Source organism: Massilia sp. Masssp94, assembly GCF_059491305.1.
The window spans coordinates 2,167,981-2,280,418 of the sequence record NZ_CP168501.1; the positions used below are offsets into that span (position 1 = coordinate 2,167,981).

Sequence of the window (112,438 nt, forward strand, 5' to 3'; positions counted from 1 at the left end):
TGGAACAGCGCGGTGAACGCCTGCAGCATGGGCTGCGCACGCTTGAGGTGATATACCTGCTCGATCTCGTCCGGCGCCACTCCCTCCTGGAAGTGCGTCTGCAGCGGGTCGAGCTCATCTTGCGCCGGGATTTGGGAGTCGGCGGCGGTTGCTGCCAGGTTGTCGATCATCGTAAGGCTTACCAGTCTGCTGTCGCGCGCGGCCTTCTGGACCACGGGCGCGGGGGCGTCAGTATAACAGTTAAGGCTTGGCAACTAATACGGAACGCCCGCGTACGGTTCACAACTGGTGAATATGCAACGGAATCGAAGCGCCGCTTGACTTGCCAACATGACAACATCAGGCGCGCGCCCCTCTGATCCCGACAGCGCGATAATGAACGTTGCGATATTTACATCATCTTCATGAGGAGGAATGCCATGCAACGCACACTTGCGGCCGCGGTTGTATCCACCTTCCTGGCCGCCTGCCTGACCCCGGCCGCCGTCCTGGCGGCGCCACTCACCCCGAAGCAGCAGAACGGCATCAACTACGTCAACGGCGGCGTCGGCGAGGAAGAGCAGGCCGCCATGAAGGCCCTGCGCGCCGACTACAACCTGCTGCTGACCTTCGCCACCAAGCAGAGCGGTGCCTACCGCTCCGACGTCCAGCTCGATATCTCGGATGCCAAGGGTGCGAATCTGGTGACCGCGGCGAATACGGGGCCGATGTTCTTTGCCAGACTGCCGGCGGGCACGTATCGGATCAGCGCGGCGGCGGAGGGCAAGACCTTCAAACGGACCGTCAAGGTGGGCAGCGCGCCCAAGGAGATCGTGCTGCATTGGGAAAACGACAATCCGGATGATCCGGGGCCGCAAGAATAACTGCCGGTATCTTTCTTGCAATTTAAACAAGTCGAAACACGCGTTCGATAGCGTCGTTCGGGCTTGCACCTTCGCTATCGCCCCATTGCAGACCTTACTGGAAACGCTTGAAGCCGAAAAATAAAATAACGGCCACAACAACCCAGAACCCGGCACGCGCGACAAAGCTGTAAACGCCGGCGCGAGGGTGTTGTGCGGACGTTACAGCGACTGGTGTCCGATAGCGCCACACGATGCCCGCGGCCAATGTATTGATCAGCAAGCTCAAGCAGAAAGCCTTCCAGTCCCAGCCCAGAAAAACCTGGAGCAGGATTGACGTGATGACGAGGGGAATCAAAATCGCGAATGCTTGTTTTCGAGTGGGAAATCGCTTGTTCATGGTTAGGATTCTTCGCGCTGCTGCGTTGATTGACTGGCCTGTTTTCGACTCTACACACGACACTGTAAAGATGGCGTAAAAACTGGTCTTCAATACGTGTTCGCCGTCCGGTTTTGGCCCCGAAGCGGACGCGCCCAAAAGTTCCGAAACTCTTCGGTTTCAACAAGTTTAGCGGTTTCAACTGCGTGCACAATCATCGTTTTCACCAGCCCCGATTCCGATATTTACTTGCCCTTCAACGTACCCTCCTGGCCCGCCAGCCGCTCGACAAGCGCATCCATCCGCTCCACCGGCACCTGCGCATACCCGAGCAGCAGCCCGTTGACCGGCTCCCCACCGGGCACCGCATGCGCCGACAACGCATTCACCACGATTCCCTGCGCCCGCGCGCGCCGCACGATCTCCACGTCCGCAATGCCATCGGCGGGCAGACGCAGCGCCAGATGCATCCCGGCCGAAGCCCCTTCGACGACCGCGTGACTGCCCACGTGCCGCCCGAGCGCCTCGACCAGCGCATCCCGGCGCTGCCGATACAACCGCCGCATCCGCCGCAAATGCAGCGCGAACTCCCCGCTGCGTAAAAACTCCGCCAGCGCCAGCTGCTCCGCCGGCCGCCCCGCCGCTGCCGACTGCGCGCGCATGACGGCCAGTTGCGGCGCCAACCCGGCCGGCACGACGACGAACCCGATGCGCAGCGCCGGAAACATCGTCTTGCTGAACGTGCCGCAGTACAGCACGGGCGCGTCCGCCACGAGACCCTGCATCGCCGCCAGCGGCGGGCCTTCGTGGCGGAATTCGCTGTCGTAGTCGTCCTCGACGATCAGCGCGCCGGCCGCACGCGCGCCGTCGGTCAGTGCGAGGCGCCGCACCGCCGACGTCACCACGCCGATGGGGTACTGGTGCGACGGCGTCGTGTAGATCAGCTTCGGGCGGCGCGCGCTCCAGTCGTGAAGAGACGGCGCCATGCCCTCCCCGTCCACGGCGATGCCCTCGACGATCAGGCCCGCACCCCGGAACGCGGCCAGCGCGCCGCCGTAGCCGGGGCTCTCGATCCAGGCGATATCGCCCGCGTCCGCGCACGCGTGGGCGCACAGGTCGAGGCTCGCCTGCGTGCCGTCCGTGATGAAGACCTGGCCCGGCTCGCACACGACGCCGCGCGACGCGCGCAGGTAGTCCGCGATCGCCGTGCGCAGCGCCGGCTCGCCGGCCGGGTCGCCGTAGTTCAGCTGGTCCGCGGACAGGCCCCTCCATGCGCGGTCCAGCAGGCGGCGCCACTGCGCCAGCGGGAATGCACGCAGGTCGGGCACGCCGGGCGTGAACGGCAGCGCGACACTGGCCGTGCCGTTCACGGTCCGCAGGTCCTGCGCGCGGCGCGCAAGGCCCGCCTGCGGCACGTTGGCGCTGCGCCGGCGCGGTGCCGGCGCGATGCCGGCGACCACGGTGCCGCGCCGGTCCGGGATGACGAAGCCTTCGCACGCCAGCTGCTCGTACGCGTACAGCACCGTGTTGCGGGCGATGCCCAGCTCCTGCGCCAGCGCGCGCGTCGCAAGCAGGCGCGTGCCGGCGGCCAGCGTGCCGTCGCGGATCGCGGCGCGCAGGCATTCGTGCAGCAGGCGCTGGCGCGGCCAGGCGTGATGCGCGTGGTCGCGGCCGAAGGCGTCCAGCAGCAGCGAATAATCCATCGTGGCTCCATGAAATAGCGCGCCCCTGGATCTGTTGCTGGGGCCAACTTGACCATTATAGTGCGGCTTCCATTCACCACATCGAGGCCATGAATACCGCTCCCTCCACCCGCACCCAGGTCAAGCGCATCGCGCGCAACGCATCCTACGACCCCGCCCTGCTGCACGCCATCGTCGATGCCGCCTACGTCTGCCACATCGCCTTCGCCGACGCGCACGGCACGCACTGCATCCCCACCGCCTGCTGGCGCAGCGGCGATTACCTGTACATCCACGGGTCGAACGGCAGCCGCATGCTGCAGCGCCTGACGGAGCAGGACTGCTGCGTGACGATCACGCACGTGGACGGCCTCGTGCTCGCGCGCTCCGCCTTCAATCACTCGATGAATTACCGCAGCGCGATGGTCTACGGTCGCTTCGAGGTCGTCGGCGAACCCGCCAAGCGCGACGCGCTGGCCGACTTCATGGAGCACCTGGCGCCGGGCCGGCAGGCAGGGATCCGTCCGGGGAACGACAAGGAATTCGCGGCGACGACCGTGATGCGCATTGCACTGGACGAAGCCGCGTGCAAGGTGCGTACGGGTCCGCCGAACGACGACGAGGAGGACATGCACATCGCCGCGTGGGCCGGCGTGCTGCCGCTCGCACAGGCGCGCGGAACGCCGGTGCCGGACGCGCATTGCGCGGCCGCGGCGCCGGCCTACGTAAAGGACTGGGCTACTTCTTGACGATGCGTTCGAGCGTCTGCTCGACGTAGTCGCGGTCGTTGTCGGTGAAGCGCAGCTTGACCGGATACCACTCGTGGCCGGGCGCCAGCCAGATGTCGAGCGACTGGTCCCTGGAACCCGGCGGCGGGGCGCGCATCACGTGCACGGCATCCACTTCGCCCAGCGACGCGCCGGCCTGCACCTTCTCGCGGCCCACGACGCGGAACGTCCACGGGTCCGCATCGCGCGGGCCGATGACGAAGAACTGCCATTCCGACCCCGGCTTGAACTTGTCCTTCGCGGCGCGCGCCACCGCCACCAGTTGCCACGAGACGGACACGCGGTCCTGCTCGCCACCCTTGATCGGATACGTCTTGTCGCCGTCGCTGAAGGTGATGGTCTTGCCGTCGCGGTCGAAGGTGGCCGTCGTCGGGTCCTTGCGGAAGCGCTTGTCGTAGTACTCCGTCGGTGCGAGGCCCCAGTTGTCGACGATGCCCGTGCTGCGGTTTTCCGTCAGCTTGCCCAGCAGCGCCACGCGCGACTCGGCGTTGACGGAATATTTACTGTCGTTGGCGCGCCAGGTGAGCGTCGCATCGCCGCTCAGGTTGAAGCCGCGCTGGCGCGCGCCGATGGAATAGGTCAGGTCGGCCGACGGCGGCAGGTCGAACGGGCGCTTGATGGCCGGATGTTCTTCCGCCGCGACCGCCTGGCCGCCCAGCACGGTCATCAATACTGCCCCTGCGCCTGCCGTCTTCAAAACATTTTTCATATATCAGCTTCCTGCTTGTTGAATCACGATTTTGCTCGCGGTCTGGGTCGTTACGGCCCCACTCGCCTCGACGTTGCGGATCTGTACCGGATACCAGCCATAGGCCGGCGCCAGCCAGAGTTCCAGGCGCGAATTGTACGAGCCGGGTTTCGGTGGACGCACGAAGTGCCACGTGGCGATGCGGCCCAGCGGCGTGTCGAGCTGTTCCTGTCCGGCCACCGTGAAGGTGAAAACGCTTGCGTCGCGGTCTTCGCCGACAAGGATGTCGATATTTCCCGACAATTGTTTCGAATCACCGCGCGCGATGGCCGCCAACTGCAGCGGCACGCTGGCTTTATCCTGCGCGCCCGGCACGAGCGGATACTTCGCGCCGGATGCCGAAAACGTCAGCGTGCCCTCCTGGCGATTGAAATGCGTCGCCGTCATGGCGCGTCCGCGCCGCTTCTCCGTCATCAAGGTGGGGACGAATCCTTCGTCTCCAACCGTGCCCTCGCTCGTGAGGGTGAGCAGGTTCACGTGCGCGAACACGACGCGGATGCCGGCCTCGATCTTCACGCGGTAGCTGGACGGCGTCACCCGCCAGGACAGCAGCGCGTCGCCGCTCCACTTCGTGCCGTTCGCGTCCGTGCGCGCGACGTCGAGCGTGATGTCGGCCGAAGGCGGCATGTCGACCTTGTAACGGCGCGCTTCGGGCGCGGCCGGCTGGGGCTTCGGTGCCGCTTCCTGCTGGACCTGCGCCTGGGGTGCCGCGTCCTGTGTCGTGGATTGTACGGGGTCCGCACCGGCGGCGGCGCCACCCTGCCCCGTTTGCTGTCCCGCCGCATCGGGCGCCGCGAGACCGTCCGATTCCGGCGTCAACGCCCCATCGGAACGAGCGGGCGGCGGCGCGGCGGGCACCACGGGCTCCGGATCGATCTCGGGCAACGGCGGCGGCTCCAGCGCCGGCTGCGGTGGCGGCACGGGCGGCAGCGGGCGCGGCTGCGGTGCCTCGACCAGCTCGGCCGTCAGGGGCGCGCGTCCCGTGCGGGCGGACGGGTCGGGCACCTGGCCCGTCTGGCGCACGAACCAGACGAACACGAGCACATGCAACAGGACCGTGAGCGCGCCCAGCGCCAGTTGCCGGCGGCGTCGGGTCGTGGCGTATGCAGGGCTCATCCGCCTAGTGTAGCCGGTCCGCCCGCGCACTGCCCGCCTGTGCTTCCAACCATCGCATCCAACCATATCTATGTCGGCTCTTATTTATCTGTTACGCTAGCGGCCACCAACCAGGGAGAGACCACCATGCTGAAACCCTCCGCACCCGCCATGCCAGGCGTGACGGACACGCTGGAATTCGTCAAGAACCTGTGGGGATCCATGCAGATCCCCGGCACCGGTATGCCAGGCATACCCGGCATGCCGGGGATGGCTGGCATCGCCGCACCGCCGATGTCGACCGAAGACCTGGACAAGCGCATCGCCGACCTCAAGGCGGTCGAGTCCTGGCTGAACCTGAACCTGTCCATGCTGCGCGGGACCATCCAGGCCCTCGAAGTGCAGCGCGGCACGCTGATGACGCTGAAGACGATGGGTGCCTCGATGGCCGAAGCGATGCGCCAGTCCGGCGTCAGCGCGGAAAAGATGGCCTCCATGCCGTTCTCGCCCTTCTTCGGGGCGCCGGGCCAGGCGGGCGCCGCTGCCAAGCCGGCAACGCCGGCCGCGAAGACGGATGCACCCAAGGCGCCGGCTGCCGCCGCGGCAGGCAGCGGCGGCACGACTCAGCCGGGCACGGCCGCGCCGCAGGCCGCCGGCGCAGCGGACGCGCCGGGCAACCCGGCCGCGGCGGCGATGCCGGCTGCCGTCGCATGGTGGAACATGCTGCAGGAACAATTTACGCAGGCCGTCGCCAACGCGATGACGCCGAGCGCCGCCGCGCCGGCAGCGCCCGCGAAGGAGACAGGCGGGGCGCCGAAAGCGGAAGCGCCCAAGGACGCGCCGAAGGTGCAGCCGCCTGCGCCGAACGGCGGCAACGGCAGCAACGGCAAGACGCGGACCAGCCGGTCGAAGACCGACAAGACCTGACGTCCACCCCGGCCGTCAGCCGAGCTCGAACGGCAGCTTGCGCAAGCGCTTGCCCGTGAGCTGGAAGATGGCGTTGGCGAAAGCCGGCGCCAGCGGCGGCAGGCCCGGCTCGCCCATGCCGGTGGGCGGCTCGGTGGACGGCACGATGAATACGTCCACACGCGGCATGTCCGGCATGCGCGCCACCGTGTAGTCGTTGAAATTCCCCTGCTCGACGATGCCGTCCCTGAACGTGATGGCGGCGCCGGGCAACGTGGTGCCGAGGGCGGCCAGCACGGCGCCCTGCACCTGCGCCTCGATCGACAGCGGATTGACGGCCAGGTTGCAATGCACGCCAGCCGTGACCTTGTGCAGCTTCGGCACGCCATTCTCGACCGACGCCTCGACCACGTAGGCCACCACGCTGCCGGACATGCCGTGCACGGCCACGCCCCAGGCACGGCCCTCGGCCAGCCGCTTCTTGCCGTAGCCGGACTTCTGCACGGCCAGGTCGAGCGCCGCCAGGTGGCGTGGGCGTTTATCACCCAGCAGCTTGCGCCGGTACGCGACCGGATCGGCGCCGGCCGCGTGCGCCACTTCGTCCACCAGCGTCTCCATGACGAACGCCGTGTGGTTCGACGCCGACCCGCGCCACCACAGCACCGGCACGTTCGCCTTCGGATGATGCACCGTCAGCTTTACCGGCAACGCATACGCCTCGGCGATGCCCTCGGTCGTCGTGGAATCCACGCCGTTCTTGATGAGCACCGATTCGAACGGCGTGCCCGCGCTGATCGCCTGGCCGACGATCACGTGGTTCCACGTCACGACGTCGCCGTTCCCATCGAACCCGATGTCGACCTTGTGCACGTGCGCGGGGCGATAGTAGCCGCCCTTGATGTCGTCCTCGCGGCTCCAGATGATTTTCACGGGGCCGCGCCCGTATGCCTTCGCGACGTTGACCGCTTCGACCAGGTCGTCCGACGTGGTCACGCCGCGGCGGCCGAATCCGCCGCCCGACATCATGGTGTGCAACGTGACCTGCGTGAGCTTGAGTCCCGCCGCGGCGGCGACGGCGCTCTGGTCGAAGGTCTGGAACTGCACGCCCGCCCACACCGAGCAGCGATCCGCATGGAGGTCGACCACGCAGTTGACCGGTTCCATCGGCGCGTGCGCGAGATAGGGGAATTCGTAGACGGCCGAGATCGAGGTCGGCGCCAGCGCCGGCGCGGCGGCAAGCGCGCGGTAATCGCGCAGCTGCCGGCCCGAATCGAGCTTGTCGACGGCGCCCGTGTCCCAGTCGATGACGAGCGCGTCGCGCCCCTGCTTCGCCTGCCAGTAACCGTCCGCGATCACGGCCACGCCGCGCCCGCCGCTGCCGGCCGCCACCTCGACCACGTCGACCACGCCCTTGATCGCTTTGGCCCTGGCCGCGTCGAGGCTGCGCACCCGGCCGCCGAATACCGGCGGACGCGCGACCACGGCCACCTTCATGCCGGGCAGCGTAAAGTCGATGCCGAACTGCTGCTTGCCGCTCGATTTGGCGCGCGCGTCCAGGCGTCCGGTCGGCTTGCCGATGCGCCGGAAATCCTTCGCGTCTTTCAGTTGGACGGTCGCCGGCACCGGCAGCTTCATGGCCGCATCGGCCAACGCGCCGTAGCGCGCCTTGCGGCCGCCGGGGCCGATGACCGTGCCCGCCGACGTGGTGCACGACGCCGGCGCGACCTGCCACTGCTCGGCCGCGGCGGTGATCAGCATCGCGCGGGCGCGCGCGCCGATCTCGCGGTAATGCGTGAACGAGTGCGCCACCGAGATCGAACTGCCGGTCATCTGGATGCCGAACAGCGAATCCTTGTAGGCGTCGCCCGCCGGTGCCAGTTCGGCGCGCACGCGCGACCAGTCGGCGTCGAGCTCCTCGGCGACCAGCATCGGCAACGCCGTGTGGACGCCCTGGCCGAATTCGAGCCGGTCGACCATCACGGTGACGGTGTCGTCGGGCGCGATGTGCAGGAAGGCGTTCGGTGCCGGTGCGGCTGCGCGGCCGGGGACAGGCAGCATAAAGCCGAGCACGAGCCCGCCGGCGGACTTGAGGAAGCCGCGGCGGGTCACCGCCGCGTGGGTGGTCCGTTCGATGCGCACGTCGCTCTCCGCTGTAATCAAAGGCAAATTTTCACACGGCGGGCAGTGCCGCCGGGATTATGATTTTCACTAGACCGTGTAGCGAATTACGCCACGTCAGTCAAACAACAACCAACTAGAATTGAAAATTGCGTGGAAGCCCATTGCAGAGAACAATCCATAACGCAGGCGGAAGTAACTCAGGACAACTCCCGTAATGATCTGCGAAGAGACGACGAACACTGTCAGGCACCCAAGCCAACCATTGGTGGTCGCAATCGTAAAATTGCCAAGGTGAGCAAGGCCAAACGCAACCGCATTCCCCCACACGATCAGGCGATATCGAGTCAGGAAGGCACGTCCTCGCGCCATGCGTAGAGAAAATTTTCTCGCATCATCGAGGTGTCGCCGGCGAACGTGATCGACGAACATCACAGCCGCAACAACGCCAAGCAGGACGAGCGAGACCTGCCAGCTCCCGATGAAGAGGGGTATCAGCACAGGCTGCACCGCGAGTGTCGCGGTCGCACTGCGCAGGCCAGCCCGAAAGACCAGTTCCTCGAGCAGCGGGGCGACCACCACCGACGCAAACGCCATGCGGGTGCCCGACCAATCCAGCGTCGATGTCACGCCGAGCAGCTTGGTCAGCCCAAGCAGTATCGGTGAAAGCACGATCGCAAACGACACCAGATATGCAAGCAATATGACCGCCAGGCGCCAGATCAGGCCGGACATGCCGACGTCGGCAGGGTGCCGACGTGTTGGACGCCAACAGAAACGTGCCAACTGACTCAATTCGGCACGAATCTTCGGCCTCCATTCGCTGGTAACGGAGCGCGCACCCGACAACTACACCACCTCGTCGACCACGCCACTCTCCGCCACCGGCTGCAGCTGCGCCAACTGCTCCATCAACTGCGCGAAGCGCTGCTGCCCCGGCAGCAGGCGGTCGACGTGGTGCAGCACCTCGTACGCTTCGCTCGATAACGCGGTGTCGTAGCCGTGCTGCTGCATGTGCGAGACGAGGATCTGGGCCGCGTTGAACAGGATGCGCTGGTTGTTCGGCACCTTCTTGCGCGCCTGGCGCATCCACTCGACGGCGTCCTTCAGCTTGCCCGTCTTCCACAGCAGCACGCCCTGGTTCATCAGGTCCGTCGCTTCCTTCTTGGAGGCGCGGATGAACTCCAGGCCCTCGTCGCCGAGGCGCGCCTTGTCGAAGATCTTCTGCACTTCGTCGAGCAGCAGCGGGTTGTCGTGGTTGTTGCGGATGACGTAGCACAGCAGCTCCACGGGCGCATCCTTCACGCCCACCGCGAACAGCAGTGTGGCCAGTTCCAGGCAGGTCGGGATGTCGGGCCGGGTCTCGGTCGCATCGAGCAGGGCTTCCAGCTCGTCGCCGGCCTTGCGCGCGCGCCGGTAATCGCCGCTCTCGTGGTAGACGAGACCCTCGGTGATCTTGGAACGCAGCGCGATGTCCGGATGGTCGGCGGCGAACTCGCGCTGGACCTGCAGCAGCAGCCGCAGCGCTTCCTTCGCATCGTTCTTCTGGCCGCACACGCGCGCCAGCCCGAGGTAGGCGTCGGGTGTCTTCATGATGGAATACTCGCCGATCAGGATGCACTTGCGGAAGGCCTGCTCCGCCATCTGCACGTTGCCCACCTTGAGCGCCACGTTGCCGAGATTGCGCTGGCGCGGCACGGAATTCGGCGACAGTTTTGCCGCCCGTTCGAGGATCGCGCACGCCTCGTCCAGCTTGCCCAGGTTCTGATAGGTCAGCGCGAGCTGGTCGTACGCGTCGATGTAATAGCGGTTCTCCGCGATTACGCTCTGGAACGCTTGCCGCGCCTGTTCGAATTCGCCGTTGGCCATGCGGATCTTGGCGATGCCGGCGCGCGCCCACTGGTATTCGCGCTGCTCCAGCACGCGCTCGTACACCTCGCGCGCCTTCACCGGCTCGCCGCTCTTTTCCATCAGCTTGGCCTTCATGCGCAGGAGGTCGATCTCGTGCGCCTTGTGGCCTTCGATGACGGCATCGCACAGGCGCGCCGCGCGCAGGTAGTCCTTCTCCGCATAGGCCTGGTCGATGAGGCGGAAGATCTGCTTCTTGTGCCACACGCGATTGAGCCGCGTGAGCAGCACGCCTTCCGTGATCGGCTTGATCAGGTAGGCGTCCGGCTGATGCTCGGCCGCGCCCATCACGGATTCCACGCTCTTTTCGGCCGACACCATCAGCCACACGGTGCTCGGGTTGACGAGGTTGCGCACGCGCGCTTCCTCCAGCACCTGCTGGCCGTTCTTGCCGTCGCCCAGGTTGTAGTCGCACAGGACGACGTCGTAGCGGATGCGCGCCAGCAGGCCCATCGCCTCGCCGCCGGACGAGGCCTGGTCGATGTTCTTCGCGCCCAGGCTGCGCAGGGCTTCGCGCAGCAGCTGGCGCACGCCGACGAAGTCGTCGACGACGAGGTAGTTCTTGTCGGCCCAGTCGATTTCGTTGACGGCCTTGGCGGAAGCGTTCATGGCAGGTTCAGGATGAAGCAGCCGCCGCCGTAGCGGCCGCCGTTTTCCAGGCGCAGCGTGCCGCGCCGCTCGCGGTGCTGGTGCATGCGCGCGACTTCGCTGGAAAAATACAGGCCCAGGCCCGCGCTGTTGGTCAGGAAGTTCATGCCGCCCGCCGTTTCGCGGGTGGCGATCGCGCCGGCCTTCAGCAGCGCCGGCGGATACCCGGGGCCGTTGTCTTCCACGCGCAGTTCGAGCCAGTTGCCGTCGGTGACGCGGATCGCCAGGCGCACCGTGTCGCAGGTGTAGTGGATGGCGTTGTTGATCGCATGCGACAGCACGCCCACGATCAGGTCTTCGTCGAAGTGCCAGACGAGGTCCGCGTCGTAATCGAGTTCCAGCTTCAGGCCGCGCGACTTCAGCAGCACGCGCTCCAGCGCCACCACCTGGTCGACCAGCTGGCCCAGCTCGAGCGGCTGCACGTCGAACGGGTACGCGGGCGTGCCCACCTGCTTGTACAGCGCGAGCAGCTGCATCAGGTTGTCGTTCAGGCGCTTCGTCTGGTACAGCATGTGCGCCATCTGCGGGTACGCCGATTCCGTCTGCGGAGATGCGTCGACAAGAAGCCGCTCCAGCGTCCCGGACAGGACGCTGATCGAATTCTTCATGTCATGCGCGGTCGAGGCGAGAAACAGCGACAGTTCGGGCGCGTCGGGGGTGTCGTCCATGGCTGGATCATGTGTGAAATGTTGCTTGGCACACATTATACCTTTGAAACTTTCGGTTGCCCGAAAGAAATCAATTTTCTGGCTGCGGACCCCGCGGGGCGCGGCGTGCGCGCAACACGAAGCGGGCCGGATCGAGCGCGTCGACCAGGCTGGACTCCAACGGCAGCGGCTCGCCTTCGATCCCTGCTGCGAGCAGTTCGGCCGCCAGACCGGCCCAGATCAGGCCGCGCGACGCATAGCCGAGCAGTCCATACAGCCCCGGATGGCGCGGCACGTCGCGCAGGCGCTCGGTGGTGCCGGCGGCGGCGAAATCCGGCAGGCGGCCGACGAGCGGCAGGCGATCCGGCGCCACGCAACGAAAACCCACGCGCCCCGCCAGCGGCGCATCCTCCGCCGCATGCGGATCGGACAACAGGCCGCGCAGGCGCTCCAGGTTTTCCGCGTGGCTCTCGGGCGACAGCGCGGGATTCGGATCGGCGTCGTAGGTCGCGCCGGCGCTGCACACGCCCCCGGACGGCGGCGTCAGATACGCCTCGCGGCACAGCACGACGGGCAGTTTCGGCACCATGTCGGCCGGCACGTGCGACACCTGCCCGCGCAGCATCGTCAATGGCAGCGGCGCGGCCTGCGGCACCTGCGCGGCGCCGGCGCCGTTGGCCAGGATCAGGTTCGGCGCCCGCGCGACCACGATGCCGTGCTCGTTCGTCAGGTGCCACTGCTCGCCGTCGCGTTCGATGCGCACGTCGCCCACGCCGAATTTGCGCTCCAGGCGCCCGCCGCACGCATCCAGCATCGCCGCGCACACGCTGCCGGGCCGCGCCCAGCCGGCGCCGCGGAACAGCCAGCCGCCGTCCGGCGCCGGCAGGCCGCCGAGCAGCGCTTCCGCCTCCGGGCGTTCCAGCCACTCGGCGAAATCGGGCGGCAGCGACGTATCGGCGGCGATGGCGCGCTGCACGTCCGCGTGGCCGGCGTCGCGCGCGAGTTGCAGGACGCCGCATTTGTCGCCCTCGATGGCGCGGCCGATGCCGCCCAGGCGCTCCCAATGGCGCAGCGCGTACAGGTAGGCGGCGCGCGTCAGGCGCGTGGGCACGTTGTCGTCCTTCGACAGCAGCGGCATGAAGATGCCCGCGCGGTTGCCCGACGCTTCCATCGCGGGCTGCGGCTGGCGGTCGACGACCGTCACCTGCCAGCCGCGCGCGCACAGGCGCTCGGCCGCGGCGGAACCGGCGATGCCGGCACCCAGCACGATCGCGCGGCGTTCGGGCGCCGGCGGTGCGGGCGGCCGTGGCTTGCGGCTGGCGAAGCGCGCGTGGCGGCCATCCGCGTCGAACACGAAGCCCTGCGCCGTCAGTGCGGCGACCTGGTCTTGCGTGAGGCCTTGCGCCTGCAGCGTGGCGTCCTGCGCGGCCACGCGCGCGACGTGGCGCGCGAAGTCCGTGCCTGCGTGTTCGATGTCGTGCAGGCGGAACATGTCGACGCGCGCCGTCAGCTGGGCCAGCGCGTCCGTCAGCGGTGCGCTGATCAGGTCCAGCGTGACGCCCGGCTCCGCCTGCAGCATGCGGTGGAAGCCCGGCATCAGGTGGTCGCACAGGGCGATGATGTGAAGATTGGGAGAACGGTGCGGATCGGTGCGCCAGACGTCAGTCAGGACGCGGACCGCGGCGCCGTCGCCGTAATGCGAATCGAAGACGGTATAGCGGGCCCGGGTGCACCAGCAGGCACGGTAGTCCATGACATCACCTCCGGCGGCGGCACAGGCAGGCACGGTCGTGATCGTCGACCATGCCGATGCCCTGCATGTAGGCATACACGATGGTCGAGCCGACGAACTTGAAGCTCCGCCTGGCCAGGTCTTTCGAGATGCGGTCGGACAGCTCGGTACGGGCCGGCCGCGCGCCGTCTGGCCAGTCGTTGACGATGGGCTTGCCATCCACGAAGGCCCACAGGTAGTCGTCGAGGGTCAAGCCCTGTTCGCGCAGGCGCAGGTACGCTTTCGCATTGTTGATGGCGGCCGCGACCTTCAGGCGGTTGCGCACGATGCCGGGATTCGCGAGCAGTTCCGCGACCTTGGCATCGTCGTAGTTCGCGATCTTGTCCGCGTCCCAGCCGTCGAAGGCGAGGCGGTAGTTGTCGCGTTTGTTCAGGATCGTTTCCCACGACAGCCCGGCCTGCGCGCCTTCGAGGTTGAGCATTTCGAACAGCGTCGTCTCGTCGTGGCAGGGTACGCCCCACTCGTGGTCGTGATAAGCGATGTAGCGTGGGTTGGCCATGTTGGCCCAGGTGCAGCGGGTGTCGTTCATACATCAAGTATAAACCCGCGGCGCCGATTTTCATTGTCGGCATAGTAATTTGATTTACACTTGCGCCCATGAACCAACCGACGCAGCTAGGCAGATACCGGATCGTGCGCGTGCTCGGACGCGGCGCCATGGGCGAGGTCTATGAAGGCCTCGATCCGCGCCTGGACCGCAGCGTCGCGATCAAGGTCATCTCCACCGCCTGCGATGCCGATCCGGAGCTGCACGCGTCGTATTCGGCCCGCTTCATCCGCGAGGCGCAGGCCGTCGCGCGGCTGAACCATCCGCATATCGTCGGCCTGTACGACTTCGGCGAGGAAGACGGCGTCGCCTACATGGTGATGGAACTGGTGCGCGGCGAAGAACTGGCGGCCTACTTCGACATGACCCAGGACTTCCACCTCGAGTTCACGCTCGAGGATGCCGTGCGCATGACGTGCGAGCTGCTCGACGCCCTGGGCTACGCGCACCGCAACGGCGTGATCCACCGCGACATCAAGCCGGCCAACGTGATGCTGAGCCACGACCTCTCCGTGAAACTGACGGACTTCGGCGTCGCCCACATGGCCGCCCTGAACGCGGCGGTACAGGATGCCGACGGCGCGGAGATGGTCGGCACGCCCAGTTTCATGGCGCCCGAACAGATCACGGGCCAGGCCGTCGGCCCGCAGTCGGACATCTTCGCCGTCGGGATCATCCTGTACCAGTTTCTCACCAACGAGCGGCCGTTCCGCGGCGCCGGCATGTTCGCCGTGCAGCAGAAGATCCTGCACGACCACCCCGTCCCGCCGACCCTGCTGAATCCCCTGCTCGGCCCGGCCTTCGACCGCGTCCTGATGCGCGCCCTCGCCAAGCGCCCGGAACATCGCTACCCCAGCGCCGAAGCGTTCCGCGACGATCTGCGGCGCGCGCTCGACGGCGACACGCTCGCATCACCGCTGTTTCCCGACCTGTGGCGTCCGCTGGACACGGTCACGCCCCGCTCCCCGGCCGATGTCGTGCGCCATGTGCCGGACGATGCGGATGCGACCCGTGTCGAAGACGCCGACGCGACGCGTCTCGCGCCCATAACCCGGCCATGACAGGAAAATGAGCGACGCGACCATCGTGGCGAACGGCGACTTCTTCCGCCGCCTGCAGCAGCTCACGACGCGCATCCACGCCACGCGCAACGTCGACGAGATCATGCTCGACCTGTCCGAGGGCATCTGCACGCTGTTCGGCGCGGACCGCCTGACGATCTACACGGTCGGCGAGGACAAGGCGAGCCTCGTCTCCAAGATCAAGACGGGGATGGCGTCGTTCCGCCAGCTGCGCCTGCCGATCTCCGCGCAGAGCGTGGCCGGCTACGCCGCGCTGGCGCGCCGGCTGCTCAACCTGAACGACGTCTACGATGCCGCCGAACTGCAGCGCTACGCGGCCGACCTGCGCTTCCAGCAGGGCGTCGACCGGCGCACGGGCTACCGCACGACGCAGATGCTGGTCGTCCCGATCATGCACGACAGCGAAGTCATCGGCGTCCTCCAGCTGATCAACAACCTGCGCGGCGGCCCGTTCGACAGCACGGTCGTCGAAGGCGCGCGCTACCTGTGCGACACGCTCGCCATCGCATTCGCCCAGCGCCGGCAGGAAACCAGGCGCGAGCGCACGGGCTTCGTCGGCGCGCTGGGATCCCGCGCGCTGGGACGCGAGCAGGTCGAGCAGGCGGTGGCACAAGCGCGCGCGCAGGGCCGCGACGTCGAGGACGTGCTGCTCGACGACTTCAAGGTGAAACTGCCCGTCGTCGGGCGCGCCCTCGCGGACCATTTCGCCGTGCCCTATCTCGCCTTCCACCCGGGGCGGCGCGTGCCGGCGGAACTCCTCGACGGCATGGACCGCGCGGCCGCCGAAGTGCGCCAGTGGCTGCCGGTGGAGCGCAACGAGCATGCGCTGTACGTCGTCTGCATCGACCCGGACAAAGTCAGGGCGGACAATGCCGTCGCCACGCTGTTCCCGCAGTCGCGCCCCGTGTTCTGCGTGACGACGCGGCGCGATTTCGCGGCGCTGCTCGACCAGTACTTCGGCCCGGCCGCGGCACCCGCGGCGCTGCCGCCCGAACGCGCGGACAGGCTGCTGGATACCGTCGCGGCACTCGTCGCGGGCAGCCACCGCGAGGGCCTGTCCGACCTGCGCATCGAGACGGCGCCGGGCGACAGGCCGGGCGAGATCCGCTTCACGGTCAGCGGCGTCCTGCGGCTGCCGTGAAAATCGCCAATCCTCCAGGGCAGCGTGCTAGCATGCCGCACCTGTATTGATATCCACCGCGTTCGATGAGCACCTGGAAGCAGCTAACCCCGAGCATCTACCACCGCCTCGCCTTCGGCAGCGCGTACGGACTGACCGACGTCGGTCTCGTACGCCAGTCCAACGAAGACAACTTCCTCATCGATCCCCTGCTCCGCCTGGTGGCCGTCGCAGATGGCATGGGCGGTCACGACGGCGGCGAAATCGCAGCCTGCCTGGCCCTGGAAACCGTGCGCGATGCGCTCGCGGCCGCCGACCCGAAAAAATCCTCGCCCGGCGATGCGGCCGACCCGGACGCGACCTGGCAGGACGAACACATGCCCGCCGTCGTGGCCGTGCACGAAGCCCTCGACGCCGCCAATGCGCGCGTGTACGGCGCGAATGTGCAAGGCGGCCGCGGCGAAGGCAGCGGCATGGGCACCACGCTGACGGGCTTCTGGCAAAGCCTGCCGGGCGGCCCGCTCGTCATCTTCCACGTCGGCGACAGCCGCCTGTACCGCTACCGCGACGGCGAACTGGCCGTGCTCACGCGCGACCAGACGATGTACCAGCAGGCGCTGGAAGCGGGCGTTTCCGGCGACTTCCCGCCGCGTAACCTGCTGCTGCAGGCGATCGGCCCGACGGCCGCCATCGCGCCCGACGTCAAGGCATGCACATCCCATCCCGGCGATTTATACCTGCTGTGCAGCGACGGCTTGTACGGCAACACGCCGCACGCCGCCATCGAGCAGGTGCTGGCCGGCGCGCATGCGCAGGCGCTGGAGCACTGCTGCGCCGAGCTGATCGCCCTCGCCAAGGCGCATGGCAGCCGCGACAACATCACGGCCGTGCTGGCACTCGTCGAGCGCTGAACGGCAAGTGTCGCTATTTACACTATGCAAATAGAATTTCTCTAGAATAATGTAGATTTGACACGAGGAAAGATGATACTCTGTAGGAGATCTCCTACTATCACTCTTCCAAACCTCGTATGGACTACCGCAGCGCCTACATTCGCCGAAGCAGAAAGGGGTCGCGTCTGAAACAGCGCCTGGCCGCTGTCGGCGTGCTGGGCGTGGTGGCGTGCGCCGCGCTGTACGCGTACGCGATGCACGAGTCCACGGCGCCGACGGTGTCCGCGCAGGCGCATGCGCCGGCCGCCGCCGCGACGCCGGTGCCGGCCGTGCTGCGCACCGCGGCCCAGGTGGAGACGAAGAAGACGCGCCGCGTCTATCCGTATTCGATCGTGCCCGGCGGCGTCCTCGACCGCAAGGAACTCACGCATGCCGTCGCCGTGGACCAGGTCGTGGCGGCGCATTACGCGGCGTTCGAGGCAAGCAAGACCACCGTCAGGACCGTCGACAAGCCGCGCGCCGTGTACGTCTCGTACCGCAAGGGCGACAAGGTGTTCTGGACGGCGAAGAAACTCCAGCTGGCCAAAGGCGAAACGCTGCTGTCCGACGGCCAGAACGAGATCCGCACGCGCTGCGGCAACCGCATTTCCGACGTGCCCCAGCTGCCCGTCGAAGCCAAAGGGCCGAGCGAGGAAGAACTCGATTCTTCCGTCGAAGAGGCCCAGCAGGACGAAGGCACCATGGAACAGGTCGGGTACGCGGCCGAGACCAATCCGGCTGGCCACGGCTATCAGTTGCAGACCTTCGGAAACGGCGAGACGGCGCAGACCGGCGGTACGGCGCCCACGCGCACCAGCTTCGGCCTGAACGGCATCCCGGGTGCCGGCATGGGCCCCATCTGGGACGGCGGCGCCTTGCCGGTATCGCTGGCCAAGGTGTCGAGCGATACTACGCCGACCGGCACCGACAGCGGCCCGGGCACCGGCACGCCGGGCAACGGCGGTTCCGGCGGTGGCAGCGATCCGGGCAAGACGGGCGGCACGACGCCGGACGGCACGACGGACGGAACGACGCCGGACGGAACATCGCCCGGCGCCGACGGCACGCAACCGACCACCGATCCCGGCACGAAAAGCCCGACGATCCCCGGCACGCTGCTGCCGACGGACCAGCCTGGCCAAACCAACGATCCCGGCAAAGACCCAGGCAAAAACCCGACCAAACCGCACGGCGACGTGCCGGAACCGGGCACGCTGTGGCTGGCCGGCGCCGGCGTGGCCGCGCTGCTGGCGGCGCGCCGCGCGAAGAAACGGTCGCGCGACTGAGCCGGTGTTCTAGTCTTCGATCACGGCACGCCCCGCGCGCCGCAATTCTTCCAGGTGGTCGAGCATCTGCCGGATCACCTCCGGCGGGTGCCCCTGCCAATCCGCCACCTCCCCGACGATCCTGAGCGGCGTCCGCGTGCGGTACGAGCGCGTGGGATTGCCGGGAAAGCGTTTATTCGTCAGGTTGGGATCGTCCTCGAACGTCCCCGTGGGTTCCACGATATAGACATGCCCCCGCCCCTCGGCGCCGCCGAGCGCCGTCGCCAGTTCGGCCCCCCAGATCGCGGCCTCCATCGATGCGCTGAAATACACGTTGTTGGAGACGCGGCCTTCCTCGAAATTGGAGGCGTGGCCCGGAATTAATACGTCGCCCGGCTGGAAACGGATTCTGGTGCCGTGGTAGAACGGGCCCGGGACGTTGTCGCAGGATTCGTGGGTAACGGGCGTCCAATCTTGATGATCCATACGGCCTCTTATTTCAACAACCTGATGTGCTTGACGAGGGCAATCCGCTCGCCGCCTTTGGGGCGATACGACTCGCCCGCGAGCATGTTACAGCGCCGCGCGTTGCTGGCCCATCTGCTGCGCGCAGGGCACGTCGGCTGCCGACGGCGACGAGCAAGCCAGTGCGGCAAGCAGAAACGGCAGGTTGTTTATCACGCGATTCATGCATGAAACCGGTAATGTCATTCTTCATCATGCTGAAAGGATGAAGTCACAGGTTCACGCTTGACCACTGAGATGACATTAGTATTGACGACGAATTACCACACCGGAGATACTGGACAACCCCCGAACAGTCCCGCAACCCGGGCTACCCTGCGCCGTGGGCAACGGCTGAGAACTCCCATGACGCTCGCGCTCTACGGTCATCCCTTCTCGTCGTACACGCAAAAAGTGCTCGTCGCGCTGTACGAGAACGACACGCCTTTCGAGTTCCGCTGCCTCGGGCCGGACACGCCGCAGCACGCGGCGCAGTGGCTGCAGCGCTGGCCGCTGCGCAAATTCCCGCTCCTCGTCGACGGCGCGCGCAACGTCGTCGAGACGAGCATCATCATCGAATACCTGCACCTGACGCATCCGGGGCCCGTGCGCCTGCTGCCGGACGATCCGCTCGCGGCGCTGGACGTGCGCTTCATGGACCGCTTCTTCGACCTGCACGTGATGAACATGGTCCAGCACGCGGTGAACGGCGCGCTGACGGACGATGCGGCCAAACGCGCGGACGCCGTCGCGACGGCGGCGGAAAAACTGGAACTCGCCTACGAATGGCTCGAAGGCTACCTGGCCGGGCGCACGTGGGCGGCCGGCGACACGTTCTCGCTCGCGGATTGCGCCGCCGCGCCCGCGCTGTTCTACGCGGACTGGACGCATCCGATCGGGCCGCAGTACCCGACGCTGCGCGCCTACCGCGCGCGCCTGCTGGCGCGGCCGTCGTTCGCCCGCGCGGTGGACGAGGCGCGGCAGTACCGTCCCCTGTTCCCGCTGGGTGCGCCCGACCGCGACTGAGCGCGACCGAACGCCGGCGTCAGTAATCCCAGAACACCGGCACGTAGCGGTACGCGTCGCCATCCGCCATCACCCGCCCGATGGACGGGAACGGCAGGTGCGCCGCAACCAGCAGTCCGCCATCGATCATCAGCTCGCGGAACAGGCGGTCGCGCACCCTGGCCGCTTCTTCCGGATCGTGTTCGAAACCGTTCTGCCAGCCGGGATGCTCGAAGTTGACGGGAAAGACGGCATCGCCGGCGAACATCAGCCGCTTGCCGCCGGACGCCAGGTCGACCACGCAATGGCCGGGCGTATGGCCGCCGGTGCGCCGCGCCACCACGCCCGGCGCGACTTCGCGGCGCTCCTCGAAGACCTGCAGCCGGTCGCGGTATTCGTCGAGGAAGCGCGCGGCCGTCGAGCGCAGCACGGGCGGCACCGCGTCCGGCATGACCGTCAGCGAGAAATCGGGCGACGCCCAGAATTTCACTTCGGCGTCGGTCACGTGGATACGCACGTCCGGACGCAGTCTCTCCTTCACGCCGGGCGCCAGCAGTCCACCCACGTGATCCATGTGCATGTGGGTGATGACGATGTCCGTCACGGACGCGAGATCGATGCCGACGGCCTCCAGCCGCGCCGGGAACTGGCCGGCGCGCGGGAAGCCCGGGAACTGCGTGCCGACACCGGCATCGACGAGGATGGTCTGGTCGCCGCTGCGCACGACGAGCACGTTCAGCGGCCAGTCGAATTTGTCGGGCGGCAGGAACATGTGATCGAGCCAGTCCGCCAGCTCGGCCGGATCGGCGTTGGTCGCCATCGTCGTGGCGGGCAGCGGCAGCACGCCGTCGCTGACCACCATCACGTCGATGTCGCCGACCTTCAGCGCGTAACGGGACGGCACCAGTTCTTCGGGGCCGTGGCTGGCGGGGCGCAACGGGGTATCTACGGTAAGCATCATGGTCTCCTGAAAGAGGCCCGGGGATCGGGCATGGATGCATCGTAGAGACGAAGACCGCGGGCCAGAAGCCATGCGGGCGGGCGCACCGTGTTGCCCGCTACGCACCAAACCGCGATCAATGCGCGTACTTGCGCTGGACGTCGTCGTAGAACTGCTTCATGGTCCAGAACGCGAGCTTCTTCTTGCCGGCGTCCGTGACCAGGCCCTTGCGGTTCCAGAAATCCTGGTAGTACGGATGCTGGCGGCGCGGCGAGCGGAAGTCGACGAGCACCCACGGCGTCATCCCGCGCAGGCCCGGGATCGCGGACAGCATCTTGAACTGGTTGCGGTACAGCGTGTCCTGGTATTCCTCGCTCCAGCGCGTGTCGGCGTCGGCGTGGTAGCCGCCCAGCGCCTCGGCGCCGAATTCCGTCACCACGACCGGCTTGTTGTAGCGGACGTCGAAGCGGTAATTCAGCATCTCCGCATTGCTCGCCCAGTACCAGCCGGCGTACTCGTTGAAGCTGGCGAGATCGAGATAATCCGCGAGCGGATCCTCCACCGTGATGTCGCTGCCCTTGCGGTGGATTTCCAGCGCGGCCGCGACGAGGCGCGTGTCGTCCAGCGACCGCGCCGTCTTGGCGAGATTGCTCATGAACGTATTGCGCGGGCCGCCGATCGGCGTCTCGTTCCCCACCGACCAGACGACGACGCTCGCGCGGTTCTTGTCGCGCGTGACGAGGTCCGTCAGCTGCGCGTGCGCGTTGGCGTAGGTGTCGGGATTGGTCCACGAGATCGTCCAGTACACGGGCACTTCCGCCCACACCATCAGGCCCATCTCGTCGGCCAGGCGGATCATCTCTTCGCTGTGCGGGTAATGCGCGAGCCGCACGTAGTTGCAGTTCATCTCCTTGGCCCACTGCAGCAGCATGCGCATGTCGCCGGCGCCGCGCGGGCGGCCCGGGATCAGCGGGTTCTCCTCATGCATCGAGATCCCGCGCAGGAACACGGACTTGCCGTTCAGGAGGATGTCCTGGCCGCGCGTCTCGATGGTGCGGAAGCCGATGCGGTCGACGACCTTGTCGCCGCCGCCGGACAGCTCGACCGTGTACAGCTTCGGCTGCTCGGGCGACCAATACGTCAGTTTATTCACCGGGAAGTTCAGCGCCGCGCGGCCGTTCGCATCGGTGCGCACGGTGGTCCTGATGCCCGCTTCGGGAATGCTGACGGTCACCTGCTGCGCCTTGCTGTCCCCCGCCATTTGAATGAAACCTTCGATGCGGCGGGCGTCGCCCTTCGCCAGCTGCACCTTGTAGTCGGCGATGTACGTGGCCGGCAGCTCGGCCAGCAGCACGTCGCGCGTGATGCCGCCGTAGTTCCACCAGTCCGTGTTCACGGTCGGGATCTCGTCCTGGTGGCGCGTGTTGTCGGCCTTGACGACGACGACGTTGCGGCCCTTCGCCAGCTGGTCCGTCACGTCGAACTGGAACGGCGTGAAGCCGCCCTTGTGCATGCCGAGTTTTTTACCGTTCAGGTAGACGTGCGCCTCGTAGTTGACGGCGCCGAAGTACAGCGCGTAATGCTTGCCCGGCTTCGGGTCGGCCTGGAACGCCTGGCGCAGCCACACGGTGCCCTCGTACAGCTGCAGCTTTTCCGCCTGCGAGTTCCAGTCGCCCGGCACCTTCATCGTGGGCGCGTGGTCGAAGTCGTACTCGACCCACTCCGTCTTGTCCTTCGGCTTGCGGTCGTCGTAGAAGCCGCCCTTGCCGCTGTCCGACTGGTCGAACGGCATGTGGCGGTAGTCGTAGTAGCCGTTCTCGTACGGGTCGATGATGTAGCTCCAGCGGCCGTCCAGGCTCACGTGGCTGCGGGCGTAGATGTTCTGCGTGGGCGCCATCAGGCTGTCGGCGTGGCTCGCTTTCGATGGCTGCCCGGCGAGTTGGACATCGACCGGAGCGGCAGCATGCGCGGCGCAGGCCACCAGCGTCAATACAGAGAATTGCAGCGCGGCCGTCAGCCGGGCAAACGGGTGTGTCATGGCGTCTCCTGATGGTTATTCAGGGAATGGTAGCGCTGTCATCGCTCAGCTGCAAGATTTACAATCCGTGCGTTATACTCGCGGGATAAGGGGTGTTCACGCCATGTCGGCGTGACAGGTGTTACGCGCTGGTCGGGCCGCCACGCGGCCTTGTCACGACCCTATGCTTATACCCACGACCCTGCAAATGATCGGTGCCGCGCTGTTCGGCGTGGCCGTCCTCCACACCTTCTCCGTCAAGTATTTCGAGCGCCTCGCGCGCACGCACCCGCGCCATGCCGGCATCTGGCATCTGCTCGGCGAAGTGGAAGTCGTGTTCGGGTTCTGGGCGATGGTGCTGATGCTGTTCATGTTCGGCGTCGCCGGCCGCCACGAGTCCGTGGCGTACCTCGAGTCGCGCAACTTCACGGAGCCGATGTTCGTGTTCGCGATCATGGTCGTGGCGGGCAGCCGGCCGATCCTCGATTTCGCCCACCTGCTCGTGCGCACCGGCGCGCGCCTGCTGCCGCTGCCGCGGACGATGGCGCTGTGCTTCGTCGTGCTGTCCCTCGTGCCGCTGCTGGGCGCCTTCATCACCGAACCGGCCGCGATGACGCTGGCGGCCCTGCTGCTGCGCGACGGCGTGTTCGCGCGCAAAACGGGAGCACGTGATACGGGCCCGCGCCTGAAATACGCCATTCTCGGCGTCCTGTTCGTCAACGTCTCCATCGGCGGCACCCTGACGCCGTTCGCCGCGCCGCCCGTGCTGATGGTCGCGTCCACGTGGGGCTGGAACCTCGGCTTCATGCTGCAGACTTTCGGCTGGAAGTCCGCGCTGGCCGTCGTGACGAACACGATCCTGCTGCTCGTCGTGTTCCGGCGCTCCTTCCTCGCGCTGGGCGATGCGGCGGATGCCGTGGCCGATCCCGTGCCGCTGCCGGTCATCGCGATGCACCTGCTGTTCCTCGTGCTGATCGTCGTCTTCGCCCATCATCCGCAAGTCTTCATGGGCATCTTCCTGTTCTTCCTCGGCTTCACGGCCGCCTACCAGCGCTACCAGGACAACCTGATCCTGCGCGAGGCGCTGCTCGTCGCCTTCTTCCTGGCCGGCCTCGTCGTGCTGGGCGGCCTGCAGGCCTGGTGGCTCGCGCCGCTGCTGACCAGCATGAGCGCCGACGCCGTGTTCTTCGGCACCACCGCGCTCACGGCCATCACCGACAATGCCGCCCTCACCTACCTCGGCGCCCAGGTGCCCGGTCTCAGCCTCGCGTACAAGACCGCCCTCGTCGGCGGCGCGGTCGCGGGCGGTGGCCTGACCTTGATCGCCAACGCGCCCAACCCGGCCGGCGCCGCGATCCTGAGAGACAGCTTTCCCGACCGCGCGATCAGTCCCCTCGGGCTGCTCGCCGCCGCAACACCGCCCACGCTGATCGCGGTGGCGGCCCTGCACTTCCTCTGATCCCTGACCTGGAGACGCAAGCAATGAACGACCTGGTGAACGCCATCAACGGCATCGTATGGAGCCCGGCCCTGATCGCCCTGTGCCTGGGCGCCGGCCTGTATTTTTCGGTGCGCTCGCGCTTCCTGCAGTTGCGTCATCTACGGGAGATGGTGCGCCTCATGATGGAAGGGAAAAGCTCGGCCGAAGGCGTATCGTCGTTCCAGGCGCTGGCCATGACGCTGGCCGGCCGCGTCGGCACCGGCAACATCGCGGGCGTCGCGACGGCCATCACGTTCGGCGGCCCCGGCGCCGTGTTCTGGATGTGGGCCGTGGCCTTCCTGGGCGCGAGCTCCGCGTTCGTCGAGTCCACGCTCGGCCAGGTCTACAAGGAGCAAATCCACCGCGAGTTCCGCGGCGGGCCCGCGTTCTACATCGAGAAGGGCCTGGGCATGAAGTGGTATGCGTGGATCTTCGCCGTCGTCACCGTGTTCGCCACCGGCGTGCTGCTGCCGGGCGTGCAGGCGAATTCGATCGCGGAAGGCCTGCGCAACGCCACCGGCATCGACGCCAACGTCACCGCCGCGCTGCTCGCCATCGCCCTCGGCTTCATCATCTTCGGCGGCGTCAAGCGCATCGCCCACTTCGCCGAAATCGTCGTGCCGTTCATGGCGCTCGCGTACATCATCGTCGCCTGCGTCATCATCTTCCTGAACTGGCAGCAGCTGCCGGACGTGCTCTCGCTGATCTTCAGCTCGGCCTTCGGCCTCGATGCCGGCTTCGGCGCCATCGTCGGCATGGCGATCCAGTGGGGCGTCAAGCGCGGCGTGTATTCGAACGAAGCGGGCCAGGGCACCGGACCGCACGCCTCGTCCGCCGCGGAAGTCAGCCATCCGGCCAAGCAGGGCCTCGTGCAAGGCTTCTCGGTCTACATCGACACGCTGTTCGTGTGCTCGGCGACGGCCTTCATGCTGCTGATTACCGGCCAGTACAACGTCGAAGGCCCGGACGGCACCGCGATCCACACGGGCGTCCACGGCGTCGCGTCGGGTCCGGGCTATGTGCAGACGGCGCTGGAAAACGTGATGCCGGGCTTCGGCTCGCTGTTCGTCGCCCTCGCCCTGCTGTTCTTCGCGTTCACGACGATCGTTGCCTATTACTACATCGCCGAAACCAATATCGCGTACATCAACCGCACCGTGCACCGCCCATGGATGACGCTCGTGCTCAAGGTCTGCATGATCGGCGCGACCGTGTACGGCTCGGTGAAGACGGCCGACGTGGCGTGGGCGCTGGGCGACCTGGGCGTCGGCCTGATGGCCTGGCTGAACATCGCCGCGATCCTGCTGCTGCGTAACGTGGCCTTCAAATGCCTGCGCGACTACGAAGCGCAGCGCGCGGCGGGCAAGGATCCCGAATTCGATCCGGCCGCTCTGGGCATCGAGCGCGCCGATTACTGGGTCAAGCGGGCTGCCGGCCGCCGCCAGCAAGGCACGGAGACGGTCGCGGCCAAGGTGTGAACAGATCGTCATCGATTTGGCGCGTGAGTGTGGCTATTTGTCCCAATGCGTCGAAACCATTTGTAATTACCGGGAGGAACCTGCAAGAATAAATTACCATGACGAAACTAAATTTCTCCGAGAGAAAAACCGAAGAGCCAGCGCTCGCAGCGCTGGCGCAAGGATTACGTCGTCTCACCGCGGACGCCAGTGTGGAGACACTGCAGCAGGAAACGGTGGCCGTTGCGGTGTCGCTGTGCGGCGCCGAGCGCGGATACTGGGCGGCCGCCGGCGAGACGGCCTGTATTGGAGACACGACCTGTTTCGCGGTCGGCGACGGCATGGTCGTGCTGGAGCATGCGCAGGCAGTCGACGCCGCGCTGCTCGACATCCTCGCCACCGCGGCGTCCATCGCGCTGACGAACGCGGCCCTGCGGGAACAGAGCCGGCAAGACCGGTCGGCGACAGGACTGGCGTTCGAACACACGCTGCTGCACACCCTCGTCGACAACATCCCCTTCCGCATCTACGCCAAGGACCGGGACAGCCGTTTCCTGTTCGGGAATAACCGCATGGCCCGCCTGGCCGGCGTCGAGACACCGCCGCAACTGATCGGCAAGACCGACTACGATTTCTTCCCGGCCGAGCTGGCGGCCAAATACTTCGCCGACGAAAAGCAGGTCATGGATTCCGGCCAGTCGCTGTTCGATTACGAGGAATTGGTCGAGGACCAGGACACGGGCGAATTGGGCTGGACCGTGACGACCAAGGTGCTGCTGCGCGGCGCGGACGGCGCGGTGAACGGCATCGTCGGCATCGGCTACGACATCACGCAGCGCAAGCAGATGGAAGAGCGCCTGCGCGAGCGCACGCAGGAACTCGAAGAGGCCAATGCGCGGCTGGAAGCGGAGAAGGAACAGCAGCAGGTCCTGATCCGCAAGCTGAGCGACATGCAGGGCCAGCTGCTGCAGTCCGAAAAAATGGCCTCGATCGGCCTGCTGGCCGCCGGCGTCGCCCACGAGATCAACAATCCGCTCGCGTTCATCAGTTCGAATTTCGGCGCGCTCGAACGCGACGCGAAAGACATCCTGAAGCTCATCAGCGCATTCGAAGGCGTCGAAGGGCTGCTGCCGGGCGACGCGCGCGCTCCGGTCGCCTTCATGAAGGAAGACATCGGGCTGGACGACATCCGCCAGGACCTCGACGCGCTGTTCGCCGAATCGCGGGAAGGCCTGCAGCGCGTAAAGCACATCGTGCAGAACCTGAAGGATTTCTCCCGGCCCGGCGGCACGGAAAAGGAAATGGCCGATCTCGAGCAGGGATTGGACAGCACCCTGAACGTGGCCTGGAACGAAATCAAGTACAAGGCGGACGTCGTCAAGGAATACGCCGGCGTCCCCGAGCTGTATTGCCTGCCCTCGCAGATCAACCAGGTCTTCCTGAACCTGCTCATCAACGCGGCCCACGCCATCGAGGGCAAGGGCACGATCATCGTGCGCACCGGCCATGACGAGAAGGTCGTCTGGGTCGAGATCGAGGACAACGGATGCGGGATCGCGCCGGCGCACCTGGATCACATCTTCGAACCCTTCTTCACGACCAAGCCCGTTGGCAAAGGGACCGGGCTCGGGCTGTCGATCGTGTACGGGATCGTGCAGGGGCATCAGGGCACGATTGGTGTGAAGAGCGAAATGGGCAAGGGAACCGTGTTCAGGGTGGCGTTGCCGCGGACGTAGCCCAGCTGCGCCGCACTGCGCCCTGTTCGGGGGCGCCCCACAACACCTTGCCGGGGTTGAGGATGTTCTGCGGATCGAACACGCGCTTGATGGCCCGCATCAGTTCCACCGCGGGCAGCCCCGCTTCCTGCACCAGGAAATCCATCTTGTGCATGCCGATGCCGTGCTCGCCCGAGCACGTGCCGTCGAGGCGGATCGCACGGGCCACCAGCCGGGCGTTGAGCAGTTCCGCGCGTTCGCGCTGCTCGGGCTGGTGCGGATCGATCAGGTAGCCGAAATGGAAGTTGCCGTCGCCGACGTGCCCGACCAGCGAATACGGCACGCCCATCTCGTCCGCTTCGCGCACCGACTCGAGCAGGCATTCCGCCAGGCGGCTGATCGGCACGCACGTGTCGGTGCTGATCGCGCGGCAGCCGGGTATCGAGGCGATGGCCGCGAAATAGGCATGGTGGCGCGCCGTCCAGAGCCGCGACCGCGCTTCGGGGTCGGTCGCCCAGGCGAACGCCGCGCCGCCGTGCTCCCCCGCCAGGGCCTCGACCGTTTCCGCCTGTTCGCGCACCGAAGCCGGCGTGCCGTGGAATTCCATCAGCAGCATCGGTTCTTCGCGCAGATCCAGCTTGCTGTACCGGTTCACCATCCGCACGGTGTTCGCGTCGATCAGCTCCATGCGCGCGATCGGAATGCCGGATTGGACGATGTCGATCGCGGCGCCCACCGCGTCGGCGATGCCCGGGAACGAGCACACGGCCGCGGACTGCGCTTCCGGCAGCGGATGCAGACGCACGACGATCTCGGTGAACACGCCGAGCGTGCCTTCGCTGCCCACCATCAGCCGGGTCAGGTCGTAGCCCGCACTGCTCTTGCGCGCACGCGTCCCGGTATGCACGATCTCGCCCGCGGCCGTGACGACCTGCAGCGCGAGCACGTTCTCGCGCATCGTGCCGTAGCGTACGGCGTTGGTGCCGCTGGCACGGGTGGCGCACATGCCGCCGATCGACGCGTCCGCGCCCGGATCCACGGGGAAGAACAGCCCCGTGCCCTTGAGGGCCTGGTTCAGCTGCATCCGCGTCACACCCGGCTGCACGGTGGCCGTCATGTCCGCGGTATCGATGGCGAGCACGCGGTTCATGCGGCTCACGTCCAGGCTGATGCCGCCCCGTACCGCCAGCAGATGACCTTCCAGCGACGACCCCGCGCCGAACGGGATCACCGGCACCGCGTACCGGCCCGCCAACGCGAGCAGCGCCTGGACGTCCGCGACGTCCTCGGCGAACACCACCGCGTCCGGCGGATTCACGTCCACGAACGACGATTCGTCGCGGCCATGCTGTTCGCGCACCGCGGCGGCGGTCGAGCAACGGGGGCCGAAGCGGGCTTGCAGTTCGGCTAATAACGGTGCCGGCAGGCCCTGGTCCGGGGCTGGGGTCATACGGTCATTCATTCCAAATTCCTGGTGATGTTGGTGTGTTCGGAAAGATTGTCTCACTACCCGGCGATTTCTTTCTTGAAGGATTGCTACGCCACAGAAATTTTTCGCCAAAAAAAGTGAACTTAGGAAGTTTCCCTGCCTCAAAGCTTACTCATTAACTTGCTGAGCCAGGCTTCTCCCGATGAAAAAAACCACTGTTTTCGCTTCCAACATCCGTGCAAACGTTCTCCTGTCCTGCGGCGCCGTCGTGCTGCTCGCAGCGGCCCCGATGGCTTCCGCCGTCGCCAAGGATTTGTATGTCTCCACAACCGGCTCCGACTCGAATCCCGGAACGCAAACCGCGCCGGTGAAGTCGATCGCGCGTGCCGATGCGCTCGCAAGCGCCGGCACCGTCATCCACGTTGCCGCAGGCACGTATCGGGTCTCCGCGCCCGCGCTGGACAACGCCGGCATCAAGACGAGCAAGAGCGGTACCGCAACCGCCCGCATCAAGTTCGTCTCGGACGTGAAATGGGGGGCGAAGATCATCGTGTCGGGCACCGGTATCACGTGGGATTCGCGCGGCAGCTATGTCGATATCGACGGTTTCGACATCTCCGGCTCGGGCCGTCACGGCATCCTGGCCGCCGGCGCGAACCTCACGATGACCAACAACTTCATCCATGACCTGACCATCAGCGGCGGTTGCAACGGCAGCGGCGGCGCGGCCATCGATACCTATGGCCCGGTCGGCGGTGTCGCCATCGACCGCAACGTGGTGCGCAACATCGGTGCTTCGATGATCGGCAAGTGCAATACCGTGCAGGGCATCTACATCGCGAACGCAAACAATGTCGTCACGAACAACCTCGTCTCGGGCGTTGCCATGGCCGGCATTCAACAATGGCACGGCGCGACCGCGTCGACGATCGTCAACAACACGGTCTTCCGCAGCAAGGACGGTATCCTGCTGGGCCAGGGCGATGCCGGCACGACCACGGGTTCGGCCAACAACTACGTCGCCAACAACGTCGTGTATGACAACACGACCTACGGCATCGTCGAACTGGGCAAGATGGCCGGTAACAACCGTTATGTGAACAACCTGGTGGCAAAAAGCGGCACCGCCATGCGCGTGGCGGGTAGCGTCAGCGGCACGATTTCGTCGGATCCGCTGTTCGTGGCCTACCAGGCCAACGGCACCGGCAACTATCGCCTGTCGAGCAGTTCGCCGGCGATCGACCGCGGTACGTCGACGTCGGCACCTCGAGTCGACCTGATGCTGGTGGCACGCCCCCGTGGCGCGGCCGTCGATATCGGCGCCTACGAGTTCTAAGACGGCTCTTTACTTCGCTGGCGCGGGCGCGTCGACGTGCTCGTAACTGAAAATGCGTGAGATGCGCCACTGCTTCCCCTGCAAGAGCATCAGATGCGAAAAGTTCGCATGCCCCGCCAGCGTCTCGGGTGCGCCCGCAGGCCGCGCATAGAACCGATGTTCGCCGGTGACGATCGCGCCATACAGCGTCTCGCCCTGGCGCATCGGGAAAAAGCGGATCGTTCCCGGCACGGCTTCACGACGCAATTTGACCGGCGCGCTCTTCATGCCGTCGTTCACCGCGGACAGCGCCTTCTTGCCGATTACCTTGCCGCCACGGTCGTGATAGAACTCGACGTCCGACGCCAGCCAGGCGTTCATGCCATCCGGATCGGCGCGGTTATAGGCTTCCCAATAGGCCTTGTCGGCGGCCCGTGCACCGGCATCCCACGCGGTATCGGCGGCCGGATGGGCCAGCGCGGCGGTGGATACCATGGCAAGCATGGCGATGGATGTCGATACTAGACCGTGCACGAACATGAATCCTCCGGTAAGAATCCATGAATTATAGCTGTGCAGTATTCACGGGCGTTGTATCCCGCCACGCGCCATCGATACGCTCGATGCACGTCGCGATCGCCGCCTTGGCGTGACCGAGCACGGTATATGAGGCGAAGAATTCGGTGAGGACGTTGCCGTGATCGAAGCAGGTCGCCGCGCCAATGCGGCGGCCGGTGCTGTCGTCGACGGCTTCGAACTCCAGGCTCGCGCCGCCGGTTGTGACAGGACCGACCAGCAGCAGCGTCATCGCGTTGACCATCCGATTGGGTGTTTGGAGTTCGGTCACCGCCACGCGCAGCCGTACCCGGCCTGCCGCGCCTGGCGCCGCCGGGATCTTGCTCACCTGACGATGCAGTTCGGCGTCGACATAATCCAGGACTTCGCGCTGTTGCGCGTCGTCGAGCCCTTCGATGCGGCCGGAACTTGTCTTGATCAACGGATGTTCCACCACGACTTCGGCGTAACGGCCCGGGTCGAAGCCGGGCTCGCGGAACATCAATACATGCTCGTATCGCGTCGGCGCAAGCGTCTCATACGTATCGAGGAATCCCGAGCGCGTCATGCCGTTCGTCGCGCACCCGGAAAGCACTCCCGCTATGCACAGCAACATTCCGCCGCGGATTGATGCGCTTTGCTTGTTCATGGATGGACTCCTCAATCAAACCGGATATACGGTTTGATAATTTTGCTCGTCCACCCTTGGCGGCAGTTGGGGCGCCTCAAGGGAACCACTCAACGGTTCAATGCCGGGTACCGTCCAACATCGCTGCAAATCCTTGCGCTCGCGGCATCCCGGCACACGTGAGCATCGTCGGTTCAACGCCCGGCGAACCCGCCGTCCACCACAGGCTATGGCCTTGCAACGCCGCCGCGGCGATACGCTCGCCCACGTTCTCGTCCAGCGCAAAACGCCATGTGCCATTCACCGGCACAGGCTGCGCATCCTTCGCCACCCCAGGCTCCGGCATGCCATCGAACTGCGCCAGCCCGAACGCCGGGTCCAGCGACGCCCGCGCCAGATCCTCGAGCGCGTCGTACCAGGCCACATGCTTGTGAAACCAGTCCAGCAACGGCGGCGCACCGACAGCACCGATCATCAGCGGAAAGTAGCGCCCGACGCGATCCACGCTCGGCATCATCACGCCGCCCAATCCTTCCGGCCCAAGCACCCCGGGTGAAATCGCAAACCGCCACACCGGACTGGTGAGATAGTGATTCAACCACTGATCCCCGAGCTGCTGCTGGCTCGCATGAATGCACTGCTGCAGCCACGCATCCCAGGCCGCAGCCAGCCCGTCCGGCAGCCCGCGCGACACGAAGTCACCGAGCGTGGAGACCTTGCCGAAGTACCCGGTCACAGCTTGTCCACGCAGCGGAACTGTTCCAGCACGGCGCGGCGGAACGGGTTGACGACGCTGCTCGCGGTCAGTTCCAGCGCGGCCTTGCGGCCATCGGCATCGAACGTGACCTTGTAGCGCTCGCCCTGCGCGGTCGGTTCGACCGTCGCCTTGTCGAGCATGCGGAACCACGCCCACGGGCCTTCCGTGTGCAGCGAGCCATGCGCGCTCGCGGGCGTGACGTCGAGACGTACCTGCCCGCTGCCCTTCCCGCTCGGCAGCTGGAACGATGCCGGCGCCAGTGCGCCCGGCGCCGCGGTCAGGGCCTGGCCGTCGATGTCGAGCACGAACTTCGTGATGGCCGGGTCGAGCGCCACCGGCTTCAGGTCGAAGCGCATCGAGGCCTGGCGGCCGCCGTTCGCGAAGAACGCGTCGCGGATTTTTGCCGCGCGCTGGAATTCGTCGAGCGTGGATTGCGGGATGCCGAGCGTGCCGTCGTTCGCGGTCGCGCGCCAGCGCCATTGGGCGCCGCCCATGTCGACGTATTGCGCGAGGTTCTTCGCGAAGAAGTCGTCGATCAGGCCACCCGGCGCGAACATGCGGCCGAAGTCGTCGGCGGTGACATCCTGCGCGGCGGACTTCACGATCGGGTAGCGGCCCGCGACGGCCTGGCGGCAGAACTGCGCCGGGCCCGCGGTCCACAAGGCGTTCAAGCGTTCGCGTTCGCTGCCGGACGTGAGGCCCGCGCCGCCGTTGTCGATCGACTTCAGCATCGTTCCCAGCGGGGCCGGCTTGCCGTCCGCTTCCAGCTTCACTTTCGCGAGCGCGTCGCCCGGCGGCGGCGGTGCGCCCGTGCGCTTGGCGGCGGCGGCGCTGTCCAGGTAGACGGCGACGTCCTTCAGCATGCCCAGCGACTGGTCCAGCGGCGACGGCGTCCCCATCGTCATCTTGTGCAGGTCTTCGAAGTGCGCGTCGACCGGGTTCGCGGCCTTCACCGGTGCGGCGGGCGCGGCATCGTCCGTGCTGGCCATCGCGCTTTCCAGCTTCTTCTTGTAGGCGTCCAGCTTGCCCCTGACGGCGGCCGTGACCGATGCGGCCATGGGTGCCTTGGTGCCGCCCAGCGTCGTCTCCTTGCTGGCCGCGACGAGGAATTTACGCATCGGCGACTCCGCGCCGGACAGCAAATTGGTGATGCGCGCGCCCTGCTCCAGCGTCCCGAACGGACGCAGGCTCACGTCGGCCAGCAGCGCATCCCATTGCGCGATGTAGTCGTCGTAGTACAGGCGCAGCACGGCCTGGCGGACCTGGTCGCGGTTGCCGGCCTGCGTCGCTTCCTGCTGCGCGAGCACCCAGCGTTCCTTCTCGACGTCGTCGACGGCTTCGTTGCTCGTCTCGAGGAATCGCGCGTAGCCGGCGGGCGAGTACATGCCGTTCACGCCGCGCGTGATCGGCTCTCCGCTCTTGCGGACGAAGACGTTCGCGGCTTCGCGTCCGCCCGCGCTGGCGGGGCTGAATTCCGGCAGTTTCTCGCGCATCAGCTGGCGCTTCAGGCGGTTGTAGACGCGCTGTTCGAGCGGCATGCGCGCCAGCGTCAATCGCGTATCGCTGATCAGTTGCGGATCCAGCCGCGGCATCGCCTGGCCGTCGCGGAAGTTTTCCATCAGCGCCAGCTCGTGCGCGGCCAGCGCCGCTTTTTGATCGTCGTTCGCGTCCTTCAGGTTGCGCGCATCGTCCAGCGCGGCCCACGCGGCGACGGATTCGGCGTCGAAGTGGCTCGCGTCGCCCAGCATCAGATAGACGCGCAGCACTTCGTACAGGTACTCGGGACTGTTGGCCGCGCTCCTGCGCAGCTGGTCTTCCATGCGCTGCTGCAGGCGCGGCAGCAGCGTGTCCTGCAGCACCTTGCGGTAGGCGATGCGCGCGGCCTCGCCCAGCTTGTCGCCCTGGTACAGGCCGAAGCGGTTCAAAAGAGGCGCGCCCTTGTCGCGGTCGTCGTAGCCGCCCGGCAGCGTGCGCAAGGCGTCCAGCACGGGCAGCAGTTGCACCGTCGATCCCTGCGCGGGCAATGCCGCCACCTGCTTGGCGATGTCCGCCGATTTCGCTTCCATGTCGGCGACGTACGCGCGGTTGCGCACATAGCTCGTGATCATGCCGGCCCCCAGCAGTACGAAGGCGACGGCGATTGCCGCAACCGCGCCCCACTGGATCACGCGCCGGCGCTTCTCCAGCGCGTGGTTCACGCCGGCCAGTTCGGCCTCGGGGAAGATCACCTGCTGCAGCAGGTTCGTGATGAAGTAGCTGCGGCCGCTGGCGGCGTTCGGCGCCAGCGCTTGTCTCTCCAGGCCGAAGGACGCGGCCATCGCACTCATCACGCGGTCCAGCGGGCTGCCTTCCTGCGTGCCGCTGCTGAAGTACACGCCGCGCAGCAGCGCCTGGCGTTCGTAGCGGTTCGATGCGAACACGTCGTCCAGGAAGCGTTTCAACACGTCCTCGATGCCCGCGAACTGCTGCGGGAAGCTGTAGACCAGCGCGCGCTTGTGCGGATCGCGCTCCTGCTGCATGCGCGCCAGCACGCGCTCCTGCAGGCGCTGTTCCAGCTGCTCGAATTCGGCGGGGAACGCGGCCAGCGCGGCGTCGCCATCCATGCCGTCCTGCAGCGGGAACGTCATGCCCCACACCTGCGCGCGTTCCTCGCGGCCCAGCGCATCGAAGAATTCGACGAAGCCGCCCAGCAGGTCGCACTTCGTCACGAGCACGTAGACCGGAAAGCGCACGCCCAATTGATCATGCAGTTCCTTCAGGCGGTCGCGGATCGCTTGCGCATTTGCTCGACCTTCTGCTTCCGTGTCCTGCAGCAGGTCGCGTAGGGGCACGGTGACGATCACGCCGTTGATGGGACGGCGGCGGCGGTATTTTTTCAGCAGTTGCAGGAAGCCCGTCCATGCGGCCTTGTCGGCGCCCGCGTTGCTGTCCTGCGTCGTGTAGCGGCCGGCCGTATCGAGCAGTACGGCGTCGTCCGTGAACCACCAGTCGCAGTTGCGCGTGCCGCCCACGCCTTTGACGCCGCCTTTGCCCAGCGCGTCCGCGAGCGGGAATTTCAGGCCGGATTGCGTCAGCGCCGTCGTCTTGCCGCTGCCCGGCGCGCCGATGAACATGTACCACGGCAGCTGGTACAGGCCGCCCTTGCCGCCCGTCTTCGCCTTCTTCAGGATCGCGATGGCGTCCTGCATGCGCTTGTTCAGCTGCGCCACTTCGGCGGCGCCTTCCTCGGGTGCGGGCGCGGACTTCGCATCCTCGCCGGCCACGCTCTTCATCAGTTCGCGGTTGGCGCGCCACGCCTTGAACCAGCGCCAGCCCAGCCAGCCGGCCCACAGCGCGAAGACGATAAGGATGAAGGTCCAGCGCACCGTCTCCGATGCGAACGGATAATGGCCGTCGTAGGACACCAACGGTAACTCGAACCAGATGACCAGCGCGAGCAGCAGCGCGCCCAGGAAGGCCAGCACGGCGGGCTTGATCAGCCAGGTGAAGAACTTTTTCATTGCGGTTGTCGTGTTGGTCTCAAGGTGCGGTGGCAGGCGTCAGCAGGACGATCTCCACGCGGCGGTTGCGCGAGCGGCCGGCCGGCGTGTCGTTCGACGCGAGCGGTTCGGAGTCGCCGCGGCCCTCCACGCTGTAGCGCGCTTCCGGGCCGGCGCGTTCGGCCAGCAGGTCGCGCACGGCGGTCGCGCGGGCCTTCGAGAGTTCGTAATTGGACGGGAAGCGCGCCGACAGGCCGGGTTTCGTATTGTCCGTGTGGCCCACGACGATCACCTTGCCGGACACGGTCTTCAGCGCGTCGCCGATGCGGCCCAGCAGGCCGAGGTATGCCCCGGAGACGTCGCCGCTGCCCGATGCGAACACGCCGTCGCCGCGCAGGGTGACGACGGAGCGGTCGGCGCTGTCGACGACGGTGACGAGGCCTTGCGCGATTTCCGGTGCGAGGAAGCCGGCCAGGCGCGGCACGGCCGGTGCCGGAGCGGCAGGCGTCGCGACCGGCGGCGGCGCCGTCTTCAGCGACAGCAGGTTCGCGAACACCGGATCGGACGCATTGCCCAGGCGATGGCCGAGGAACAGCTGCAGCAGGATCAGGATGACCGCGGCGCCGGCGGCCATGATCCACACGGGGACCATGCGCCACAGCGGCTCGCCCTTGCCAGTGGCGCCCTTCCAGTGCGGCGACAGCTCGGTTTCGACGGGCGTCTTCTGCTGTGCGATCAGCTGCTGCAGGCGTTCGCGCAGCGCGTCCAGCTGGCTGCGGCCGTTGTCGATGACGCGGTAGCGCCCTTCCAGGCCAAGCGCGAGGCACAGATACATCAGCTCCAGCGCATCGACGTTGTCCTTCGGCGCCTGCGACAGCTTCTGCAGGATCAGGAAGAACTTCTCGCCGCCGAACGCCTCGTTGTGGAACGCGACGAGCAGGCTGCGGCTGGCCCACACGCCGCCACCGCCCCACGGCGTCGACGAGATGGTCTCGTCCAGCAGGGTGCACAGCGCATAGCGGGCGGCCGCGATCTGGTCGTGGTTCACGTGCGCGGCCTTGGCGCTGGTCTCGAACGTCTTGATCGCCTGGATCAGCTGCATGCGCAGCGCTTCCACGTCCGGATGCGACGCCATGCGGCGCAGCGGCGGCACGAGGTCGAGCAGCGGATTCGCGGCGCGCACGAGCGGATTCAGGCCCACGCCGTGCAGTTGCGCCGGTGCGCCGGCGGATTGGGGACGCGGCGGCTCGGCAGCCGGCGGCTGGCTGGGGGCCGTGCGGCGCCCGCCGGGTGCGGGCACCAGCACGGTGCGGTCGGGGTCCTGCATGGGGTTCGTTGGATCGCTCAAGCGGTCCTCCTGCTCATTTGCTTATTTGCGGATGGCCCAGAACTCCATCTGCAGGCCCGGGTACTCGTTCGGGATGTGCATCGCGAAGCCGACGGAGTTCTGCAGCTGGGTCCAGTGCTCGCCCGCCTTGTCGAGTTCAAAATACGTGTAGCCGGCGTGGAACGGCAGCTGGCGCGGCGCCACGGGCAGCGCGCGCAGGGCGATGCCCGGCAGCTGCAGGTTGACCAGGTCGCGGATCTTTTCGATCGACCCGATCTTGACCATGGCCGGGAAGCCGCTGCGCACGGCTTCCGGCGGCATGTGCGCGTTCACCGCGAGCACGAACGTCGCGGTGCGCAGCAATTCCTTGTCCGGCACGACGGCCACGCGGATGCCGAACTGGCGCTCTTCCAGCGCGAGCGCGACGGCGCGCGGGTCGACGACGAGCGACAGCGCCGCGCGCACGTCTTCGATCAGCGGCGCGAAGCTTTCGTTCAGCCGGTCGTGACGGTACACGGGATACGTGGCGGCGCGCTTGTCCGGCCGGCTGAACGTCGACAGTTCGCCGGCCAGCTGGGCCAGTTCCGCATACAGCCGCTCCGGATGCAGGCCCGTCATGCCGGCCAGGTGGCCGAACAGCGGCAGGCTGCGGTTCAGGAGCTGCAGCATCAGGAAGTCCGCGATCTCGGCGGCGCCGGCGACGCCGGGCTGGCTCAAACGTCCGGCCAGCGCCTGCGCACGCTGGCCCAGCAGGCCGACCAGTTCATCGGCAAAGGCCGACAGGCGCGGCGCGACGCGGAAGTCCAGGCACGGCGGGCAATACGCGGGATCGAGCACGACGCGGTTGTCCGGCCGGCGCTCGATCACGCGCGCGATGCCGAGGGTCGTGTACGCGTTGACGACGTCCTTCTCCAGCGCCACGCGCAGGCGCAGGCTGCCCACCTGCATCAGCGCGCTGTTGTCCAGGCCATTGCTGTCCATCGCCTCGTAGTCGACGGGGCGGTGGCGCGCGAAGTTGTCGGGGCCCGGATCGTCGCCGGTCTCCGCGATGCCCATGCGGCGCAGCGGCAGCGCCAGCACGATCAGCGCGTCGCGCGCATCCTCGGGGATGTCGATCGGCTGGGGCAGCGCGTCGTCCTGCGGCAGGTTCAGCGTGGTGCCGTCCGGGAGCACGGCGCTCGCCGCCAGCAACGCGAGCTTGCCCTGGGCGAGCAGTTGTTCGTCGATGACCAGCTTCGTGAAACCCCACGCGTAGGCGCGCACGCCCGCGACGCGTTGTTCGATCACGCTGTGCAGGTAGCGGTCGTGCTGTTGCAGGTGCTGGGGCTGCAGCAGCATGCCCTCCGACCAGATGACTTTACTATTCCAGGACATTCGTTGGCAGTGATTGGAGTATCGGTTGATGGGAGGTCAGCGGCGCGCCTGGCGCAGCCGCGCGACCTGTTCCTCGTAGGCCTTGCCGAACGCTTCGCCGAACAGGCGATGGAAATCGCTGTCCGCCTCAACGGCCATTTGCGTGTACAGCTCGACCAATCGGTCCCACATCTTGGCCTTGCGGTTCGCCGCGAGCATCTTGTCCATCACGGTCGGCACCTGCAGCCGCGCCTCGATGGCGGCCGGGTCGAAGCGGGCGAGCACGCCTTCCAGCGCCGCGCGCATGCCGGCCATGATCGCCAGCTCGTGCGCCTTCAGGTCGTCGAACGCGTTGGCGAACGCGCGCGCCGGCTGCATATAGCCAGGCATCGTCCCGTTGATCATCTGCGTCAGCGCGCTGTCCGCGTCCGGGAAGAATTTCAGCGGATTGTTGGCGGCGGCCGAGATCATCGTCATGTCCAGGCGGCTCTCGCGCTTGGTCATGGCACGGCCCATCAGCACGCCCATCGTGCCGGCCGTCGCTTCGCGCAGCATGGCGCCGGCCAGTTCCGCGATCTCCTCGGCGCTGCGCTTCGTGTTCAGTTCGGAGAGGCCCAGGCCGCGCATCAGGGCCTGGATCACCGGGTCGTCCGCGGCCGTGGTGCCCGGGGTGCGCGGTGCGGCTGGCACAGGTGGTGGCGGCGGCGGCGGCGGCGGCGGCGGTGGCGGCGGCGCCGCGGGCATGGGCGGCTCGGCCGGCGCGAACGCGGTTGCTTCGGCTTCCTCGACCTTCAGCGGCGCCGGCGCCGGTGCGGCCTGCACGCGCGGCGGCAGGAAGTCCGCCAGCGGATCGTAATCGTCCGGAATCGCCATGGCCATCGCCGGCGCGGCTTGCGGCTGCGGCGTTGCCACGACGGGCGGCGGCGCAAACGGCAACTGCTCCGGCGGCACGTGATCACTCTCGGCGCCGCGCCAGGCCGGTACGCTCCGTGCGGGCGCCGGTGCGAGGCTGCCGAACAGATTCAGGCCGAGCGGATCGAAGCTCGGGTTCAACGGATCGCCGCCCACGTCCAGGATGCCTGCATTGGCCAGCGAATCGTCCGGATTCATGGGCAGTTCGGGCGTGACAGCCGGCGGTGGCGGCGCAACCTGCAGCGGTGACGGCGGTGGTGCCGCAGGCATGAACGCCGTCGCCTCGCTCTCCACGCTGGCCAGCAATTGATAGTCGCCGATGGTGACGCGGTCGCCGTCTTCCAGCTGCACGGAGCGGCCGGTGCCGACGGGGCGGTCGTTGACGAGGCTCGGGTTGCTGCCGACGTCGACGAGCCAGAAGCCCTCGTCGCGGTATTCGACGCGCGCATGCAGGCGCGAGATGTACTTGCCGGGATCGTCGAGCACCAGGTCGTTGCCGGGCGCGCGGCCGATGGCGCCGCCCAGCTGGTCGAAGCGCCGCGTCAGCGCCTGGGCCGGCGCCGCGTTGCGGTACATGTAGACGCTCAGAGTGATGGGCATTGGGGTCCTGAAGGAATCGATCGATTATACAGTTGCATGGTGACTCAACTCCGCCCCACATCCTTCAAAAAGCGCGCCCGTTCCTGCGGGTCCGGCAGGTTTTCGGCCAGCAGCCGATAGAACTCGTCGGCATTGCCCGTCATCCTGGACGCGCGCTTGACCAGCACTTTCGCGATCGGGCCCACGTACAGGGCCAGCTTCATCTGCGCCGCCTCCATCTGCTCGGGGCTCAGTTGCAGCAGCGTCGGCATGCCCGTCATCTGCGTCAGTTGCGTCTTCGGCGCACCGGCCTGGCTGCGGCCGCCCATCGTGGCCAGCGTGGACAGGCCGTGCTTCTTCTTGATCTCGCGGACGCTGTCCCGGAACTGCGTGCGGCCCGCATCGGAACCGATGTGCGGCAGCAGGCGGTTGCACAAATCGTCCAGGTCGACGGCGTCGCGCGCCGCGTTCTTGAGCACCAGTTTCGCGACGGGGCCGATCTGCGTCGACAGCGCCGTCTGCAGGTCCGGGGCCAGGCCGTGCAGCCACTCCGGCGCGCTGGTCAGGCTGGAGGCGCTGCCCGTCGCCGGCATGCTCTGCGACGCGCCGGTGGGATGCGCGGGCCGCGCCGGCTCGGGCACGGCCGGGCGCTGGAACGCGAGCACGGTGCGCTCGTTGTCCTCGTCGGTGAGGGGCACGCCGCCGGTTTGCTGCATGTACGCGGCGTTCAGCGCGTCCAGGAAAGCCTGCGCGTTCGGGTAGCGGTCTTCGATGCGCTTGGCCATCGCCTTCGCGAGCACCGCGTCGAACGCGGGATTCAGCGACGGCTGGCGCTCGCTCGGGCGCGGCGGCGTCTCGTGGATGATCTGGTGCATGACGGTCGACGCCGGCCCGCTGAACGGCCGCACGCCCGTCAGCATCTGGTACAGCACGATGCCGACGGCGAACAGGTCGGAGCGGCCGTCGACGGTCTCGCCCTTGAACTGTTCGGGCGACATGTAGCTGGGGGTGCCGATCACGGCACCCACTTGCGTCAGGGTCGACGACTCGATCTTGGCGATGCCGAAGTCCGTGATCTTGACCTGTGCGTCGCCCGTGATGAGGATGTTGGCGGGCTTGATGTCGCGGTGGACGACGCCGCGCGCATGCGCGTAGTCGAGCGCGCGCAGCAACTGCGTGATGCAGGTGATGCTGGCCGCGAGGTCCATCGGCACGTCCTTGACGAGGAACGCATTGAGCGGCGTGCCGTCCACATATTCCATCGCGATGTACGTCGTGTCGGCGTACGCGCCGAAGTCGTACACGGCGACGATGTTCGGGTGCACGAGGCGCCCCGACGCCTGCGCCTCGTTGCGGAAGCGGGCGACGATGTCCTGTTCGTGCAGGCCGTCCTGCAGGCCGTCCAGCAGCTCGTGCCTGATCGTCTTGAGCGCGACCGTGCGCGCGATGTCGGCGTCGTACGCCTTGTAGACCACACCCATGGCGCCGCTGCCCAGCACGCCGTCGATGCGGTACTTGCCTATCCTGTCGATTGTTGCCATTTACTTTGTCCTGCTTACTCTTCAAGCATCTTCAGCGCGCTGTTCAGGCTCGTACGCATGCGGTTGAACGAGCGACCCAGGCCGCTGATCTCGTCATTGCCCTTGACGTCGAATTCGTCCGCCTCGAACTTGCCCATGCTGACGTCGTCCGCGACCGTCGCCAGGCGCTTGATGCGGCGCGTGACGAACAGGTGCACCATCACGTTGAGCGCGATGAAGACGGCGACGAACACGCCGAACAGCGATGCCATGAACGTCTTGAAAATCGAGTTGGCGCGCGCCAGCGGCACGGCCATCGGCACGGAGATCACCTGCGCGCCCACCACTTCGTTCAGCTTCCAGCCGAAGCCGTTGTTCGGGCCGTAGATGTCGACCATGGTCTTCGGCGCTTCGGCGGCCGTCGTGTGGCAGCCCAGGCAGACCGGGTCCTTGATCTGCAGCGGGCGCGCGATGTACAGGCTGCGGCCCGTCGCGGTATCGCGTTCGCCGACGAATTCCTTCATGTCCGGCTTGTTGCGCAGCGTCTGCACCACGTCCACTTCCCAGTCCGACGCCTTGTCGCGCAGGTTGGTCGGGTTCAGCGTCGCTTCCTTGTACGAGAAGTCCGGGTACGACTTCAGGATCACGTTCAGGTTTTCGACGGCCGAATACGACGGCACCGACTGCGGGTGGAACTCGAACTTCATCTGGTTCTTCAGCAGCGGCTGGATCTGGCTCGCGGTGTAGCCGCGCACGCTCTTGGCCGCTTCCAGCAGCAGGCGGGCGTTCTGCACGGTTTCCTCGCGCGCGCTCTCCTTGAGCAGGCGGTCCGCGACGACGCCGGCGGCGAGGAAGCCGACGGCGAAGATCGACACGAACACCAGGTTGAATTTGGCGGCGATCGAAAGTTTCATGTTGTGTTCTCCTGATTGAATTCCTGGTGGCGCGGCGTCAGAACATTCCATTGTCCGAACGCCGGGCCGGGTACAGCACCGGCTTCCAGTCCGGGCCCTGGCCGAGCGCGCGGTCGAGCTGCTTGCGGAAGTCCGGGTCGGACAGGCGCGGCTTGAACCGCGCCACGAAGCGCCTGCGCGCCGGCAGCGTCGACGCCAGCCAGTCGTCGACATCGGCATACGCGGCGTCGCGTTCCTTCACGGGGGCCACCTTGCCGGCATTCTTGACGCCGGGTACGCGCGCCAGGTGGTCGCGGAAGGCCGGCGGCATGGCGCTCACGAAGGCGCGCGGCGGGCGGCTCGTCACCAGTTGCCGCTTGTCGGCGTCGATGCCCGCGTATTGTTCGACGGCGAGTTTCAGTACCGTGCCAGCCCTGGAAACCTGCTGCTCGCCCTCTTCCGCGAACACGGCCTCCAGGCCGCCGCCAGCATGCACGATCGTGGAACCGGTCGGCACGGTCACCTGCAACGCGGGCGTGACGACCACGGCGCGGCGGCCTTTCGCATACACCTTGGCCCAGCCCTGCAGCAGTTCCAGCTCGACGGGCGACTTGCCGTCCGCCGCCAGGCTCGCGACGAGCACGCGGCTCTGCGGGCCCAGCGCGACGATCGCGTCCGCGCCCGCCTCGACCTGCGCGCCGGCGGCCTCCGTCTCGAGGATGTCGTCCTTCTGCACGGCGACGCCGCTGCCGGCCTTGTACACGGCCGCGCCGCGGATCAGTCGCACCGGTTGCTCGGCCAGGGTCAGCACGGCGCGCGGCTCCGCGGCCCGCAGGGCGGTGGCGACGAGCATCAGGCAGGCAAAAAGAAACCGGAATCGCATGGCAGCCTCAATTGATCTTCACGAGCGCGCCTTCGATGGTCATCACGGCACCCGACTTCACCTGCATCATCGCACCCGCCTTGATTTCCGTGTTCGCATCCGACTGCACGGCGATCTCCGGCGCCTTGATCGTGATCTTGGCCGCCTCGATCTTGATGCTGCTGCCGCCGACCTTCAGCTCGATCGACGTATTCGCCTCGATGACGATCTTGTTGCCGACCTTGACGCTCTGGTTGTTGTCGACCTTGCGCGTCTCGTCGTTCTTGACCGTCGTGGACAGGTTGTTGTCGACGGCGACGGTCTGGTCGTTCTTGACGTGCACCTTGCGGTCGTTGCCCACGTCGAGGCTCTGGTCGTTGGCGATCTCGATGGTCTGGTCGCCCTTGTCCTTCTTCTCGAAGCCGACCTTCAGCGTGTCGTTGTTCTTCACGACGCGGTTGAAATCCTTCTCGGCCTGCACGAAGATCTCTTCGCTGTCCTTCTTGTCCTCGAAGCGGATCTCGTTGAAGCCGTTGCCGCCCTTCGACGTGTTGGACTTGATCGTCGATTTGGTCTGGTCGGCCGGCAGCGTGTACGGCGGCATGCTGTCGCCGTTGTAGACGCAGCCCGTCACGAGCGGCCGGTCCGGGTCGCCCTCGAGGAAGCTGACGACGACTTCCATGCCGACGCGCGGCACGAACATCATGCCCCAGCCCTTGCCGGCCCAGCCCTGCTGCACGCGCACCCAGCACGAGCTGGTCTCGTCCGACTTGCCGTCGCGGTCCCAGTGGAACTGCACCTTGATGCGGCCGTACTTGTCGGTCCAGATTTCCTCGCCCGCCTTGCCGACCACCATCGCCGTCTGCGGTCCCTGCACGATGGGCTTGCGCGCCGTCGGCGGAGGGCGGTAGCTGTGCTCCTTGCCGATCGCCTCGAACCGGCAGCGGAAATCGATGCCTTCCCGTACGCCATCCGAGCGGTATTCGTTACCGGCGATCTCGGTCTCGGCCGACGTGATCAGGAAGGCGCGGTTCTCGTCGGCGCGCGGATGTTCGGACAGCGTGAACAGCGCACCTGTCGTCAGGCCGCGCGCGCTGCCGGCCGCTTCGATCCGTTCGCCCTGGCCGTGCAGTGTCTCCATGCGTGCGCGGGCGAAGCCGTTGCCGGTACCCGCCTCCTGGTAGCGGCCGGGGTAATCGTAGTGTTCGTAGCTCGCCTGCGAAAACGGCGCCGCCAGCTTGGACTTGACCAGAAGGGCGCCGTTGACGCTGGACGACGCATTCTCGAAGTCGAAGTCGTTCAGCACCATCGCGCTGGGCTGGATCTCGCCGCCGGGGACCAGGCGCGTCACCGCCTCTTCCAGCGGAGCGCGTCCCTCTTCCTCGTCGCGGAACAGGATGGTGTCGTAGCCGCTCACGGTCGCGTGGGCGCCGTAGCCATCCGCCAGTACCATCGTGTGCTTGCTTTCCGCGTGCGTGAAGTAGAAGTAGATCCCCTCTTCCTCCAGCAGGCGGCAGACGAAATTGAAGTCGCTCTCGCGGTACTGCACACAGTAGTCGCGCACGGCCGGCGTGGCCGCCAGCATACCCTGGTCCAGTTCGATCGCGACGCCATACGCCCCCAGCACGGCCTTGACGATGTCGAGCGCGTCCTTTTGCTGGAAGATGCGGCAGTTGGTGGCACGCGTCAGCAGCCACAGGGTCGGGTGGACGATCGCGAGATAGGACGGTTTGCCATCGCGCCAGCCCTGGTAGGAAAAGCGCGTCACGATGCCGTTGAAATGGCGCTGCCCGCCCTCCGGCAGGTCGAGGCTCACGGTCATGCCCGTGCCCAGGATGTCGGCGATCTTGATGTCGCTCCGCTCGGAGGCGAGCTCGATGCGGAATTCCGACAGGCGGCCCAGCGCCTCGCTGCATTGCATGCGCTTGAACAGCAGGACGTCGGCGCCGAGGACGGTCTTGACGGCGGCTTCGCGGTGGGTCTGGTTGGGCAGGATGGGCATGCGAAAAACGGACGGGTTAGGGAATCATGGTCTTGACGGTGCCGGCATTCGTGAAGCCGATCACGCCGCCCCAGTTGCACATGCACTTGGAGACGTTGTCGAGCGCCGGCATGTTGGCGATGAGGACCGTGGGCGCGCCGGGCACCCACGGCGCGGACGTCGCCGGCACGCACGGCATGGGCGTGAGCACGCCCAGCGCCGCGGCGGTGGCCGCGGCCACCGTCGGATTGGCCGGCGAGTTGCACACCCCGAACGGCATGATATTCACGAGCGGGATGTGGTCCATGATGTTGGCGGCGGGCGGGCCCTCCGCGAGCACCTTGTTCTTCGGCAGGACGACGAGCGACGACGGTGCGGCACCGAACGTGCAGGTCATCATCGCACCCATGGACACCTGGTTGGGCATACGCTTTCTCTCACGCGATGGACAGGAAACTGACGTCCAGTTTGATCTTGTCGGTCCTGCCCTGCAGGACGTTGTCGAGATTCGTCGCCTGCGCGCCCTGGCATGCATCGCACATCGCGTTCTCCGACACCACCTTGCTCGTTTTCAGGCCGAGAATGGCGATGTCGATCGAGCTGACCGTATCCGCGACAAGGATCTGGCGCAGAAGCACGCCCAGCCGCTCGAACTGGAAAATCTCCATGTGGGTCTGGTCGCCTTCCTGCTTGCGCATCGTCTGGGCCGAGTACACCTGTTTATGCCGCATCATGTTGCCCGTGAAGCTCACCACGCGCAGGACCTGGCCGAACGCGTTGGCGATATCCGCCACCATCGCCCCGAGCAGGCACGAACCGCCCGAGTCGACGTCAAGGGTAAAGAATTTCTGGTCGGCCTGGATTTTATTCAGCTTCGAGAGCCGCTTGCTGGGCGGGACATGGCTCTCCTCGTCGAGGTAGGCGAGGAAGCGTTGTTCTGCCGTTTGCAGGCCGCTCCAGTTTCTCGACGTGTCTCCCGCCAGCCGGAACGCCGGGTAACCGCCGCCGTGCGTGATGCTGGTGAGGGTGATGCCCGTCTCATGCAGCGAAGCCAGCGATCTTCCGGGCATGGGATTGGTCGTGGCATACCGCGCCGCCGCAATGCCTTTTCCCAGCTCCTTGACCAGCAGGCGGACGAAATAGGACCGGCCCGTGTTGATGTTGCCAAACGTGGAAATGGCGTGACCATTGCAGTCATAGTCCCGCATGCTCCATCCCTTGGTCACGACCAGCCGGTGCACGAGCCACTCGGCCTCGGGGCCGGACAATTGAACCTCCTCCATCGGGTTGGCGGGGAGCGTCACGACGCCTTTGAGGCCGCGCCGCGCAAAGATCCACTCCCAGCCTTCCCCGTCATAGACTGCCGAGACGAATTGGTGAAATTCCCACTCCTGGGCACAATCGTCGATGACTTTCTCGACCACGGTCAACAGGTTCATATCCAGGTCTCCAGATCAGGGGGGCACGAATGAATCAGGGCAGACGCACGTCGAGCAGGTCAAACACGACATCGATCGGCGTCGCGATGCCGCCACCATCCTTCCCGCCGCCGTGCATGATGCCGATGATGTCGTTGTCGGCGTTGAACAATGCCGAGCCAGAATCGCCCGGAATCTGGAATTCCTCGCGCAACCCGGTGACCTTCACTTCCAGCTGGCTCGCGAAGTTGATGTCGCCGCCAAAACGCGCGTGCGGCACGGTCTTGTTCGCCGCGATGTCGACGATGCGCCCCGTCGTCACGCGCGACGCCGTACCGCGTTTCCATACCTCGTCGCCGACGCGCACGACGCTGGAGCTCAGGCGCAGTGCCGTGCCTTCGGGCGTCCTGTTCGCAAAAAGGACCCCCGGCTCCAGATAAGCGACGGCGGCATCGATGCGGTGGTCGAGGATGCCGCGGTCATAGGTCGCGACCTTGTCGGAAGCGCTGGCGCCATTCCCTTTCGACGGTTGCAGGATGATGGGCTTGTCCTTGTTGGTGGAACCGAATTCGGCGCGCATCACGTGCTCGTTCCCGAGGATCATCGGCCGGTCGGTCTTGTTACACAACACAAAGCAGGCGATGCTCCCGGGGCCGGGATGGTTGCCGCCGCTGATGCTCACGCCGATGAGCAGGGGACGGTGGCGGGCCAGGTCCGGCGGGCTTGGATTGGCCGGATCGAGACTCTTGATCAGCTTGTTCAGGCTCGACAGCACCAGGTACGACAGGTCCCCTTTGTAATCGTTGACGATCTGCGTGAACGAACGGCGGTTGTCGGCCGGGATGAACAAGGCTTCGAGCAGGCCGATGGCCCGGATCAGGTCGCGGATCTCCTTCGTCGCTTCCTTTTTCATATGCAGGCTGTTGCTCAACGCGGTCCGGGCCTGCGTCGACAATTTGCCGAGCTCCGTGTCCAGGCGCGTCAGCAAGACGCCCTTGTACGACGAACTCGTCTTCTTGATGGTGGCCTTGATTTCCTTCAGTCGATCATCAGCGCTTTTATTCATGAGTGTTGTCCTTGTTATTAAAGATCCGCGTACCCGGTCCGGTCATGTCAGGCGAAGGAATAGGAGAACTCGCCATCCGCCACGCCGACGGTGACGCCGGCGACGCTCGCGCCTTCCATCATCCGGTTCAGGAACGCCCGGCTGATGTCCGGCAGCATGGTATTGGTCAGGATCGCATCGATCATGCGGCCGCCCGACTCGCTCTCGGTGCAGCGCGACACCACGAGCTTGACGACGTCGTCGCCGTACTCGAACGGGATCTTGTAGCGCGCTTCCACGCGCTTCTTGATGCGATTCAGCTGCAGCTTGACGATCTGGCCCAGCATGTCGTCCGACAGCGGGTAATACGGGATCGTCACGATTCGGCCCAGCAGCGCCGGCGGGAACACCTTCAGCAGCGGCGCGCGCAGCGCACTGGCCATGCCGTCCGGATCCGGCATCAGGTCCGGGTCCTTGCACAGGCCCGCGATCAGGTCCGTGCCCGCGTTCGTCGTCAGGATGATCAGCGTGTTCTTGAAGTCGATGAAGCGGCCCTCGCCGTCTTCCATGAAGCCTTTATCAAAGACCTGGAAGAACATCTCGTGCACGTCCGGGTGCGCCTTTTCCACTTCGTCGAGCAGCACCACCGAGTATGGCCGGCGGCGCACGGCCTCCGTCAGCACGCCGCCTTCGCCATAACCGACGTAGCCCGGGGGCGCACCTTTCAAGGTCGACACCGTGTGCGCTTCCTGGTACTCGCTCATGTTGATGGTGATGAGATTCTGTTCGCCGCCGTACAGGGCCTCGGCCAGCGCCAGCGCCGTTTCCGTCTTGCCGACGCCGGACGTACCGGCCAGCATGAACACGCCGATCGGCTTGTTCGGATTGTCCAGGCCCGCGCGCGACGTCTGGATGCGCTTGGCGATCATTTCCATCGCGTGGTCCTGGCCGATCACGCGCTGGCTCAGCGTGGAAGCGATGTTGAGAATCGTCTCCATCTCGTTCTTCGCCATGCGTCCGACAGGGATGCCGGTCCAGTCGCCGACAACGGCGGCCACGGCCTGGTAGTCGACGGTCGGCAGGATCAGCGGGGTCTCGCCCTGCAGCGCGGTCAGCTTCGCCTGCACGGCTTGCAGCTGTTCCTTCAGCGCGGCACGCCCGGATTCGTCGGCAGCCGGTTCCGCGGCTGCCGTTTCGAGCTTCGACCCCGTACCCTCGACCGGCTGCGCACCGTCGCGCAGCTGCGCGCGCAGCGCCAGCAGTTCGTCGACAAGCGCGCGCTCGTCGTTCCAGCGCTGCTCCAGGCCCGCCAGGCGTTCCTTCTCGGCCGCCAGCGCGACCTCCGTCTCGTGCGCGCGTGCGCCCACTTCGATGCCGATCGCGCCTTCGCGGCGGATGATGTCCATCTCGACGTTCAGCGCGTCGATGCGCTTGCGGCTGTCGTCCACCTCGGCCGGCGTCGCGTGCAGGCTCACGGCCACGCGCGCGCATGCCGTGTCGATCAGGCTCACGGATTTATCGGGCAGCTGGCGCGCCGGGATGTAGCGGTGCGACAGGCGCACGGCCGCTTCCAGCGCCTCGTCGAGGATCTGCACCTGGTGGTGCTTTTCCATCGTCGACGCCACGCCGCGCATCATGCGGATCGCCCGCTCCTCGCTCGGCTCGTCGACCTGGATGCTCTGGAAGCGGCGGGTCAGCGCCGGGTCCTTCTCGATGTGCTTCTTGTACTCGGCGAACGTGGTCGCGCCGATGGTGCGCAAGGTGCCGCGCGCCAGGGCCGGCTTGAGCAGGTTGGCCGCATCGCCCGTGCCGGCCGCGCCGCCGGCGCCGACCAGCGTGTGGGTCTCGTCGATGAACAGGATGATGGGCTTCTCGCTGGCCTGCACTTCGTCGATGACGGAACGCAGGCGTTGCTCGAACTCGCCCTTCATGCTGGCGCCGGCCTGCAGCAGGCCCACGTCCAGCGCCAGCAGCTGCACCTCTTTCAGCGACGGCGGCACGTCGCCGCGCGCGATGCGCTGGGCAAAGCCTTCCACGACGGCCGTCTTGCCGACGCCGGCCTCGCCGATCATGATCGGGTTGTTCTGGCGGCGGCGCATCAGGATGTCGACCATCTGCCGGATCTCGTCGTCGCGGCCCACGATCGGGTCCATCGTGCCGCCTCTAGCCTGCTCCGTCAGGTCGACCGTGAATTTCTTCAGCGCTTCCTGCTTGCCCATCTGCGCGGGTGCGATTGCGCCCGACGCTTCGCCCGGTGCCGCGGCCTGGAAGCCGTCGCTGGCCGCCATCTTCGCTTCCGGCGAGTCCTTCAGCAAGGTGCCGAAACGGTCGGACAGGTCATCGGCCTTGATCCGCTCGAACTGGCGGCTGATCGCGTACAGCGCGTTGCGCAGGTTGGACGTCTTGAGCATGCCGAACACGAGGTGGCCGCTGCGCACCGACGATTCGCCGAACATCAGGGTGCCGAACACCCACGCGCGTTCCACCGTCTCTTCCAGCTGCGACGACAGGTCCGTCACCGACGTGGCGCCGCGCGGCAGGCGGTCCAGCGCGGCCGTCACGTCGCGCGCGAGCACGGCGGCGTCCAGTTCGTAGTGGCGGACGATGCGGTGCAGGTCCGAGTCCTGCAGCTGCAGGATCTGGTGCACCCAGTGGACCATCTCCACGTACGGATTGCCGCGCAGCTTGCAGAACACCGTGCTGCTTTCGATCGCGCGGTAGCACAGCGCGTTGAGTTTTCCAAACAGTGCGACACGGGAGATTTCGGCCATGTTCGTTCTTTCGCGTGGGTCAGCCCTGGCGGGCAGTCGGGTTGATCAAGAGTTGACGGGCATCGCGCGTGGCCGGGCCGCTCGCGAGGTAAGTGGTCCAGCCGAGGCGGCGCGCGCCCAGCGTCAGCGGAGGAATTTCGGGGCGCTTGAGCACGAGGCGCACGTCCCAGTCGAGCACCGTGCCGGCGTAGCTCTTCACCCAGTCGACGACGCGCTTCATGCTGGCGCCGCCGGGCAGCATGCGCTCGTAGTCGGCGTAGTCGAGGGGGCCGATCACGAGCCGGAACTTGTGCTGGCAATCCCAGACCTTCGTCCCCAGCACGGCGGACGTACCGAGACGGTTGCCGCGGTCTTCCATGCCGATGCGGGTCTGGCCGTCCAGCGGGATCTTCATCCAGTGGCCGACGAACTGCTCGAGTTCGACGGGCAGCTTGAAGTACGCGCGCAGGATCGTCACGAGGCCCGCGGCCGGGCGGCGTTGGTTGGCCATCAGGCCCGCGAAGTGCAGCTTGGCGAAGTCGCCGATCTCGTCGCGCCCGCGCAGGGCCGGCGCACCGATGCCGAACAGGCTGCCCACGTAATCGGCGAAGCGGTCGCTGTCCGGGCGGTCCAGGCTGACGGCCGGGTCGGCCGCGGCGCGCGCGCGGTAGAACAGCGATACCATCCGGTGGTGGAACACGTCGAGGAACGCGACGAGCGTGGGGTCGTTGTGGTTGCGGGCGCGGTCGCGCGCATACTCCGTCAGGTGCAGCGGCAGCGGACCGTTGGGGCCGAACAGGCCGATGAAGTTGACGGCCAGGCGCGCGCGCGCGTCGCCCATGGCGGGCGTGAATCCGGCCACGGCGCCGGGCTCGAAATTGAGCGACGGGTCGCGCCCGAAGCGCACGGCGTCGTCGCGCGGACGCAGCGATGCGCCGATGCGGGGCTTGTCCGGATGCGCGTTCTCCAGCAGGCGCAGGGCCTGGAAGAAGTCCAGCGCGGCGCCGGCGTCCTCGAGCTGGCGTTCGACGTCTACAGGATCGCGCATGCGCCCTCCGCCGCCTTCCAGCGCATGATCTCGCCGCGGCCGACGGTGCGCACGACGGTCTCGGTGAACGAATTGATCGACACGTATTGCGTGAAGAAGTGGCTGAGCACCCCGCCCAGCACGAATGCGCCGGCGCCTTCGAATGCGCCGTCGTCCATCGTCACCGTGATCTCCAGGCCGCGTCCGAACGTGATCGGTCCGGGCGCCGGCATGCGCCGCGTGACGGGTTTCGACGAGACCGAGCGCACGCCTTCGACCTGGCGCTGGCTCGCCGCGTCGAGCGGGTGGCAGTACAGCGCGAGCAGTTCACGCAGGGCGCGCGCGCCCTGGTCCGGGTCGGTGTCCGCCAGCGACAGATAGTTCAGCGACAGCTGGTTGATCAGGCGCCACGCCATGCCGCCCTCGGCGAACGACGGGAAAGGCTGGCTCGGGCCGCCCAGCACGCGCACCGATTGCACCGGCCCGCCCTGCTCCAGGATGAAATCCGTCTTGCCAACGCCGAGCGACATCGTCAGCGGCAGGTCGCGGTTCGTGCACCACACGACGAGGCCGAGCTGGCGCAGGCTGTGGCGGTACGGCGCCTCCTGCGCGTCGACCAGGGTGATGAACATCTCGGAGCCGATGTACGACGAGCGCGGGCCACGCTGGCGCTGGCGTTGCGACAGCAGGCGCGGTTCGCGCCGGATCTGGTAGTAGGCCTGGCCCGCCACGGTCGCGGCGCCCAGGTCGCGCGCGCTGTACAGCGGGTGGAATTCCTGCTCGGCGTCGGTGCCGGTGCCGTAGCCGGTCACGCTCTCGACCTGGTGCACCTCGAAATCCATCGGGCGCGTGCGGTCGGGCAGCACGTGGTATTCGAACTGGTCGCCGGTCAGGTTGATGCGGTCGGCGCGGCGCTGGAACAGGTTCACCACGGGCGTGCAGTTCAGCGCGAAATTGCTGTGGTCGAGCGCCTGCTCCAGGCGCGCATCGCCGCGCGACAGCAGCACGATGATCTCGATCTCCTGCTCCGCGCAGGCGGCCACCGCGGTTTGCAGGCCCGCCAGCTCGACGAACAGGAAGCGCTGCGCGAACGCGAAGTATTCCTGCAGCAGGCGGTAGCCCTGGAAGCTGCGCTGGCCGCTGGGCAGCAGCGCGTCGTCCTCGGCGAAGCCGCGCGGGCGCAGCGCCGTCTTCGGCAGCAGCGTGTGGCGTCCGGCCGGACGGCTGCCCGGCATCACGAGGACGCCTTCGACGGCGCCCAGCAGCTTTTCGTAGATCTGGCCCGGCATCTCGTCGCTGCCGCGCAGGTGCAGCGCGAGGCGGTCCAGTCCCAGTTTGGCGAACGGCATGCCGTTGGTGGTACGCAAGCGCAGGCGCAGCCCCGCCTTCACGTTCGCGGGCAGGCGCGCGTCGACGCCCTCGATGCGGCCGCCGTGCGTGAAGAATTTCGCTTCGACGAGTTCGACCGGCCACAGCGTGACCTCGTGCGCCGTGCGGTATTCGCAGGCGGTGGCGTCATCCTTGCCCAGGACACTGCGCATGGCCGCGCCGCGCGGAATGCGGTAGCCCACGTTCAGCGCCGGGTTGGCGAGGTCGGGCTGCAGCTGCACGATCGCCATCGACGGCGTGGGCGCCAGGAAGTGCGGGTAGACGAGCTCCGACAGGTGCTGGGTGAAGCGCGGGAACTCGGCGTCGATCTTCATCTGCACGCGCGCCGCCATGAAGGCGAAGCCCTCCAGCAGGCGCTCGACGTACGGGTCGGCGCACTCGAAACCTTCCAGGCCGAGGCGGCCGGCGATCTTCGGGTACTGGACCGCGAACTCGCCGCCCATCTCGCGCAGGTGCTGCAGCTCCTGGCTGTAGTAGCGAAGCAGGCGTGGGTTGGTCATGTCCGTGCGCCGGAAAATTCGGTGAGGCTGATCTGCGCAAGATCGAGATCGAGTTCGGTCTTGAGGAACAGGCGCTCGGGATACGGTTGGGCCCACATGTCGGCCTGGATCTCGAACATGATCTTGCTGATCGATTCCTGCTGCGGCACGACCTTGACGGTCACGGACGAGCGGATCAGGCGCGGTTCGAAATCCCAGATGGCCTGGCGGATCGCACGTTCCAGGTCGGCCGCGCTCATGTTCGCCAGCGACGCGCCGGACATGTCGGGCATGCCGTAATTGAGGACGGAGTTCGCCAGGTGCGGCAGGCGCGGCACGTCGGAGACGGACAGCAGGTTGGTCGTGTTCAGCAGCCATGCGAGGTCGCGCAGCACGCCTTCGCGCAGGCCGCGCACCGACAGCACGCGCCGTTCGCGCGACTCGACCTCCTGGTCGGGTTCATCGTCGGTGAGGCGGTCGAGCAGCGAAGGTTGCAGGCGCTCGCGCGGTGCCAGTTCAGCCATGGTCGACGCTATCGAATTCGATCAGGCGCGCGTCCATCAACGGGAAGTCGTCGTCGCCGTTCGTGAACATGCGCTGGCCGACGGGATGCTCGCCCTGCCACTCGGTCTGGCGCGCCAGCTTGACCGCGTCGGCGGCCTCCGTGCTGCCCGGGTAGCGGGTCGGGATCAGGCCGACGGTCTGGGCGCCGTTGGACCACGTGAACGTCGCGGCCGTCCACACGGCATCGCGCAGGTCCGCCGGCGGCTCGATCTCGATGCGCGCGATGCGCATGAACGGCACCCACACGTAGCGGCCGTTGACGACCGCTTCCAGTATGGGGCCCAGGCGGCTGTCGGCATCGGCCAGCCAGTCGAAGCGCGTGCCGTCGATCGTGCCGGGCGATGCGGGCGCGGCATCGAACGCGGCGGCGCGCAGGCTCGCCGCGGCAGCGGCATCGGTGGCGTCCAGTTTCAGGGCTTCGGCCAGCTGGGCCATCCAGGGCTGCGGCTCGCCGAAGATCACGGGCGCGCGCAAGCCGGCAAAGATCTCGGCGCGCAGGGCTTCGCACTGGATCGCCTCGCGATACGTCTGCACCATCGGCAGCGCGCCCGCATCCAGTTCGCCCGCGACGTTCAGCTGCGTCAGGGCGCGGTTCCACTGGCCCAGCACGGACAGGAGCTGGAACAGGAACACACGCAGTTTCGCGTCGCCACTCTTCTTGCGCACCGCATCCTGCAGCGCGGCGAGTGCGCCGGCCAGGTCTCCATCACGAATCAGCTGTTGCGCAAGCATTCGAAGCTCCCATCAAAAAATTCATCTAGCGGCCTTTCGGGGGCCTCGCAAAACCGTAGCGAGCGGCGGCAGATTCAGCCGGGAAGCGCAGCTGTACAAGCGTACAGCGCGCATCGCAGGGCTGGGCGCCCCCGCTGAATCTGCAACGCGCAGCAGGTTTGGCGACGCCCCTTACACTGCCGCGTTCTCGGCGATGTTCCAGGCGAAGGTCTTGTCGCCGGCGACGGTGCCCTTGCTGTCCTGCGGGGTGTAGGCGAAGGTCACCTTGCCGAAGTTCAGCGTGACGTTCTCGGTCAGGCGGTCTTCACCGCCGCTGCCGCCGGTCGAGATCGAGGTCACCAGGACTTCTTCCATGGTGATCAGGATGTACTTCTGCTGGCCTTCGCCGGCTTTACGCACCATCAGCACGGCCTTGTCGAGGTGGGTACCCTTGGCCAGGGCGGTCATCAGCGCATTCGACGAGCTGTCGATGTACTTGGTGAACGAGATGTCCTGGAAGTTGGCCTTGCCGGCGCCGCCGCCACCGCCCATGTGGGTGGTGCCGGACTGGCTCATGCCCCAGCTCCACGCCAGGATGTCGATGTCGCCCTTCGGACCCTGGACCTTGTCGCGCGACTCACCCTTGATCTTGTCGCCCATGTTGATGAACATATCCAATGCCATGTCTTATTCTCCTAGTTGGTTGTACTTCCGAATACGCGCGGGCACGCGGCCCGCGCGGGACTTCAAAAACGGTTCAAGCCTTTGCCGACGGCAGCTTCGACACGAGGCGCAGCGATACGGTCAGGCCTTCCAGCTGGTAATGCGGACGCAGGAAGAACTTGGACGTGTAGTAACCCGGGTTGCCTTCGACTTCTTCCAGCACCACTTCGGCCGCGGCCAGCGGTTTCTGGGCCTTCGTCGCTTCGCTGGAGCTGCCCGGATCGCCGTCCACGTACTGCATGATCCACTTGGTCAGCCAGCGCTCCATCTCGTCGCGTTCCTTGAACGAGCCGAGCTTGTCGCGCACGATGCACTTCAGGTAGTGGGCGAAGCGGCAGGTCGCGAACAGGTACGGCAGGCGCGCGGCCAGGGCGGCGTTGGCGCTGGCGTCCGGGTCGTCGTACTCGGCCGGCTTGTGCAGCGACTGCGCGCCGATGAAGGCGGCGAAGTCCGTGTTTTTCTTGTGCACCAGCGGCATGAAGCCGTTGGCGGCCAGTTCCGCCTCGCGGCGGTCCGAGATCGCGATCTCGGTCGGGCACTGCATGTCGACACCGCCGTCATCGGTCGGGAAGGCATGCACCGGCAGGCCTTCGACCGCGCCGCCGGACTCGATGCCGCGGATGCGCGAGCACCAGCCGTATTCCTTGAACGAACGGTTGATGTTGACGGCCATCGCGTAGGACGAGTTGGCCCACGTGTAGTTCTTGCTGCCTTCCGCGCTGGTGTCTTCCTCGAAGTCGAATTCCTCGACCGGGTTGCTCTTGGCGCCGTACGGCTGGCGCGCCAGGAAGCGCGGCATGGTCAGGCCGACGTAGCGCGAATCCTCGGACTCGCGGAAGGAGCGCCATGCGGCGTGTTCCGGGGTCTGGAAGATCTTCGTCAGGTCGCGCGGGTTGGCCAGCTCGTTCCACGACTCCATCAGCATGACGGACGGCGCGGCGGCCGAGATGAACGGCGCGTGCGCGGCGGCGGCCACCTTGGCCATCGACGACAGCAGCTCGACGTCCGGCGCGCTGTTGTCGAAGTAATAGTCGGCCACGATGGAGCCGAACGGCTCTCCGCCGAACTGGCCGAATTCTTCCTCGTACATCTTCTTGAAGATCGGGCTCTGGTCCCAGGCCGTGCCCTTGAACTTCTTGAGCGTCTTGCCCAGGTCGTTCTTCGAGATGTTCATCACGCGGATCTTGAGCATCTCGTCGGTTTCGGTGTTGTTCACCAGGTAGTGCAGGCCGCGCCAGGCGCTTTCGACCTTCTGGAACTCCTCCGTGTGCATGATCAGGTTGACCTGCTCGGTGAGCTTCTTGTCGAGCGCGGCGATCAGGCTCTGGATCGTGCCCAGCACGTCGCTGGTGATCAGGTTGGTGCCGGCGAGCGCCTGCTCGGCCAGCGTGCGCACGGCGACTTCGACCGATTCCTTGGCCTTGTCGGATTGCGGCTTGAATTCCTTCTGCAGCAGCGCGCCGAAGTCGCTCATCTCGAGCGTACCGGACTCCTGCTGGCTTTGTGCTAACGCTTCGGACATTCTGTTCTCCCGTCTTTCTTTATTCGGTGGGCTTCGGTGCGGACGTCAGCGCCTGCATCAGCGCGGGTTCGGCGAGCAGCTTGGAGATCAGCTCTTCCGCGCCGGTCTTGCCGTCCATGTAGGTCATCAGGTTGGCCAGCTGGCCGCGTGCCTCGAGCAGCTTGTTCAGCGAATCCACCTTGCGCGCGACGGCGGCCGGGGTGAAGTCGTCCATGCTTTCGAAGGTCATGTCGACGGCCAGGTTGCCCTCGCCCGTCAGCGTGTTCGGCACCTGCACCGCGACGCGCGGCTTCATGGCCTTCAGGCGCTCGTCGAAGTTGTCGACGTCGATCTCGAGGAACTTGCGCTCCGCGACCGGTGCCAGCGGCTCGGCGGGCTGGCCCGACAGGTCGGCCAGGACGCCCATCACGAACGGCAGCTGCACCTTCTTCTCGGCGCCGTACACTTCGACGTCGTACTCGATCTGCACGCGCGGTGCGCGATTGCGTGCGATGAACTTCTGGCTACTTTCTTTGCCCACGTTTACTCCTCCTTGAATGAACTACCGGCCTGCTGATTCAATAATCGTCCGACCCGTTGGACTCGCCCGGCTGGGGTCCACGGATCACATACAACTGCTGCATGCTGTCGGGCGCGAGGTTCTCCATGACTTCCATGAAGCTCATCGGCGCCAGGCGCTTGGCCCGTTCCAGCAGCATCGGCACGGGGCTCGACGGCTCGTAGCGCTGGTAGTAGGCGAGAATCTTGTCGATCATGCGGATCACGTCGGCGCGGCTGGTCACGTCGCCCGTGATGGCCGCGGCGCGCGGCGCGGCCGTGCCGCTGCCCTGTGCCGCGGCGCCGTCGTCATCGGGCGCGGCGTCCGAGGCTTCAGGCGCGGCTTGCGCACGGCTGGCCAGCAGGTCGGCCATGCGGCGCAGCTGGCGCGTCAACGGCGTGAGGTTCAATGACTGCGTACTGCCCACGTGATCGGCGAGCGCGGCTTCCAGGTTCACCACGCTGTCCAGCGCACCGTTGACGGCGCTGGTGGCGGCCTGCATCGCGTCGTCGGACACGTCGGCCAGCGCCGCGTCGATCGATTCGGGCGACAGCGCGGTCTGCCCGTCCGGCACGGGGGCCTCGCCGTGTGCCTGCTCCAGCACGCGCAGGGTCAGGGCCCCGAGGCCGGGCAGCATGACGAAGGCCGTCTCGCGCAGCTCGCGCAGGGTCGTCGCCGGGTCGGTCAACTGGGCCAGGCAGTTGAGGCGCAACGTGGGGTCGTTGCCGTCGTCCGGATCGAGTTCGGGATGGACACGGTCCCAGCGCTCGGTCACGAGGCGTTCGAGCAGGCGCGCGCCGTCGGCGAAGCCGGGCAGCGCATGCAGCGCCAGCAGCGCGCGCACGAGCGGCATCGCCACGCGCAGGTCGCGCGTGCGGCCGAGCAGCTCGAGGGCCTGCTTCTTGACTTGCTTCCATTCAGGGGGGACGGCGGGGACGATCGTGTCCCCATACTGGACTTCTGGCTTGCCGAGCGCACTCTGCTCGAGCTCCAGGAATGCGGGGTCATACTCGAGATTCGGTCCGCAAGGGGCGGTCTCCTCCAAATCCTCGAGCAGGACATCGACGTCGACAATACTCATGATTGTGCGCGTTCTTACTAGTTGTAGGACGTGTTTGAACTCGTCGTCACGGCACCGGGCCGCGCGCGGTTCTTATTTAGTGTGTTTCGTGAGGATTTTTCCCCTACGAACCGCGCACTATACGCCATTTAGCGGTCTCGTCGTTAACACGAAACCTAAATTTTTTTGCACTAATATTTGCCCAAAATGGTTGACAGCAGTTTCAGAACACGATCATTTTTCGGCACAGATGAGCCAAGTAAAAGGCATTGGTTGCCTTTCATGGAACGATGCTTATGTTCTTTACAAGAGATGTCAATACGGCATTCAGGCGCAGCCTGTGACCAGGAGTAGCGGCACGCCCGTCCACGTCACCGCCACGAGCGCCAGCACGGCCAGCACGAGGCGGGCCCAGTCGACCAGGCCGGCATCCTCGCGCCGGGGCGCCTCGCGCGCGCGCCACGCGAGCCAGGCGCACGCGCCGATGGCGGCCAGCGTGACGGCACCCAGCAGCACGCGGTCCGGCCCGCCGGGACGCATGCCGGCCGGCGTGCACTGGGCCGCCGCGAGGCCATAGGCGAAGGCGAAGTGCAGGCTCCACACGAGCAGCGGCAGCGTCCCCGCCAGCAGGCGGCGCCAGAACGATTCGCGGGTGCGCGGCATCATGGCCATCACGCCATCAGCAGCGGCACGAGCCGCACGACGAGCATCCCCGCGATGCCCTGCAACGTGGTCATGTGCCACACGAGCGCGATGGTGTCGAGGGATGCGCGGCTGCGCTCACCCAGCAGGCCGCACCATGCGCGCGCGGCGAGATACGGCGCCAGCACGGCGAGCGTCACGACGTGCAGGCCCTGGTAGGAGGCCAATGCCGCGACGGCCGCGGCCCATGCGGTGGCGGTCGGGTCCAGCCGGGCATCGAGCAGGCCGCCCACGTCGACCGCACATGACGCGAGCACGCAGCCCAGCGCCGCCAGCACGAGCCACGGCAGGCGCCGCGTGCCGACGGCGAGCGTCGCGAACCACACGAGCAATGAGCCCAGCACCAGCAGGCCGGCGGATGTGAGCGCGAGGTCCTGCGACGGCAGCGTGGCGCCGGGCGGCGGGCACACCGTCAGGCGCATCGTCACGTGCACGTAGGCGAACGCGAAGCACGCGAAGATGCTGAGGTCGACGACGAGCATCACGATGGCGGCCCACCACGCGTGCGAGGCCGTGCCGGTGGCGCCGACCGATATCGACTCGCCATGGCCGATGTCCACGTCGGTGACGGTGCTCGCGCGATCCGCCTGCCACATCCATCCGAGCACCGCCGCGATGGCCGCGATGCCGCAGATCCAGGCGATCATCGTCAGCTTCACGGTCAGCAGCAGGAAGAAGGCGGCCGTGCCGGCGGCGGCAATGAGCGGTAGCCAGCTGTCGCCGGGCAGGATCAGCACATAGCGCGGGACCGCCGCGACGGGGCTCGTGGCGATGGTCTCGCGCGCGCCCGTCGCCGTGCGCGGCAGGTAGTGGCGGCCCGCCTCCACCTCGCGTACCAGTTCCGGACGGTCCCACAGCGGGTCGATGGAATCGATGCGCGGGATGCTGCGGTTGCCGTAGTCCTCGGACGGCAGCCATTCGAGCGTGGGCGCATTCCACGGGTTGCCGACGGCGCGCGCAGGCCGGCGCAGCGACCGCCACGCATCCCACGCGAACACCAGCACGCCGAGCGCGAACGTGAACGCGCCCACCGTCGACAGCATGTTCAGGCCATTCCACCCGAGGTCCGCCGCATACGTGTAGACGCGGCGCGGCATGCCGAGCAGGCCGGTCACATGCATCGGGAAGAACGCGACGTTGAAGCCGACGAACATCAGGCCGAACACCCAGCGCGCGAGCCCTTCCGACAACCGGTTGCCGTTCACGAGCGGCAGCCAGTAGTACAGCGCGGCGAACACGGGGAACACCATCCCGCCGATCAGCACGTAGTGGAAGTGCGCGACGACGAAATACGTGTCGTGCACCTGCCAGTCGAACGGGATCACGGCGACCATCACGCCGGTCAGGCCGCCCAGTACGAAGATCGCCATGAAGCCGAGCAGGAACAGCGTGGGCGCGTTCGCTTCGACTTTTCCCTTCCACAGCGTGGCGATCCACGCGAACACCTGGATCGCGGTGGGCACCGCCACCGCCATGCTGGCCGCGGAAACAAAGCCCATTTCCAGCGTGCCGAGGCCCGCGGTGAACATGTGGTGCGCCCACAGGCCGAAGCTGAAGACGCCCACGCCGACGAGGGCCGCGATGATGGCGCGGCGCGCGACGAGCGGCGTGCCGGCGAGGGTCGGCACGATCGTCGACACCATGCCGGCGGCCGGCAGAAAGATGATGTAGACCTCGGGGTGGCCGAAGAACCAGAACAGGTGCTGCCACAACAGCGGATCGCCGCCGCGGTCGGCGATGAAGAACGGCCAGTCGAACGCGCGCTCCAGTTCCAGCAGCGCCGTGCCCGCGATCACGGCGGGGAACGCGAACACGATCATCACGCCCACGACCAGCATGGCCCACGCATAGACGGGCATGCGTCCCAGGGTCATGCCCGGCGCGCGTGTAAACAGGATGCCGACGATCAGTTCGATGGCGCCGGCGATCGCGGAGATCTCGATGAAGCCGATGCCCAGCAGCCAGAAGTCGGCATTCAGGCCCGGCGAATATTTCAGGCCCGTAAGCGGCGGATACATGAACCAGCCCCCGTCCGGCGCGAGGCCGACGAACAGGGTGCAGAAGAATGCGAGGCCGCCGATGGCGTAAGCCCAGAACGCGTACGCGGACAGGCGCGGGAACGGCAGGTCGCGCGCGCCCAGCATGTTCGGCAGCAGGTACACGGCGATGGCTTCCACGATCGGGATCGCGAACAGGAACATCATGACCGAGCCGTGCATCGTGAACACCTGGTTGTACGTCCCGGCGCCGAGGAAGCCGTTGTCCGGCACGGCCAGCTGCACGCGCATCAGGAGGCCCAGCACCCCCGCGAGGACGAAGAACAGCAGCGCCGTCCCGATGTACAGCAGGCCGATGTTCGTGTTGTTCACGGACGAGAAGAAGCGCCAGCCGCGCCGCGTGCGCCAGACGTCTTCCAACCGCGCGAGGTCGTCGTCCCGGGTTGTCATTGCAGGTGCTCGAGATAGGCTGCCAGCGCGCGCAGCGTGTCGCCGTCGGTGCCGGCGGCGGCGGGCATGAACACGCCCGGCTTGACGGCCTGCGGGTCCGCGATCCAGCCGGCCAGCGTGTTCCGGTGCGTGCGCAGCAGGCCCGCGCCGATATGCGCGCGGCTGCCGACGTGCGTCAGGTCGGGGCCGAGGCGCGCCGTCTCGGCCACGCCGCGGATCGTGTGGCACGCCTGGCAGCGCTGTTCGAGGAAGGCGGCGCGGCCCCGCTCCAGCAGCGCGCCCTGCGGTGCGCGGGCCGGCAGTGCCTGGCGCCGCAGCCAGTCGCGGAACGCGTCGGGCGCCAGCGCCACCACGTGCAGCGCCATGTTCGCGTGCTGGGCGCCGCAGAATTCCGCGCACTGGCCGCGGTAGACGCCGGGCCGGTCGGCACGCAACGTGAGGCCGGTGACGCGGCCGGGGATCATGTCGCGCTTGCCGGACAACGACGGCACCCACAGGCTGTGGATCACGTCGGCCGCGTTCAGGCCCACGTACACGGCCTGCCCGACGGGGATGTGGATCTCGTTGGCGGTGACGATCTCGCGTCCGCCGGCCGGATCGCGGTAGCGCACTTCCCACCACCACATGTGCGCCGTGACGGAGATCGACAGCGCGGCCCGCGAGCTTTGCGGAACCAGTTGCGCGCTGCGCCAGGTGCTCCACGCGAGCAGCGCCGACAGCACGAGCACGGGAAACGCGACGCCCGCCCCCGCGATCCACAGGCCGGGCCGCAGCGGCCGCGTGTTGTCGCGCAGGCTGAGCGCCATCAGCGCCATCACGGCGACGAAGATGACGGTCGCGGCCCCGAACAGGACCCACGCGAACTGGCTGATGACCGCGGCATCCGCGCCGGCCGGGTGCAGGACGGATTGCAGCGTCCCATTCATCGCAGGGTGTACAGGTATGCCGCCAAGTGGCGCGCCTCCTGCTCGGTGAGCCCCACGTTCGGCATCGTCGTGCCGGGCTTGAGGGCGGGCGGATCGAGCAGCCAGGCCACGAGGCGCGGCGGCACGTTGGGGATGCCGCCGGCGATGTAGCTGAGGCGCCCGAATTTTTCCAGGTCCGGTCCGGCCTCGCCGCCCGCGCCCGGGACGTCGGGAATCTTGTGGCACGCGCCGCACTGGTATTGCGTGATCAGCTGCTTGCCGATCTTCGCGTCGCCGCCGATGTACGGCTTGCGGAAGTCGTCATCGCCACAGCCGGACAGCAGCCCTACGCACGTCAATACGAGCGCGGCACAAGCGATGGAAGAGCGTGACAGGGAGGTTGGCACGGTTGAATCCACGACGTTGAGTTGGCTTTTATAATACCGGAGACGATGCATTTTTTTTAACACGATTCGTTTGGGACACTCGCATGCCCGCCACGCGCGCCCGCCTGATCATGATGACCATCATCGCTACCCTGCTGGGATCGGGGATGGCCGCCGCGCTCGCGGGCTTCGTCGTGCTGCGCGCCGGCTGGTACGACATCGGCGCCACCACGCAGCACTTCCCGTTCGTCTACAGCACGCTCGAACAAGCCATGCATTACTCGGTGCGGCGCCATGCGAAGAGCGTGGCCGAACCCGCGCTGGGCAACCACGAGCAGGTGCTGCGCGGCGCGGCCGTCTACCGCGACAACTGTGCCCAGTGCCACGGCGGTCCCGGCACGGCACCCGGCAAGCATGGCCTGAGCATGCAGCCCGTGCCCGGTCCGCTGGTGGACGCCACGCGCCACTGGAAGCCGCGCGAGCTGTACTGGATCACGCGGCACGGCATCAAGATGAGCGGCATGCCGGGCTGGGAATACCATCTGAGCGAGGACGAGCTGTGGTCCACGGTGGCGTTCATCATGCAGCTGCCCACGCAGAGCGCGGACGATTACCGGGCAATGACGGCGGAGGCGAAGAAATGAACCGGCTCGCGCTCGTCCTTGTCCTCGTACTCGCGGCGCTCCTGCAAGCCGGCTGCGGCGACGCGAACCGCGCCCCCGCCGGCCTGCAGGGCGACGCCGCGCGCGGCCGCATCGCCCTCGCGCAGTACGGCTGCCGCGCGTGCCACATGATCCCCGGCGTGACCGGCTCGAAGGTCTGGGTCGGGCGGCCGCTCGAAGACATGGCGAAGCGCCCCATCATCGCCGGCACGCTGCCGAACAACCAGGCGAATCTCGTGCGCTGGATCCGCGATCCGCAGGCCATCGACCCGAAAACCGCAATGCCCGTGCTGGGCGTGTCCGAGCGCGATGCGATCGACATGAGCGCCTGGCTGCTGTCACATTGATGCCCGTTCGATCGCGCGGGCCAGGTCGTCCACCCCGGCGCGGATCACGTCCGGCGTGAACGCCGAAAAGCCGAGCAGCAGCCCGGGATCGATGGCGCAGGCGGCACCCGCCTGCGGATTCGTGTAATAGCCCAGCGTGCGCACGTCCACGCCGACATCGCGGGCGTGCCGGGCGACCGTTTCCTCGTCCAGCCTCTCGGTGAAATGCACGCACAGGTCGAGGCCCGCGTCCGACGGGCCCTGGCGCAGCCGGCCCTTGAGACGCGCATCGAGCGCATCGACGAGGGCTTGCCGGCGCTCGCCATACGCGTCGCGCGTGCGGCGGATGTGGCGCGCGAAGTGGCCGCCGGCGATGAAGTCGGCGAGCGTCGCCTGCGGCACGATGGGACTATGGCGGTCGACGACGGCCTTCGCCCGCGCCAGCGCCGCGGCCAGCGCGGGCGGCGCCACGACGTAGCCCAGCCGCAGCGCGGGGAACAGCACCTTCGACAACGTGCCCACGTAGATCACGCAGCCCGCGCGGTCCATGCTTTGCAGCGACGCGAGCGGCGGGCCGGTGTGGCGGTATTCGCTGTCGTAGTCGTCCTCGACGATCCACGCGCGGTTCGCCTCGGCCCAGCGCAGCAGTTCGAGACGGCGGCGCAGGCTCATGGTCACGCCCAGCGGCAGCTGGTGCGAGGGCGTCGCGAACGCGAGGCGCGCATCGGGATAGTGCTTTGCCGCGTACGCGACGTCCATGCCCTCGGCGTCGACGGGCACCGGACAGACGCGCGCACCGGCCACCGTGAACGGCGCCACCGCGCCCTGGTAGCCGGGCGATTCGATCCACATCGCTTCGCCCGGTGCGAGCAGCAGCTGGGCCAGCAGGTACAGCGCCTGCTGCGAACCGGACGTGATCACGACCTGGTCCGGCGTGCACTGCACCCCGCGCGACGCCTTCAGGTAGGCGCACAGCAGCTCCCGTAGCGGCGCGTACCCGGCGCCGGGGCCGTAGCCGAGCGCGCCGGTCGAATGGCGCCAGTGGCGCGCTTCCAGCCGGCGCCAGACGTCGAACGGGAACAGGTCCAGGCCCGGCATGCTGGCGCGGAAGGCGCGCAGCGGCCCAGCGTGGTGCAGCACGCGCGCCATGCCGCCCGCGATGAGTTCTCCGCGCGCCGACAGCGGCCGCACCATCGGCGCCGCGGCGGCATCGCCCGCACGGGCACCGGCCGGCAGCGACGCGCTGACGAACGTGCCCTTCCCCACCGTGCCCTGCAGATAACCCTCGGCCATCAACTGCTCGTACGCGGCAAGCACGGTCTGGCGCGAGACGTTCAACAGGCCGCACAGGGTGCGCGTGGCGGGCAGGCGCACGCCGGCGGCGATGCGGCCGTCGAGGATCGCGTCCTTCAGGTGGACGTACAGCTGGCGGAACAGCGGTGTCGAGGAATCGCGCTCGAGCGTGGCGGCGGCGAGGATGTCGTGGACGTGCATGGCGGCGGGGTGCAGATTGGTACGGTCATCTTGGCGTTAATTGGTCATTTGAGCAAGCCATCCTTGAACTTAAGATGACAGCTCGTTCGCACACGGAGAGATGATGAAACGATTCGAAGCCACCCTGGCCTGGCAGCGCGGCGACCAGGCCTTCACCGACCTGCGCTACAGCCGCGCGCACCGCTGGCGCTTCGATGGCGGGCTGGACGTGCCGGCCTCCTCGTCGCCCTTGTCCGTGCCCGTGCCGTTGTCGGACCCGGCCGCCGTCGATCCCGAGGAAGCCCTCGTCGCGGCCGCCGCCAGCTGCCACATGCTGTTCTTCCTGTCGCTCGCGGCCGCGCGCGGCTACGTGGTCGACCGCTACCTCGATCACGCCGTCGGCCTGCTCGATACCGGTCCGGACGGCCGCGCGGCCATCACCCGCATCGTGCTCGATCCCGTCATCGCGTTCGGCGGCGAGCGGCAGCCGGACCGCGCCGCGCTGGCCGAGCTGCATCACGAAGCGCATGCGCGCTGCTACATCGCCAATTCGCTGAAGGGAGACGTCGTCGTGGAAGGGTTCGAATAATGTACGTGCCGAGACAATTTGCCGTGGCCGACGAGGCCGACATGCTGGACCTGATCGCCGCCAATCCGCTGGGCGCGCTCGTGCGCCTCGGCGCCGGCGGGCTGGAAGGAGACCACATCCCGTTCGAGCTGGCGGCGCCCACCGACGCGGCGCCGCACGGCCTGCTGCGTGCCCACGTGGCACGCGCGAATCCGATCTGGCAGGCGGACGATGCGGCCGTGCTCGTGCTGTTCCAGGGCGCGTCCAGCTATGTGTCGCCGCTGCTGTACGACGTCGAGGCGGCCGGGGGACGCGTGGTGCCGACGTGGAATTACCAGGTCGTGCATGCGCACGGGCGGCTGCGTGCGATCGACGATCCGGCGTGGATCCTCGGCCAGATGACGCGGCTGACGGGACGCCACGAAGATGCGCGTGAAGGGTGGAAGGTGGAGGATGCGCCGCGCGAGTTCATCGACAGGGTCGTGCGGACGACCGTCGGCATCGAGATCGCCATCGAACGCCTCGAAGCGAAATTCAAGATGAGCCAGAACCGCACGCCCGAGGACCGGGCGCGCGTGCTGGCTGCGATGGGATAACGCCGGCAGTCCTTATTCGCCGGCTTATTTGCCCGACGTCGTACCCGTCTTGGCCATCGGCATCTGCTCGGCCGATTTGAGGTGTTGCGCGACGACCGGCTCGGTCTTGTCGACGAGGGCCTTCACTTCCGGATCCTTGGCCTTCTTCGACGCCGCCACCAGCTTGGCGTGGACAGTCTTGTGATCCTGGACGCCGGCCTGCTTCATGTAGGCCTTGTCGAAGGCGTCGCCGCTCATCTTTTCCAGCTTGGCGGCCATGGCCTTGTGCTTGGCGTCCGGCTCGGTCGGCAGGGTCACGCCGCGCGCCTGGGCCAGCGCCTTGACTTCGTTCAGGTTGGCGGTATGGTCGTCGATCATCTGCTGGGCGAACGCTTTCACCTCGCTGCTCTGGCTCTTGCTCTGGGCAAGCTTGCCACCCTCGACTTCGGCCATATTGGCCATTGCCATATCCTTGAGAATCTTCTCGTCGCCGGCGCTCAGCTTCGCGCCGGTGGCCGTACCCGCCGCCGACTGGCCGGCGCCGCTGGCGCCCATGCTCGAGGTGGCGCTCTGGTTGGTCATGCCGGCCGCACCCGCCTGTTTGCTGCGGTTTTCCATGCCGGTGCTGTTGGTGTTGTCGATGGTGCCTTCGCGGGTGGTTTTACCGGACGTGTTCTGCTTGCCGGGCGTGCTGCTGGTGCCGGTCTGGCTCGGGGTCTGGCTGACCGCCGCCGTCTGGGCGTGTACGCCGACGGTGGCGAACAGCGCTGCCACTGCCGAGACGGCCAGCAGCCCTTTCAAGGTGTTCTTGTTCTGCATGTTTCGCTCTCCTGAACTCTGTTATGAAGTTGGCGCCTGGCGGGGGCCGCAGTGCGCAAGCTCGTGTTTGAATGACAACGGCCGTGGCAAAGTGTATCGCCGCGTTTTCTTGAACAGCGCGCGTTAGCCAGCAGGAAAGTTTTATCGATATGCGAAGAATGAACGGCCTCAAATTCGGGGTCAGAGCCTGAGCCTTCCCCTCAAATTTTTGTTGTAAACAGCTTGGGAAGCTGTTAACTTTCAATCCCAAAAACGGCGCATGCATGGCTGTGTTAGCCCTTTCGTTCGTAGCTACCAACTGCGAACAAAGGGGAACAGGCCATGCATGCACAGCGGATCATACAGGAGTTACTTCAAGCGCAGTGCCCATCCATGCACGCCAAGCGACGCGAGTGTTTGGCGGCGATGACTGATGCTGCGGCCCGTGGCGGTCTCGGTGTGGTGAAGATGGGCAAGGCGATCACTGGCCAGACTAGTTTGCGTCATCGCATAAAGCGCTGCGATCGATTGCTGAGTAATCCGCAACTAGCTTCTGAGCGCCTGTTAGCGTATCGAGCGCTGGCCCGACGCGCCTTGCACGAGCAGGTGCGTGTTTGCATCATCGTCGACTGGTCCAATTTGCTGAATGACGTAAGCCAGCACGTTCTGCGTGCCGCATTGATCGTTCGTGGACGAGCCTTGGTCATCTACGAGGAAGTGCATCCGACCGAGCTGTATGGCGCCGCTTCGGTTCACCGGGCTTTCATGAAGAATTTGCGCTCGGTGCTTCCGCCTGGGTGCCAGCCCATCATCATTAGCGACGCAGGTTTTCGGGCCACATGGTTCAAGATGCTGAATGAGCTTGGCTATGCGTGGGTCGGCCGCATCCGCAACCGCGACATGGTGAAAAAGAGCGGCTCATGTACTTGGCGCAGATGCAAACAGCTTTATGCCGACACCAAGGGAAAGGCACGCGACCTGGGAGATTTTCTTTATGTCCGCTCCAATCCAGTGGCGTGCCGTCTCGTGCTCATTAAGCAGCCGCGCAAGGGGCGTCAGCGCAAGACCGCCTTTGGCAAAAAGGCGCGCAGCCGTCACAGTATCAAGAATCAGGCCTCGCAACGCGAACCGTGGCTGCTGGCTTCCTCACCATCGCTATCCCGGCTAAGCGCCGACTCCGTGGTCGACTTGTACAGGTGCCGCATGCAGATCGAACAGACTTTCCGGGATCTCAAGAATGCGCAATGGGGTATGGGACTGACTACTGCACAAACGCGAAAACCTCGACGTTTGGCTGCGTTACTGCTCATCGCGGCGTTACTTGGCTTTGCTCTGTGGTTGATTGGCTTGGCCGTCAGGTGCGCCGGGTACCGCATTGAATACGGCAGCCGTAAAAAGGCAGCAACCACGCTGTCAATCCTGTCGTTGGCACGCCATTGGCTGATCGAGCCTCACGCAACCAAGCTGACACGAAGTCAGCTTGCCGACGCATCGTCAGAGCTGACTTCCATGATGCTTACCTATGACATCTGAGCAAAATTTGAGGGGAAGGCTCAGGGTCAGAGCACATTTCAGATCAATGTCCTGATATGCACGAGGCGCCGAATGCAGGTCCCGGCCTGCCCATCTGGACGGGCAGGCCGGCACCGTCGCCCTCAACAAGTTGCTGCCGAGATCGTGCCAAAAAATGAGCTCTGACCCCGAATTGTCGATCAGCGGAAGCTCAGCGCCCCGGTCAGGTCGCCCGGCGGACGCGCCCCGCGCGCCGCGAACGCCGCGTTGCGTGCGGCCAGGCCTTCCAGCAGCGGCAGGCCGTGCAGGCGCGTGATGAAGCGCAGGATCGACGTCGTGTCGTAGAAGTTGTGGTCGACGGCGCCCTTCTTCGCGTACGGCGAGATGACGATCGCGGGGATGCGCGAACCCGGGCCCCAGCGGTCGCCCTGCGGCGGCGCCACGTGGTCCCACCAGCCGCCGTTCTCGTCGAAGGTAACGACGACGACCATGTCCTTCCACTGCGGCGACTTCTTGAGGTGCTCGATCACGTTGGCCACGTGGGCATCGCCGGACTCCACGTCCGAATAGCCCGCGTGCAGGTTCAGGTTCCCCTGCGGCTTGTAGAACGTAACGGCCGGCAGCCTGCCGGCAATGGCGTCGGCGATGAATTTGTTCGAGATCGGGCTGTCGCCCATGCCGCCGTCGCGCAGGTGCTCGGCGCGCGCCGCGGTGCCCGGTCCGAACTGCCTGAAATAGTTGAACGGCTGGTGGTGGAACTGGAAGTTCGGCCGCTCGCCTTCGCCGCGGCCGTCCAGCGCCGCCTGCCACGCACCCGCGTACCACGCCCAGCTGACGCCTTTCTCGGACAACAGGTCGCCGATCGTTCGATACGTTTGCGGCGGCAGCACGGCCGGGTCTTGCGGATCGGCCAGGTGCGCATCGCCGCCCGGTGCCGGGCGCACCCAGCTCGGCTGGAACGGCGGCGCCATCGTGTTGACCGCGTAGCCGTCCGGCGTGATGGCGCCGTTGTTGACGAACTTCGGCTTGCCCTCCAGCGCGGACTTGGGCGACTCCGGCGCGAGCGCGAGACGGACGCCCGTCGGGCCGTCTTCCAGCACTGCGATCTTCTTCGCGGCCGGCGTGGACGCCGCATCGAAGAATTCCGGTACCCGGCCGCTGACCAGGAACTGGTGGTTCAGGTAGGAGCCGCCGAACGCGCCCATGAAGAAATTGTCGCACAGCGTGAATTGGCGCGCGATCTGCCACAGGCCCAGGTTCTTCGACGTCTCGCCATAATGCCCCATCGTCAGCGCGCCGTTGTCGCCCCACGCGACGAAGCCGTCGTTCTTGCCGCCGTTGATCTGCATCTGGTTCTGGTAGAACAGATGCCACAGGTCGCGCGTGACGATCGCTTCCGGCAGCGGCTTGCCGGCGGCATCCGTCAGCCTGAACGGCGCGTTGGGAAGATGCTGGATGTCGTCTTCCCTGATCAGGTAATCCGTGCCGCCGATGTTCTGGCGCGCGGGCACCATGCCGCCCCAGATCTTCGGCAGTTCCGGCAGGACGCTGCCGTCGCGGTCCTTCTGCGGGACGGCGTTCGCCGCCGGCAGCGGTTGCGCGAGGCCGGGGAAGTCCGCGAACAGGTTGTTGAAGCTGCGGTTCTCCAGGTAGATCACGACGACGTTCTTGACGTGCGCCTTCAGCTTGGCGTCCAGCGAGCCCGCGACCGGCTTCACCGCCTTGGCCGGCTTCGCTTCTGCGGCCGGTGGCGCGATCGACGCCGACAGGCCCACGGCGGCCGCGGCCTGGAAGATGCGGCGGCGCGCGGGGCTGGCGGGGTGGTCGTCGTCGTGATCCTGCATGGCGTTCTCCTGGGGCGCAAAGCATCGATTATCTGTTCTTTTTGCCATCAGGAAAAGAAAAAAGCCCGTCAGTACGGGCAAAAACGACAGCGATCGCTTACAACTCCTTAACGCCGATTTACCCGCGCTCAGTTGCGCTTAACCGCGCTTAACATCCCGCCGGGCCAGAATCCGGGAACGAATCGACGAAAGGATCACCATGAAACGCACCGCGCTCGCCGTCCTCGGCGCCCTCTTCCTGGCCTGCGCGCCCCTCGCCCACGCCGACGACACGCCGGCCCCCACCGCGCGCCCGACGCTGAAACTGCCGCAGGCGCAGGTGGAACGGCTGCTGGAGGTCTACGCCCTGATCAAGCAGAACTATGTCGGCGAGGCCGACGACAACACGCTGTTCGACGGCGCCCTGTCCGGCATGCTGGCCGCGCTCGACGCGCACTCGCGCTACCTGGACAAGGACGCCATGCGCGACGTCGGGCGCGAGAACAGCGGCGAGTACGTCGGCATCGGCATCGAGGTCGAAGGCGACCGCAAGCAACTACGCGTGGTGTCCGCCACCGAAGGCTCGCCGGCCGAACGCGCGGGCGTCCGGCCAGGCGACGTGATCGTCTCGGTGGACGGCGCGCCCGTCGCCGCCATGGCGGGCGACGACGTCGCGCGGCGCATGCACGGCGCGCCAGGCACCGTGGTCGCCGTCGGCATCGCGCGCCGCAACAAGGTCGAGACCCTGCGCATCACGCGTGCCGACCTGCACAACGACACGGTGCGCGTGAAGATGGCGGCGCCGGGCCTCGCGTGGATCCGCATCTCGGAATTCGGCGGCGCCACGGCGGCCGACCTCGCGGCGGCCCTGAAAAAACTGGACAATCCGCGCGGCCTGATTCTCGACCTGCGCAACGATCCGGGTGGCCTGGTGTCGACGGGCGTCGCGGTCGCGGGCGCGTTCCTGCAGCCGGGCACCGTGCTGTTCTCGGCGCGCGGACGCGAACCGGGCGCCAACGCCACCGTCACCGTCGACGAGCGCTACTACCGCCAGCAAGGCCAGCCCGACGTGCTGGCCGGCCTGCCCGGGTGGACCCGCACCGTGCCGCTGACGGTGCTCGTGAACGGCGCGTCCGCGTCGGCCGCGGAACTGGTCACCGGTGCCCTGCAGGACCAGCACCGCGCCACCGTCATCGGCACGCGCACGTTCGGCAAGGGTTCGATCCAGTCCGTCATCGGGCTGGACGCGGACAGCGGCATCAAGTTCACCGTGGCGCGCTACTTCACGCCGAACGGCCATGAGATCCAGGCGCGCGGCGTCACGCCCGACATCGTCGTGACGCCCGCGGTGGCCGCCGACGACGACCTGTTGCTGCGCGAAGCCGACCTGGCAAAACACCTGCCCGCGACACAGCCGCTCGACACGATGGCGGAGGCGAAGCGCGAGCCGGTCGAGTCCACGCGCACGTTCGGCACGCGCGACGACAAGGCCCTGCAGACCGCGGTGGCCGTCCTCACGCCCGAAGACAAGCGTTCGTCCACGCTCGCGGCCCTGTTGCGCCGCTGGAGCGGTGCGCCGCTGGCGGCGAACGCCGCGCCGTAACGATCACGTCACAATCCCGCGTCAAAATACGCATCGCTCCCAGGGAAGAGAGCACATGGCGGCTCGGCCGCCCTACCGGCGCCGGCGGTCGGGAAACATACCGGCACCAATTCAGAAGCGTGCCCTTGCACGCAGGCTCTCCTTGACGTGCCGGCGCGCGCGCGGCATCGCATCCAGCGCGCGCGCGGCCAGCACGCCTTCGATGAAGCCGAGCAGCCCCGCCTCCTGCGGCACGCGGTCACGCAGCTGGGCAACCAGCTCGCGTGCCACGAACGCATCGTTGATCTCGCCCAGCTCGTCCTGCATGCCGCTCAAGAGATCGTGCCGTTTCGTCGCCTTGCGGTCGTGCGACAACGCGGAGAAGAACTCGCGCGCATAACGTTCCTTCTTGGCCGCGATGCGCACCTTGTGCAGGCACTCCGGCCGTTTCAGGTCATAGCCGCGGGCGCGCTTGCGCACGCGCGCGGCCGCGTGCTGCACGAGCTGCGGCGCGGCCTTCGCGATCTTCTGTTCGAGCGGATCGGCCGGCAGCGCAGTATGGTGCCAGCCCTTGCCCGCGATCCAGCCGCCCAGCGCGAGCATCAGGGTCGTGTAGCGCGGGCTGCCGACGGCCGAGCGCACGCGCGCCCGATGACGCTCCGCCTCCTCGCGCGCGGCCGCTTCCACGCGCGCCAGCGACGGCTTCTGGTCCTCGGTCAGCGGCAGGCCGGGCAGCACGGATTCGAGGAACACGTCCCAGTTGCGTGCGTCGCCCAGTTCGCCGGCGAACCAGTCGATATCGGCCGCCAGCGGTTCCGGCAGCGTCACGAGCCCGTCGACCATGTCCTGGGCCGCGCGCAGGCGGCGCAGGCCGACGCGCATCTGGTGCAGGCTCTCGACGTCCCCCGCCAGCACGCCCCGTTCGTTGGCCTGCATCTGCTGCAGGCAGTTCTGCAGGATGCCGCCCAGCGCCTCGCCCAGCGTGGCCTTGCGCTTGAGCGTCACGGGCGCGGCCTTGACGGCGTGCGCCTTGTCATCGGTCGCCAGCGCATAGCCGCGCTCGGCCTTGCTGATGTTCTCGATGCGCACGGGCGTCGCCTCGTGCACCCGCTGCGCCAGTTCGTACAGGCAGGCCGGATCGCCATCCTTCACTTCCAGCTCCAGCTCGCGCACGGCTGTCTTGCGCTCGCCGTGCTGCAGTTCGCCCACGTCCAGCGCGCACTCGACATGCGTGCCGTCCGGCAGGGCCAGCATCCACGTCGTGCGCTTCGTGCGGTTGACGAAGACCGGCTCGGGTGCAAGCTGCCGGCCGTCCAGGCTGTGCGCGAGGCCGGGCAACGCTTCGCGCAGCTGGCGGTCGAACAGGTCGTGGTCGGGCACCTCGGACGGAATCTCGGCTTCCAGCTCGGTTCTCCGGTGCAGGCCGGCCACGGCGCTGCCGCCGCCCTTCAGGGTCTGCACGTGACGCTCCCCGGCGCTGCGCACGCGCAGGGCGAAGCCATGCTTCCACAAGTCGAAGCCGCCGGTGTCGAAATAGCGGTCGACGTGTTCCTGGTCGCGCGGCTTCGACACGGCGTGCTCGCGCAGCACGGCCGATTTTTTCAGCCGCGCGGCACTGGTCGCATCCACGGCCAGTTTGATTTCACATTCCATCGGATTCTCCTGTCATCCATCCTCTTACTGTAGCGCATCGCCTTCAAGGCCGACACACGAATCGGCGCTCACGTACCCGCGTTGGATCAACCCTGCACGCAAGCGCGCGTGATGCAGAACAGCCCGGCGCCGGCCACGTACCGCTACCGTACGGAAGCTGTCCGGGCATTCATGCAGGCTGCATTTCCAAGGAGACAGATATGGCACGGTTCGGTGTCGAGGCGATCCGCTATTTCAGCCACGCGCGCGCTGCGCCACAAGACCGGACGGCAGGCGTATGTGCTGGCCGTGCGCGCGACGGAGCGGGCCTATCTCGACCTGCCCGTGTACGGCAGCGGGATCGTGGCCGGACACGGGCGCACGGAGATCGCGCGCTGCGAGATACGTTGACGGGTGTGCTCAGGCAGCCGGCCGTGGGTGCAGGTCCAGCCTGCGGCCGGCCTTGACGATCTGGCTGGGCACCTCGTGGCCGACGAGGTCCTGCAGGCGGACCGCGGCCTGCAGCAGCCGGGCCAGGTCGACGCCGGTGTCGTAGCCCATCAGTTCGAGCGCGTGCACGACCTCCTCCGTGCACACGTTGCCGGTGGCACCGGGCGCATATGGGCAGCCGCCGATGCCGCCGAGGGAGGCGTCGAAGCGGTCGGCGCCGGCATCGATCGCGGCCAGCACGTTCGCCAGGCCCATGCCGCGCGTGTTGTGGAAGTGCAGCGTGAGTTCGATGCCGGGCCAGCGCGCGCATACGGCTTCCGTCAGCGCGTGCACCTGGGTCGGATAGGCCATGCCGGTGGTGTCGCACAGCGTGATGCCGTGCGCGCCGAGTTCGCCGATGAAGCGGGCGCACCAGTCCAGCACGTCCTGCTGCGGCACGTCGCCTTCCATCGGGCAGCCGAAGCTGCACGACAGCGACACGTTGACGGCGACGCCGTGGCGCCGCGCCAGTGCCGCGACGTCGGCCAGTCCGGCGAAGGATTGTTCTCGCGTCATGCGCAGGTTGGACAGGTTGTGGCTTTCGCTGGCCGACATGACGAGGTTCATCTCACCCACGCCCGCCGCGACGGCACGCTCGGCCCCGCGCACGTTCGGCACGAGGGCGCTGTACACGACGCCCGGTGCGCGCGCGATGCCGGCGAACACGTCGCCCGCATCCGCCAGCACGGGCACGGCCTTCGGCGACACGAAGGAGCTGACTTCGAGCTTGGCGAGTCCCGCGCCCGACAGCAGGTCGGCCAGGGCGATCTTGTCGGATGTCGGCACGAAGCGGCACTCGGCCTGCAGGCCGTCGCGCAGCCCGACTTCCTGGATGTGGATGCGACGGCTGGCCCCGGTCCAGGCGCTCATGCCACCACCTTGCGCGCGCGCAGCGCCGCGATCTGGTCTTCGGTGAGGCCGATCTCGCGCAACACGGCATCCGTGTCCTCGCCCAGCCGCGGCGCGGCCGAGCGCACGCTGCCCGGCGTGCCCATCAGCTTCGGCACGATGCCCGGCACCTCGACCTCGTAGCCTTCTCTCGTCTGCTGCGTCAGGATCATGTCGCGGGCCCGGTAGTGCGGGTCTTCCGCGATGTCCTTCGCCGTGTAGACCTTGCCGGCCGGGACTTTCGCCGCGCCCAGCACATCCAGGACGTCCGTCACGGTCCGCTCCGCCGTCCACGCACCGATGGCCGCATCGATCTCGTCCACGCGCGCGACGCGGCCCGCATTGTTCGCGAGATCAGGCGCGTCGCCCAGGTCGGGCCGGCCGATCGCCTGCATCAGGCGTTTAAAAATGCTGTCGCCGTTGCCCGCGACGAGCACGTAGCCGTCGACGCAGCGGTAGGCATTCGACGGGGCGATGCCCGGCAACGCGCTGCCGGCGGCCTCGCGCACGGCGCCGAATGCGCTGTATTCGGGGATCAGGCTTTCCATCACGTTGAACACGGCTTCGTGCAGCGCGACGTCGATCACCTGTCCTTTGCCGCCGTTGACCTTGCGGTGGTACAGCGCGGTCAGCACGCCGATGGTGCCGTGCAGCGCGGCCAGCGTGTCGCCGATCGAGATGCCGCAGCGCACAGGCACACGGCCCGGCTCGCCGGTCAGGTGACGCAGGCCGCCCATCGCTTCGCCGATCGCGCCGAAGCCCGGCAGGTCGCGGTAGGGCCCCGTCTGGCCGTAGCCGGAAATGCGCAGCATGACGAGGCCCGGATTCAGTTCGGACAGGACGTCCCACCCCATGCCCCAGCTTTCCAGCGTGCCGGGACGGAAGTTCTCGACGAGCACGTCGGCCTCGGCAATCAGCTTGCGCGCGACGTCCTGCCCTTCTTCGCTTCTCAGGTCGAGGGCGAGCGAGCGCTTGTTGCGCGACTGGACCTGCCACCAGATGGAGGTGCCGTCCTTCATCATGCGCCAGTTGCGCAGCGGGTCGCCCGTGCCCGGCGCCTCGATCTTGATCACGTCGGCGCCGAAATCGCCCAGCGTCTTGCCGGCGAACGGGCCGGCGATCAATTGTCCCATCTCGATCACGCGCACGCCCTGCAGGGCGTTGGCGGACATCGTGCCTGAAGCCGTCATGCTCATCTTGTCCTCGTCAGTTTGCAGATTGTTCGCGCTGGCGCAGCCGTTCGGGCAGGCCGAACGCCAGCACACCGGCGCAGGCCACGCCCAGCGCCGCGATCACGTACAGGGCGGGCGTCGTGCTGCCGGTGACGTCCTTGATGCGTCCGACCATCACCGGGCTGACGATGCCGCCCAGCTGTCCCAGCGTATTGATCAGCGCGATACCGCCCGCCGCGCCGGCACCCGTCACCAGTTTCGGCGGCAGTGCCCAGAACGCGGGGATCGACGCTACCACACCCGCGCCCATCACGGCCAGTGCCGCGACCAGCAGGCCGGGCTGGTGGTCGAACAGGCCGGCGCCGCAAAAGCCCACCGCGCCCAGCAGCACGAGGCCGATCACGAACTTCGTGCGCTCGCCGCTGGCATCCGACAGCCGGCCCACGGCTACCATTGCGATCGCACCGCACAGGTAGGGCACCGCCGTGAGCAGGCCGATAGTCGTCGGGCTCGTGGTGCCGGCGCTGCGGATCATGTGCGGCGCCCAGAAGTTCAGGCCATAGGAGCTCACCTGGATCAGGAAGTAGACGAGGCCCAGCGTGAAAAATCCCGGCGTCTTGAGGGCGCCCAGCAGCGAGTGGCTGCCGATTCTCCGGTTCTGTTCGGCGATGCGCGCGGCCAGCAGCGCGCGTTCGTCGGGCGCGAGCCAGGACGCATCCTCGACGCGGTCCTTCAGCACGAGGAACACGATGGCGCCCAGCAGCACGCACGGCAGGCCGCCCACGAGGAACAGCCAGTGCCAGCCGGACATGCCCAGCACGCCGTCCAGGTGGGCCAGCACGAGGCCGGCGGCCGGCGCACCGACGAGGCCCGAGAATGCCGAAGCGAGGAACAGCATCGACGTGATGCGGCCGCGGTAGGCGGTCGGGAACCACAGCGTGAGGAAGTACAGCACGCCGGGCGCGAAGCCGGCCTCCATTGCGCCGATCAGGAAGCGCAGCACGTAGAACTGCCATTCGGTCTGCACCAGCGCCATCAGCGCGGTGGCGATGCCCCACGAGACCATGATGCGCGCGATCCAGCGCCGCGCGCCGACCTTGTACAGCATCATGTTGCTGGGGACTTCGAACAGGACGTAGCCGACCGAGAACAGGCCGGCACCGAGGCCGTACGCCGTGTCGGACAGCGACAGGCTGCTCTGCAGCGCGAACTTGGCGAAGCTGATGTTGATGCGGTCGAAAAAGGCGAACAGGTAGCAGACCATGATGAGGGGCATGATGCGCCATGCCACCTTCGCCACGATCCGCGCCATGTCCGGCACGGCGGCGTCGGACGCGCCGGCCGGGGCGGAAAGAATCTTGCTCATTGTTGTCTCCGGATGGATAGTCGTCGAATGAAGCACGCTCTTGGTGGCGTGATGATGCGATTCTGGCAGCACGCCTCCGGACGCGGAATGACCAAGGTGTGAACCCCGCTTTCGCGTTTCGCGAAAGCTCGCCAGGTGTCAGGCCCCGGCGCCCAGATGGTCCACCAGCAGGCGTGCGTGGCGCGGCAGGGTTTCCAGGTCGCGCACGCCGATCAGGAGCTGGCGCCGGGCCCACGCATCCGTCAGCGGGATCTGGCGCAGGTTCAGCGAGCGCACGAGCGCGCGCACGGCGTCGGCGGGCAGCACCGCGACGCCCAGGCCGGCCGCCACCATCTGGCACATCGCATCGAAGCTGCGCACCTGGATGCGCACGCGCAGGCGCCGGCCCATCGCTTCCGTCTCGGCCTGCAGGCGCTGCGCCAGCGACGTCCCCTGCGACAGGCTGACGACGTCGAAATCCGCCGCCTCCTCGAAGCCCAGGCTGCGCCGGCGCGCGAGCGCGTGGCCGGCCGGGACCACGAGCACGAGGCGGTCTTCGCGATACGGCATCAGGTGCAGGCCGAGGGCCGGCGTGCGGTCGGCGAAGATGCCGATGTCGGCGCGGCCTTCGAGCACGCCCAGCACGATCTCGTTGCTGTTGAGCTCAGCGAGCTCGATCCGGATCGCCGGATTGGCCCTGGCAAACGCGGCGATGTCGGCCGGCAGGAACTGCGTGATCGCGGAGGTGTTCGCCCACAGGCGCGCCACGCCGACGATGCCGCTGGCGTGGTCGTGCAGTTCGGCCGCCAGCAGGTTCACGTCGCCGAGGATGCGCTGCGCGTGCCGGGCCAGCGCCAGGCCGGCCGCGGTGGGCGTGATGCCGCGCGAATGGCGTTCGAACAGCGCGGCGCCGACGGCGGCCTCCAGGTCGGAGATGCGCTTGCTCGCCGCCCCGACGGCCAGGTTGGCGAGCAGCGCGCCCTTGCTGATGCTGCCGGAGCGGACGACGTGGCTGAACAGGGAAAGTGAAACGAGGTCGAGACGGTGCAGGTTCATGAAGGCATTGTGCACCGATCCCGGCCCGCGGTCATCAGTCGAACTTGCTGAAGTCCGGCTTGCGCTTCTCGAAGAACGCCGTGAAGGCTTCCTTCGCCTCGGCCCCGGTCAGCATCGCGCTGAACCGCTCGTTCTCGGCGGCGATGGTGTCCTTTACCAGCGCCGCACGCGAGCGCTTCATCAGGGCCTTGGTCGTGCGGATCGACGCCGCCGGCAATTTGACCAGCTTGGCAGCCTGCCCCTGCGCGAACGCGAGCAGCTCCGCGGCCGGCAACACGCGCGCCACGATGCCCATCTCGAACGCTTCCTGCGCGCCGAAGGCTTCGCCCAGCATCAGCTTTTCGGCAGCACGGGTGTAGCCCGCCGATTGCGCGACGAGCAGCGACGATGCGAACTCGGGGCACAGGCCCAGCTGCGAGAACGGCATCGAGAATTTCGCGTTATCGGCGCAGTAGACGAGGTCGCAGTGCATCAGCAGCGTGGTGCCGATGCCGACGGCGGCGCCGGCGACGGCCGCGACCACCGGCTTCGAGCAGCCTTCCAACGCGCGCATGAACTGGAATACGGGGCGCGATTCGGTCATCGCGCCTTCGCCCACGTTGTGCAGGAAATCTTCGAGGTCGTTACCGGCCGTGAAGATCTCGGGCTTGCCCGTGATGAGGATCGCGCGGATGGCGGGGTCGGTGTCGGCTGCGCGCAGCGCATCGGCCAGCAGGGTGTACATGGCGCCCGTGATGGCGTTCTTGCGTTCCGGGCGGTTGAATTCGAGGGTGAGGATGCCGTCGGCGGTGGTGGTCAGGATGTCCATTCGGTGTCTCGCTTGTTCGTATAAAAAAAGGGTGGGAACGGTTGTGCCGTACCCACCCTTCCGTTCACGTCGTGTGGATTACACGCGTTCGATGATGCCCGCCGCGCCCATGCCGGCGCCGACGCACATGGTGACCATGCCGTACTTCAGGTTGTTGCGGCGCAGGGCGTGGACGACGGTCGCGGCGCGGATCGCACCGGTCGCGCCCAGCGGGTGGCCGAGGGCGATCGCGCCGCCCATCGGGTTCACCTTGCTGGTGTCCAGGTTCAGGTCGCGGATGACGGCCAGTGCCTGTGCCGCGAAGGCTTCGTTCAGTTCGATCCAGTCCAGTTGGTCCTGGGTGATGCCGGCGGCGGCCAGCGCCGCCGGAATCGCGACCTTCGGACCGATGCCCATGATCTCCGGCGGCACGCCGCGCACGGCGAACGACGAGAACTTGGCCAGCGGGGTCAGGTTGTGTTCCTTCAGGATCTTCTCGCTGACGACGATCAGCGCGCCGGCGCCGTCCGACATCTGCGACGACGTCGCGGCCGTCACGCTGCCCTTGGCGGCGAAGACGGGCTTGAGCTTCGCCATGCCTTCCATGCTGGCGTCGGCGCGCGGGCCTTCATCCAGGTCGACGGTGCGGCGCTTGACCTTGATCTCGCCGGTCGCCAGGTCCGGCGTGCGGGTGACGATTTCCACCGGGGTGATCTCGTCCTTGAACAGGCCGGCCTGCTGGGCGGCGATGGCCTTGCGGTGCGATTCCAGGCCGAAGGCGTCCTGGTCTTCGCGGCTCACCTTCCACTGGGCGGCGACCTTCTCGGCCGTCAGGCCCATGCCGTACGCCAGGCCCACGTTCTCGTCCTTGAACGTCTCCATGTTGATCGACGGGTGGTGGCCCATCATCGGCACCATCGACATCGATTCGACGCCGCCGGCGATCATCACGTCGGCCTCGCCGACGCGGATGCGGTCCGCGGCCATGGCCAGGGCGGTGATGCCCGAGGCGCAGTAGCGGTTGACGGTCACGCCGCCGACGGTGTTCGGCAGGCCGGCCAGCACGACGGCGTTACGGGCCACGTTGAAGCCCTGCTCCGCTTCCGGGAACGAGCAGCCGACGATCGCGTCGATGATCAGTGCCGGGTCCAGGTTCGGCACGGCGGCCATCGCGCCGCGGATGGCGGCCACCAGCAGGTCGTCCGGACGGGTCTTGTTGAAGAAGCCGCGCGGCGCCTTGCCGATCGGGGTGCGGGTCGCTGCGACGATGTATGCGTCTTGAAGTTGTTTGCTCATGTCAGTAGTCCTTGTTGTCCGCGCCGCGATCAGTTACGCACCGGCTTACCGTTTTGCATCATGCCCATGATGCGTTCCTGGGTCTTCGGATTGTTCAGCAGCGAAACGAATGCCTTGCGCTCCATGTCGAGCAGCCACTGCTCGGACACGACGCTGCCCTGGTCGATGTCGCCACCGGAGACGATCTCCGCGATCGTGTCGCCCAGCTGGTAGTCGTACGCGGAGATGAAGCCGCCGTCGCGCATGTTGACCAGTTGGCCGCGGATCGTGCCCCAGCCGTAGCGCCCGGTGACGGTGACCGGGCGGCGCAGCGGTGCACGATAGCCGGCGTCGAACATCGAGCGCGCGGTGACCTTCGCCACGTGCAGCAGTTCGTACGGGTTGAAGACGATGACGTCGTCGTCCTTCAGGTAGCCCATTGCCTTCGCTTCCAGGGCCGATTTCGACACCTGCGCGGTAGCCGCGTTGGTGAAGCCGGTCTTCAGGAATTGCAGGATGTCGTTGCCCTTCGATTCATTGGCCGCGCGCACTGCCGCTTCCTTCAGGCCGCCGCCGGCCGGCACCAGGCCGACACCCACTTCCACGAGGCCGATGTACGACTCGATCGAGGCCACGCGCTTCGATGCGTGCAGCGCCATTTCGCAGCCGCCGCCCAGGGCGAGACCCGCCACCGCGGCCACGACCGGGATGTTCGAGTATTTCATCGCCATGAACGTGTCCTGCAGTTCCTTGACGATCGGGTCCATCGCTTTCGCGCCGCCCGCCATGAAGGCCGGCAGGGCCGATTGCAGGTCGGCGCCGGCCGAGAACGCGCCGCCGTCGGCCGCATCGGTATTCCAGATCACGATGCCCTTGAAGCCCTTCTCGGCTTCGGCCAGCGCGCGCTGGATGCCCTTGATGACGCCGTCGCCGATCACGTGCATCTTCGTCTTCAGCGAGATGACCAGCACTTCGTCGCCCGAGTGCCACAGGCGCACGGAATCGTCCTCGAACACGGTGGTGCCGGCGGTCTTCGGATCTTCGCCGCCCGCGCCCACGACCGGTGCGCGGAACTGCTGGCGCTCGTACACTGCCACGTCGGAGCGCGGCACGTACGCGTTCTTCGTGACCGAATAGGAACCTTCAGGCGTGTGCACGCCCTTCTCCGCGACCGGTGCGCTGAACACCCAGGCCGGCAGCGGTGCATCGGTCAGGGCCTTGCCCGCTTCGATGTCTTCCTTGACCCACTGGGCGATCGTGTTCCAGCCGGCGGCCTGCCACGTCTCGAACGGGCCGACGCTCCAGCCGAAGCCCCAGCGCATCGCGAAGTCGACGTCGCGCGCGTTGTCGGCGATCGAGTCCAGGTGGAAGGCGATGTAGTGGAAGGCGTCGCGGAAGATCGCCCACAGGAACTGCGCCTGCGGGTTGGTCGATTCGCGCATCGCCTTGAATTTCTTGACCGGGTCCTTCTCTTTCAGGATGCGTGCGACGATGTCGGCTGCCTTGGCGCCGCCCGGCACGTATTCGCCCGTCGCGGTATCCAGGCGCAGGATGTCCTTGCCGACCTTTTTATAGAAGCCGGCGCCCGTCTTCTGGCCCAGCGCGCCCTTTTCGATCAGCTTGGCCAGCACGTCCGGCGTCTTGTACACGCCGAAGAAAGGGTCGTCCTGCAGGTTGTCCTGCATCGTCTTGATGACGTGGCCCATCGTGTCCAGGCCGACGACGTCCGCCGTGCGGAACGTGCCCGACTTGGCGCGGCCCAGCTTGGCGCCGGTCAGGTCGTCGACGACGTCGACGGACAGACCGAACTTCTCGGCTTCGTGGATCGTGGCCAGCATGCCGAAGATGCCGACGCGGTTGGCGATGAAGTTCGGCGTGTCTTTCGCACGCACGACGCCCTTGCCCAGGACCGAGGTCAGGAAGGTCTCGAGCTGGTCGAGGATTGCCGGCTTCGTCGCGGCGGTCGGGATCAGTTCGACCAGGTGCATGTAGCGCGGCGGGTTGAAGAAGTGCACGCCGCAGAAGCGCGACTTCAGCTCGGCGTCGAAGCCTTCGGCCAGCTTCTCGATCGACAGGCCCGACGTGTTCGACGCGAAGATGGCGTTGGCGCCGATGTGCGGTGCGACCTTCTTGTACAGGTCGTGCTTCCAGTCCATGCGCTCGGCGATGGCTTCGATGATCAGGTCGCAGCCGGCCAGCACGTCGAGGTTGTCCTCGTAGTTGGCGACTTCGATCAGTGCGGCATCTTCCTTGTTGCCCAGCGGCGCCGGCGACAGTTTTTTCAGGTTCTCGATGGCCTTCAGGACGATGCCGTTTTTCGCTCCCTCTTTTGCAGGCAGGTCGAACAGCACGACCGGGACCTTGGCGTTGACGCAGTGCGCAGCGATCTGCGCGCCCATCACGCCGGCGCCCAGCACGGCGACTTTCTTGACGATGAAATTAGTCATCTCTCGTAATCCTTAGTTAAGTCGTCGTCCCCGCGAAAGCGGGGATCCATACTGAAGCACCGAAGTCGGAAGCTGTGCTTTGCTCGTGACTATCCAAGTTCCGATGCTCAGTATGGGTTCCCGCTTTCGCGGGAACGACGGGTAGATTTGATGGTGCGTGTTTAAAACAGGTCGGCGTCCAGCGCCATCAGGTTCGACGAACCCGAACGTGCCTGGCGGATCAGCATCGCGGTTTCCGGGTACAGGCGGGCGAAGTAGAAGCGTGCGGTCGCCAGTTTCGACTCGTAGAACTTGTCGCCCGAATCCTTCTTGGCCAGTGCGATCTTCGCCATCTGCGCGAAGAAGTACGAGAACACCATGTGGCCCACGACGCGCAGGTAAGGCACGGCGGCGGCGCCCACTTCGTCCTGGTTCTGGAAGGCCTTCATGCCGATTTCCATCGTCAGCTTGCCGACCTTCTCGCCCAGTTCGCCCAGCGGGCTCACGAATTCGGACATCTGCTCGTCCAGGCCGTTGTCTTCGACGAACGCCTTGATCTTTTCGCCGAACGCGCGCAGCTTGGCGCCGTTGTCCATCAGGATCTTACGGCCCAGCAGGTCCAGCGATTGCACGGTGTTCGTGCCTTCGTAGATCATGTTGATGCGGGCGTCGCGCACGTACTGCTCCATGCCCCACTCGGCGATGTAGCCGTGGCCGCCGTAGACCTGCATCGCTTCCGACGTGGCGATCCAGCCGTTGTCGGTGATGAAGGCCTTCACGACCGGGGTCAGCAGCGCGACTTCGTCGGCGGCTTCCTTGCGGACAGCTTCGTCCGGGTGGTTCAGTTCACGGTCGATCTGCAGCGCGACGTACGACGTCAGGGCGCGCGCGCCTTCGGCATAGGCTTTCGCCGTCAGCAGCATGCGGCGCACGTCCGGGTGGACGATGATCGGGTCGGCCGGCTTGTCCGGTGCCTTCGGGCCCGACAGGCTGCGCATCTGGATGCGGTCTTTCGCATAGACCAGCGCGTTCTGGTACGCGACTTCGGTCAGGCCCAGCGACTGCATGCCGACGCCCAGGCGGGCGGCATTCATGAACACGAACATCGCGTTCAGGCCCTTGTGCGGCTGGCCGATCAGCGTGCCGATGGCGCCGTCCAGGTTCATCTGGCACGTCGAGTTGCCGTGGATGCCCATCTTTTCTTCGATGGCGCCGCAGGTGATGCCGTTGCGGGCACCGACGGAACCGTCGGCGTTCGGCAGGAACTTCGGCACGAGGAACAGCGAGATGCCTTTCGAGCCTTCCGGCGCGTCCGGCAGGCGGGCCAGCACCAGGTGGACGATGTTTTCCGACATGTCGTGCTCGCCGGCCGAGATGAAGATCTTCGAGCCGGTGATGCTGTAGGTGCCGTCGGCCTGCGGTTCGGCCTTCGTGCGCAGCAGGCCCAGGTCGGTGCCGCAGTGCGCTTCGGTCAGGCACATCGTGCCGGTCCACTCGCCCGAGACGAGCTTCGGCAGGTAGAACTTCTTCTGGTCGTCGGTGCCGTGTTCCTTCAGGCACTCGTACGCGCCGTGCGACAGGCCCGGGTACATGGTCCATGCCTGGTTCGAGGAGTTCAGCATCTCGTAGAACGAGTTGTTCAGCGAGACCGGCAGGCCCTGGCCGCCGTATTCCGGATCGCAGGCCAGCGCAGCCCAGCCGCCTTCCACGTACTGTTTGTAGGCTTCTTTAAAACCCTTGGGCGTGGTGACGGTCTTGGTGGCGGCGTCGTAGTGGCAGCCTTCGCGGTCGCCGCTGTGATTCAGCGGGAACAGCACTTCCTGCGTGAATTTCGCGCCTTCTTCCAGCACCTGGTTGATGATGTCGGCGTCGATCTCCTGGTACGCCGGCAGGTTCTTGAATTCTTCGGTGACGTTGAGGAACTCGTGCAGAACGAACTGCATATCACGAAGTGGCGCGACGTACTGACCCATGGTTGTTCTCCTGACAGGTGAATATTTTGTGTGAATTACTGGGCGCTGGCGGTATCCGCCTGGCTGTTTTGCTTGTTGGGATTGCGGTAATCTTCGACCAGGCGCGCGAAGCCGCGGTGCGCGCGGTCGACGGTGCCCGGGATGCGCAGGAAGCGCGCATCGTGGTGCACCGCCAGCACGAGGCCATACATCTCGTACACGAGTTGCTCGGGGTCGGTGCCCGGCTTCAGGTCGCCGCAGTCGATCGCCTGTTGCGCGCAGCGCAGCAGGGCGCCCTGCCACGTGCGGACCATGGCGACGAGTTCTTCGCGGATCGGGCCCGGGCGGTCGTCGTATTCGACGGCTCCACTGATATAGATGCAGCCGGACGCGATCTCGACCGAGACGCGCTTGAGCCAGCGATTGAACATCGCCTCCAGGCGCGGCAGGCCGCGGGCTTCCTTCAGGCTGGGGAAGAAGACTTCCTGCTCGAAGCGGCGGTGGTACAGCTTGAGCACGTCGATCTGCAGGTCTTCGCGCGACCCGAAGTGCGCGAACACGCCCGATTTGCTCATATTCATGCGGTCGGCCAGCAGGCCGATCGTCAGGCCTTCCAGACCGTCGCGGCTGGCGAGCTCGAGCGCAACATCGAGGATGGCGGCCCGCGTCATCTCGCCCTTGCGCATGCTCATGCTTTTCGCTGTCGTATTAATAATATGCCTCGCGTAAGAGAGGATTTAATCTGATCGAAAAAATCCGAACGCTCGTACTATTATCTACCAGCCGTGAAATGTCAAACGGGAACTTAGAGGCGACGTTCTAGTGTGTTGTCAGCCGCCCGCACGGGTGATGGCGCGGCGGTCGCGCTTGGTCGGGCGGCCCTTGATCGTGCTGCCCGGTTCGGGGAACAAACGGCGTGCTTCCTGATCGTTTTCCCTACGGACGATACTCTCTTCCGTCTCGCGGTACAACGCCTGGGCGACGGGTGCCGGCCCCCGCTTGTCGGACAGGCCCAGCACGACCACCTCCCAGCGGTTCGAACCGTTGTCGACGAAAATCTTATCATCGACCTTGACGGAGCGGGCGGGTTTGACGGGTTCGCCGCCGATCCGCACGCGGCCCCGGTCGACCGCATCCGCCGCCAGCGAGCGCGTTTTAAAAAAGCGCGCGGCCCACAGCCATTTGTCGATCCTTACGTTGTCATTCTCTGTCATAGCGTCTTTCCATCATGCGTAGCCGATCGCGACGACCCGCATGGTCAATTTATAGAGAAGATAGGCCATTTCGTGGCCGCAGCGGCGCACCCAACCGAGTTGCCGCAGATCATCCAGGCACACCTCCACGCCATCGGCCACGCCCCGCTCGATCTGGCGGGCCAGCGTACCGGCGAACTGCGCATCGCGCACGACGACGTTCGCTTCCTGGTTGACGAACAGCGACAGCCCGTCGCAGTTGCTGGAGCCCACCGTGGCCCAGTTGTCGTCCACGACGCAGACCTTCGCGTGCAGCTGCGTCTTGCGGTATTCGACGATGCGTACCCCGGCCGCCAGCAGCTGCGGGTAGAACGACGACGCGACGGCATCCTGCATGCGGAATTCGCCCACGCCGATCATCAGGCAGACGTCGACGCCGCGCCGCGCGGCCTGGCACAGCGCGTCGCGGAACTTGCGGCCCGGCGCGAAATACGGTGTGGCCATCAGCACCCGCTTGCGTGCGCGGCCGATCGCCTGCAGGTAGGCACGCTGGATCGTGCGGCGGTTGCGCAGGTTGTCGCGCACGACGAACGCCGCGCGCATCGGGTGGTCGCCCAGCGCGGCCGGCTGTTTGCGCATTTCCCGGAACAAATTGATCCGTCGGACGAGCGGCAGGTGACCGGCCCGCGTCCACTGGGCCTGGGCTTCGCGGTGGATTTCCGCGACGAGCGGCCCCTGCACGCGCACGGCGAAATCCCAGCGGGGTGCCGGCAGCGGCGCGTGCGGCTCGTAGTCGTGCAGGTTGTCGTCGTTCGTGTTGATGCCGCCGACGAACGCGACTTCACGGTCCATGACGGCGATCTTGCGGTGGCTGCGCGCGGCACCGCGCTTGAACCACGGATTGAACATCCGATAATGCACGCAGACCGCGCAGAATTCCTCTTTCAGCCGCAAGGCGACGCGGTTGCCGGTGCCGAACCAGTCGGCCAGCACGCGGACCTTGACGCCGCGCTGCGCCGCACGGATCAGCGCGTCGGTGACGGCGCGCGCCGTGTCGTCCTCGGCATAGATATACGTCTCATACAGGATCTCATGTTTGGCCGCGTCGATGGCGGCCAGCAGCGCCGGGAAATAAGTGCTGCCGCTTTCGAGGAGAGTAACGTCGTTGTTGGCTACATACGTAACGGTGCGCATCGCTATGCCAGCTGCAGGTTGGCCACGATCGGTGCGTGGTCCGACAGGCGCGCCCACTGCGGGCCGTGCAGCACTTCGGCATGCTCGACCTTGAAGCCGCGCACATAGATCCGGTCGAGCCGGAACCAGGGCAGCGCGGCAGGAAACGTCCGCGCCGGCACCAGGCGTTTTTCGCGCCCGGCCGCATTGCGCACGATATCACCGATCCGCGCGCCGAACCGCGCCGGCCGCTCCAGTTCATCGAATACCTCAACGACGCCCAGCTTCAGCCGCAGGCAATCGCTCAGGGTATTGCGCCAGTCGTTGAAGTCGCCGGCGATGATAACGGGCTCGTCCGGACGTGCGGAGTCCTGCACGCACTGGACCAGCGCCTCTGTCTGGCGCCGGCGGCTGACTTCGAACAGGCCCAGGTGCACGACGTAGCAGTGGACGTTGCCGGACGGCGTCTCCAGCACGCAATGCAGGATGCCGCGCTGTTCGTAGGCGTGGTCGGAGACGTCGTGGTTGTTCTGGTTCGAGATCGGAAAACCGGACAGCAACGCGTTGCCGTGATGGCCGTGGTCGTACACGGCATTCATGCCATAGGCGGCATGCAGGTTTTCACCCGCAAAGAACTCGTGCTGGGCCTTCTCGGGCCAGTGGTGATGGGGAGTGCGCACCTTCTCGCCATAGCGGGCCTGGTAGCGGTCGTGCCGGCCCTGCACCTCCTGCAGGAACACGACGTCCGCATCGAAGGCACCGATGGCTTTTTTCAGCGCCAACACGCGCGGCGTACTACGGAAGGAAGAGACGCCCTTGTGGATGTTGTAGGTCGCAACACGGATTTTCATGGGAACATTGTAACCCCATCAGTCCGTGCCTTTCCGGGGCGGGGAGCGCAATCGTGCGCCGGTGGCGCCTTCCCCGGCTTCTGGCCAGGAAAGGCGTTGGGGACTGCTCAGGGGGCGACGGCGCGCATGTAATCGCCGTTCGGCAGAGGACGCGCTTCCGGTGGGATGACGGGCTCGCGGTAGACCGGGTTGGTGCGCAACGGGCCCATCAGGCGGAGACCGCTCAATAGCTCGATGCACAGGTAATCGTTATCGACGCCAACGTCCTTGACCTTCTGCTCGTGTCTGCGTTCGCTCATGATTCCTCCCTTTGTTGGACATTGCTAAATTGAAAAGTCGCCAGAAACGACTTGTGGAACTTAATGAAATCATTTCTAGCTGTCAAACAAGCGATTGTATTGTGTGCATCAAATTTTAGGAAATTTAATTCCGTTTGTACAATGGAGAAAAACTGCCCGATGTAACAATCGGGCAGAATTGATCACGCTAAAACTCTCACAATCACGCAGATTGATGAGTTTGCAGCACCCGATCCAGCACGTTCTGCTCCAACCCACCGAACTCCACGCTGCCCCGCGCGCGCGGCCGCGCCAGGCCAACGTCCAGGTCGAGAGCCAGCCGCCCCTGCTCGATCAACAGGATGCGATCGGCCAGCACCACGGCTTCCTGCACGTCATGCGTGACGAGTACGGCCGTGAAGCCGCGCGCCGTCCACAGCGTTTCGATCAACTGCTGCATCTCGATGCGCGTGAGCGCGTCGAGTGCCCCGAGCGGCTCGTCCAGCAACAGCAGCTGCGGTTCATGCACGAGCGCGCGCGCCAGGGCCACGCGTTGGCGCTGGCCGCCGGACAGCGCGGCCGGCCAGTCGTCCGCGCGATCGAGCAGGCCGACGCTCCGCAGCGCCGCACGGGCCCGCTCCGCGCCATCCTTCAGGCCCAGCGCCACGTTCTGCAGCACGGTCTTCCACGGCAGCAGGCGTGCATCCTGGAACATCATCCGCGTTTCAGGCTTCTGTCCGCCACCGCCGATTTTGACCTGGCCGGCGTCCGGAAGTTCCAGCCCGGCGATCGCGCGCAGCAAGGTGCTCTTGCCGCATCCGCTGAGGCCCACGATGGCGACGAATTCGCCCGGTTCGATCCTGAGGTTGACGGCATCGAGCACGGTGCGCCCGGCATAGCGTTTGGTCAGGCTGCGCACGTCGAGGTGCGCACCCGCCCGGTAGTCTTGAATGTCTTTTGGCATGAAGGATCAGCGGTAAGCGGGATTCCAGCGCAGGAAGCGGCGTTCCAGGCCGCGCGCCGCCAGGTCGGCAGCCTTGCCCAACAGGGCGTACAGCAGCACGCCGACCAGCACGACGTCCGTCTGCAGGAATTCGCGCGCATTCATCGTCATGTAGCCGATGCCGGCCTGCGCGGAAATGGTTTCGGCGACGATCAGGAGCACCCAGACGAGGCCCAGCGAGAAGCGCACGCCGACGAGGATAGCAGGCAGCGCGCCCGGCAGGATCACGTCGCGGTACAGGGCCCAGCCGGACAGGCCGTAGCTGCGCGCCATCTCGATCAGCCCCGCGTCGACCGAGCGGATGCCGTGGAAGGTATTCAGGTAGACGGGGAAGAAGACGCCCACGGACAGCAGGAACAGCTTCGCGGCTTCGTCGATGCCGAACCATAGGATCACGAGCGGGATCAGCGCGAGCGCCGGGATGTTGCGCACCATTTGCACGGTCGTGTCGAGCAGCGTCGCGGCGCGCCGGCTGCTGCCGTTGAGCAGGCCGAGCGCGAGGCCCAGCGCGGCGCCGAGCCCGAAGCCGGCCGCCGCGCGCCACAGGCTCACGCGCAGATGCGTCCACAGCTCGCCGGACACGGCCAGGTCGCCGAACGCCTTCGCCACGGCCAGCGGCTCGGGCAGGATGCGCGTCGACAGCAGGCCGGTGCGCGACGCGGCCTGCCACGCCACGATCAGGAAGACCGGCAGCGCCCACGGCGCCAGCGGGGCGAGCAGGCGTTGGATGGACGCGGCGCCGCGCGGCTGCGCGGACGCCGGGAGGGTCCGGATCGCGCCCATCACGCCACCTTCTTCGGCAGGCGCTGTGGCACGATATCGACGGCCATCACTTCGCCAAAAGGACCGGTGATCGAATGCCCGCCGTGCTCCCGGCCTTTGCCGAGCAGCGGGAACACGAGTTCCGCGAAGCGGTACGACTCTTCCAGGTGCGGGTAGCCGGACAGGATGAATGTCTCGATGCCGAGGTCCTGGTACTCGCGCATGCGCGCGGCCACGGTCTCCGGATCGCCGACGAGCGCCGTGCCCGCGCCGCCGCGCACGAGGCCCACGCCGGCCCACAGGTTGGGCGCCACTTCCAGCTTGTCGCGCCGGCCGCCGTGCAGCGCGGCCATGCGGCGCTGGCCCACCGAATCCATCTTCGCGAACGCGGCCTGCGCTTTCGCGATGGTGGCGTCGTCCAGGTGGCTGATGAGTTTATCGGCCGCGGCCCACGCTTCCTCGTTCGTCTCCCGGACGATCACGTGCAGGCGGATGCCGAATTTCACCGTGCGGCCGTGCTTCGCGGCGCGCGCGCGGATGTCCGCGATCTTCGCCGCCACGGCGGCCGGCGGCTCGCCCCACGTCAGGTAGACATCCATCTGCTCCGCGGCCAGTTCGTGCGCCGCTTCCGACGAACCGCCGAAGTACAGCGGCGGATACGGCTTCTGCACGGGCGGATAGAGCGTACGCGCGCCTTTCACGGTCAGGTGCTTGCCCGCGAAGTGATAACCCTCGTCGCCGCCTTCCCCGGCCAGCGCGGCGCGCCAGATACGGATGAATTCATCCGAGATCTCGTAGCGCGTTTCGTGGTCGGCAAATACGCCGTCCGCTTCGAGCTCCGCCTGGTCGCCGCCCGTGACGACGTTGATCAGGAGGCGGCCATTGGACAGGCGGTCGAACGTCGACGCCATGCGCACGGACAGGCCCGGCGTCGACAGGCCGGGACGGATCGCGACGAGGAATTTCAGCTTGCGCGTGGCGTGGATCAGCGACGACGCGACGACCCACGCATCCTCGCAGGAACGGCCGGTGGGCAGCAGCACGCCGTCGTAGCCGAGCGTGTCGGCCGCCACGGCGATCTGGCGCGTGTAGTCGGCGTCGACGGGGCGGGCTCCCTTGCTGGTGCCGAGGTAGCGGCTGTCGCCGTGGGTCGGGATGAACCAGAAAACGTTCGGACTACTCATGGCTTATTCCTTCGCGAGCAGGTTGGCGGGCGGCTGCGCATCGCGCACGACGATCGGTTTCGGGATCAGCTTCAGGCTGTGGAACGTGTCCGCGATCTTCTGCTGCGCGGCCAGCACGTCCGGGGTCACGGTGCGCACGCCGTACGCATAGCGCCGGGCCGCGAGGGCCACGACGTCCACGGGGAGGCCAGTCTGCGCCGCGAGGATCGTCGCGACTTCCTGCTGGTGCGTGCGGCCCCACTCGTCGACCTTGGCCAGTTCGTCGATCACGGTGCGTACGACGTCCGGATACTGCTCGGCGAACGGGCGCGCGGCCACGTAGAACTGGTGGTTGGCGGCGAGCCCCTTGCCATCGGCGAGCACGCGTGCGCCCAGCTGCCTCTCGGCCGCGGCGAGGAACGGGTCCCAGATCACCCAGGCGTCCACGGCGCCGCGCTCGAACGCGGCGCGCGCCTCGGCCGGCGGCAGGTACACGGTCTGGATCTCGCGGTAATCGACGCCGGCCTTTTCCAGCGCCTTCACGAGCAGGTAGTGCACGTTCGATCCCTTGTTGAGCGCAATCTTTTTCCCTTTCAGTTCCGTCACGCTGCGCAAGGTGGAATTTTTCGGCACGACGATCGCCTCGGAGTCCGGCGACGGCGGCTCGTTGCCGACGTAGACCAGGTTCGCGCCCGCGGCCTGGGCGAAGATCGGCGGCGCTTCGCCGACCGTGCCGAAATCGATGCTGCCCACGTTCAGGCCTTCGAGCAGCGCGGGACCGGCCGGGAACTCGGTCCACTTGACCGCGATGTTCTTCTCGGCCAGGCGTTTTTCAAGCGTGCCGCGGCCCTTCAGCAGCGTGAGGGTGCCGTATTTCTGGTAGCCGATGCGCACCTCGCGGGGCGCGCCCGCGGCACGCGCCAGCGGCAGATCGGCGAAGGGGGCCGCCACGGCGGCGGCGAACAGCAGGCCGAGCGTGCGGCGGCGCTGGCCGCTCCGCGTGCCGGCATCGAACGAATCAGTCATGGGGGGTGATCCTTTTTATCGTGATGGTCAGGCAGCGACGGCGAGTACGTGGGCGGCCGGTGCCATGCGCTGCAAGTCGTCGTGCAACTGCGCGACGCCGGCGGCGATGCGCGCGGAGATCGCCGGCACCGGGCGCAGGCCCAGCTCCGGATCCCACGGCAGCTGCTCCGACGTTGCGAAGATGCTGGGCAGGATGTGACGCGGCGCGAGCGAGGCGAGCACGGGGCGCAGCGCGTAGTCCAGCGCCAGCATGTGCGACTGGCTGCCGCCGGTGGCGAGCGGCAGCACGAGCTTGTCCGCCAGGCCGTCCTGCGGCAGCAGGTCGAGGAAGGCCTTCAGCACGCCGCTGAAGGAGGCTTTATGGACAGGGGTGCCGATGACGATCGCATCGGCGTCGCGCACGCGGGCGACGGCGTCCGCGATGGCGGGATCCTTGACGTCGGCGCGCAGCAGCGCCAGGGCGGGCAGCTCGCGCACCTGCAGCGCGCCGGTGCGATGGCCCAACGCGGCCAGGCGTTCGCCCACCAGTTGCTGCAGGCGCCACGTCGTCGAAGGAAAGGATGGGCTTCCGCCCAGCAGGAGAACAGTCATGGTCGTTCCGGGTCGATGAGATGGACACAGGCTACTGCTGCCCTCATCGAAGCGGAACGAATGCTTTTACGTTTTGATATGCCGTTTTCGTTAAAAGATTTCGCGCATATGCATTGTCGCCGGCTAGATGACGACGCCCGCATCGGGCACCGGCTGGAAGCGCGGCAGGACGACGCGGAACAGGGTTCCCTTGCCCACTTCGCTCTGCACCTCGAAGCGGCCGCCGTGCTTCTGCACGATCCCGTACGACAGCGACAGGCCGAGACCCGTGCCTTTGCCCACCGGCTTGGTCGTGAAGAAGGGTTCGAAGATGCGGCCCAGCCGGTCCTCGGGGATGCCGGTGCCGGTGTCCTCCACCTCGATCCACACGTGCTTCTCGTCGTGGGCCGTGCGCAGCGTGATGCGGCCGTGCTTCTCGATCGCGTGCGCCGCATTGACCAGCAGGTTCATGAAGACCTGGTTCAGCTGCGACGGGTAGCATTCGATCTGCGGGATGCTCCCGTACTCCTTGGTCACCTCGGCCTTGTACTTGATCTCGTTCCAGACCACGTTCAGGGTGCTGTTCAGGCCCGCCTCGATGTCGGCGTACTGCAGGTCGCCGCCGTCCACGTGCGAGAAATCCTTCATGTCCTGCACGATGCGCCGCACGCGGTCGATGCCGTCGAGGGATTCGCGCAGCAGCGGCTCCAGGTCCTCGCGCAGGTACTCGGCGTCGACTTCCTCTTTTACCCGCGCGATGCCGGCGCGGTCTTCGGGGCTGAACGCCCCTTCCAGCGCCGCGTAGCTGTCGAGCAGCCGCAGCATGCCCTGGGCGTACCGCTGCAGGCTGCCCAGGTTCGAATTGACGAAGCCGATCGGGTTGTTGATCTCGTGCGCGACGCCGGCCGCCAGCACGCCGATCGACGCCATCTTCTCCGACTGCAGCAGCTGGCTCTGGGCCTCGCCCAGCTTCTTGATCAGCTCCGCCTGGCGCGCCTTTTCCTTTTCCAGCGTCGCATTCGCCTCCTGCAGGTCGCGCGTGCGTTCGCGCACCTTCGATTCGAGCTGGTCGCGCGACTCGCGCAGCGCTTCCTCGGCCCGGTGGCGTTCGGTGACGTCGGTGTAGCCGAACACCCGCCCGATGATGCGCTCGCCCAGGAACTGCGGACGCGAGCGGCATTCGAAGAAGCGGCCGTTCTTCAGGCGGAACAGGTCCTGCGTCTCGGTCGTATCGGCCACCTGGCGCAGCTGGCTGCGGATCAAGTCGCCCTGCTCCACCTGGCCCGCGATGTATTCGACGATGCCGTCGTCGTCGCCGGCCTGCAGCAGCGCGGCCGGGATCTCCCACATCGCCGAGAACAGGCGGTTCATGCTCGTGATCTTGCCGTGCCAGTCGACCACGAGGATGCCGTCCGCGGTGGACTCCAGCGTCGTGCGCAACTGGGCCAGGGTCTGCTCGAGCAGGGCCTCGACCTGGCGCTCGTGGCGGCAGTCCTGCGCGCGCACGAGCAGCAGCGGGCGGTCGCCGTCGTGGAGTACGTTCACCGACTTCATCACCGTCAGCAGCGACGTGTCGGCGCACAGGTACTCGCCCTCCTGCGCCTCGAAGCCGAGATACTGGCCGCCGCGTACCTCTTCCCAGTAGAACACGTCCTGCAGCGAGCTTTCGATGTCCGTGATGAGCATGTCGCGCAACTGCGCGGCCGCGTAGCCGAGCGTCTGTTCGACCTTGCGGTTGGCGACGAGGATGCGCAGGTCGGCCGGATCGACCAGCATCACCATGTGCGGGCTGTGGTCGACCATCAGCTGGTGCAGGTTCATGGCTGGCTCCTCCGCGCCGGGTCACCCGCGTCGAAGTAATAGCTGACGCGTTTGCGCGGGCTGAGGTAGTTGTAGATGTCCTTGGGCACCTGGGACGGGCGGATCGACTTCACGATGTTCAGGTCCGGCTGCGTCTCGAGGTTGACGACGATCGCTTCCTCGCGCGGCACGCTGGCCTCGTAGATCATCACTTGCGGCCTGGTCGGCTTGGCGGTGTTGACGTTGACGCACATGCCGACGACGCCGTTGGCCAGCTGGACGATCGTGCCCGGCGGGTATACGCCGAGGCAGCGGATGAATACCTGCAGCAGCTTCGGGTCGAAGCGGCTGCGCATCTTGGCGAACATCAGCGACAACGCCTCGTGCGGCGTCAGCGAATCGGCCGGGTTGCGCGGGTTGCACAATTCGTCGTAATGGTTCGCGATCGCGACGATGCGGGCGAGGATGCTGATCGCCTCCCCTTGCAGGTGGCGCGGATAGCCGCTGCCGTCGAACATCTCGTGGTGGTCGCGGATGATGGCCAGCGCGGGTGCCGCGAGGCCCAGCTTCCTGCCGATCTCGTAGCCACCCTCGCAATGCGTTTCGACCAGCGCCTGCTCGGCGTGGTTGTAGGCATCGAGCTTGTTCAGCACCTTATCCGGGATGTTCTTCGTCCCGACGTCGTGGAACAGCGCGCCCATGCCGAGCAGGCTGGCCACCTCGTGCGGCAGCTTGATGTCGCGCGCGATCATCATCGACAGCATCGTGACGTTGAGCGAGTGGACATAGATTTCCTCGCCGCCCAGCTTGTCGCCCATCAGGTTGATCGCCAGCTCGGGCGCGGACAGGATCGAATCCGTGATCTGGCCGATCAATTTGCCGGCCACGCGGACCGTCTCGGCCGGCTGGGAAAACAGGTTGCGGTCGATGTCGCGGATCGCGCGCGCCGTGTTCACGAACGCCTGCTCGATGCGCGCCGCGTTCTCGCGCTGCTCGCGGATGCGTTCCATCATCTCCCGTTTCGCCGCCATGACCGGCGACTCGGCACGCGCCTCCGGCGACACCGGCGCCGGCGCCGCCGGCACAGGCTGCGCCGATGCCGGTGCGTCCGTGGGCACGGGCCCGTCGCTGAGCGCGGGATCGACGCGGACCGTGGCCAGGCCCAGGCCGCGCAGGATGCGCAGCTGGTCCTCGGTCTTGACCTTGAAATTGCTGAACGCGAACGGGTGCTGGAACCATTTCAGGTCCAGGTAGACATACAGGCCGATCTGGACCTGGTCGATTGGGATAGTGACTGTATCGGCCATGAAAACGCCTCCTTCCAGACCGAAAGTATCAACCCCACCCATTTCGGTCAAGAAACATTTGTTGCCGTGTGGAACTGATGACACAATCCCGGCGGTGGCGCCACAATCAGGCGCCCGTCACCACCCGGTTGCGGCCCTGCTGCTTGGCGCGGTACAGCGCCTTGTCGGCTGCCCAGAACAGCGCCTCGGCATCCTGGGCGTGGGCGGGATAGGCCGCGACGCCGAACGACGCCGTCACCTTCTGCGGTCCCTCGCCCTCGGGGTGCGGCGCGATGGCGGCCAGCGCGATGCGGATCGCCTCCGCGCGCGTGCCCGCGTCCGCCGCCGCGCACTCCGGAAGCAAGAGTACCATTTCCTCGCCGCCGTAGCGACAGGCGATGTCCCCTTCGCGGATACCCAGGCGCAGCTGCTGCGCGATGGTGCGCAGCACGGCGTCGCCGACGGCGTGGCCGTAGTCGTCGTTGACACGTTTGAAATGGTCGATGTCGACCAGCACGAGGCTCACGGGCACGTTCTTGCGGCGCGCCCGCGCGAGTTCGCGTTTCAGCGCGGCGTCGAAATGGCGCCGGTTGAACAGGCCCGTGAGCGGATCGAGCACCGATTGCCGGCGCAGCGATTCGCGCAGGCGCGCATTCCCCAGCGCCAGCGCGAGCTGCTCGGCGACCGTCACCGCGAGGCGTTCCTGTTCTTCGTAATCCGGACCGGCGGCCAGGCCCTCGAGGTGCAGCATGCCCACCAGTTCATCGTGCGTGACGAGCGGGATGCACAGGCGTGCCGTCGTTTCATCCGCCGGCTTGCGGTAGTGCGCGCACGGCAGGTCGTTGGAACTCGCCGTGCGGTAGCGCGCCCCGTGGCGCAGCGACCAGCAGGACTCGATGTCGATCTCGGACGGTTGCCCGGACGGCGTGCCCCATTGCGTGTGCCGGTCCAGCACATGGTCGTCCTCGTCGCGTAGCAGGAACAGCGTGCCGGACACGCCGGGCAGCAGCTTCGGCAGCGAGCGCGCGATCACGGGCGCGGCATCGGGGATCGACGGCACGGCCTCCACGGCGCGCAGCAGTTCCGCGACAAATTTCAGTTCGCGGTTGTGGCGCGTCGTCAGCGCGACGGCCTCCGCGAGCTGGCCGGTCTGCGTCTCCAGCTGCCCGGCGATGGCGCGGCGCGCGCGCAGCATGCGCATCGCGACCAACAGCAGGATGCCCAGCGCGATGATGTTGCAGGCGGTCGCGGCGACGCTCACGGTGAACGAGCGCGCCGAACGGGCCAGCAGGTCGGCCTGCAGCGCGTCGCGGCGCGCGCTGCGCCGCGTACGTTCCGCCGCGACGATACGGCGCAGGTCGTCCATGTACTGCTTGCCGCGCAGGGAGCCGACGACGCGTTCCGTCGCCTCGAATCCTTCACGGCGGCGCAGCTGGATGGTCTCGTCGAGTTCCGCCAGCTTCAGTTCCGCGAGCCGCGCGATGCGCCACGCGGTGGCCCGCTCGGCATCCGTGCCCGCCTTCTCCTTGGCGTCGTGCAGCGCCGCGGGCAGCGTGCGCCGGACCTGCTCGTACGGCTCGAGGAAGACGTCGTTGCCGGTGATGACGAAGCCGCGCTGCGCCGTCTCGGCGTCGCGCATGGATGTCAGGATGTCATCGAGGCGCTGCTGCGCGCGCAGTTCGGCGCGCGATTGCGCCAGCAGCACGTTGACCGAGCGGTTCAGCCAGAACGGCACCGCCGCGATCAGGACCATGACGATGAAGACGGCCAGGGCGACGAACTTCAGGTGTCTTGCACTGCGCATGCGGGTGAGCGACTTTCGATTGCTATGAGGCAAGGGAAAATAGCACAGTTTCCGCCGCGTACGATTGAGAGACGAGCGTTATTTGTCGTCCACGTGGCGGGGCAATTGCAGGATCGCTTCCGCGTTCGACGAGGAGAAACACCGATCTGCCGCTTCCAACAACGGCAGCCATGCATATTGCAGGTGCTCGCGCGGCGCGAGGGTGATCGGGATGTCGCGCGGGACGCAAACTGAAAACACGTGTTCCGTGTTGTGGGTGACGCCGGGCGCGTAGCGGTGGCGCCAGGTCTGGTAGATCTCGTAGACGTTGGACAGGAGCCAATCCTTGAGGACGATGCGCTCGCCATCGGCCACGATGCCCGTTTCCTCGAACAGTTCGCGCGTGGCCGCTTCCAGCAGCGGTTCGTCGGGGCGGTCGAGGGAACCGGTGACGGATTGCCAGAAGCCGGGGCGGTCGGCGCGTTCGATCAGCAGGACGTCCAGGTCGGCGGTGTGGATGACGACGAGGACGGATTCGGGGATTTTGTGGGGCATGGCGTGATTGTAACGCCATGCCCATCGAACGGTTGCGTTACGCGACCTTCGGCTCGTTACGCAGGCGGATATGCAGCTCTTTCAGCTGCTTCTCGTCGACTTCCGACGGCGCGTTGGTCAGCAGATCCTGCGCGCGCTGCGTCTTCGGGAACGCGATCACGTCGCGGATCGACTCGGAGCCGGTCATCAGCGTGATCAGGCGATCCAGGCCGAACGCCAGGCCGCCGTGCGGCGGGGCGCCGTACTGCAGCGCGTCGAGCAGGAAGCCGAACTTCAGCTGCGCTTCTTCCGCATCGATCTTCAGCGCGCGGAACACCTTGCTCTGGACTTCTTCGCGGTGGATACGGATCGAGCCGCCGCCCAGTTCCCAGCCGTTCAGGACCATGTCGTAGGCCTTGGCGATGCAGGCGCCCGGGTTCGTCTCGAGCATGTCTTCGTGGCCGTCCTTCGGTGCCGTGAACGGGTGGTGCGTCGCGTTCCAGCGGTCGCCTTCGTCGTCGTACTCGAACATCGGGAAGTCGATGACCCACAGCGGCGCCCAGACGTCGTCGAACAGGCCGGCCTTCTTGCCGAATTCCGAGTGGCCGATCTTCACGCGCAGCGCGCCCATCGAGTCGTTCACGACCTTGGCCTTGTCCGCGCCGAAGAAGATCAGGTCGCCGTCTTCGGCGCCGGTCAGTTCCAGCACCTTGGCCAGGACGTCGTCCGAGATGTTCTTGACGATCGGCGACTGCAGGCCTTCGCGGCCCTTGGCCTTCTCGTTGACCTTGATGTAGGCGAGGCCCTTGGCGCCGTAGATGCCGACGAATTGCGTGTACGCGTCGATTTCCGAACGCGGCATCGAACCGCCCTGCGGCACGCGCAGGCCGACGACGCGGCCGCCCACCATGTTGGCGGCGTTGTTGAAGACCTTGAATTCGACGGTCTTCATCAGCTCCGTCAGTTCGGTGAACTGGAGCTTCACGCGCATGTCCGGCTTGTCCGAACCATAGGAGCCCATGGCGGTGGCGAAGTCCATGACAGGGAACGGGTTCGGCAGGTCGATGCCGGCGGCGTTCTTGAAGACGACGCGCATCATGTCTTCGAACAGGTCACGGATTTCCTGCTCGGTCAGGAACGACGTTTCGCAGTCGATCTGGGTGAATTCCGGCTGGCGGTCGGCGCGCAGGTCTTCGTCGCGGAAGCACTTGGTGATCTGGTAGTAGCGGTCGAAGTTGGCGACCATCAGCAGCTGCTTGAACAGCTGCGGCGACTGCGGCAGCGCGAAGAAGTTGCCCGGGTTGACGCGCGACGGCACCAGGTAGTCGCGCGCGCCTTCCGGCGTGGACTTGGTCAGCATCGGGGTCTCGATGTCGATGAAGCCCAGGTTGTCCAGGTACTTGCGCACTTCCATCGACACCTTGTAGCGCAGGCGCAGGTTGTGCTGCATCTGCTGGCGGCGCAGGTCGAGCACGCGGTGCGTCAGGCGCGTGGTTTCCGACAGGTTGTCGTCGTCCAGCTGGAACGGCACCGGCACCGAAGCGTTCAGCACTTCCAGCCTGGTGGTGTTGATCTCGATCTTGCCCGACTTCAGGTTGGCGTTGGCGGTGCCCTCCAGGCGGTTCACGACGGTGCCCGTCACGCGCAGGCAGTACTCGTTGCGCACGTGCTCGGCGACCTTGAAGACCTCCGCATTGTCGGGGTGGCAGACGACCTGCACGAGACCTTCGCGATCGCGCAGGTCGATGAAGATCACGCCGCCGTGGTCGCGACGACGGTGCACCCAGCCGCACAGGCTGACGGTTTGGCCCAGCAGCTCTTCGGTCACGAGGCCGCAGTAGTGAGTACGCATGGAGGACATAGTTTTTCGATCCTGGTTGGTTGATTCGGTGGCCCGCTTCTGGCGGGCCTGGATTCTTTGCTGCCTTGTTGGTTCTATTCCGCGGCGGCGGCGGCGGGCGCCCCGGCCGCTGGATCGAGCGGCGACGGCGGCGACGGCGGCGCCACGACGCCCATCGAGACGATGTACTTGAGGGCCGCGTCGACCGTCATGTCCAGCTCGACCACGCGGCTCCGTTCCATCATCAGGAAGAAGCCGGAAGTCGGGTTCGGGGTGGTCGGCACGTACACGCTCACGTACTCGCCCACCAGGTGGTTCTTGACGTCGCCGCCCGGCACGCCGGTCAGGAAGGCGATCGTGTACGAATTCTCGTGCGGGTACGGGATCAGCACGGCCTTGCGGAACGCGTTGCCCGACGACGAGAACAGCGTGTCCGACACCTGCTTGACGCTCCCGTAGACCGAGTTCACGACGGGAATGCGCTGCAGCAGCCGCTCCCACATGCGCACGAACCATTTGCCGACCAGGTTATTGGTCAGCACGCCGGTCAGGAACACGATGGCCAGCGTGATGATGGCGCCGAGGCCGGGGATGTACGTGCGCGGTTGCCACTCGCTCGGCACGAGCACGAGCGACTGGTCCAGCGTGCTGATCACGAAGTTCAGCACCCAGGCCGTGATCGCCAGGGGAACCAGGACCAGCGCGCCGGTAATGAAATATTTACGCATCGATTGTCGTGACGGATCTCGTCCGATGATTTGTCGGGTGCTCATTATGCGCCGGCCGCGATGGGCCGGCGCCGCGGTCAGGTACTGCTGCTGTCCTTCGCCGGCGCGGCGGCCGGCGTCGGCGCGGGCGACGCGTCGGTGCTGCTGCCCGTGCTACTGTCGGACGACGTCGACGCTGGGGCCGTGCCCGTTGCCGGCGTAGAGCCACCGCGGAAGTCGGTCACGTACCAGCCAGTACCTTTCAATTGGAAACCGGCGGCGGTGACTTGCTTCTTGAACGATGACTTGCCGCACGAAGGGCAAACGGTCAGAACCGGATCGGCAATCTTTTGCAGTACATCCTTGGCAAAACCGCATTCATCGCAGCGGTAGGCGTAAATCGGCATCTGAATACTCCGCAAAAATCATCAAAACCCTGAATTATAAAGCTTTTACGGAGCCGATGGACGCCTGGCCGGCTTGGTGCATTGTGGAAACAGTGTTGTTTTTCGTCAGCGCACGATTGTTTCTGTTTGCCGAACGTCAACTTAACTGATTAAATAGCATTCTTAGCAGCAATGCTGCACGAGGATTAAGAAACAGAAGTTTGCGCGACCGGCTTCCGGCCCGCCGCAATACCGCAGAAAAGCACTTCACTCGGGCCCGCTTGCGGGCCCTTTTCTTTTTTATCGGCGCTGCCAGATCATCCAGCGTTCCTTGCCTGCGAACACGGGAATCGAATCCTCGACGGCCTCATCGGCCACGCATTCGAACGTGGGCGTCAATAAGCCATCCAGTTCCTCACGCGTGATGCCGAACGGCGGCCCCTTCGGCACCTGGTCGAAATAAAAATAACCAGCCAGCAGGCCGCCCTGCCCCAGCAATTCGGACCAGCGCCGCGCCACGTCCGGCCGGCGTGCCCGCGGCAGCGCGCACAGGAACGCCTGTTCGTAGACGAGATCCAGCGGCTTCTCCGGCGCATACGCGAAGAAATCGGCCTGCCGGATGCGGTCCGCCCACGGTCCGGCCAGCGCGCGGGCGCGCGCGACGGCTTCGGGCGAGAAATCGATGGCGGTGGCGTCCCAGCCGGCCTCGCACATCAGCGTCAATTCGTGCGCGGAGCCGCAACCAGGAATCAATGCCGACAACGGACGCGCCGATGCGGAGACGAACCGCCGCAACGCCGCCGACACTCCACCCCGCTCCCACGGCGTGAAATCGCGCTCGAAGCGCTCGTCCCAGAATTGCGGCGACAGCGGATCGCGGCTGGCGAAAGCGGGCGGTGCCGCCATCACGGCGTCCAGTGCAGGTGCCCCGCGACCTCCAGACCGACGACGATCACCGTCAGCACGCCCGTCACGCAGGCGAGGAAGGCCAGCAGGCGATTGGTGCGGCGCTGCTGGTCGACCAGCTTGGCCATCAGGTCGCCCATGTCGAGGTCGCTGTACGCCCGCTTGTGCAAGACCTGGTGCACAAGACGGGGCAGCTGCGGCAGGATCTGGCCGAAGCGCGGCGCCTCCGCCTTCAAGCGCTCGGCCATGCCGCGCCAGCCGACCTGCTCGGCCATCCAGCGCTCCAGGTACGGTTTCGCGGTCTTCCACAAGTCGAGGTCCGGGTCGAGCTGGCGGCCCAGGCCTTCGATGTTCAGCATGGTCTTCTGCAACAGCACGAGCTGCGGCTGCACTTCGACGTTGAACCGGCGCGACGTTTGGAAGAGGCGCAGCAGCACCTGGCCGAACGAAATGTCCTTGAGAGGACGATCGAAGATGGGTTCGCACGTCGCGCGCACGGCGGCTTCCAGTTCGTCGACGCGGGTCTCGCGCGGCGCCCAGCCCGATTCGATGTGCGCCTCGGCCACGCGCTTGTAGTCGCGGCGGAAGAAGGCGAGGAAGTTCTGCGACAGGTAATCTTTATCGAAATCGTTCAGCGTGCCGACGATGCCGAAGTCCAATGCGATGTAGCGCCCGAACGTGTCCGGATCGATCGACACGAGGATATTACCCGGGTGCATGTCCGCGTGAAAAAAGCCGTCTCGAAAAACTTGCGTGAAGAAGATTTCGACACCGTCGCTGGACAATTTCTTGAGGTCGACGCCGGCCGCGACGAGGCGGTCGGTCTGCGAGATCGGGATGCCGTTCATGCGCTCCATCACGATCACGCTGCTGGAACAATAGTCCCAGTACATCTCCGGCACCATCAGCAAATCGGAATTCGCGAAATTGCGGCGCAGCTGGCTCGCGTTGGCGGCCTCGCGCATCAGGTCGAGCTCGTCGTGCAGGTATTTGTCGAACTCGGCCACGACCTCGCGCGGCTTCAGGCGGCGGCTGTCGGCCCACACCTTTTCGATGAGGCCGGCGGCCATCTGCATCAGGGCAATGTCTTCATCGATCGTGGTCTTCATGCCCGGACGCAGCACTTTCACCGCGACCTGCTTGCCATTCTTGAGCTCGGCAAAGTGCACCTGGGCGATCGATGCGGATGCGACCGGCGTGCGCTCGAACGACGCGAACAATGTTTCCGGCGAGGCGCCGAGGGAACGCGTGATCTGGGCGACGGCCAGGTCGGAATCGAAAGGCGGCACGCGGTCCTGCAGCAGCGACAGCTCGGCCACGATGTCGGGCGGCATCAGGTCGGGCCGGGTCGACAGCACCTGGCCGAATTTCACGAAGATCGGACCCAGCTCTTCCAGCGCGAGCCGCAGGCGGATCGCGCGGGGCGACGTGATGCGGCGCCAGAAGAAGACGGTATTGATCAGGCGGGCGGTGCGGGGTACGTGGAGGCCGGAAATCGCGATCTCGTCCAGGCCATACTTGACGATGACGGTGAAGATCTTCAGCAGGCGCAGGAATTTCAGGATCATCAGTGGTCCGAAGGCGTGTCAGGGGTCGTCGGAACGGGAGCGATGCTGTGCGCGGCAAGCTTCTGCTCCAGTTTGGCGATGCGCTTGGCCGTGCGTTCGACGTCGTCGCGCAGGCGGCCGACGTCGTCGGCGAAATCATCGACAGTCGCCGGGCGCACGAGCACGCGGCGTTCTTCCAGCAGGAATTCGGCGACGTTTTCCGCGAGCCGGCGTCCGGCCGTGGCCGCGCCCGTCACCGCCGAGCGCGCACCGCCGGCGAGGCGCACGGCGCCGATCGGCCCCACCACGCGCTCGAGATCGTGCTCGGCATCCCAGCGCAGGCCCTTCGACAATTGCGAGATCGTGTTGGCGAACTCGGCATCGCCCTCGATCCGTACGTACGAAAACGCGCGGTCGCGGTTCTGCAGGATCAGCGGCAGGTCGGAGAGCTTGACGTGGATGGTGACGCTGGCCGCATCGTCGACGCCCGCCGTCTCGAGCATGCCGTCGCGCGCGACGCGCATGCGCAGGGCCAGGTGGCCCGTATCGATCACGGCGGTCTTGCCGGCATGGCGCATCAGCGCGTCGCGCGCCCAGGCTTCCTGCGCCAGCAAGTGATTGATCGTCGCGACGGCCGGAGCCGACGGCGACAGGAAAGAGGGAGTCGAAGACATGACCATTTTCGTCTGCACAAAATAAAACCGCCCGGCACTGGACACGTCGAAAAACCTGCTGCGCGTTGCACTGCTGTGCTGCGATGCTCGCTGTACTCCTCGTACAGCTGCGCTTCTCCCACAGCATTGCGGCCGCTTGCGACGGTTTTTCGAGGTGCCCGTAGGTCGGGCGGTTTCGATCTTACCAGTTCACCAGAGCATAAACCCTAGAGCACGGAACTTTTCTTGCGAAAATTTTAAGTAATCTGCTGAATGCCCGCCAGGACCCAGCCGCCATTGCCGGACAGCGGCTTGGCCAGGTTCCAGACTTCGACGAACGGTTCCGGCGCCGCGCCCGGCGCGTTGCGGATCATGCCGTTGAACTGGACGCTCGCCAGGTAATCGCGGTCGGTCGTCTCGATGCCCAGCAGCTGCGAATCGATGTTGACGACTTCCGTGTAGTCCGGCTGGCCGCCCCGTTCCTGGATCTGCAGCGACAGTTCGGCGTACACCTCGGGCGACGTGAATTCGCGCAGGTCGGCGAGGTCGCCGCGGTCCCAGGCCGCTTGCATGCGGATGAACGAGGACCTGGCGTGGCGCAGGAACGCTTCCGTGTCGAACCCGGCCGGCACGCCCCACTGCTCGTGCGCGGGCGCGGCCTTGTCGAGCGACGGCGCATTCGAGAAGCCCGACTGGAAGCCGCCCTGGTTGCCAGGGTAAGCACTACCGCTGTTCAGGCCCGAACCGATTTCCGGCGTGGCCGAGGCCGGTACCGGATCCCGGTTAAAGCCCGTAAAAGTCGGGTTGGCCGGCGTGTCCTTGCGGCGGAACATGCGGATGATGAACATCACGGCGAACACGAGCAGCAGGATCATCAGCAGCGACGACAAGGCGCTGGCCATCGCGCCGCCGATGCCGAAGTGCGAGAACAGCGCGCCCAGGCCAAGGCCGAGCAATGCACCGCCCAGCACGCCTTTCCACATGCTCGGCCGTTTCTGCGGCACCTGGGCCGGCGCCATGGGAGCCGGCGCCGGACGTTGCTGGTACGACGGCTGCTGGGCAGGTGCCGGGGCCGGCGCAGGTGCGCGCATGCGGCTCACGGACTGCGACTGGCGGCCGAACGAACGGCCACCGCCGACCGGACGCGCATCGGCGACGCTGGACAGCGTCATCAGCGCGATCATCATGCTGGCCAAAAACTTTTTCATCAGCTCACCTCAAAGTTTGATGCCGGTGTGCAGTGCGGCCACACCGGCCGTCAGGTTGTAGTACTGCACTCTTTCCAGGCCCGCGGTTTCCATCATGCCCTTCAGCGTTTCCTGGTCCGGATGCATGCGGATCGATTCCGCCAGATACCGGTAGCTTTCCGCATCGTTGGCGATGCGCTGGCCCAGCCACGGCAGCACCGAGAACGAATACACGTCATACGGCTTTTGCAGCGGCGCCGCCACTTTGGAAAACTCCAGCACCAGTAACTTGCCGCCCGGCTTGAGCACCCGGCGCATTTCCGCCAATGCCTGATCCTTGTGCGTCATGTTGCGCAGGCCAAAGGCCACGCTGACGCGATTGAAATAATTGTCCGGGAACGGCAGTTTTTCCGCGTCACAGAGCAAGGTGGGGGTGACCAGACCTTTGTTCAATAGACGATCGCGGCCCACGCGCAGCATCGACTCGTTGATGTCCGTGAGCCAGACCTCGCCGCTCGGTCCCGCCGCCTTGGCGAATGCCTTCGACAAGTCGCCCGTACCGCCGGCGATGTCGAGCACCTTGAAGCCGGGACGAATGCCGGCCTGGGCGATGGTGAACGCCTTCCACACGCGGTGCAGGCCGGCGGACATCAGGTCGTTCATCACGTCGTATTTGGACGCGACCGAGTGGAATACCTTGGCTACCTCGTGGACCTTCTCGTCTTCCGAGACGGTCTTGTAGCCGAAATGGGTGGTGTTGGTCATAGTAGCAAGCCGTTTAGTCTTGCCACATTATACAAGCCGGGGTCCGCCGCCCGACTTAAAGATGACTTACCCCGGGCGAACGCGAAGAAAACGTTTGCGTCGACGTCAATGTCGGCTTTACCACACAAGATAACAAACGTGCATCCCAATTGTTAAAACTCTGCTTATAATGGTTTTCGCTTGCGCACAGTCAGGAACAGGGATGTTTATCGCTTAACCATGTGCTGCCGGCGATACTTCTTGTTAAAAAAATTTCTAGAGAGAGAAACAAATGGCGACTGGCACCGTGAAATGGTTCAACGACGCAAAAGGCTTTGGCTTCATCAAACCTGACGATGGTGGCGACGATCTGTTCGCACACTTCTCGGCCATCAATTCGGCAGGCTTCAAATCGCTGGCGGAAAACCAGCGCGTCACCTTCGACGTGACCTCCGGCCCGAAAGGCAAGCAGGCGTCAAACATCCAGCCGCAGTAATTCCAGGCCGGTAAACGAAAAAGCGCCGTGTGCAAACCGGCGCTTTTTTCGTTTTCGTCAGTGGCTGCACCCACCGCTGCCGCAACCGCCGCCCTTCTGCCCGGCCGCCGGCACGGCGCTGGCTTCGCGCCCGCTGTCGCCTTCATACCCCGCCGCATGGAGGCGGCCCAGGTAATCCTGCCACAGCGCGTCCTGCTCGTTGCCCAGCTTGTACAGGTAGTCCCACGTGTAGATGCCGGACTCGTGGCCGTCCGTGAACAGCGGCTTGACGCCATAGTTCCCGACCGGCTCGACACCGCGGATGCCCACGTCGCGCTTGCCGACCTGGAGCACTTCCTGGCCCGGGCCGTGGCCCTTCACTTCAGCCGACGGCGAGTACACGCGCATCAGCTCGAACGGGATGGAGAACGCGGCGCCGTCGTCGAAGGCGATTTCCAGGATCTTCGACTGCTGGCGGATGGTGAGGTTGGTGGGGTTTGCCATGGCTTGAAAGTATTGAAACCGTCATTCCCGCGAAAGCGGGAATCCATTCGGAGTGTCTTCGATCGACTCAGTATGGATTCCCGCCTGCGCGGGAATGACGACGGTGGATATTTTAGCGGTCGGTGAACCGGCGTGCGATCGCCTCCGCCAGCTGCGGCACCAGCGCCCGGCGCGCGACGAGCACCGCCTCGTCCGTCGTGCGCTGCGCCTGCGCCCACACGGGCGCGGGGAAGTGCGCGTCGTCGGCGTAGCGCGGGATCACGTGCCAGTGCAGGTGCGGCACCACGTTGCCGAGGCTCGCCACGTTGACTTTCAGCGGCTGCATCACCTCGCGCACGGCGAGTTCGAGCTTGTACACGGCATCGTTCAGCAGCAGGCGATCCGCATCCGCGAGGTCGCTCACTTCGCGCACGTGGTCTTTCCAGATCACGCGCGCGAAGCCGGGGTAGTTGGCATCGTCGACGAGGATGACGGCGAACTTGTCGTTATCGACGACAGTCGGCACGGCCAGTTCGCACAACTCGCAACCCATCATACAAGCACCCGCTCGATGCCGCCGTTGTTGGCGTTGGCCACGTAGTTCGGCATCCAGTTCTCGCCCAGCAGGTGGCGCGCCATCTCGACGACGATGTAGTCGGCCGTGGTGCCCGAATCGTCGTTGTAGCGGTTCAGGCCCTGCAGGCAGGACGGGCAGCTCGTCAGGATCTTGACGTCGCCGCTGAAGCCGTCGGCGCGCAGCTTGTCGGCGCCCTTCACCATTTCCTGCTCCTTGCGGAAGCGGACCTGGGTCGAGATGTCCGGACGGCTCACGGCGAACGTGCCCGACTCGCCGCAGCAGCGGTCGTTCTTCTCGATCTTGACGTTGTCGACGGTCTGCACGAGCGCGTTCACGGTCTTCGTCGAATCGCCCAGCTTCATCGGGTTGTGGCACGGTTCGTGGTACATGTAGCGCATCCCCGTCACGCCTTCGAGCTTGACGCCCTTCTCCAGCAGGTACTCGTGGATGTCCATGATGCGGCAGCCCGGGAAGATCTTCTCGAACTCGTAGGTCGCGAGCTGGTCGTAGCAGGTGCCGCACGAGACGAGGACCGTCTTGATGTCGAGGTAGTTCAGCGTGTTGGCCATGCGGTGGAACAGCACGCGGTTATCCGTCATCATCTTGTCGGCCTTGTCGTACTGGCCGGCGCCGCGCTGCGGATAGCCGCAGCACAGATAGCCCGGCGGCAGCACGGTCTGCACGCCCACTTCCCACAGCATCGCCTGCGTGGCCAGGCCCACCTGCGAGAACAGGCGCTCGGAACCGCAGCCCGGGAAGTAGAACACGGCTTCCGTATCGGCGTTGGTGACCTTCGGATTGCGGATGATCGGGATGACCTTGTCGTCCTCGATGTCCAGCAGCGCGCGCGCCGTCTTCTTCGGCAGGTTGCCCGGCATCTTCTTGTTCACGAAGTGGATCACCTGCTCGCGGATCGGCGCCTTGCCGGTCGTCGGAGGCGGTGCCTTCGTCTGCTCCTTCGCCACGGCCTTCAGCACACTGCTGCCCAGGCGCTGCGCCTTGAAGCCCAGGTCGACCATCGCCTTGCGCGTCGCGTTGATCGTCGTCGGGTCGGTCGCGTTCAGGAAGAACATGGCCGCGCGGTGGGCCGGCTTGAAGCTGCGCTTGTCCATCTTGCGCAGCAGGTTACGCATGTTCATCGAGACGTCGCCGAAGTCGATGTTGACCGGGCACGGCGTCACGCACTTGTGGCACACGGTGCAGTGGTCGGACACGTCCTCGAATTCTTCCCAGTGGCGGATCGACACGCCGCGGCGCGTCTGCTCTTCGTACAGGAACGCTTCGATCAGCGCGGACGTCGCGAGGATCTTGTCGCGCGGCGAGTACAGCAAATTCGATTGCGGCACGTGCGTCGTGCACACGGGCTTGCACTTGCCGCAGCGCAGGCAGTCCTTGACGCTGTTCGCGATCTCGCCGATGTCGCTCTGCTGCATGATCAGCGATTCGTGGCCCATCAGGCCGAACGACGGCGTGTACGCGTTGCGCAGGTCGGCGTATGCGGTGTCGCTGTTCAGGAGCTTGCCCTTGTTGAAGCGGCCTTCCGGGTCCACGCGCTGCTTGTAGTCGCGGAAGTCGCGGATCTCGTCTTCGGTGAGGAATTCCAGCTTCGTGATGCCGATGCCGTGCTCGCCCGAAATGACGCCGTCCAGCGAACGCGCCAGCTTCATGATGCGCTCGACCGCCTTGTGCGCGTCCTGCAGCATCGCGTAGTCGTCCGAGTTCACGGGCAGGTTCGTGTGCACGTTGCCGTCGCCGGCATGCATGTGCAGCGCGACGAACACGCGCGAACGCAGCACGCGCTTGTGGATCGCGGTGGCTTCGGCAAGGATCGGCTCATAGGCCGCACCGTTGAAGATCTGGCGCAGCGGCGCGCGGATCTCCTGCTTCCACGAGACGCGCACCGTGTGGTCCTGCACGACGTCGAACAGCACGGCGCCCGGCTGCTGCGCGAGGCGCGCCTGGAACGTGCCGGCGAGACCGTCGAGGCCGACGTCGGCGAGCTTGTCGAGCACGTCGCCCAGCGGCTGATCGAGGTTCGCCGTGATCCAGGTCCAGCGCGCCGCGACGCGGCCCAGCAGCTCGTCGGCCTGCTGTGGACGGTCGCCCAGGATCTCTTCCTTCGACACGCCTTCGCCCGTCGCGTCGTCCGCCTTCGTCACTTCCAGGTTCCCGGCCGTGAAATAGGCGTGCAGTTCCTCGACGAGCTGCAGCTTGTTCTTGATCGACAGCTCGACGTTGATGCGCTCGATGCCGTCGGTGTACTCGCCCATGCGGTTCAGCGGAATCACGACGTCCTCGTTGATCTTGAAGGCGTTCGTGTGGCGCGCGATGGCGGCCGTACGCGAGCGGTCGAGCCAGAATTTTTTACGGGCTTCCGGGCTGACGGCGATGAAGCCCTCGCCCACGCGCGTGTTCGCGAGACGCACGACTTCCGACGTGGCCAGCGCGACGGCGTTCTCGTCGTCGCCGACGATGTCGCCGAACAGCGCCATCTTCGGCAGGGTGCCGCGCTTCGATTTCGTCGCATAGCCGACGGCGCGCAGGTAGCGCTCGTCCAGGTGTTCCAGGCCCGCGAGGCGCAGGCTGGCGAATTCCGGCTTGCCGCTCTTCGGCAGGCTGTCGAGGTAATCCTTGATCTCGACGATCGACGGGATCGCGTCGCGCGCCTGGCCGAAGAATTCCAGCGCGACGGTGCGCGTGTACTTCGGCATCTTGTGCAGGATCCAGCGGCTTGAGGTGATCAGGCCATCGGTGCCCTCTTTCTGGATGCCCGGCAGGCCCGCGAGGAATTTGTCGGTGACGTCCTTGCCGAGGCCTTCCTTGCGGAAGCGGCGGCCTTCGATGGCCAGCGTCTCCGTGCGGAACGGCTGGCCTTTCGGCGCGCCCTTCTCGGACGGGTGCGTCCATTCGAGCTTGAACGTGGCGACCGGGGCATCGTGGATCTTGCCCAGGTTGTGGTCGACGCGCGTGACGTCGAGCCAGTCGCCGTTCGGGTCGACCATGCGCCACGACGCGAGATTGTCCAGCGCGGTGCCCCACAGGACGGCCTTCTTGCCGCCCGCGTTCATCGCGATGTTCCCGCCGATGCACGAGGCGTGCGCGGACGTCGGGTCGACGGCGAACACGAAGCCGGCCTTCTCGGCCGCCTGCGACACGCGCTGCGTGACGACGCCGGCACCTGTGAAGATGGTCGCGTACTCGCGGTCGACGCCCGGCAGGCGCGTCATCTCGACCTCGCCCATCTGCAGCAGCTTTTCCGTGTTGATCACGGCCGACATCGGCGACAGCGGAATCGCACCGCCCGTGTAGCCGGTGCCGCCGCCGCGCGGAATGATGGTCAGCCCGAGTTCGATACAGCCTTTCACGAGGCCGGCCATCTCGTCTTCCGAGTCCGGCAGCAGGACGAGGAACGGGTATTCGACGCGCCAGTCGGTGGCATCCGTCACGTGCGACGTGCGGTGCATGCCGTCGAAGCGGATGTTGCGCTTGTCGGTGTAGCGGCCCAGCACGGCCTTGGCGCGCTTGCGCAGGTCGTAGGTGTCGGCGAATTCGCGGCCGAAGTCGTCGACGGCCTTGCGCGCGGCGACGAGCAGCTGCTCGACGGCGGCGCTGCGGCGCGCGGCCGTGGCGGGGTCGGACTCGCCGGCATCGACCGTCAGGCGGCGCTTGTCGACTTCCGCCAGGCGGTGATGCAGCGCTTCGATCAGCTTGGCGCGGCGCTTCGGGTTGTCCAGCAGGTCGTCCTGCAGGTACGGATTGCGGCGCACGACCCAGATGTCGCCCAGGACTTCGTACAGCATGCGGGCCGAGCGCCCGGTCTGGCGGGCACCGCGCAATTCATCCAGCAACTGCCACGATGACTCGCCCAGCAGCCGGATCACGATCTCGCGATCGGAGAACGACGTGTAGTTATAAGGGATTTCGCGCAGCCGGATGGGCGCGTTTTCTTCGAGCAGGGCGTGGATATTGGCAGGAGCGTTCATGGGGAGATCGACTGTCGTACTGACGCGTAGGACTCTCTATTCTAGCTTATTGCGATGCACCACGCTGGGGAAGGAATATTTTTTGCAACGGCGAAAAAGCAGAAACGGGCGGAAAACGACGCTTTCGCGCAAATTTGTTTTGGTTGAACGCAAGATTTTCCGGCGAAAGCTCGGCATCGTGGTCGCGAGGGCATCTTATCCACGTCGACTTAACCTTGGTGCCATATGTATTTGTACGAAGCACCTCACTGCACCTGGGCTACATCAATTCCAGAAATTTTCAGGGCGACATGGCTTCGGCATAGGGGGACGAA

The 112,438-nt window shown here is 66.4% G+C and carries 99 protein-coding genes (1 of these 99 cut by a window edge); 20 read left to right on the forward strand and 79 right to left on the reverse strand.

Going from position 1 to position 112,438, the window contains the following annotated elements; genetic code table 11:
* Positions 1-170, reverse strand: the beginning of a protein-coding gene (locus ACEN9G_RS09515; protein ID WP_413341106.1) for a hypothetical protein. Its footprint begins 1,216 nt before the window's first position; 170 of the gene's 1,386 nt are visible here — the first part of the coding sequence; it begins with the start codon at positions 168-170; its stop codon lies off the left edge, out of view.
* 249 nt (positions 171-419) lie between these two features.
* Between ACEN9G_RS09515 and ACEN9G_RS09520 the strand changes: the two genes are divergently transcribed.
* On the forward strand, positions 420-863 hold the full coding sequence (locus tag ACEN9G_RS09520; RefSeq protein WP_413341108.1) for a hypothetical protein: 444 nt from the start codon (positions 420-422) through the stop codon (positions 861-863).
* Positions 864-957: 94 nt separating this feature from the next.
* On the opposite strand, the gene ACEN9G_RS09525 is transcribed toward ACEN9G_RS09520, so the two are convergent.
* Together ACEN9G_RS09525 and pdxR (ACEN9G_RS09530) are read right to left on the reverse strand one after the other, a co-directional pair.
* Entirely contained in the window at positions 958-1,242 is a 285-nt protein-coding gene (locus ACEN9G_RS09525) for a hypothetical protein (protein WP_413341109.1), read from the reverse strand.
* 224 nt (positions 1,243-1,466) lie between these two features.
* On the reverse strand, positions 1,467-2,924 hold the full coding sequence (gene pdxR / locus ACEN9G_RS09530; protein WP_483126601.1) for a MocR-like pyridoxine biosynthesis transcription factor PdxR: 1,458 nt from the start codon (positions 2,922-2,924) through the stop codon (positions 1,467-1,469).
* A gap of 89 nt (positions 2,925-3,013) precedes the next feature.
* On the opposite strand from pdxR (ACEN9G_RS09530), the gene ACEN9G_RS09535 reads away from it, so the two are divergent.
* Complete coding sequence (locus ACEN9G_RS09535; RefSeq protein ID WP_413345087.1) at positions 3,014-3,652, forward strand: pyridoxamine 5'-phosphate oxidase family protein; 639 nt, start codon at positions 3,014-3,016, stop codon at positions 3,650-3,652.
* On the opposite strand, the gene ACEN9G_RS09540 is transcribed toward ACEN9G_RS09535, so the two are convergent.
* Positions 3,642-4,400 carry a DUF3108 domain-containing protein gene (locus tag ACEN9G_RS09540; protein ID WP_413345089.1) on the reverse strand — a complete coding sequence of 253 codons (759 nt, stop codon included), beginning with the start codon at positions 4,398-4,400 and terminating at the stop codon, positions 3,642-3,644. The genes ACEN9G_RS09535 and ACEN9G_RS09540 overlap by 11 nt on opposite strands.
* A 3-nt stretch (positions 4,401-4,403) precedes the next feature.
* Entirely contained in the window at positions 4,404-5,555 is a 1,152-nt protein-coding gene (locus ACEN9G_RS09545; RefSeq protein ID WP_483126602.1) for a DUF3108 domain-containing protein, read from the reverse strand.
* 126 nt (positions 5,556-5,681) lie between these two features.
* Here ACEN9G_RS09545 and ACEN9G_RS09550 point away from each other — a divergent pair, with 126 nt between their 5' ends.
* Positions 5,682-6,461: a PhaM family polyhydroxyalkanoate granule multifunctional regulatory protein gene (locus ACEN9G_RS09550; RefSeq protein ID WP_483126603.1), complete on the forward strand. Its 780-nt coding sequence runs from the start codon at positions 5,682-5,684 to the stop codon at positions 6,459-6,461.
* Positions 6,462-6,476: 15 nt separating this feature from the next.
* On the opposite strand, the gene ACEN9G_RS09555 is transcribed toward ACEN9G_RS09550, so the two are convergent.
* The 6 genes from ACEN9G_RS09555 to ACEN9G_RS09580 all read right to left on the reverse strand — a co-directional run bounded on the left by ACEN9G_RS09555 (position 6,477) and on the right by ACEN9G_RS09580 (position 14,082).
* Positions 6,477-8,579, reverse strand: a complete 2,103-nt coding sequence (locus ACEN9G_RS09555) for a xanthine dehydrogenase family protein molybdopterin-binding subunit (protein ID WP_413343004.1) — start codon at positions 8,577-8,579, stop codon at positions 6,477-6,479.
* Between the two features lie 96 nt (positions 8,580-8,675).
* Positions 8,676-9,293 (reverse strand): CPBP family glutamic-type intramembrane protease, encoded by a 618-nt coding sequence (locus tag ACEN9G_RS09560; RefSeq protein ID WP_413343005.1) that lies wholly within the window; start codon positions 9,291-9,293, stop codon positions 8,676-8,678.
* Positions 9,294-9,407: 114 nt separating this feature from the next.
* On the reverse strand, positions 9,408-11,075 hold the full coding sequence (locus ACEN9G_RS09565) for a tetratricopeptide repeat protein (RefSeq protein WP_413343007.1): 1,668 nt from the start codon (positions 11,073-11,075) through the stop codon (positions 9,408-9,410).
* Positions 11,072-11,782 carry a sensor histidine kinase gene (locus tag ACEN9G_RS09570; protein ID WP_413343009.1) on the reverse strand — a complete coding sequence of 237 codons (711 nt, stop codon included), beginning with the start codon at positions 11,780-11,782 and terminating at the stop codon, positions 11,072-11,074. The genes ACEN9G_RS09565 and ACEN9G_RS09570 overlap by 4 nt, the downstream gene beginning before the upstream one ends.
* Before the next feature lie 70 nt (positions 11,783-11,852).
* Positions 11,853-13,514: an FAD-dependent 5-carboxymethylaminomethyl-2-thiouridine(34) oxidoreductase MnmC1 gene (gene mnmC1, locus ACEN9G_RS09575; RefSeq protein ID WP_483126604.1), complete on the reverse strand. Its 1,662-nt coding sequence runs from the start codon at positions 13,512-13,514 to the stop codon at positions 11,853-11,855.
* A 4-nt stretch (positions 13,515-13,518) separates the two neighbouring features.
* The gene (locus ACEN9G_RS09580; protein ID WP_413337771.1) at positions 13,519-14,082 is read right to left on the reverse strand and encodes a DNA-3-methyladenine glycosylase I; all 564 of its coding nucleotides are present in this window, start codon (positions 14,080-14,082) and stop codon (positions 13,519-13,521) included.
* A 68-nt stretch (positions 14,083-14,150) separates the two neighbouring features.
* Here ACEN9G_RS09580 and ACEN9G_RS09585 point away from each other — a divergent pair, with 68 nt between their 5' ends.
* The 4 genes from ACEN9G_RS09585 to ACEN9G_RS09600 all read left to right on the forward strand — a co-directional run bounded on the left by ACEN9G_RS09585 (position 14,151) and on the right by ACEN9G_RS09600 (position 18,520).
* Positions 14,151-15,161, forward strand: coding sequence for a serine/threonine-protein kinase (locus ACEN9G_RS09585; RefSeq protein ID WP_413337772.1), 1,011 nt, complete (start codon positions 14,151-14,153; stop codon positions 15,159-15,161).
* Positions 15,162-15,168: 7 nt separating this feature from the next.
* On the forward strand, positions 15,169-16,323 hold the full coding sequence (locus tag ACEN9G_RS09590; RefSeq protein WP_413337773.1) for a GAF domain-containing protein: 1,155 nt from the start codon (positions 15,169-15,171) through the stop codon (positions 16,321-16,323).
* A gap of 65 nt (positions 16,324-16,388) precedes the next feature.
* Positions 16,389-17,213 (forward strand): PP2C family protein-serine/threonine phosphatase, encoded by an 825-nt coding sequence (locus tag ACEN9G_RS09595; RefSeq protein ID WP_413337774.1) that lies wholly within the window; start codon positions 16,389-16,391, stop codon positions 17,211-17,213.
* A 119-nt stretch (positions 17,214-17,332) separates the two neighbouring features.
* Complete coding sequence (locus ACEN9G_RS09600; RefSeq protein ID WP_413337775.1) at positions 17,333-18,520, forward strand: PEP-CTERM sorting domain-containing protein; 1,188 nt, start codon at positions 17,333-17,335, stop codon at positions 18,518-18,520.
* A 9-nt stretch (positions 18,521-18,529) separates the two neighbouring features.
* On the opposite strand, the gene arr is transcribed toward ACEN9G_RS09600, so the two are convergent.
* On the reverse strand, positions 18,530-18,985 hold the full coding sequence (gene arr, locus ACEN9G_RS09605; RefSeq protein ID WP_413337776.1) for an NAD(+)--rifampin ADP-ribosyltransferase: 456 nt from the start codon (positions 18,983-18,985) through the stop codon (positions 18,530-18,532).
* Between the two features lie 384 nt (positions 18,986-19,369).
* On the opposite strand from arr, the gene ACEN9G_RS09610 reads away from it, so the two are divergent.
* Positions 19,370-20,029, forward strand: coding sequence for a glutathione S-transferase family protein (locus tag ACEN9G_RS09610; RefSeq protein ID WP_413337777.1), 660 nt, complete (start codon positions 19,370-19,372; stop codon positions 20,027-20,029).
* Between the two features lie 19 nt (positions 20,030-20,048).
* Here the strand turns inward: ACEN9G_RS09610 and ACEN9G_RS09615 are convergent, their stop codons facing one another.
* The gene (locus tag ACEN9G_RS09615; protein ID WP_413337778.1) at positions 20,049-20,969 is read right to left on the reverse strand and encodes an MBL fold metallo-hydrolase; all 921 of its coding nucleotides are present in this window, start codon (positions 20,967-20,969) and stop codon (positions 20,049-20,051) included.
* Between the two features lie 115 nt (positions 20,970-21,084).
* Positions 21,085-22,986 (reverse strand): glycoside hydrolase family 2 protein, encoded by a 1,902-nt coding sequence (locus ACEN9G_RS09620; protein ID WP_413337779.1) that lies wholly within the window; start codon positions 22,984-22,986, stop codon positions 21,085-21,087.
* 163 nt (positions 22,987-23,149) lie between these two features.
* On the opposite strand from ACEN9G_RS09620, the gene ACEN9G_RS09625 reads away from it, so the two are divergent.
* The 3 genes from ACEN9G_RS09625 to ACEN9G_RS09635 all read left to right on the forward strand — a co-directional run bounded on the left by ACEN9G_RS09625 (position 23,150) and on the right by ACEN9G_RS09635 (position 27,638).
* Entirely contained in the window at positions 23,150-24,424 is a 1,275-nt protein-coding gene (locus tag ACEN9G_RS09625; RefSeq protein WP_413337780.1) for a putative Na+/H+ antiporter, read from the forward strand.
* 23 nt (positions 24,425-24,447) lie between these two features.
* Entirely contained in the window at positions 24,448-25,923 is a 1,476-nt protein-coding gene (locus tag ACEN9G_RS09630; protein WP_413337781.1) for an alanine/glycine:cation symporter family protein, read from the forward strand.
* Positions 25,924-26,021: 98 nt separating this feature from the next.
* Entirely contained in the window at positions 26,022-27,638 is a 1,617-nt protein-coding gene (locus tag ACEN9G_RS09635; RefSeq protein WP_413337782.1) for an ATP-binding protein, read from the forward strand.
* Here the strand turns inward: ACEN9G_RS09635 and ACEN9G_RS09640 are convergent.
* A complete protein-coding gene (locus tag ACEN9G_RS09640; protein WP_413337783.1) occupies positions 27,613-29,079 on the reverse strand; it encodes an FAD-binding oxidoreductase in 1,467 nt (488 codons plus the stop codon). The two genes, ACEN9G_RS09635 and ACEN9G_RS09640, sit on opposite strands and share 26 nt — an antisense overlap.
* A gap of 169 nt (positions 29,080-29,248) precedes the next feature.
* Here ACEN9G_RS09640 and ACEN9G_RS09645 point away from each other — a divergent pair, with 169 nt between their 5' ends.
* Entirely contained in the window at positions 29,249-30,382 is a 1,134-nt protein-coding gene (locus ACEN9G_RS09645; protein ID WP_413337784.1) for a right-handed parallel beta-helix repeat-containing protein, read from the forward strand.
* Positions 30,383-30,391: 9 nt separating this feature from the next.
* Here ACEN9G_RS09645 and ACEN9G_RS09650 read toward each other — a convergent pair whose 3' ends face one another.
* The 27 genes from ACEN9G_RS09650 to ACEN9G_RS09780 all read right to left on the reverse strand — a co-directional run bounded on the left by ACEN9G_RS09650 (position 30,392) and on the right by ACEN9G_RS09780 (position 62,894).
* A complete protein-coding gene (locus tag ACEN9G_RS09650) occupies positions 30,392-30,901 on the reverse strand; it encodes a nuclear transport factor 2 family protein (protein WP_413337785.1) in 510 nt (169 codons plus the stop codon).
* Positions 30,902-30,926: 25 nt separating this feature from the next.
* Positions 30,927-31,565 (reverse strand): DUF3313 family protein, encoded by a 639-nt coding sequence (locus ACEN9G_RS09655; RefSeq protein ID WP_413337786.1) that lies wholly within the window; start codon positions 31,563-31,565, stop codon positions 30,927-30,929.
* Between the two features lie 97 nt (positions 31,566-31,662).
* Complete coding sequence (gene tagF, locus ACEN9G_RS09660; protein WP_413337787.1) at positions 31,663-32,280, reverse strand: type VI secretion system-associated protein TagF; 618 nt, start codon at positions 32,278-32,280, stop codon at positions 31,663-31,665.
* The gene (gene tssM, locus ACEN9G_RS09665) at positions 32,277-35,801 is read right to left on the reverse strand and encodes a type VI secretion system membrane subunit TssM (protein WP_413337788.1); all 3,525 of its coding nucleotides are present in this window, start codon (positions 35,799-35,801) and stop codon (positions 32,277-32,279) included. Before tssM ends, tagF begins: the two co-directional genes overlap by 4 nt.
* Positions 35,802-35,820: 19 nt before the next feature.
* The gene (locus ACEN9G_RS09670; protein ID WP_483126605.1) at positions 35,821-37,128 is read right to left on the reverse strand and encodes a DotU family type VI secretion system protein; all 1,308 of its coding nucleotides are present in this window, start codon (positions 37,126-37,128) and stop codon (positions 35,821-35,823) included.
* A gap of 21 nt (positions 37,129-37,149) precedes the next feature.
* Positions 37,150-38,481 carry a type VI secretion system baseplate subunit TssK gene (gene tssK, locus ACEN9G_RS09675; RefSeq protein WP_413345482.1) on the reverse strand — a complete coding sequence of 444 codons (1,332 nt, stop codon included), beginning with the start codon at positions 38,479-38,481 and terminating at the stop codon, positions 37,150-37,152.
* 36 nt (positions 38,482-38,517) lie between these two features.
* Positions 38,518-39,972 carry a type VI secretion system-associated FHA domain protein TagH gene (gene tagH / locus ACEN9G_RS09680; RefSeq protein ID WP_483126606.1) on the reverse strand — a complete coding sequence of 485 codons (1,455 nt, stop codon included), beginning with the start codon at positions 39,970-39,972 and terminating at the stop codon, positions 38,518-38,520.
* A 44-nt stretch (positions 39,973-40,016) separates the two neighbouring features.
* The gene (locus tag ACEN9G_RS09685) at positions 40,017-41,492 is read right to left on the reverse strand and encodes a serine/threonine-protein kinase (RefSeq protein WP_413338461.1); all 1,476 of its coding nucleotides are present in this window, start codon (positions 41,490-41,492) and stop codon (positions 40,017-40,019) included.
* Between the two features lie 14 nt (positions 41,493-41,506).
* Positions 41,507-42,385, reverse strand: coding sequence for a c-type heme family protein (locus ACEN9G_RS09690; RefSeq protein ID WP_413338463.1), 879 nt, complete (start codon positions 42,383-42,385; stop codon positions 41,507-41,509).
* Between the two features lie 37 nt (positions 42,386-42,422).
* Positions 42,423-43,247, reverse strand: coding sequence for a hypothetical protein (locus ACEN9G_RS09695; protein ID WP_413338465.1), 825 nt, complete (start codon positions 43,245-43,247; stop codon positions 42,423-42,425).
* Positions 43,248-43,254: 7 nt separating this feature from the next.
* Positions 43,255-45,228 (reverse strand): type VI secretion system Vgr family protein, encoded by a 1,974-nt coding sequence (locus ACEN9G_RS09700; protein ID WP_413338467.1) that lies wholly within the window; start codon positions 45,226-45,228, stop codon positions 43,255-43,257.
* A gap of 16 nt (positions 45,229-45,244) precedes the next feature.
* The gene (locus ACEN9G_RS09705) at positions 45,245-45,634 is read right to left on the reverse strand and encodes a DUF4280 domain-containing protein (protein WP_056126754.1); all 390 of its coding nucleotides are present in this window, start codon (positions 45,632-45,634) and stop codon (positions 45,245-45,247) included.
* Between the two features lie 10 nt (positions 45,635-45,644).
* Positions 45,645-46,646 (reverse strand): hypothetical protein, encoded by a 1,002-nt coding sequence (locus ACEN9G_RS09710; RefSeq protein ID WP_413338469.1) that lies wholly within the window; start codon positions 46,644-46,646, stop codon positions 45,645-45,647.
* A 34-nt stretch (positions 46,647-46,680) separates the two neighbouring features.
* Positions 46,681-47,691 carry a chymotrypsin family serine protease gene (locus ACEN9G_RS09715; RefSeq protein WP_056126752.1) on the reverse strand — a complete coding sequence of 337 codons (1,011 nt, stop codon included), beginning with the start codon at positions 47,689-47,691 and terminating at the stop codon, positions 46,681-46,683.
* A 47-nt stretch (positions 47,692-47,738) separates the two neighbouring features.
* A complete protein-coding gene (gene tssH / locus ACEN9G_RS09720; protein WP_413338471.1) occupies positions 47,739-50,441 on the reverse strand; it encodes a type VI secretion system ATPase TssH in 2,703 nt (900 codons plus the stop codon).
* Positions 50,442-50,460: 19 nt separating this feature from the next.
* Positions 50,461-51,468, reverse strand: coding sequence for a type VI secretion system baseplate subunit TssG (gene tssG, locus ACEN9G_RS09725; RefSeq protein WP_413338474.1), 1,008 nt, complete (start codon positions 51,466-51,468; stop codon positions 50,461-50,463).
* Complete coding sequence (gene tssF / locus ACEN9G_RS09730) at positions 51,453-53,336, reverse strand: type VI secretion system baseplate subunit TssF (RefSeq protein WP_413338476.1); 1,884 nt, start codon at positions 53,334-53,336, stop codon at positions 51,453-51,455. The genes tssG and tssF overlap by 16 nt, the downstream gene beginning before the upstream one ends.
* Positions 53,333-53,839, reverse strand: coding sequence for a type VI secretion system baseplate subunit TssE (gene tssE / locus ACEN9G_RS09735; RefSeq protein WP_413338478.1), 507 nt, complete (start codon positions 53,837-53,839; stop codon positions 53,333-53,335). The genes tssF and tssE overlap by 4 nt, the downstream gene beginning before the upstream one ends.
* Positions 53,832-54,611 carry a type VI secretion system accessory protein TagJ gene (locus ACEN9G_RS09740; RefSeq protein ID WP_413338480.1) on the reverse strand — a complete coding sequence of 260 codons (780 nt, stop codon included), beginning with the start codon at positions 54,609-54,611 and terminating at the stop codon, positions 53,832-53,834. The genes tssE and ACEN9G_RS09740 overlap by 8 nt, the downstream gene beginning before the upstream one ends.
* A gap of 171 nt (positions 54,612-54,782) precedes the next feature.
* Positions 54,783-55,274 (reverse strand): Hcp family type VI secretion system effector, encoded by a 492-nt coding sequence (locus ACEN9G_RS09745; protein WP_413338482.1) that lies wholly within the window; start codon positions 55,272-55,274, stop codon positions 54,783-54,785.
* Between the two features lie 73 nt (positions 55,275-55,347).
* Complete coding sequence (gene tssC, locus ACEN9G_RS09750) at positions 55,348-56,835, reverse strand: type VI secretion system contractile sheath large subunit (RefSeq protein ID WP_371765161.1); 1,488 nt, start codon at positions 56,833-56,835, stop codon at positions 55,348-55,350.
* A gap of 19 nt (positions 56,836-56,854) precedes the next feature.
* Positions 56,855-57,355, reverse strand: a complete 501-nt coding sequence (gene tssB / locus ACEN9G_RS09755) for a type VI secretion system contractile sheath small subunit (protein ID WP_371765162.1) — start codon at positions 57,353-57,355, stop codon at positions 56,855-56,857.
* A gap of 37 nt (positions 57,356-57,392) precedes the next feature.
* Positions 57,393-58,454: a type VI secretion system protein TssA gene (tssA, locus tag ACEN9G_RS09760; protein ID WP_483126607.1), complete on the reverse strand. Its 1,062-nt coding sequence runs from the start codon at positions 58,452-58,454 to the stop codon at positions 57,393-57,395.
* Between the two features lie 306 nt (positions 58,455-58,760).
* The gene (locus tag ACEN9G_RS09765) at positions 58,761-59,099 is read right to left on the reverse strand and encodes a hypothetical protein (protein ID WP_483126608.1); all 339 of its coding nucleotides are present in this window, start codon (positions 59,097-59,099) and stop codon (positions 58,761-58,763) included.
* A 5-nt stretch (positions 59,100-59,104) separates the two neighbouring features.
* Positions 59,105-61,582 (reverse strand): cytochrome c oxidase subunit I, encoded by a 2,478-nt coding sequence (ctaD, locus tag ACEN9G_RS09770; protein WP_413345172.1) that lies wholly within the window; start codon positions 61,580-61,582, stop codon positions 59,105-59,107.
* A complete protein-coding gene (locus tag ACEN9G_RS09775; protein ID WP_483126609.1) occupies positions 61,579-62,508 on the reverse strand; it encodes a cytochrome c oxidase subunit II in 930 nt (309 codons plus the stop codon). Before ACEN9G_RS09775 ends, ctaD begins: the two co-directional genes overlap by 4 nt.
* Positions 62,505-62,894, reverse strand: a complete 390-nt coding sequence (locus ACEN9G_RS09780) for a c-type cytochrome (RefSeq protein ID WP_413345874.1) — start codon at positions 62,892-62,894, stop codon at positions 62,505-62,507. Before ACEN9G_RS09780 ends, ACEN9G_RS09775 begins: the two co-directional genes overlap by 4 nt.
* A gap of 83 nt (positions 62,895-62,977) precedes the next feature.
* Here ACEN9G_RS09780 and ACEN9G_RS09785 point away from each other — a divergent pair, with 83 nt between their 5' ends.
* Together ACEN9G_RS09785 and ACEN9G_RS09790 are read left to right on the forward strand one after the other, a co-directional pair.
* Positions 62,978-63,517: a c-type cytochrome gene (locus tag ACEN9G_RS09785; RefSeq protein WP_413345872.1), complete on the forward strand. Its 540-nt coding sequence runs from the start codon at positions 62,978-62,980 to the stop codon at positions 63,515-63,517.
* On the forward strand, positions 63,514-63,882 hold the full coding sequence (locus ACEN9G_RS09790) for a c-type cytochrome (RefSeq protein ID WP_483126610.1): 369 nt from the start codon (positions 63,514-63,516) through the stop codon (positions 63,880-63,882). The genes ACEN9G_RS09785 and ACEN9G_RS09790 overlap by 4 nt, the downstream gene beginning before the upstream one ends.
* On the opposite strand, the gene pdxR (ACEN9G_RS09795) is transcribed toward ACEN9G_RS09790, so the two are convergent.
* The gene (gene pdxR, locus ACEN9G_RS09795) at positions 63,874-65,355 is read right to left on the reverse strand and encodes a MocR-like pyridoxine biosynthesis transcription factor PdxR (RefSeq protein WP_483126611.1); all 1,482 of its coding nucleotides are present in this window, start codon (positions 65,353-65,355) and stop codon (positions 63,874-63,876) included. The genes ACEN9G_RS09790 and pdxR (ACEN9G_RS09795) overlap by 9 nt on opposite strands.
* Before the next feature lie 103 nt (positions 65,356-65,458).
* On the opposite strand from pdxR (ACEN9G_RS09795), the gene ACEN9G_RS09800 reads away from it, so the two are divergent.
* Together ACEN9G_RS09800 and ACEN9G_RS09805 are read left to right on the forward strand one after the other, a co-directional pair.
* Complete coding sequence (locus tag ACEN9G_RS09800; protein WP_413345354.1) at positions 65,459-65,923, forward strand: OsmC family protein; 465 nt, start codon at positions 65,459-65,461, stop codon at positions 65,921-65,923.
* Complete coding sequence (locus ACEN9G_RS09805; protein ID WP_413345356.1) at positions 65,923-66,498, forward strand: FMN-binding negative transcriptional regulator; 576 nt, start codon at positions 65,923-65,925, stop codon at positions 66,496-66,498. Before ACEN9G_RS09800 ends, ACEN9G_RS09805 begins: the two co-directional genes overlap by 1 nt.
* A 24-nt stretch (positions 66,499-66,522) precedes the next feature.
* Here ACEN9G_RS09805 and ACEN9G_RS09810 read toward each other — a convergent pair whose 3' ends face one another.
* Positions 66,523-67,296 carry a DUF4142 domain-containing protein gene (locus ACEN9G_RS09810; RefSeq protein ID WP_413345358.1) on the reverse strand — a complete coding sequence of 258 codons (774 nt, stop codon included), beginning with the start codon at positions 67,294-67,296 and terminating at the stop codon, positions 66,523-66,525.
* Between the two features lie 372 nt (positions 67,297-67,668).
* On the opposite strand from ACEN9G_RS09810, the gene ACEN9G_RS09815 reads away from it, so the two are divergent.
* Positions 67,669-68,808 (forward strand): IS4 family transposase, encoded by a 1,140-nt coding sequence (locus tag ACEN9G_RS09815; RefSeq protein WP_413346176.1) that lies wholly within the window; start codon positions 67,669-67,671, stop codon positions 68,806-68,808.
* 179 nt (positions 68,809-68,987) lie between these two features.
* Here ACEN9G_RS09815 and ACEN9G_RS09820 read toward each other — a convergent pair whose 3' ends face one another.
* The gene (locus ACEN9G_RS09820; protein ID WP_483126612.1) at positions 68,988-70,631 is read right to left on the reverse strand and encodes an acid phosphatase; all 1,644 of its coding nucleotides are present in this window, start codon (positions 70,629-70,631) and stop codon (positions 68,988-68,990) included.
* Positions 70,632-70,830: 199 nt separating this feature from the next.
* Between ACEN9G_RS09820 and ACEN9G_RS09825 the strand changes: the two genes are divergently transcribed.
* Positions 70,831-72,213, forward strand: coding sequence for a S41 family peptidase (locus ACEN9G_RS09825; protein ID WP_483126613.1), 1,383 nt, complete (start codon positions 70,831-70,833; stop codon positions 72,211-72,213).
* A gap of 111 nt (positions 72,214-72,324) precedes the next feature.
* Here the strand turns inward: ACEN9G_RS09825 and ACEN9G_RS09830 are convergent, their stop codons facing one another.
* Positions 72,325-73,845, reverse strand: coding sequence for a CYTH and CHAD domain-containing protein (locus tag ACEN9G_RS09830; protein ID WP_483126614.1), 1,521 nt, complete (start codon positions 73,843-73,845; stop codon positions 72,325-72,327).
* 213 nt (positions 73,846-74,058) lie between these two features.
* Between ACEN9G_RS09830 and ACEN9G_RS09835 the strand changes: the two genes are divergently transcribed.
* Positions 74,059-74,235: a hypothetical protein gene (locus ACEN9G_RS09835; RefSeq protein ID WP_413342877.1), complete on the forward strand. Its 177-nt coding sequence runs from the start codon at positions 74,059-74,061 to the stop codon at positions 74,233-74,235.
* Positions 74,236-74,244: 9 nt separating this feature from the next.
* Here ACEN9G_RS09835 and ACEN9G_RS09840 read toward each other — a convergent pair whose 3' ends face one another.
* The 30 genes from ACEN9G_RS09840 to ubiE all read right to left on the reverse strand — a co-directional run bounded on the left by ACEN9G_RS09840 (position 74,245) and on the right by ubiE (position 106,627).
* Positions 74,245-75,183 carry a hydroxymethylglutaryl-CoA lyase gene (locus ACEN9G_RS09840; RefSeq protein WP_413342879.1) on the reverse strand — a complete coding sequence of 313 codons (939 nt, stop codon included), beginning with the start codon at positions 75,181-75,183 and terminating at the stop codon, positions 74,245-74,247.
* Positions 75,180-76,391, reverse strand: a complete 1,212-nt coding sequence (locus ACEN9G_RS09845) for a CaiB/BaiF CoA transferase family protein (RefSeq protein WP_413342881.1) — start codon at positions 76,389-76,391, stop codon at positions 75,180-75,182. The genes ACEN9G_RS09840 and ACEN9G_RS09845 overlap by 4 nt, the downstream gene beginning before the upstream one ends.
* 16 nt (positions 76,392-76,407) lie before the next feature.
* Complete coding sequence (locus ACEN9G_RS09850) at positions 76,408-77,739, reverse strand: MFS transporter (protein ID WP_413342883.1); 1,332 nt, start codon at positions 77,737-77,739, stop codon at positions 76,408-76,410.
* A gap of 138 nt (positions 77,740-77,877) precedes the next feature.
* Positions 77,878-78,774: a LysR substrate-binding domain-containing protein gene (locus ACEN9G_RS09855; RefSeq protein WP_056126732.1), complete on the reverse strand. Its 897-nt coding sequence runs from the start codon at positions 78,772-78,774 to the stop codon at positions 77,878-77,880.
* Between the two features lie 34 nt (positions 78,775-78,808).
* Complete coding sequence (locus ACEN9G_RS09860) at positions 78,809-79,582, reverse strand: enoyl-CoA hydratase (RefSeq protein ID WP_413340877.1); 774 nt, start codon at positions 79,580-79,582, stop codon at positions 78,809-78,811.
* Positions 79,583-79,660: 78 nt separating this feature from the next.
* Positions 79,661-80,857 carry an acetyl-CoA C-acyltransferase gene (locus ACEN9G_RS09865; protein ID WP_413340879.1) on the reverse strand — a complete coding sequence of 399 codons (1,197 nt, stop codon included), beginning with the start codon at positions 80,855-80,857 and terminating at the stop codon, positions 79,661-79,663.
* 29 nt (positions 80,858-80,886) lie between these two features.
* Positions 80,887-83,283 carry a 3-hydroxyacyl-CoA dehydrogenase/enoyl-CoA hydratase family protein gene (locus ACEN9G_RS09870; protein ID WP_413340881.1) on the reverse strand — a complete coding sequence of 799 codons (2,397 nt, stop codon included), beginning with the start codon at positions 83,281-83,283 and terminating at the stop codon, positions 80,887-80,889.
* Between the two features lie 161 nt (positions 83,284-83,444).
* Positions 83,445-85,235, reverse strand: coding sequence for an acyl-CoA dehydrogenase C-terminal domain-containing protein (locus ACEN9G_RS09875; RefSeq protein ID WP_413340883.1), 1,791 nt, complete (start codon positions 85,233-85,235; stop codon positions 83,445-83,447).
* A gap of 35 nt (positions 85,236-85,270) precedes the next feature.
* A complete protein-coding gene (locus ACEN9G_RS09880) occupies positions 85,271-85,900 on the reverse strand; it encodes a TetR/AcrR family transcriptional regulator (RefSeq protein WP_413340892.1) in 630 nt (209 codons plus the stop codon).
* A gap of 144 nt (positions 85,901-86,044) precedes the next feature.
* Positions 86,045-86,428, reverse strand: a complete 384-nt coding sequence (locus tag ACEN9G_RS09885; RefSeq protein ID WP_413340884.1) for an RNA-binding S4 domain-containing protein — start codon at positions 86,426-86,428, stop codon at positions 86,045-86,047.
* A gap of 12 nt (positions 86,429-86,440) precedes the next feature.
* A complete protein-coding gene (clsB, locus tag ACEN9G_RS09890) occupies positions 86,441-87,601 on the reverse strand; it encodes a cardiolipin synthase ClsB (RefSeq protein ID WP_413340886.1) in 1,161 nt (386 codons plus the stop codon).
* A 2-nt stretch (positions 87,602-87,603) separates the two neighbouring features.
* Positions 87,604-88,431 (reverse strand): endonuclease/exonuclease/phosphatase family protein, encoded by an 828-nt coding sequence (locus tag ACEN9G_RS09895; protein WP_413340888.1) that lies wholly within the window; start codon positions 88,429-88,431, stop codon positions 87,604-87,606.
* Between the two features lie 107 nt (positions 88,432-88,538).
* On the reverse strand, positions 88,539-88,730 hold the full coding sequence (locus tag ACEN9G_RS09900; protein WP_413340889.1) for a hypothetical protein: 192 nt from the start codon (positions 88,728-88,730) through the stop codon (positions 88,539-88,541).
* 202 nt (positions 88,731-88,932) lie between these two features.
* A complete protein-coding gene (locus ACEN9G_RS09905; RefSeq protein WP_483126615.1) occupies positions 88,933-89,673 on the reverse strand; it encodes an ATP-binding cassette domain-containing protein in 741 nt (246 codons plus the stop codon).
* 6 nt (positions 89,674-89,679) lie between these two features.
* The gene (ssuC, locus tag ACEN9G_RS09910; protein WP_483126616.1) at positions 89,680-90,495 is read right to left on the reverse strand and encodes an aliphatic sulfonate ABC transporter permease SsuC; all 816 of its coding nucleotides are present in this window, start codon (positions 90,493-90,495) and stop codon (positions 89,680-89,682) included.
* Positions 90,495-91,658: an FMNH2-dependent alkanesulfonate monooxygenase gene (gene ssuD / locus ACEN9G_RS09915; protein ID WP_483126617.1), complete on the reverse strand. Its 1,164-nt coding sequence runs from the start codon at positions 91,656-91,658 to the stop codon at positions 90,495-90,497. The genes ssuC and ssuD overlap by 1 nt, the downstream gene beginning before the upstream one ends.
* Before the next feature lie 3 nt (positions 91,659-91,661).
* Positions 91,662-92,663: a sulfonate ABC transporter substrate-binding protein gene (locus ACEN9G_RS09920; protein WP_413339769.1), complete on the reverse strand. Its 1,002-nt coding sequence runs from the start codon at positions 92,661-92,663 to the stop codon at positions 91,662-91,664.
* Positions 92,664-92,690: 27 nt separating this feature from the next.
* Entirely contained in the window at positions 92,691-93,254 is a 564-nt protein-coding gene (gene ssuE / locus ACEN9G_RS09925) for an NADPH-dependent FMN reductase (RefSeq protein WP_413339770.1), read from the reverse strand.
* Positions 93,255-93,377: 123 nt separating this feature from the next.
* A complete protein-coding gene (locus tag ACEN9G_RS09930; protein ID WP_413339772.1) occupies positions 93,378-95,054 on the reverse strand; it encodes an ATP-binding protein in 1,677 nt (558 codons plus the stop codon).
* The gene (locus ACEN9G_RS09935) at positions 95,051-96,340 is read right to left on the reverse strand and encodes an HD-GYP domain-containing protein (RefSeq protein WP_413339774.1); all 1,290 of its coding nucleotides are present in this window, start codon (positions 96,338-96,340) and stop codon (positions 95,051-95,053) included. The genes ACEN9G_RS09930 and ACEN9G_RS09935 overlap by 4 nt, the downstream gene beginning before the upstream one ends.
* Before the next feature lie 106 nt (positions 96,341-96,446).
* Positions 96,447-98,123: a diguanylate cyclase gene (locus ACEN9G_RS09940; RefSeq protein WP_413339776.1), complete on the reverse strand. Its 1,677-nt coding sequence runs from the start codon at positions 98,121-98,123 to the stop codon at positions 96,447-96,449.
* A 78-nt stretch (positions 98,124-98,201) separates the two neighbouring features.
* Entirely contained in the window at positions 98,202-98,657 is a 456-nt protein-coding gene (gene nudB, locus ACEN9G_RS09945) for a dihydroneopterin triphosphate diphosphatase (RefSeq protein ID WP_413339778.1), read from the reverse strand.
* 37 nt (positions 98,658-98,694) lie between these two features.
* On the reverse strand, positions 98,695-100,488 hold the full coding sequence (aspS, locus tag ACEN9G_RS09950; protein WP_413339780.1) for an aspartate--tRNA ligase: 1,794 nt from the start codon (positions 100,486-100,488) through the stop codon (positions 98,695-98,697).
* Between the two features lie 83 nt (positions 100,489-100,571).
* A complete protein-coding gene (locus ACEN9G_RS09955; RefSeq protein WP_413339782.1) occupies positions 100,572-101,204 on the reverse strand; it encodes a DUF502 domain-containing protein in 633 nt (210 codons plus the stop codon).
* A gap of 77 nt (positions 101,205-101,281) precedes the next feature.
* Positions 101,282-101,590, reverse strand: coding sequence for an FmdB family zinc ribbon protein (locus ACEN9G_RS09960; RefSeq protein ID WP_413339784.1), 309 nt, complete (start codon positions 101,588-101,590; stop codon positions 101,282-101,284).
* 279 nt (positions 101,591-101,869) lie between these two features.
* On the reverse strand, positions 101,870-102,475 hold the full coding sequence (locus tag ACEN9G_RS09965) for a methyltransferase (RefSeq protein WP_413339785.1): 606 nt from the start codon (positions 102,473-102,475) through the stop codon (positions 101,870-101,872).
* Positions 102,475-104,043, reverse strand: a complete 1,569-nt coding sequence (ubiB, locus tag ACEN9G_RS09970) for a ubiquinone biosynthesis regulatory protein kinase UbiB (protein ID WP_413339787.1) — start codon at positions 104,041-104,043, stop codon at positions 102,475-102,477. Before ubiB ends, ACEN9G_RS09965 begins: the two co-directional genes overlap by 1 nt.
* Entirely contained in the window at positions 104,043-104,702 is a 660-nt protein-coding gene (locus ACEN9G_RS09975) for a ubiquinone biosynthesis accessory factor UbiJ (RefSeq protein ID WP_413386222.1), read from the reverse strand. The genes ubiB and ACEN9G_RS09975 overlap by 1 nt, the downstream gene beginning before the upstream one ends.
* Before the next feature lie 230 nt (positions 104,703-104,932).
* On the reverse strand, positions 104,933-105,883 hold the full coding sequence (locus ACEN9G_RS09980) for a Tim44 domain-containing protein (protein WP_413339705.1): 951 nt from the start codon (positions 105,881-105,883) through the stop codon (positions 104,933-104,935).
* A gap of 9 nt (positions 105,884-105,892) precedes the next feature.
* Positions 105,893-106,627, reverse strand: a complete 735-nt coding sequence (gene ubiE / locus ACEN9G_RS09985) for a bifunctional demethylmenaquinone methyltransferase/2-methoxy-6-polyprenyl-1,4-benzoquinol methylase UbiE (RefSeq protein ID WP_413339703.1) — start codon at positions 106,625-106,627, stop codon at positions 105,893-105,895.
* Between the two features lie 271 nt (positions 106,628-106,898).
* Between ubiE and ACEN9G_RS09990 the strand changes: the two genes are divergently transcribed.
* Positions 106,899-107,102: a cold-shock protein gene (locus ACEN9G_RS09990; RefSeq protein ID WP_413339701.1), complete on the forward strand. Its 204-nt coding sequence runs from the start codon at positions 106,899-106,901 to the stop codon at positions 107,100-107,102.
* Positions 107,103-107,159: 57 nt separating this feature from the next.
* On the opposite strand, the gene ACEN9G_RS09995 is transcribed toward ACEN9G_RS09990, so the two are convergent.
* The 3 genes from ACEN9G_RS09995 to ACEN9G_RS10005 all read right to left on the reverse strand — a co-directional run bounded on the left by ACEN9G_RS09995 (position 107,160) and on the right by ACEN9G_RS10005 (position 112,124).
* Positions 107,160-107,585 carry a gamma-butyrobetaine hydroxylase family protein gene (locus ACEN9G_RS09995; protein WP_413339699.1) on the reverse strand — a complete coding sequence of 142 codons (426 nt, stop codon included), beginning with the start codon at positions 107,583-107,585 and terminating at the stop codon, positions 107,160-107,162.
* 112 nt (positions 107,586-107,697) lie between these two features.
* Positions 107,698-108,120 carry an HIT family protein gene (locus tag ACEN9G_RS10000; protein ID WP_413339697.1) on the reverse strand — a complete coding sequence of 141 codons (423 nt, stop codon included), beginning with the start codon at positions 108,118-108,120 and terminating at the stop codon, positions 107,698-107,700.
* On the reverse strand, positions 108,117-112,124 hold the full coding sequence (locus ACEN9G_RS10005) for a DUF3683 domain-containing protein (RefSeq protein WP_413339695.1): 4,008 nt from the start codon (positions 112,122-112,124) through the stop codon (positions 108,117-108,119). Before ACEN9G_RS10005 ends, ACEN9G_RS10000 begins: the two co-directional genes overlap by 4 nt.
* Positions 112,125-112,438 lie beyond the last annotated feature (314 nt).

What these genes read in the sequence shown, in the direction of transcription:
- ACEN9G_RS09635 (WP_413337782.1), top strand. Translation starts at nt 26,022, where the DNA reads ATGACGAAACTAAATTTCTCCGAGAGAAAAACCGAAGAGCCAGCGCTC.
- ACEN9G_RS09815 (WP_413346176.1), top strand. Translation starts at nt 67,669, where the DNA reads ATGCACGCCAAGCGACGCGAGTGTTTGGCGGCGATGACTGATGCTGCG.
- tssK (WP_413345482.1), bottom strand. Translation starts at nt 38,481, where the DNA reads ATGTCCTGGAATAGTAAAGTCATCTGGTCGGAGGGCATGCTGCTGCAG.
- tagH (WP_483126606.1), bottom strand. Translation starts at nt 39,972, where the DNA reads ATGCCCATCACTCTGAGCGTCTACATGTACCGCAACGCGGCGCCGGCC.
- arr (WP_413337776.1), bottom strand. Translation starts at nt 18,985, where the DNA reads ATGGATCATCAAGATTGGACGCCCGTTACCCACGAATCCTGCGACAAC.
- ACEN9G_RS09640 (WP_413337783.1), bottom strand. Translation starts at nt 29,079, where the DNA reads ATGAATGACCGTATGACCCCAGCCCCGGACCAGGGCCTGCCGGCACCG.
- ACEN9G_RS09715 (WP_056126752.1), bottom strand. Translation starts at nt 47,691, where the DNA reads ATGAATAAAAGCGCTGATGATCGACTGAAGGAAATCAAGGCCACCATC.
- ACEN9G_RS09930 (WP_413339772.1), bottom strand. Translation starts at nt 95,054, where the DNA reads ATGAACCTGCACCAGCTGATGGTCGACCACAGCCCGCACATGGTGATG.
- nudB (WP_413339778.1), bottom strand. Translation starts at nt 98,657, where the DNA reads ATGCCCCACAAAATCCCCGAATCCGTCCTCGTCGTCATCCACACCGCC.
- ACEN9G_RS09560 (WP_413343005.1), bottom strand. Translation starts at nt 9,293, where the DNA reads ATGTCCGGCCTGATCTGGCGCCTGGCGGTCATATTGCTTGCATATCTG.
- ssuE (WP_413339770.1), bottom strand. Translation starts at nt 93,254, where the DNA reads ATGACTGTTCTCCTGCTGGGCGGAAGCCCATCCTTTCCTTCGACGACG.
- ACEN9G_RS09960 (WP_413339784.1), bottom strand. Translation starts at nt 101,590, where the DNA reads ATGCCGATTTACGCCTACCGCTGCGATGAATGCGGTTTTGCCAAGGAT.
- tssC (WP_371765161.1), bottom strand. Translation starts at nt 56,835, where the DNA reads ATGTCCGAAGCGTTAGCACAAAGCCAGCAGGAGTCCGGTACGCTCGAG.
- ACEN9G_RS09830 (WP_483126614.1), bottom strand. Translation starts at nt 73,845, where the DNA reads ATGGAATGTGAAATCAAACTGGCCGTGGATGCGACCAGTGCCGCGCGG.
- ACEN9G_RS09860 (WP_413340877.1), bottom strand. Translation starts at nt 79,582, where the DNA reads ATGGACATCCTGACCACCACCGCCGACGGCATCCTCACCCTCGAATTC.
- ACEN9G_RS09615 (WP_413337778.1), bottom strand. Translation starts at nt 20,969, where the DNA reads ATGATGCTTACCGTAGATACCCCGTTGCGCCCCGCCAGCCACGGCCCC.
- ACEN9G_RS09535 (WP_413345087.1), top strand. Translation starts at nt 3,014, where the DNA reads ATGAATACCGCTCCCTCCACCCGCACCCAGGTCAAGCGCATCGCGCGC.
- mnmC1 (WP_483126604.1), bottom strand. Translation starts at nt 13,514, where the DNA reads ATGGACTACCGTGCCTGCTGGTGCACCCGGGCCCGCTATACCGTCTTC.
- ACEN9G_RS09875 (WP_413340883.1), bottom strand. Translation starts at nt 85,235, where the DNA reads ATGGGTCAGTACGTCGCGCCACTTCGTGATATGCAGTTCGTTCTGCAC.
- ACEN9G_RS09625 (WP_413337780.1), top strand. Translation starts at nt 23,150, where the DNA reads ATGCTTATACCCACGACCCTGCAAATGATCGGTGCCGCGCTGTTCGGC.
- ACEN9G_RS09775 (WP_483126609.1), bottom strand. Translation starts at nt 62,508, where the DNA reads ATGAATGGGACGCTGCAATCCGTCCTGCACCCGGCCGGCGCGGATGCC.
- ACEN9G_RS09805 (WP_413345356.1), top strand. Translation starts at nt 65,923, where the DNA reads ATGTACGTGCCGAGACAATTTGCCGTGGCCGACGAGGCCGACATGCTG.
- ACEN9G_RS09580 (WP_413337771.1), bottom strand. Translation starts at nt 14,082, where the DNA reads ATGAACGACACCCGCTGCACCTGGGCCAACATGGCCAACCCACGCTAC.
- ctaD (WP_413345172.1), bottom strand. Translation starts at nt 61,582, where the DNA reads ATGACAACCCGGGACGACGACCTCGCGCGGTTGGAAGACGTCTGGCGC.
- ACEN9G_RS09540 (WP_413345089.1), bottom strand. Translation starts at nt 4,400, where the DNA reads ATGAAAAATGTTTTGAAGACGGCAGGCGCAGGGGCAGTATTGATGACC.
- ACEN9G_RS09690 (WP_413338463.1), bottom strand. Translation starts at nt 42,385, where the DNA reads ATGAAACTTTCGATCGCCGCCAAATTCAACCTGGTGTTCGTGTCGATC.
- ACEN9G_RS09525 (WP_413341109.1), bottom strand. Translation starts at nt 1,242, where the DNA reads ATGAACAAGCGATTTCCCACTCGAAAACAAGCATTCGCGATTTTGATT.
- ACEN9G_RS09845 (WP_413342881.1), bottom strand. Translation starts at nt 76,391, where the DNA reads ATGACGGCTTCAGGCACGATGTCCGCCAACGCCCTGCAGGGCGTGCGC.
- ubiB (WP_413339787.1), bottom strand. Translation starts at nt 104,043, where the DNA reads ATGATCCTGAAATTCCTGCGCCTGCTGAAGATCTTCACCGTCATCGTC.
- ubiE (WP_413339703.1), bottom strand. Translation starts at nt 106,627, where the DNA reads ATGACCAACACCACCCATTTCGGCTACAAGACCGTCTCGGAAGACGAG.
- ACEN9G_RS09905 (WP_483126615.1), bottom strand. Translation starts at nt 89,673, where the DNA reads ATGCCAAAAGACATTCAAGACTACCGGGCGGGTGCGCACCTCGACGTG.
- ACEN9G_RS09990 (WP_413339701.1), top strand. Translation starts at nt 106,899, where the DNA reads ATGGCGACTGGCACCGTGAAATGGTTCAACGACGCAAAAGGCTTTGGC.
- tssM (WP_413337788.1), bottom strand. Translation starts at nt 35,801, where the DNA reads ATGAAAAAGTTCTTCACCTGGCTGATCAAGCCCGCCGTGCTGGCCTTC.
- ACEN9G_RS09655 (WP_413337786.1), bottom strand. Translation starts at nt 31,565, where the DNA reads ATGAACAAGCAAAGCGCATCAATCCGCGGCGGAATGTTGCTGTGCATA.
- pdxR (WP_483126611.1), bottom strand. Translation starts at nt 65,355, where the DNA reads ATGCACGTCCACGACATCCTCGCCGCCGCCACGCTCGAGCGCGATTCC.
- ACEN9G_RS09920 (WP_413339769.1), bottom strand. Translation starts at nt 92,663, where the DNA reads ATGACTGATTCGTTCGATGCCGGCACGCGGAGCGGCCAGCGCCGCCGC.
- ACEN9G_RS10000 (WP_413339697.1), bottom strand. Translation starts at nt 108,120, where the DNA reads ATGATGGGTTGCGAGTTGTGCGAACTGGCCGTGCCGACTGTCGTCGAT.
- ACEN9G_RS09975 (WP_413386222.1), bottom strand. Translation starts at nt 104,702, where the DNA reads ATGGTCATGTCTTCGACTCCCTCTTTCCTGTCGCCGTCGGCTCCGGCC.
- ACEN9G_RS09695 (WP_413338465.1), bottom strand. Translation starts at nt 43,247, where the DNA reads ATGCGATTCCGGTTTCTTTTTGCCTGCCTGATGCTCGTCGCCACCGCC.
- ACEN9G_RS09520 (WP_413341108.1), top strand. Translation starts at nt 420, where the DNA reads ATGCAACGCACACTTGCGGCCGCGGTTGTATCCACCTTCCTGGCCGCC.
- ACEN9G_RS09590 (WP_413337773.1), top strand. Translation starts at nt 15,169, where the DNA reads ATGAGCGACGCGACCATCGTGGCGAACGGCGACTTCTTCCGCCGCCTG.
- ACEN9G_RS09685 (WP_413338461.1), bottom strand. Translation starts at nt 41,492, where the DNA reads ATGGCAACAATCGACAGGATAGGCAAGTACCGCATCGACGGCGTGCTG.
- ACEN9G_RS09585 (WP_413337772.1), top strand. Translation starts at nt 14,151, where the DNA reads ATGAACCAACCGACGCAGCTAGGCAGATACCGGATCGTGCGCGTGCTC.
- ACEN9G_RS09865 (WP_413340879.1), bottom strand. Translation starts at nt 80,857, where the DNA reads ATGAGCAAACAACTTCAAGACGCATACATCGTCGCAGCGACCCGCACC.
- ACEN9G_RS09620 (WP_413337779.1), bottom strand. Translation starts at nt 22,986, where the DNA reads ATGACACACCCGTTTGCCCGGCTGACGGCCGCGCTGCAATTCTCTGTA.
- ACEN9G_RS09825 (WP_483126613.1), top strand. Translation starts at nt 70,831, where the DNA reads ATGAAACGCACCGCGCTCGCCGTCCTCGGCGCCCTCTTCCTGGCCTGC.
- ssuC (WP_483126616.1), bottom strand. Translation starts at nt 90,495, where the DNA reads ATGGGCGCGATCCGGACCCTCCCGGCGTCCGCGCAGCCGCGCGGCGCC.
- ACEN9G_RS09980 (WP_413339705.1), bottom strand. Translation starts at nt 105,883, where the DNA reads ATGAAAAAGTTTTTGGCCAGCATGATGATCGCGCTGATGACGCTGTCC.
- tssE (WP_413338478.1), bottom strand. Translation starts at nt 53,839, where the DNA reads ATGGCTGAACTGGCACCGCGCGAGCGCCTGCAACCTTCGCTGCTCGAC.
- ACEN9G_RS09785 (WP_413345872.1), top strand. Translation starts at nt 62,978, where the DNA reads ATGCCCGCCACGCGCGCCCGCCTGATCATGATGACCATCATCGCTACC.
- ACEN9G_RS09565 (WP_413343007.1), bottom strand. Translation starts at nt 11,075, where the DNA reads ATGAACGCTTCCGCCAAGGCCGTCAACGAAATCGACTGGGCCGACAAG.
- ACEN9G_RS09650 (WP_413337785.1), bottom strand. Translation starts at nt 30,901, where the DNA reads ATGTTCGTGCACGGTCTAGTATCGACATCCATCGCCATGCTTGCCATG.
- ACEN9G_RS09630 (WP_413337781.1), top strand. Translation starts at nt 24,448, where the DNA reads ATGAACGACCTGGTGAACGCCATCAACGGCATCGTATGGAGCCCGGCC.
- ACEN9G_RS09800 (WP_413345354.1), top strand. Translation starts at nt 65,459, where the DNA reads ATGAAACGATTCGAAGCCACCCTGGCCTGGCAGCGCGGCGACCAGGCC.
- tssA (WP_483126607.1), bottom strand. Translation starts at nt 58,454, where the DNA reads ATGAGTATTGTCGACGTCGATGTCCTGCTCGAGGATTTGGAGGAGACC.
- ACEN9G_RS09740 (WP_413338480.1), bottom strand. Translation starts at nt 54,611, where the DNA reads ATGCTTGCGCAACAGCTGATTCGTGATGGAGACCTGGCCGGCGCACTC.
- ACEN9G_RS09790 (WP_483126610.1), top strand. Translation starts at nt 63,514, where the DNA reads ATGAACCGGCTCGCGCTCGTCCTTGTCCTCGTACTCGCGGCGCTCCTG.
- ACEN9G_RS09545 (WP_483126602.1), bottom strand. Translation starts at nt 5,555, where the DNA reads ATGAGCCCTGCATACGCCACGACCCGACGCCGCCGGCAACTGGCGCTG.
- tssG (WP_413338474.1), bottom strand. Translation starts at nt 51,468, where the DNA reads ATGCGCGATCCTGTAGACGTCGAACGCCAGCTCGAGGACGCCGGCGCC.
- ACEN9G_RS09870 (WP_413340881.1), bottom strand. Translation starts at nt 83,283, where the DNA reads ATGACTAATTTCATCGTCAAGAAAGTCGCCGTGCTGGGCGCCGGCGTG.
- ACEN9G_RS09595 (WP_413337774.1), top strand. Translation starts at nt 16,389, where the DNA reads ATGAGCACCTGGAAGCAGCTAACCCCGAGCATCTACCACCGCCTCGCC.
- ssuD (WP_483126617.1), bottom strand. Translation starts at nt 91,658, where the DNA reads ATGAGTAGTCCGAACGTTTTCTGGTTCATCCCGACCCACGGCGACAGC.
- tssH (WP_413338471.1), bottom strand. Translation starts at nt 50,441, where the DNA reads ATGGCCGAAATCTCCCGTGTCGCACTGTTTGGAAAACTCAACGCGCTG.
- ACEN9G_RS09600 (WP_413337775.1), top strand. Translation starts at nt 17,333, where the DNA reads ATGGACTACCGCAGCGCCTACATTCGCCGAAGCAGAAAGGGGTCGCGT.
- clsB (WP_413340886.1), bottom strand. Translation starts at nt 87,601, where the DNA reads ATGCGCACCGTTACGTATGTAGCCAACAACGACGTTACTCTCCTCGAA.
- ACEN9G_RS09700 (WP_413338467.1), bottom strand. Translation starts at nt 45,228, where the DNA reads ATGCCCATCCTGCCCAACCAGACCCACCGCGAAGCCGCCGTCAAGACC.
- tssF (WP_413338476.1), bottom strand. Translation starts at nt 53,336, where the DNA reads ATGACCAACCCACGCCTGCTTCGCTACTACAGCCAGGAGCTGCAGCAC.
- ACEN9G_RS09745 (WP_413338482.1), bottom strand. Translation starts at nt 55,274, where the DNA reads ATGGCATTGGATATGTTCATCAACATGGGCGACAAGATCAAGGGTGAG.
- ACEN9G_RS09705 (WP_056126754.1), bottom strand. Translation starts at nt 45,634, where the DNA reads ATGCCCAACCAGGTGTCCATGGGTGCGATGATGACCTGCACGTTCGGT.
- ACEN9G_RS09820 (WP_483126612.1), bottom strand. Translation starts at nt 70,631, where the DNA reads ATGCAGGATCACGACGACGACCACCCCGCCAGCCCCGCGCGCCGCCGC.
- ACEN9G_RS09765 (WP_483126608.1), bottom strand. Translation starts at nt 59,099, where the DNA reads ATGATGCCGCGCACCCGCGAATCGTTCTGGCGCCGCCTGCTGGCGGGG.
- ACEN9G_RS09900 (WP_413340889.1), bottom strand. Translation starts at nt 88,730, where the DNA reads ATGAGCGAACGCAGACACGAGCAGAAGGTCAAGGACGTTGGCGTCGAT.
- ACEN9G_RS09895 (WP_413340888.1), bottom strand. Translation starts at nt 88,431, where the DNA reads ATGAAAATCCGTGTTGCGACCTACAACATCCACAAGGGCGTCTCTTCC.
- ACEN9G_RS09610 (WP_413337777.1), top strand. Translation starts at nt 19,370, where the DNA reads ATGACGCTCGCGCTCTACGGTCATCCCTTCTCGTCGTACACGCAAAAA.
- ACEN9G_RS09645 (WP_413337784.1), top strand. Translation starts at nt 29,249, where the DNA reads ATGAAAAAAACCACTGTTTTCGCTTCCAACATCCGTGCAAACGTTCTC.
- ACEN9G_RS09855 (WP_056126732.1), bottom strand. Translation starts at nt 78,774, where the DNA reads ATGAACCTGCACCGTCTCGACCTCGTTTCACTTTCCCTGTTCAGCCAC.
- ACEN9G_RS09995 (WP_413339699.1), bottom strand. Translation starts at nt 107,585, where the DNA reads ATGGCAAACCCCACCAACCTCACCATCCGCCAGCAGTCGAAGATCCTG.
- ACEN9G_RS09550 (WP_483126603.1), top strand. Translation starts at nt 5,682, where the DNA reads ATGCTGAAACCCTCCGCACCCGCCATGCCAGGCGTGACGGACACGCTG.
- ACEN9G_RS09840 (WP_413342879.1), bottom strand. Translation starts at nt 75,183, where the DNA reads ATGAGCGCCTGGACCGGGGCCAGCCGTCGCATCCACATCCAGGAAGTC.
- ACEN9G_RS09940 (WP_413339776.1), bottom strand. Translation starts at nt 98,123, where the DNA reads ATGCGCAGTGCAAGACACCTGAAGTTCGTCGCCCTGGCCGTCTTCATC.
- ACEN9G_RS09810 (WP_413345358.1), bottom strand. Translation starts at nt 67,296, where the DNA reads ATGCAGAACAAGAACACCTTGAAAGGGCTGCTGGCCGTCTCGGCAGTG.
- pdxR (WP_483126601.1), bottom strand. Translation starts at nt 2,924, where the DNA reads ATGGATTATTCGCTGCTGCTGGACGCCTTCGGCCGCGACCACGCGCAT.
- ACEN9G_RS09570 (WP_413343009.1), bottom strand. Translation starts at nt 11,782, where the DNA reads ATGGACGACACCCCCGACGCGCCCGAACTGTCGCTGTTTCTCGCCTCG.
- ACEN9G_RS09965 (WP_413339785.1), bottom strand. Translation starts at nt 102,475, where the DNA reads ATGGCGGCACCGCCCGCTTTCGCCAGCCGCGATCCGCTGTCGCCGCAA.
- ACEN9G_RS09885 (WP_413340884.1), bottom strand. Translation starts at nt 86,428, where the DNA reads ATGACAGAGAATGACAACGTAAGGATCGACAAATGGCTGTGGGCCGCG.
- ACEN9G_RS09710 (WP_413338469.1), bottom strand. Translation starts at nt 46,646, where the DNA reads ATGAACCTGTTGACCGTGGTCGAGAAAGTCATCGACGATTGTGCCCAG.
- aspS (WP_413339780.1), bottom strand. Translation starts at nt 100,488, where the DNA reads ATGCGTACTCACTACTGCGGCCTCGTGACCGAAGAGCTGCTGGGCCAA.
- ACEN9G_RS10005 (WP_413339695.1), bottom strand. Translation starts at nt 112,124, where the DNA reads ATGAACGCTCCTGCCAATATCCACGCCCTGCTCGAAGAAAACGCGCCC.
- ACEN9G_RS09850 (WP_413342883.1), bottom strand. Translation starts at nt 77,739, where the DNA reads ATGAGCAAGATTCTTTCCGCCCCGGCCGGCGCGTCCGACGCCGCCGTG.
- ACEN9G_RS09955 (WP_413339782.1), bottom strand. Translation starts at nt 101,204, where the DNA reads ATGCGTAAATATTTCATTACCGGCGCGCTGGTCCTGGTTCCCCTGGCG.
- ACEN9G_RS09935 (WP_413339774.1), bottom strand. Translation starts at nt 96,340, where the DNA reads ATGGCCGATACAGTCACTATCCCAATCGACCAGGTCCAGATCGGCCTG.
- ACEN9G_RS09880 (WP_413340892.1), bottom strand. Translation starts at nt 85,900, where the DNA reads ATGCGCAAGGGCGAGATGACGCGGGCCGCCATCCTCGATGTTGCGCTC.